The sequence below is a fragment of the candidate division KSB1 bacterium genome (assembly GCA_034506255.1).
Taxonomy (GTDB): domain Bacteria; phylum Zhuqueibacterota; class Zhuqueibacteria; order Zhuqueibacterales; family Zhuqueibacteraceae; genus Coneutiohabitans; species Coneutiohabitans thermophilus.
This window is the reverse complement of record JAPDPX010000003.1, coordinates 346,029-461,371: the sequence shown is the minus strand read 5'-3', so window position 1 is coordinate 461,371 and position 115,343 is coordinate 346,029. Positions and strand designations below refer to the sequence as shown.

95 protein-coding genes (2 of these 95 cut by a window edge) are annotated in these 115,343 nt (G+C 60.5%); 26 read left to right on the top strand and 69 right to left on the bottom strand.

Features of this window, described 5'->3' with window-relative positions:
* Positions 1–550 carry the 3' end of a protein kinase gene (locus ONB52_08035; protein ID MDZ7416099.1) on the top strand. Its footprint begins 2,093 nt before the window's first position, so only the last 550 of its 2,643 coding nucleotides appear in the window; the start codon falls outside the window, past its left edge; it ends in the stop codon at positions 548–550.
* 33 nt (positions 551–583) lie between these two features.
* On the opposite strand, the gene ONB52_08030 is transcribed toward ONB52_08035, so the two are convergent.
* The 6 genes from ONB52_08030 to modA all read right to left on the bottom strand — a co-directional run bounded on the left by ONB52_08030 (position 584) and on the right by modA (position 6,487).
* Positions 584–955, bottom strand: a complete 372-nt coding sequence (locus ONB52_08030; GenBank protein ID MDZ7416098.1) for a hypothetical protein — start codon at positions 953–955, stop codon at positions 584–586.
* A 77-nt stretch (positions 956–1,032) separates the two neighbouring features.
* The gene (locus ONB52_08025; GenBank protein MDZ7416097.1) at positions 1,033–2,517 is read right to left on the bottom strand and encodes a sigma-54 dependent transcriptional regulator; all 1,485 of its coding nucleotides are present in this window, start codon (positions 2,515–2,517) and stop codon (positions 1,033–1,035) included.
* 306 nt (positions 2,518–2,823) lie between these two features.
* The gene (locus ONB52_08020) at positions 2,824–4,335 is read right to left on the bottom strand and encodes a hypothetical protein (GenBank protein ID MDZ7416096.1); all 1,512 of its coding nucleotides are present in this window, start codon (positions 4,333–4,335) and stop codon (positions 2,824–2,826) included.
* A gap of 87 nt (positions 4,336–4,422) precedes the next feature.
* Complete coding sequence (locus ONB52_08015; GenBank protein ID MDZ7416095.1) at positions 4,423–4,920, bottom strand: SRPBCC domain-containing protein; 498 nt, start codon at positions 4,918–4,920, stop codon at positions 4,423–4,425.
* 82 nt (positions 4,921–5,002) lie between these two features.
* Positions 5,003–5,695, bottom strand: coding sequence for a molybdate ABC transporter permease subunit (gene modB, locus ONB52_08010; GenBank protein MDZ7416094.1), 693 nt, complete (start codon positions 5,693–5,695; stop codon positions 5,003–5,005).
* Positions 5,696–5,707: 12 nt separating this feature from the next.
* Positions 5,708–6,487 carry a molybdate ABC transporter substrate-binding protein gene (gene modA, locus ONB52_08005; GenBank protein MDZ7416093.1) on the bottom strand — a complete coding sequence of 260 codons (780 nt, stop codon included), beginning with the start codon at positions 6,485–6,487 and terminating at the stop codon, positions 5,708–5,710.
* A 1,662-nt stretch (positions 6,488–8,149) separates the two neighbouring features.
* On the opposite strand from modA, the gene ONB52_08000 reads away from it, so the two are divergent.
* Together ONB52_08000 and ONB52_07995 are read left to right on the top strand one after the other, a co-directional pair.
* Complete coding sequence (locus ONB52_08000) at positions 8,150–9,397, top strand: adenylate/guanylate cyclase domain-containing protein (GenBank protein ID MDZ7416092.1); 1,248 nt, start codon at positions 8,150–8,152, stop codon at positions 9,395–9,397.
* Between the two features lie 326 nt (positions 9,398–9,723).
* A complete protein-coding gene (locus tag ONB52_07995; GenBank protein MDZ7416091.1) occupies positions 9,724–11,274 on the top strand; it encodes a YiiX/YebB-like N1pC/P60 family cysteine hydrolase in 1,551 nt (516 codons plus the stop codon).
* A 26-nt stretch (positions 11,275–11,300) separates the two neighbouring features.
* On the opposite strand, the gene ONB52_07990 is transcribed toward ONB52_07995, so the two are convergent.
* The 29 genes from ONB52_07990 to ONB52_07850 form a co-directional block, all read right to left on the bottom strand.
* Positions 11,301–13,616 (bottom strand): M28 family metallopeptidase, encoded by a 2,316-nt coding sequence (locus tag ONB52_07990; GenBank protein ID MDZ7416090.1) that lies wholly within the window; start codon positions 13,614–13,616, stop codon positions 11,301–11,303.
* Between the two features lie 150 nt (positions 13,617–13,766).
* Positions 13,767–14,321, bottom strand: coding sequence for an HAD-IIIA family hydrolase (locus ONB52_07985; protein ID MDZ7416089.1), 555 nt, complete (start codon positions 14,319–14,321; stop codon positions 13,767–13,769).
* Positions 14,314–14,904, bottom strand: a complete 591-nt coding sequence (locus ONB52_07980) for an SIS domain-containing protein (protein MDZ7416088.1) — start codon at positions 14,902–14,904, stop codon at positions 14,314–14,316. Before ONB52_07980 ends, ONB52_07985 begins: the two co-directional genes overlap by 8 nt.
* A gap of 560 nt (positions 14,905–15,464) precedes the next feature.
* Positions 15,465–17,060, bottom strand: coding sequence for a capsule assembly Wzi family protein (locus ONB52_07975; GenBank protein MDZ7416087.1), 1,596 nt, complete (start codon positions 17,058–17,060; stop codon positions 15,465–15,467).
* Positions 17,057–18,430 carry a glycosyltransferase family 4 protein gene (locus ONB52_07970; protein MDZ7416086.1) on the bottom strand — a complete coding sequence of 458 codons (1,374 nt, stop codon included), beginning with the start codon at positions 18,428–18,430 and terminating at the stop codon, positions 17,057–17,059. The genes ONB52_07975 and ONB52_07970 overlap by 4 nt, the downstream gene beginning before the upstream one ends.
* Positions 18,431–18,494: 64 nt before the next feature.
* Positions 18,495–19,907: an undecaprenyl-phosphate glucose phosphotransferase gene (locus ONB52_07965; GenBank protein ID MDZ7416085.1), complete on the bottom strand. Its 1,413-nt coding sequence runs from the start codon at positions 19,905–19,907 to the stop codon at positions 18,495–18,497.
* 738 nt (positions 19,908–20,645) lie between these two features.
* Entirely contained in the window at positions 20,646–22,805 is a 2,160-nt protein-coding gene (locus ONB52_07960) for a hypothetical protein (GenBank protein MDZ7416084.1), read from the bottom strand.
* Positions 22,806–22,824: 19 nt separating this feature from the next.
* The gene (locus ONB52_07955) at positions 22,825–23,553 is read right to left on the bottom strand and encodes an FkbM family methyltransferase (GenBank protein MDZ7416083.1); all 729 of its coding nucleotides are present in this window, start codon (positions 23,551–23,553) and stop codon (positions 22,825–22,827) included.
* A 225-nt stretch (positions 23,554–23,778) separates the two neighbouring features.
* Entirely contained in the window at positions 23,779–26,118 is a 2,340-nt protein-coding gene (locus tag ONB52_07950) for a DUF3604 domain-containing protein (GenBank protein ID MDZ7416082.1), read from the bottom strand.
* 99 nt (positions 26,119–26,217) lie between these two features.
* Positions 26,218–27,744, bottom strand: a complete 1,527-nt coding sequence (locus ONB52_07945) for an alkaline phosphatase family protein (GenBank protein ID MDZ7416081.1) — start codon at positions 27,742–27,744, stop codon at positions 26,218–26,220.
* 135 nt (positions 27,745–27,879) lie between these two features.
* Positions 27,880–29,562 (bottom strand): alkaline phosphatase family protein, encoded by a 1,683-nt coding sequence (locus ONB52_07940; GenBank protein MDZ7416080.1) that lies wholly within the window; start codon positions 29,560–29,562, stop codon positions 27,880–27,882.
* Positions 29,563–29,686: 124 nt separating this feature from the next.
* Positions 29,687–30,946: a glycosyltransferase family 4 protein gene (locus ONB52_07935; GenBank protein MDZ7416079.1), complete on the bottom strand. Its 1,260-nt coding sequence runs from the start codon at positions 30,944–30,946 to the stop codon at positions 29,687–29,689.
* The gene (locus ONB52_07930) at positions 30,943–32,307 is read right to left on the bottom strand and encodes an O-antigen ligase family protein (protein ID MDZ7416078.1); all 1,365 of its coding nucleotides are present in this window, start codon (positions 32,305–32,307) and stop codon (positions 30,943–30,945) included. Before ONB52_07930 ends, ONB52_07935 begins: the two co-directional genes overlap by 4 nt.
* Before the next feature lie 91 nt (positions 32,308–32,398).
* Positions 32,399–33,394, bottom strand: coding sequence for a glycosyltransferase family 2 protein (locus ONB52_07925; GenBank protein MDZ7416077.1), 996 nt, complete (start codon positions 33,392–33,394; stop codon positions 32,399–32,401).
* A gap of 1 nt (position 33,395) precedes the next feature.
* Positions 33,396–35,414, bottom strand: a complete 2,019-nt coding sequence (locus tag ONB52_07920; GenBank protein ID MDZ7416076.1) for a metallophosphoesterase — start codon at positions 35,412–35,414, stop codon at positions 33,396–33,398.
* Between the two features lie 4 nt (positions 35,415–35,418).
* Entirely contained in the window at positions 35,419–37,038 is a 1,620-nt protein-coding gene (locus ONB52_07915) for an alkaline phosphatase family protein (protein ID MDZ7416075.1), read from the bottom strand.
* Positions 37,039–37,621: 583 nt separating this feature from the next.
* Positions 37,622–39,172: a flippase gene (locus tag ONB52_07910; protein ID MDZ7416074.1), complete on the bottom strand. Its 1,551-nt coding sequence runs from the start codon at positions 39,170–39,172 to the stop codon at positions 37,622–37,624.
* Complete coding sequence (locus ONB52_07905; GenBank protein MDZ7416073.1) at positions 39,169–40,134, bottom strand: NAD-dependent epimerase/dehydratase family protein; 966 nt, start codon at positions 40,132–40,134, stop codon at positions 39,169–39,171. Before ONB52_07905 ends, ONB52_07910 begins: the two co-directional genes overlap by 4 nt.
* A gap of 117 nt (positions 40,135–40,251) precedes the next feature.
* Positions 40,252–41,163, bottom strand: coding sequence for a sulfotransferase (locus ONB52_07900; GenBank protein ID MDZ7416072.1), 912 nt, complete (start codon positions 41,161–41,163; stop codon positions 40,252–40,254).
* Between the two features lie 11 nt (positions 41,164–41,174).
* Positions 41,175–42,104 carry an NAD(P)-dependent oxidoreductase gene (locus ONB52_07895; GenBank protein MDZ7416071.1) on the bottom strand — a complete coding sequence of 310 codons (930 nt, stop codon included), beginning with the start codon at positions 42,102–42,104 and terminating at the stop codon, positions 41,175–41,177.
* A gap of 83 nt (positions 42,105–42,187) precedes the next feature.
* The gene (locus tag ONB52_07890) at positions 42,188–43,534 is read right to left on the bottom strand and encodes an alkaline phosphatase family protein (protein ID MDZ7416070.1); all 1,347 of its coding nucleotides are present in this window, start codon (positions 43,532–43,534) and stop codon (positions 42,188–42,190) included.
* A gap of 103 nt (positions 43,535–43,637) precedes the next feature.
* Positions 43,638–44,345, bottom strand: coding sequence for a sulfotransferase domain-containing protein (locus ONB52_07885; protein ID MDZ7416069.1), 708 nt, complete (start codon positions 44,343–44,345; stop codon positions 43,638–43,640).
* 386 nt (positions 44,346–44,731) lie between these two features.
* Positions 44,732–45,391, bottom strand: a complete 660-nt coding sequence (cysC, locus tag ONB52_07880; protein ID MDZ7416068.1) for an adenylyl-sulfate kinase — start codon at positions 45,389–45,391, stop codon at positions 44,732–44,734.
* A 53-nt stretch (positions 45,392–45,444) separates the two neighbouring features.
* Entirely contained in the window at positions 45,445–46,839 is a 1,395-nt protein-coding gene (locus ONB52_07875) for an alkaline phosphatase family protein (GenBank protein MDZ7416067.1), read from the bottom strand.
* 109 nt (positions 46,840–46,948) lie between these two features.
* Positions 46,949–48,115: a sulfate adenylyltransferase gene (sat, locus tag ONB52_07870; protein ID MDZ7416066.1), complete on the bottom strand. Its 1,167-nt coding sequence runs from the start codon at positions 48,113–48,115 to the stop codon at positions 46,949–46,951.
* A gap of 153 nt (positions 48,116–48,268) precedes the next feature.
* Positions 48,269–50,647, bottom strand: a complete 2,379-nt coding sequence (locus tag ONB52_07865; protein ID MDZ7416065.1) for a polysaccharide biosynthesis tyrosine autokinase — start codon at positions 50,645–50,647, stop codon at positions 48,269–48,271.
* Between the two features lie 75 nt (positions 50,648–50,722).
* The gene (locus tag ONB52_07860; protein MDZ7416064.1) at positions 50,723–51,316 is read right to left on the bottom strand and encodes a hypothetical protein; all 594 of its coding nucleotides are present in this window, start codon (positions 51,314–51,316) and stop codon (positions 50,723–50,725) included.
* 419 nt (positions 51,317–51,735) lie between these two features.
* The gene (csrA, locus tag ONB52_07855) at positions 51,736–52,020 is read right to left on the bottom strand and encodes a carbon storage regulator CsrA (protein MDZ7416063.1); all 285 of its coding nucleotides are present in this window, start codon (positions 52,018–52,020) and stop codon (positions 51,736–51,738) included.
* A 27-nt stretch (positions 52,021–52,047) separates the two neighbouring features.
* Entirely contained in the window at positions 52,048–52,473 is a 426-nt protein-coding gene (locus ONB52_07850; protein ID MDZ7416062.1) for a flagellar assembly protein FliW, read from the bottom strand.
* A gap of 230 nt (positions 52,474–52,703) precedes the next feature.
* Here ONB52_07850 and ONB52_07845 point away from each other — a divergent pair, with 230 nt between their 5' ends.
* Together ONB52_07845 and ONB52_07840 are read left to right on the top strand one after the other, a co-directional pair.
* A complete protein-coding gene (locus ONB52_07845; GenBank protein MDZ7416061.1) occupies positions 52,704–53,360 on the top strand; it encodes an HAD-IA family hydrolase in 657 nt (218 codons plus the stop codon).
* Between the two features lie 187 nt (positions 53,361–53,547).
* The gene (locus ONB52_07840) at positions 53,548–54,873 is read left to right on the top strand and encodes an APC family permease (protein ID MDZ7416060.1); all 1,326 of its coding nucleotides are present in this window, start codon (positions 53,548–53,550) and stop codon (positions 54,871–54,873) included.
* On the opposite strand, the gene ONB52_07835 is transcribed toward ONB52_07840, so the two are convergent.
* From ONB52_07835 to ONB52_07800, 8 genes are all read right to left on the bottom strand, one after another.
* Positions 54,854–55,597 (bottom strand): cyclase family protein, encoded by a 744-nt coding sequence (locus tag ONB52_07835; protein ID MDZ7416059.1) that lies wholly within the window; start codon positions 55,595–55,597, stop codon positions 54,854–54,856. The genes ONB52_07840 and ONB52_07835 overlap by 20 nt on opposite strands.
* A gap of 859 nt (positions 55,598–56,456) precedes the next feature.
* Positions 56,457–57,311 (bottom strand): HAD family hydrolase, encoded by an 855-nt coding sequence (locus ONB52_07830; GenBank protein MDZ7416058.1) that lies wholly within the window; start codon positions 57,309–57,311, stop codon positions 56,457–56,459.
* A gap of 119 nt (positions 57,312–57,430) precedes the next feature.
* Complete coding sequence (pruA, locus tag ONB52_07825; GenBank protein MDZ7416057.1) at positions 57,431–58,978, bottom strand: L-glutamate gamma-semialdehyde dehydrogenase; 1,548 nt, start codon at positions 58,976–58,978, stop codon at positions 57,431–57,433.
* 175 nt (positions 58,979–59,153) lie between these two features.
* A complete protein-coding gene (thrB, locus tag ONB52_07820) occupies positions 59,154–60,068 on the bottom strand; it encodes a homoserine kinase (GenBank protein ID MDZ7416056.1) in 915 nt (304 codons plus the stop codon).
* 678 nt (positions 60,069–60,746) lie between these two features.
* On the bottom strand, positions 60,747–61,523 hold the full coding sequence (locus tag ONB52_07815) for an SDR family oxidoreductase (GenBank protein ID MDZ7416055.1): 777 nt from the start codon (positions 61,521–61,523) through the stop codon (positions 60,747–60,749).
* Positions 61,524–61,641: 118 nt separating this feature from the next.
* Complete coding sequence (locus ONB52_07810) at positions 61,642–62,358, bottom strand: hypothetical protein (protein ID MDZ7416054.1); 717 nt, start codon at positions 62,356–62,358, stop codon at positions 61,642–61,644.
* An 84-nt stretch (positions 62,359–62,442) separates the two neighbouring features.
* Entirely contained in the window at positions 62,443–63,531 is a 1,089-nt protein-coding gene (locus tag ONB52_07805; GenBank protein MDZ7416053.1) for a hypothetical protein, read from the bottom strand.
* Positions 63,532–64,063: 532 nt separating this feature from the next.
* Positions 64,064–64,309, bottom strand: coding sequence for a hypothetical protein (locus ONB52_07800; GenBank protein MDZ7416052.1), 246 nt, complete (start codon positions 64,307–64,309; stop codon positions 64,064–64,066).
* 116 nt (positions 64,310–64,425) lie between these two features.
* On the opposite strand from ONB52_07800, the gene ONB52_07795 reads away from it, so the two are divergent.
* A complete protein-coding gene (locus ONB52_07795; protein MDZ7416051.1) occupies positions 64,426–64,617 on the top strand; it encodes a hypothetical protein in 192 nt (63 codons plus the stop codon).
* A gap of 657 nt (positions 64,618–65,274) precedes the next feature.
* Here the strand turns inward: ONB52_07795 and ONB52_07790 are convergent.
* Positions 65,275–66,060: a hypothetical protein gene (locus ONB52_07790; protein MDZ7416050.1), complete on the bottom strand. Its 786-nt coding sequence runs from the start codon at positions 66,058–66,060 to the stop codon at positions 65,275–65,277.
* Positions 66,061–66,453: 393 nt separating this feature from the next.
* Between ONB52_07790 and ONB52_07785 the strand changes: the two genes are divergently transcribed.
* The 5 genes from ONB52_07785 (at position 66,454) to ONB52_07765 (ending at position 71,029) form a co-directional block, all read left to right on the top strand.
* Entirely contained in the window at positions 66,454–66,981 is a 528-nt protein-coding gene (locus ONB52_07785; protein MDZ7416049.1) for a MarR family transcriptional regulator, read from the top strand.
* Positions 66,974–68,332 (top strand): arsenite methyltransferase, encoded by a 1,359-nt coding sequence (arsM, locus tag ONB52_07780; protein ID MDZ7416048.1) that lies wholly within the window; start codon positions 66,974–66,976, stop codon positions 68,330–68,332. Before ONB52_07785 ends, arsM begins: the two co-directional genes overlap by 8 nt.
* Positions 68,333–69,062: 730 nt before the next feature.
* Positions 69,063–69,329, top strand: coding sequence for a hypothetical protein (locus tag ONB52_07775; protein ID MDZ7416047.1), 267 nt, complete (start codon positions 69,063–69,065; stop codon positions 69,327–69,329).
* Positions 69,330–69,550: 221 nt separating this feature from the next.
* Complete coding sequence (locus ONB52_07770; GenBank protein MDZ7416046.1) at positions 69,551–70,063, top strand: zinc ribbon domain-containing protein; 513 nt, start codon at positions 69,551–69,553, stop codon at positions 70,061–70,063.
* Between the two features lie 3 nt (positions 70,064–70,066).
* Positions 70,067–71,029 (top strand): prolipoprotein diacylglyceryl transferase, encoded by a 963-nt coding sequence (locus ONB52_07765; protein ID MDZ7416045.1) that lies wholly within the window; start codon positions 70,067–70,069, stop codon positions 71,027–71,029.
* A gap of 45 nt (positions 71,030–71,074) precedes the next feature.
* On the opposite strand, the gene ONB52_07760 is transcribed toward ONB52_07765, so the two are convergent.
* The 7 genes from ONB52_07760 to ONB52_07730 form a co-directional block, all read right to left on the bottom strand.
* Complete coding sequence (locus ONB52_07760) at positions 71,075–71,875, bottom strand: alpha/beta fold hydrolase (GenBank protein ID MDZ7416044.1); 801 nt, start codon at positions 71,873–71,875, stop codon at positions 71,075–71,077.
* 81 nt (positions 71,876–71,956) lie between these two features.
* Complete coding sequence (locus tag ONB52_07755) at positions 71,957–72,409, bottom strand: hypothetical protein (GenBank protein MDZ7416043.1); 453 nt, start codon at positions 72,407–72,409, stop codon at positions 71,957–71,959.
* A gap of 20 nt (positions 72,410–72,429) precedes the next feature.
* Positions 72,430–73,092: a phosphoribosylanthranilate isomerase gene (locus ONB52_07750; GenBank protein ID MDZ7416042.1), complete on the bottom strand. Its 663-nt coding sequence runs from the start codon at positions 73,090–73,092 to the stop codon at positions 72,430–72,432.
* Between the two features lie 935 nt (positions 73,093–74,027).
* Positions 74,028–75,263, bottom strand: coding sequence for a hypothetical protein (locus ONB52_07745; protein ID MDZ7416041.1), 1,236 nt, complete (start codon positions 75,261–75,263; stop codon positions 74,028–74,030).
* Positions 75,264–75,320: 57 nt separating this feature from the next.
* A complete protein-coding gene (locus ONB52_07740; protein ID MDZ7416040.1) occupies positions 75,321–76,457 on the bottom strand; it encodes a hypothetical protein in 1,137 nt (378 codons plus the stop codon).
* A 208-nt stretch (positions 76,458–76,665) separates the two neighbouring features.
* Positions 76,666–77,427 (bottom strand): hypothetical protein, encoded by a 762-nt coding sequence (locus tag ONB52_07735; protein MDZ7416039.1) that lies wholly within the window; start codon positions 77,425–77,427, stop codon positions 76,666–76,668.
* A gap of 12 nt (positions 77,428–77,439) precedes the next feature.
* The gene (locus tag ONB52_07730; GenBank protein ID MDZ7416038.1) at positions 77,440–78,453 is read right to left on the bottom strand and encodes a c-type cytochrome; all 1,014 of its coding nucleotides are present in this window, start codon (positions 78,451–78,453) and stop codon (positions 77,440–77,442) included.
* 388 nt (positions 78,454–78,841) lie between these two features.
* Here ONB52_07730 and ONB52_07725 point away from each other — a divergent pair, with 388 nt between their 5' ends.
* Positions 78,842–79,159 (top strand): hypothetical protein, encoded by a 318-nt coding sequence (locus tag ONB52_07725; GenBank protein ID MDZ7416037.1) that lies wholly within the window; start codon positions 78,842–78,844, stop codon positions 79,157–79,159.
* 194 nt (positions 79,160–79,353) lie between these two features.
* Here ONB52_07725 and ONB52_07720 read toward each other — a convergent pair whose 3' ends face one another.
* The 4 genes from ONB52_07720 to ONB52_07705 form a co-directional block, all read right to left on the bottom strand.
* On the bottom strand, positions 79,354–80,232 hold the full coding sequence (locus ONB52_07720; protein ID MDZ7416036.1) for a hypothetical protein: 879 nt from the start codon (positions 80,230–80,232) through the stop codon (positions 79,354–79,356).
* 8 nt (positions 80,233–80,240) lie between these two features.
* Positions 80,241–81,752, bottom strand: a complete 1,512-nt coding sequence (locus ONB52_07715) for an MFS transporter (protein MDZ7416035.1) — start codon at positions 81,750–81,752, stop codon at positions 80,241–80,243.
* Position 81,753: 1 nt separating this feature from the next.
* Positions 81,754–82,836: a flippase-like domain-containing protein gene (locus ONB52_07710; protein ID MDZ7416034.1), complete on the bottom strand. Its 1,083-nt coding sequence runs from the start codon at positions 82,834–82,836 to the stop codon at positions 81,754–81,756.
* A 120-nt stretch (positions 82,837–82,956) separates the two neighbouring features.
* Positions 82,957–83,340 carry a heavy-metal-associated domain-containing protein gene (locus ONB52_07705; GenBank protein MDZ7416033.1) on the bottom strand — a complete coding sequence of 128 codons (384 nt, stop codon included), beginning with the start codon at positions 83,338–83,340 and terminating at the stop codon, positions 82,957–82,959.
* 233 nt (positions 83,341–83,573) lie between these two features.
* On the opposite strand from ONB52_07705, the gene ONB52_07700 reads away from it, so the two are divergent.
* The gene (locus tag ONB52_07700; GenBank protein ID MDZ7416032.1) at positions 83,574–83,996 is read left to right on the top strand and encodes a hypothetical protein; all 423 of its coding nucleotides are present in this window, start codon (positions 83,574–83,576) and stop codon (positions 83,994–83,996) included.
* Positions 83,997–84,593: 597 nt separating this feature from the next.
* Here ONB52_07700 and lipA read toward each other — a convergent pair.
* The 3 genes from lipA to ONB52_07685 form a co-directional block, all read right to left on the bottom strand.
* Positions 84,594–85,499, bottom strand: coding sequence for a lipoyl synthase (lipA, locus tag ONB52_07695; GenBank protein ID MDZ7416031.1), 906 nt, complete (start codon positions 85,497–85,499; stop codon positions 84,594–84,596).
* Complete coding sequence (locus ONB52_07690) at positions 85,496–86,842, bottom strand: 2-oxo acid dehydrogenase subunit E2 (protein MDZ7416030.1); 1,347 nt, start codon at positions 86,840–86,842, stop codon at positions 85,496–85,498. The genes lipA and ONB52_07690 overlap by 4 nt, the downstream gene beginning before the upstream one ends.
* Positions 86,843–87,624: 782 nt before the next feature.
* Complete coding sequence (locus tag ONB52_07685) at positions 87,625–88,764, bottom strand: 4Fe-4S binding protein (GenBank protein MDZ7416029.1); 1,140 nt, start codon at positions 88,762–88,764, stop codon at positions 87,625–87,627.
* 382 nt (positions 88,765–89,146) lie between these two features.
* Here ONB52_07685 and ONB52_07680 point away from each other — a divergent pair, with 382 nt between their 5' ends.
* The 7 genes from ONB52_07680 to ONB52_07650 all read left to right on the top strand — a co-directional run bounded on the left by ONB52_07680 (position 89,147) and on the right by ONB52_07650 (position 99,919).
* Positions 89,147–92,059 (top strand): insulinase family protein, encoded by a 2,913-nt coding sequence (locus ONB52_07680; protein ID MDZ7416028.1) that lies wholly within the window; start codon positions 89,147–89,149, stop codon positions 92,057–92,059.
* A gap of 446 nt (positions 92,060–92,505) precedes the next feature.
* Entirely contained in the window at positions 92,506–94,845 is a 2,340-nt protein-coding gene (locus ONB52_07675) for a RecQ family ATP-dependent DNA helicase (GenBank protein ID MDZ7416027.1), read from the top strand.
* Between the two features lie 55 nt (positions 94,846–94,900).
* Positions 94,901–95,806: a DNA-protecting protein DprA gene (locus ONB52_07670; GenBank protein MDZ7416026.1), complete on the top strand. Its 906-nt coding sequence runs from the start codon at positions 94,901–94,903 to the stop codon at positions 95,804–95,806.
* A gap of 22 nt (positions 95,807–95,828) precedes the next feature.
* The gene (locus tag ONB52_07665; GenBank protein ID MDZ7416025.1) at positions 95,829–96,620 is read left to right on the top strand and encodes a TatD family hydrolase; all 792 of its coding nucleotides are present in this window, start codon (positions 95,829–95,831) and stop codon (positions 96,618–96,620) included.
* A 72-nt stretch (positions 96,621–96,692) separates the two neighbouring features.
* A complete protein-coding gene (gene rsmA / locus ONB52_07660) occupies positions 96,693–97,499 on the top strand; it encodes a 16S rRNA (adenine(1518)-N(6)/adenine(1519)-N(6))-dimethyltransferase RsmA (protein MDZ7416024.1) in 807 nt (268 codons plus the stop codon).
* 326 nt (positions 97,500–97,825) lie between these two features.
* Complete coding sequence (recO, locus tag ONB52_07655) at positions 97,826–98,614, top strand: DNA repair protein RecO (GenBank protein ID MDZ7416023.1); 789 nt, start codon at positions 97,826–97,828, stop codon at positions 98,612–98,614.
* A gap of 1,149 nt (positions 98,615–99,763) precedes the next feature.
* On the top strand, positions 99,764–99,919 hold the full coding sequence (locus ONB52_07650; protein MDZ7416022.1) for a hypothetical protein: 156 nt from the start codon (positions 99,764–99,766) through the stop codon (positions 99,917–99,919).
* A gap of 357 nt (positions 99,920–100,276) precedes the next feature.
* Here ONB52_07650 and ONB52_07645 read toward each other — a convergent pair whose 3' ends face one another.
* Genes ONB52_07645 through ONB52_07630 form a run of 4 tightly spaced genes read right to left on the bottom strand, consistent with a single transcriptional unit; the run spans position 100,277 to position 101,838 of the window.
* Positions 100,277–100,726, bottom strand: a complete 450-nt coding sequence (locus ONB52_07645) for a PIN domain-containing protein (protein ID MDZ7416021.1) — start codon at positions 100,724–100,726, stop codon at positions 100,277–100,279.
* A complete protein-coding gene (locus ONB52_07640) occupies positions 100,723–100,959 on the bottom strand; it encodes a hypothetical protein (GenBank protein MDZ7416020.1) in 237 nt (78 codons plus the stop codon). Before ONB52_07640 ends, ONB52_07645 begins: the two co-directional genes overlap by 4 nt.
* Before the next feature lie 19 nt (positions 100,960–100,978).
* Positions 100,979–101,443, bottom strand: a complete 465-nt coding sequence (locus ONB52_07635; protein ID MDZ7416019.1) for a hypothetical protein — start codon at positions 101,441–101,443, stop codon at positions 100,979–100,981.
* A 26-nt stretch (positions 101,444–101,469) separates the two neighbouring features.
* Complete coding sequence (locus ONB52_07630) at positions 101,470–101,838, bottom strand: hypothetical protein (protein MDZ7416018.1); 369 nt, start codon at positions 101,836–101,838, stop codon at positions 101,470–101,472.
* 254 nt (positions 101,839–102,092) lie between these two features.
* On the opposite strand from ONB52_07630, the gene ONB52_07625 reads away from it, so the two are divergent.
* The 6 genes from ONB52_07625 to ONB52_07600 all read left to right on the top strand — a co-directional run bounded on the left by ONB52_07625 (position 102,093) and on the right by ONB52_07600 (position 109,838).
* Positions 102,093–103,451 carry a glycine--tRNA ligase gene (locus ONB52_07625; GenBank protein ID MDZ7416017.1) on the top strand — a complete coding sequence of 453 codons (1,359 nt, stop codon included), beginning with the start codon at positions 102,093–102,095 and terminating at the stop codon, positions 103,449–103,451.
* A 119-nt stretch (positions 103,452–103,570) separates the two neighbouring features.
* Positions 103,571–104,062, top strand: coding sequence for a hypothetical protein (locus ONB52_07620; protein ID MDZ7416016.1), 492 nt, complete (start codon positions 103,571–103,573; stop codon positions 104,060–104,062).
* Positions 104,063–104,219: 157 nt separating this feature from the next.
* Positions 104,220–105,017 carry a M48 family metalloprotease gene (locus ONB52_07615; protein ID MDZ7416015.1) on the top strand — a complete coding sequence of 266 codons (798 nt, stop codon included), beginning with the start codon at positions 104,220–104,222 and terminating at the stop codon, positions 105,015–105,017.
* Positions 105,018–105,186: 169 nt separating this feature from the next.
* On the top strand, positions 105,187–106,896 hold the full coding sequence (locus tag ONB52_07610; protein ID MDZ7416014.1) for an AAA family ATPase: 1,710 nt from the start codon (positions 105,187–105,189) through the stop codon (positions 106,894–106,896).
* A gap of 129 nt (positions 106,897–107,025) precedes the next feature.
* Positions 107,026–107,427: a cupin domain-containing protein gene (locus tag ONB52_07605; GenBank protein ID MDZ7416013.1), complete on the top strand. Its 402-nt coding sequence runs from the start codon at positions 107,026–107,028 to the stop codon at positions 107,425–107,427.
* Between the two features lie 20 nt (positions 107,428–107,447).
* A complete protein-coding gene (locus ONB52_07600) occupies positions 107,448–109,838 on the top strand; it encodes a M1 family aminopeptidase (protein MDZ7416012.1) in 2,391 nt (796 codons plus the stop codon).
* A gap of 403 nt (positions 109,839–110,241) precedes the next feature.
* Here ONB52_07600 and ONB52_07595 read toward each other — a convergent pair whose 3' ends face one another.
* The 7 genes from ONB52_07595 to ONB52_07565 form a co-directional block, all read right to left on the bottom strand.
* On the bottom strand, positions 110,242–110,409 hold the full coding sequence (locus ONB52_07595; protein ID MDZ7416011.1) for a hypothetical protein: 168 nt from the start codon (positions 110,407–110,409) through the stop codon (positions 110,242–110,244).
* 200 nt (positions 110,410–110,609) lie between these two features.
* Entirely contained in the window at positions 110,610–111,770 is a 1,161-nt protein-coding gene (gene larC / locus ONB52_07590) for a nickel pincer cofactor biosynthesis protein LarC (protein ID MDZ7416010.1), read from the bottom strand.
* A gap of 6 nt (positions 111,771–111,776) precedes the next feature.
* Positions 111,777–112,349 (bottom strand): hypothetical protein, encoded by a 573-nt coding sequence (locus ONB52_07585; GenBank protein MDZ7416009.1) that lies wholly within the window; start codon positions 112,347–112,349, stop codon positions 111,777–111,779.
* Between the two features lie 70 nt (positions 112,350–112,419).
* The gene (locus ONB52_07580) at positions 112,420–113,412 is read right to left on the bottom strand and encodes a ketoacyl-ACP synthase III (protein MDZ7416008.1); all 993 of its coding nucleotides are present in this window, start codon (positions 113,410–113,412) and stop codon (positions 112,420–112,422) included.
* Positions 113,413–113,427: 15 nt separating this feature from the next.
* Positions 113,428–114,510: a phosphatase PAP2 family protein gene (locus ONB52_07575; protein MDZ7416007.1), complete on the bottom strand. Its 1,083-nt coding sequence runs from the start codon at positions 114,508–114,510 to the stop codon at positions 113,428–113,430.
* Between the two features lie 12 nt (positions 114,511–114,522).
* A complete protein-coding gene (locus ONB52_07570) occupies positions 114,523–115,038 on the bottom strand; it encodes a MogA/MoaB family molybdenum cofactor biosynthesis protein (GenBank protein MDZ7416006.1) in 516 nt (171 codons plus the stop codon).
* A gap of 78 nt (positions 115,039–115,116) precedes the next feature.
* Positions 115,117–115,343, bottom strand: the 3' portion of a protein-coding gene (locus ONB52_07565; protein ID MDZ7416005.1) for a PTS sugar transporter subunit IIA. Its footprint extends 238 nt past the window's final position; 227 of the gene's 465 nt are visible here — the last part of the coding sequence; its start codon lies beyond the right edge, outside the window — the gene reads right to left on this strand; the stop codon is at positions 115,117–115,119.

The window sequence follows — 115,343 nt, the reverse complement described above, 5'->3', positions numbered from 1 at the left end:
CCGCGATCTCGGCCAAATTTTGCAGAACGGCCAGCCTCTGCCCTGCAGCCGCGCGCTGGACATCGTCCTGCAAGTTTGCAGCGCCCTGGAATATGCCCATCAGGCGGGGGTGTTTCACCGTGACATCAAACCCTCCAACATCATGCTGCTCGCCAATGAGGAGATCAAGGTGATGGATTTCGGCATTGCCAAGATCAACGACTATCTCACGCTCACGCAAACCGGCCGCGTGCTGGGCACGCCCAGTTACATGGCGCCCGAACAAATCGAGGGGCACGACACCGATGGCCGCGCCGATCTGTTTTCCCTGGGAGTGGTGTTGTATGAATTGCTGGCCGGCAAGCGCCCCTTCCTGGCGGACACGCTGGCGTCGCTGGCCTACAAAATCGTGCACACGCCGCATCCGCCGTTGTGCCGGGAGAACAGCGCATTGCCGCCGGAACTGGAGGAGGTGCTCGATCGCGCACTGGCCAAAAAACCGGCGGCGCGCTTTCAAAGCGCCGCGGCGTTTCGCGAAGCGCTGCTGCGGGTGCGCCGCACACTGGCATGAGCAGCGCAGGGTGGGAACTGGGCGGGCGTCGGTTTAGAGGATGTACTGCCGGATGTCGAAATTGGGATCGGCTGCCATCAATTTGCGGAGGGCTTCGGCCGGGCGGTCGAGCACGCGAAAACCATTGAGTTCGCAGCCGGCGGCCATCAACTCACTGCGGATGTGGAGAAAAGCTTCGTACCACGCCACCAGTGCACGCGTGGAGAGTTGTTGCAGCTCGGCGGCGATTTCCCGTGTGTCCAGATCGACGACACCGCGGTTGAGCGCGGCTTGATAATCGACCTGGTTCAAAATATCCTGAATGACGTTTTTCTTGAGGGCCTGATCTTCGCCCGCCACCGCCCGGCCGGCGCGGCGGTGGTCGTCACGGCCCGGACGGTCGGCGGCGGGGGACGGGGGATACATGAGGCCCTCCCGGGGTGTTTGGTGCATTCTCTGCTTTGGCATGAGGCGTTGCAAATCCCGCTGGTTTTGCCGCGATGCTATTGTGCGCGGCGCGGCGAAAGTGTGATATCGTAGTGCTTGAGCATGCGATAAATCGTCATGCGGTGCACGCCGGCCTTGCGGGCGACGCGGCTGATGTTGCCGTTGCAGCGGTTCATCAGCTCGATGAGATACTCCCGTTCGAATTTTTCCACCCATTGCTGGCGCGCTTCGCGCAGGGGCAGGTCGATGGCGTGTTTCACCGGCGCTTTGTCGTCAACACGGCTGTGCATCTGCACGGTCTCGCGCAGATAGCCGGGCAAATCCGCGGCTTCGACGCGCGGTCCGCTGGCCAGCGAGGCCACTCTCTCCATGACGTTTTGCAATTCCCGCACATTACCCGGCCAGGAATAACCCACCAGGCAGGCCAGCGCTTCTGGTGCAATCTCCAGCACGCGCGTGCCGTTGGCGCTGGCAAACTTTTCAAGAAAACTCTGACACAACAGCGGGATGTCGTCCTTGCGCTCGCGCAACGGCGGCAGCGTGATCGGAATGACGTTGAGACGATAGTACAAATCGTGCCGCAGGGCGCGGTCTTTCACCGCGGCAAAGGGCTCGCGATTGGTCGCGGAGATGACGCGCATGTCGACTTCAATCAAGTCCTTGCCGCCCAACCGGCGAAATTGGCGCTCTTGCAGCACGCGCAACAACTTGGCCTGCAAATCGAGATTGAGTTCGGTGATCTCATCCAAAAAGAACGTGCCGGTGTGTGCCAGCTCCAGCAGACCGCGTTTCGCCGTCACCGCGCCGGTGAACGCGCCCTTTTCATAGCCGAACAATTCGCTTTCCAGCAGATTGCCGGGCAGGGCCACGCAATCCACCGCGATGAACGGGCCGCGGGCACGCTGGCTGTGCGCATGAATGCTGCGCGCAATCAACTCCTTGCCGGTGCCGCTTTCCCCGTAGATCAAAATATTCGCGTCGGTTTTGGCCACTTTGCGAATGCGTTCGAAAATTTCCCGCATGCGTTGATTGCGGCCAATGATGTTCTCGAAGCCAAAGTTGGTGCCGGCCGGCGCGGGCGGGCGTTCGCGGTGATTGTGCGCAGCCAGCGCCTGATCGATCGCGCGCAGCAATTCTGCCCCGGCAAACGGCTTTTGCAGTTGCTGCAGTCGTGTGCCCGCCTCCCCGGCTTGATGCGCGCGGCCGGCCGCACCGCCGGGGGCGGCCAGCATGATCACCGGCACCTGGCGCAGGTGGGCATATTCGGCGCTGCCGGTCAGTTCGCGGTAGACAGCGTAGCCGTCACGATCCGGCAGCATCGCATCCAACAGCACCACATCGGCCCGGCCGCGGCGCAGCAGTTCCAGACCCTGACTGCCGTCGCGGGCCGAGAGGAAATCATAACCGGCTTTTGTCACCAACATGCGACACAAATCATGCAAAGCGGGATCGTTGTCAATCAGAAGAACGGTGCGTCGGGTGCCGTTGTTTTTCTCCGCGGGAATCACAGGCTCCGGTGAGGTCTGGCTGGGTTGCATCATACACTCGCCTGATGAATGAAATGAAGTGGTTCGCGTCGCGCCGGATGTTGCATGGTTGCTGAGGTTGTGTCTCTTGCGTGTTGCAATGAAACCGTGTCCGGGAACAGCCGCAATTTGCAATAAATTTGACAAATTTGATGCCATCACACGGGCGCTGGCGGAGAGGCACAGCCGCAGCGAATAATTGCAGGTTAATTCTTCAAATAAAACGCAGGTGGGGGCAGGCGGGAAAAATTCGAAATTGCTTCAGCATGAAACACTTGTCCGCGCCTAAACAGAAACACTGCTGCCGGCGCGTTGCACAGGTCAAACGGGCGGGACCATGCCGCGCGCAGTTGTGCGCGCCGGCAGACAACGCGCCAGACCAAAGGCCAGCAGCGCGGCCAGCAAACCCCAGAGAATGTAACCCAGTTCGGTGTGCGCCAGCCAGGCCGGTTCCCAACGCCGCAGCGGGCCGTGCGCTTCGAGAAAATAAAAGAGCAGCGTTCCCACAAACCCGGCTGCGATGGCGGCATGCACCTGGCGTGGTTGGATGTTGGACAGAAACAGGGCGGCCATCGGTGGAAAGATGGTGGTGGTCAGCACACCCGAAGAGAGATAAAAAATATCCCACAAGGATTCGATGAACAACGCATAGACAAACGCCGCGGCAATCGCGAACACGGAAATGAAACGCGGCAGTTTGTGCCAGCGCGCCGGCGGCCAGCGCGACTGCAGTGCCGGCTCGAATATGTCATATGAAAGTGACAGGGCCATGACGTTGCCGGTGGTGTCGATGGTGGACATGGCCGCCGCCGCCAACCCCACCACCAATACCACGCTCAGCACCGGCGGCGCGAAATCCTGCATCATCACCGCGAAGATGGCGGCGCCCCCGGCCAGCCGCGCCGGAATGGTGTCGCCTTGCGGCGGGTACAAATACAAGGCGCTCAACCCGATGAGCAACGGCCCCAGCGTCACGAAGACAAACGAGTTGAGCGCGGCAAGTGCGACCCCGCGGCGCGCCTCGGCGACCGAGTGCGCCGCCTGCAGGCGGATCCACACATCCGTGGTGACCAGCCAGCCAGGCAGATAGGCGATGAAGGTCATGATGATCAGCGCCGGCCCGGCCGACCACAATGACACCGCTGGTGCGCCGGTTTTCGGCGGGGTGGCCAGACGGGCGAAAAAATCCGGGAGTGTGCTCTGCTGCAAAACGGCGTGCCCTCCCAGCGCCGCAATCATGGCGATGAAGAAGGCCACCAGCGCGAACTGAATCTGGTCGGTGATGACATCCGCCTCGAAACCGCCGAGCGCCGAGTAGGTGGCGACCACCAGCGCGATCAGCAACATCATCAACTGCGGCGAGGCCTGCAGCAGCGGCGCCGTGATATGGGCGGCGGCATGAATTTCTGCGCCGCACCAGATGAGATAAACGAAGGCAAGCGGCACGGCCAGCAACTGCCGGCTGCGCGTGCCGAAACGCCGGCCCACCATCTCCGGTTGTGAAAAGGCCTGCAGCCGGCGCAGGCGCGGCGCGAGCAAAAAAAATCCCAGCATTGCCAGCAGCCACGGAATCGCCAGCAGCCAGAGCGCGCCCAGGCCATACCAGTAGAAGAGCTGCACACCGTAGACGCAGGACCAACTGATCGACATCATGCTCGCTGAAATCGACAAGCCGGAGGCCCAGCCACTCAGGCGCTGCCCGGCCGTCCAAAATTCCTGCGGGCTGTCGCTTTTGCCAGTGGCCGCTGCGCGCCGGAAACTGCGGATGCCGACGACCACCACGACGAGGGCGTAGAGCAAAAAACCGATCCAGTTCAACACATGCACAGGCATGGCAGGCGGCTCGCAGGAGATCAGTTGGTCTTTTTGGTTTTGGAAAATGGCGAATGCGCGGGCATGTGGTCGCACCCGCCGCCAGGCCTACTTGCCTTCACACCGGGCTTTCAGGCGCGCCAACGCTTCGTTATAGGCCTTCACTTGGGTGGCGATATCGGCCTCCGATTGCGGGCCGGATTCGGTGTAGCGTTCTTCGATGCTGACTTTGGTGGCGCGGCCCGACGGCGCCAGCCGCCAGCGTTGCTGGCAAATGTAGGTGGCATTGTCCGGCTCCCACACGAAACGCAGCTCACTGGCGGGTTTTGCGTAGATCAGGATGAACGTGCCGGTATCGCCCCAGACTTTCATGGCGACGCCGTCACCGGGCCTGGCCAGCGTCTTGGCCGGGCCGGTGTAGCCGAAGTTCATCACGCTGCTGAGCTTCTGCAGGTCGGTCAACACCGTCCACACCGTCTGCGGCGTGGCATTGACGGTAATTTCACCCACAAAACTCTGGCCGGTGAGTTTCTTGTTGGTGGTTTGTGCGAAGCCGGCGGTGCCCAACATGAGCAACGCGCACAGCAGAGAAAGGACCCGATGCATACGGACCTCCGTGAGGGGTTGATGATGAGGGGCGCAGACAGAGCCGGCCGGTCGACAACCTGATGGGCGGCGAACAACCTGTCTATCCATCTTCATCCATTTTGCGTTGCATTACCGTCATCGTCAACAACATCACAAATGAGGTCACCAACAGAATCAGGGCATATTGATGAGCGGTATCGTAGTTGAGTTTCTGGACTTCATCATACAGCGCAATCGAAGCCACCTTGGTTTTGCCGGGAATGCTGCCGCCCAGCATGACCACCACGCCGAATTCTCCCAGCGTATGCGCAAAGCCGAGAACCGCGGCGACACCCAGGCCGCGTCGGGAGAGTGGCAGCGTGACATGGCGGAAGGCCTGCCAGCCGCTGGCGCCCAGCGTGCGCGCGGCATCCAGCAATTCCGGTGGCACGGACTTGAACGCGTTCAAGATCGGTTGCACCGCATAGGGCAGGCTGTAAATGATCGAGCCAATCACCAAACCTTCGAAAGTGAAAGTGAGCGTCCGGCCGGTCAATTGCAACCAGAATTTTCCCAGGGGCTGCTGCGGCGAGAACAGTATCAGCAAATAGAAACCGATCACCGTTGGCGGCAGCACGATGGGAAGGCTGACCATGGTTTCCAACACGATCATGCCGCGCCACCGCCTGCGGCTCAACCCCCAGGCCAGCGGCACGCTCACCAGCAACAACAGCAGTGTCACCACCGAAGCCAGGCGCACACTGAGCCACAGGACTTCCCACAGCTCGGGCGGCAATCCGCTCAACAATCGCAAGCGGCCTCCCGATCAGTTGGGCAGGCGAAAACCATAGCGATCAAAGATGGTGCGCGCAGCCGCGGAACGCAAAAACGCGAGATATTTTTGTGCGGCCGGGTTGCCCGCACCGCGCCGGGTCAGCACGGCACCCTGCTCCAGGCGGGGATGGCTGGTTTCAGGAATTTCCCAGTAGGTTCCGAGCTTGTGCAAACGGGGTGAAAGCACCAGGGAGAGGGCCACAATGCCGGCCTCCACGTTGCCACTTTGCACGAATTGCGCAGCCTGCGCGATGTTTTCACCGATCACCAGCTTGGATTGCAATGCCTGCCAGAGCTGTGCCTGCTCCAACGCGGCTTTCGCGGCGCGGCCATAGGGTGCGTGCTCGGGATTGGCTAGGGCCAGCTTGCGGATCCGCGCCTCGCGCAACACCGCCAGCCCGCGCCGCACTTCGATCTCCGAATGCATCGTCCACAAAACCAGCCGGCCAATGGCATAAATTGTCAGGCTGCTGGAATCTGCCAGGCCGGCGCGCACCAACGCCTTGGGGTAATCCAAATTCGCAGACAAGAAGACATCGAAGGGCGCGCCGTGTTTGATCTGCGCGAAAAAATTGCCGGACGAGCCGGTGGCCACTTGCAGCGAGACGCCGGGATTTTCTTTCATAAACACCGCGTTCAAATCTTCCAGGCAGTAGACCAAATCCGAAGCCGCGGCGAGGAAAACGGTTTGCCTGGTTTGTGCCGGCGTGGAAATAAACAGGGCAAAAACTGTCAGAGCAGCGGCGCCACAGCCGGGCTTCAGCAGTGACATCTTTGTCATGCTCCTGCAGATCATCCCAACCCGGATCAAGCCAACTCGTACCAAGCTTGCAGCTCCCGAGAAAATCCAGAGTCTCCTCGCGAAAAATGCGGGCTGATTTGTGTCTAAGCAATGTGCCATGCACAACGACAAAAGTCAAATCAAAACTGGTCAGCAGCGCAATCCCCGGCAAGATGTGAAGCCGTGCGGGTTTCCCTGCCTGCAGACAAGAGGGCCAAAGCCACCACCTGAATTTTGCATGCTGGTTTGCTGTGGCCCGGAAGAAACGGCGTGTTCACAAAGCGCCGACAGGGATGCCGTTCGAGATCGAGCAAGATGTTTTTCGAATGTGAAGCGGCGCCGACTTCGAAATTCGACCGTTTGCCGAAGGCGTTACAGCACCCTGTAAAAACTATGATGACCGCGAAGATTTTTTAGATCATCCGACTCAAGCGTACATGGCCACGTGACGGTTCTTTGCATCTGATGAACTCTGATAGGCGTGAGATGTTTATCGCGAAGTGCCGTTCGCCCAAATGAAACCCCGGCAGGGTGACATGTGTATCGTGCCTCCTCATTGATCTCATCTTGAATTGAATGCAAACGCCGTTACATGTCACTCCTAAAGGAGTTTGAAGTTGGAAGTGTTGACAATTACTATAAACATTTCACCCCTGGCGGGGTTGGGCCGTTCGCTATCGCGTCAGGGCAAGGGGCTCTCAGCAGAGAAGGCACGGAACTGATTTTGCGATTCTTTTTCATCTTGTTGTCGCAAAATTCGGATGATCCAAATTCAGGCACTGACTTTTCAAACAAAGCAAGAAACGCTCACGCAAAGAGTTTTTCCGAAGCGATTGCCATACAACAAGCCTCAGCATCACGAAAATCTCACAGCCCACAAGGTTTTCCCTCATGCTCTTGGCGGGTTGTGTGCTTCGAAAATCTTCGCGATGACCGTTCAGCCCCTTTTTTGAACTGCCACGGCCAGGCCGTGGCATTCTGGCGGAGAGCATCCACGGGACCGCAAGATAAAGTCACGGTCAAACCTGGCGGAGCGGCTATTCTTTGCGAAGCCCCTGCGGCTTCGCGTCCTTGTGTGTTTTGACTTTTATCGCTTCGAAAAAGTCGGCAGCTTTGGGCATCTTGACTGTCTGCAGGCGTTTTTGCAGCAGTAATTGCCATGCCGCGCGCGGCGGCGGCCCTTATGATGAAAATGAACTTTCGTAGTCCTGCCTTCCGGCACCGACACCGAAGGGTCTACTACAAAAGTATTTTCGTAATATTCTGCCGAGACCAAGGCTCAACCCGGGTGGAACACCCTTCAACCAGGGGCCGGTACCCAACCGCAATTGTCTCAGCCAGTTTAGCCGTCTCAAACCCAAACAAAAAATTTGGTCAACTCAACAGCACAAGTCTTTGGATTTATTGATGCGGAGCCTTGGCACAGGCCTTGCAGAAAACGGGGGCAATTCGTGAGCAGGGATTGCGCGACCGCGCCGGGAAGAAGAAAGCCGGAATCCCGCCACTTTTCGCAAGCGCTGTGAGCCAATCCGTCATATCCGCGTTCACCGAGAAATCATAGCAGAGAGAGCATTCATGGACTCGAATCACAACTCTCAGCCCGCACAGCCAATGTCCGCGTTCAAGAACAACTCTTGCAAGCTTTCGGCGATCATGTTTACCGACATCAAGGGTTTCAGCCGGCGCATGGGAGAAAACGAACGCTTCACGCTCAAGCTGCTGCGCGACCACAATCGCATCATGCGCTTTCTCGTGCGCAAGCATCGCGGCCGGATCGTGAAAAGCACGGGCGACGGCTATCTGATGGATTTTGACAGCGCGGTGGAGGCGGTGCAGTGCGCCATCGAAGCCCAGGAGCGCTTCACGCGCTACAATTTCGACAAGCCCGAGTCCGATCAGATTCACGTGCGCATCGGCATCAGCCTGGGCGAGGTCCGCATCGTCGATGGCGATCTGTTCGGTGACGAGGTCAACATCGCGGCCCGGCTGCAAACGCTGGCGGAGCCCAGTGGCATCTGCCTCACGCGCGAAGTCTACGAGATGGTCAAGACCAAGCTCACCTTCGTGGCCATCAACTTCGGGCCGCAGGAACTGAAAAACATCTGCCAAAAAGTCGAAGTCTTCAAAATTCCGGTGAAACCGCTGGGCCAGGCCGCCATCGAAATCGCCTCCAACCGGCAGGAGACCCTGCAGGTGAGCGAGACGCAAACTTTCGAGCCTTATCTGCTGCCGTCCGGCAACGCGGCACAACGGCGGGTGACCAACAAAGGCAAACTCTGGCAGCCGCGGCAATTGTTCAAACCGCTGGTGTCGCGGCACAGCCTGCGCCGCGCGCTGCCGCTGGTGGCGCTCAGTATGCTGGTGCCGGCGCTGTTTTTACAGCCGGGCCACTCGCCGCGCGGTTTGTCCTCGGCAACGCTTGCCTCGGTGCAGCCTGGCGCCGCCGACACCCTGACCCAACCAGCCGCCGCCAGCAAAACGCTGCTGGTGTCATATTTCGAGAACCGCACCGGCGATGACCGCGACGCCTGGCTGGTCACCGGCCTGACGGACATGCTCGTCACCGATTTGCAGGGCACCCCCGGCGTGCAGATGCTGGGCCGCACCATTCTGGAAGAAGCAGCGCAAGCCAACGGCGTGAAAAAGGCAACCGGGTTCACTCTCTCTCACGCGCGGGCTTGTGCGCGGCAGACGGCAGCGGATCTCCTGCTGTTCGGCGGTTTTGTGCGCGAGGGCAGCCGTCTGCGCGTCGACATCCAAATCTTCGATTCACGCTCCGGCGCACTGCTGCTGGCAGAAAAGGCCGGCGGAGAAAGCGTGCTGGCGCTGATGACCGAGCTGACCACCAATCTCAAAAACAAACTGGTGCACCTGCCCGCTGTGCCGCGCCCCGCGAATTGACCGCACTGCCCTGGCCTCGACTTTCCCTGCTTCTCCCATATGGCAGTGCCCCGCGGGCTTGTTCTGATCAACCTGCCCGGCGGGGGAAAAGAAAGAAGCGGCCCGCAAAAAAACATCGGGCCGCTTTTCTCTTTTTGACCTGCGCGATTTTGTGATTTTCGCAACACCGATCCCCAGATGTCGCCCTGCTTTCACCGCTCCAACTCCCCGTGCCGGCGCACTCGAGACATGCCGCAGCCCGGCTTGTTTTTTTGCACTGCAATTTGCACCTTGCCCCGACAACTCCCCACGCACGGCTTGATTGCACTCAAACTGATGAGCCGATCATGACCTCGACCATCCCCTCCGGCCGTCGCAAACGCCGGTTCGTGGCATACCCCGCCCTGGCCCTGGGCGCACTTTATCTGATCCTGTTGCTTCCTGCGGCCGAAGCGCCGCCGCCGGTCAGAAGTGACAAAACACCTTTTGTGTGGAACAGGGATGCCTATTGGCAGGCGCTGGAGGAGCGCTTCAACAAGGCGCGCACGGCCGGTGGTGCCATGCTCGAAGCAAGGCTCACCCGCGAGCTGGCGCGCACGCAGCAGCGTCTCGACTCCCTCACCGCCCGTTCCTTCGCTCCGGAGCACCCGCTCCTCACCAGACTCGAACGGGACATTTTCGAACTGGCGCCGCAGGTGGCAGCCTGTCCGGAGAAACTCGCGGCTTATGAACGCCTGCACTGCCGCGTGCGTGCGCTGGTGAAGAGGCAATCGCAACAGTGGGACATCCAGTCGCCGGCGACTCGTGACCGGCTCTATCGCCTGCTCTATGGCAGCCGCGCGGCGCTGGAAGAAGTGATGCTGCAGGCGCCGCCGCAAGCAGTGCCGGCGCTGACGCGCGGCGAAGAGGAACCTTCTCAAACGCCTTCCACCAAGATTCTCGGGGTCACCATTCACAGCGGCGACATTCTGGTCTCGCGCGGGGGCGCGCCCACCTCAGCGCTGATCGCGCGCGGCAACGATTATCCCGGAAACTTTTCCCACATTGCCCTGGTGCACGTCGATGAAAAAACCAGCCTGGCCTCGATCATCGAGGCGCACATCGAGCGGGGCGTGGCAGTGGCAACGCTGGAGGAATATCTGCGCGACAAGAAGCTCCGGGTAATGGTTTTGCGGCTGCGCGCCGATCTGCCGGCGCTGCTCACCAACCCCGGGCTGCCGCATGAGGCCGCGGGCACCGCGCTGGCGCGGGCAAAGACGCAGCACATTCCCTATGATTTTGAAATGGATTATGAGGATCCCGGCAAACTCTTCTGCTCGGAAGTAGCCTCCCGGGCGTATCGCCAATGCGGCATCCAGTTGTGGATGGGTATTTCCCACATCTCCTCACCGGGCGTGGGTGTGTGGCTGGCGGCTTTTGGGGTGCGGCATTTTCAAACCCAGGAGCCCGCGGATCTCGAATATGATCCGCAACTGCGCGTGGTGGCGGAATGGCGTGATCCGGAAACGTTGTATCATGATCACATTGACAACGCCGTGACCGACGCCATGCTGGAAAAAGCGGAGGCGGGCGACCGTCTCAATTATGCGTGGTACCTGCTGCCGCTGGCGCGTATCCTGAAAGGATACAGCCTGCTTTGCAATGCCCTGGGTCAAATCGGGCCGGTGCCCGAGGGTATGAGTGCCGCGGCCGCGCTGCGGCACCGGCAATTCAACCAGCGGCATCTGGCCCTCAAGGCCAGGGTGCTGCAGCAGGCGGAGCAGTTTGTGCAGCAGCACGGCTATCGCCCGCCGTACTGGGAACTGGTGGCAATGGCGCGGGCAGCGGCTGTACAAACCGCCATGTCTCCCGCGCAGCCCTTTCATGCGAACTCGGGCGGCATGCCTCGCGGGGGATGAAAACGCAGCCCCGGGGCGCGCGGCACTCACCCTCCGGCATCAGCCGGCGGCACGGCCGTCAGCGTGTCCCGGCGGATGACTTCGGTGCGATAGATCACGTCGGCATGTTTTGCCGTAACCGTGAGCGGCAACGGCGGTTCGACATAGAGTGCCGTCACCTGCCGAATCAGCCGGCTGCCCGGTGCAAGCTGGAAACTCGCCTGCACGCGCAGGGTATCGTCCGGGTCGGCATACCAGCGAAAGAGAAAAGATTCAGCACCATCACGGCGGCTTTTGCTGTATTTCAGCGGGGTGTCCCTCACGGAGAGCATCAGCGTGTCGCTCTGCACCTGCATCCGGACTTCGTTCCAGGGCCGGGCGCTGGTGAGCTGCCAGTCAACCCGCACCAGGGTCGAATCGCGAGCATCCCTGGTTTGACTGCCCGCGGCCGACAGCCAATCGGCGCGAAACGGCACCGCCAGGTCGGCGTGATGAATCGCCTCATCATAGTTGAGCGACAGCTCACCCGCCTTCACTGTCACCCCGCGAAAATACTCATCGCCCAGCAGTCGCAGGCGGCTGTCCTGAGTGTTTTGATCATACCGCGCCGTCACCCGCAGCAATGCGCGCCAGCGCTCGTTGTAGGCGGGGAAGGCATACAGATATCCGCCATAGGCAAAGACCGCGAGCAAAAGCAACAGCCCAACCAGCGGCCGCCGCAAAAGGCGCAGCCAGGACAAGTGCCGGTAACCGTGTGCGAAGGTGTAGGCGAACAGACAGCAGGAGGGCAGGTACCAAATGACGAGCAACAGGGTGAGCACGGTGCTGTAGATCAGTGACGGCGTGAAACCGTGAGCCTGCGCCAGCAGGCGTGGCATGGCACGCGCACCGAAGGCGAACAATTCGAAAAACATCAACGCGAACATGGGAAGCGGCGCGGCGAGGGCACACAGGAGTTTCAACAACGTCCCCGGCAGCAAAACCGCCAAACTGAAACACAGCAGCGTGAGTGCCGGATAAAGGGCCAGACGCGGGCTGACCAGCCAGGCCAGGATCACCAGCAGCCAGAGTGGCAGCAGACCCCGTTTGAGATAAAAATAAGGATCGGGGCTGAAGCGCCAGTTGCGACTGAGCCACAGCGCCAGCCAAAAACCGGCGAGGGCAAACAGCGCCGCGAAGGTGAGATACTCATCAATGTGCACGAACCAGGGATAGCGCAAACCCTTGAGCAACTGCATCGCCGCTTCCCCGAGCTGGGTAAAAATCGCAATGACGAACAGCAGCAGAAACACCTTGGCGCCGGAGAAATACCCGCGCGGCACCGTGTCGCTTTGCAACCGCCGGGCGCGACCGTGTGTGAAGGCCGCCACACCGAGCAGAAGCGCCAGCACGTCCACGGCCGCAATGGCCCAGGTCGGCACGAACAACACCCCGCCGGACAGTTGCCAGAGCATGTAGTTGCCGGTGCGGCTGCCGGGAATGCCCTGCGTCTGATACTTGTGCAGCAGGCCATCGACCAGACGCGCACTGCGTTCCAATGCCGCCCGGCTGATGAATTCAATGCGATCGTTGGGAGTGTGAATGGGTGAGGTGCCGACGCCGGCGGTAAAGTCAATCGCGGGAATGCCACGGCGGAGAAAAGGCTCGTGATCCGAGCTGGCGCCACCGAGCACCTGATTGAGGGTGAAAAACTGCGTGGGGTATTTCAGGCTGTTGTAGCCCAGGCTGCGATCGATCGCGAAGGCATCCTTGACCAGCCAGGCCGGTGTCTGATGGTCGCGCGTGTCGATGAAGGGGAGGAGCGGGCCGTCGCTGCCTGCCATGTCGATCTGCAGCATGAGCGCCACGCGGTGGATTTCAGGGAAATGATCGACAAACCAGCGCGAGCCGGCCAGGTTGCCCTCTTCGCCGCCGAACGCGGCGAACAGCAGGGTGTAGCGCCGCCCGGCATGGCGCCATACACGCGCCAGCTCCAGCATCACTGCCGTGCCGGAGGCATTGTCATTGGCGCCCGGATTTTCCCGCGTGTCGGAATCGATGTGGCTGCCGACGACGATCAGACTGTCACTGCGGCCGCGAAACACGCCCACCGCCACGCCCGAGCTGGTGTTGACGCGTTCGCTGAACGGCACCGGCATAACATAAGCCGTGTCGGCGCCCCAGGCGGCAAACCGCTGCACCACCCACAGCAGCGCGCTGCGTTCATTGGCCGAACCCATGGGCCGCGGGCCGATGGTCACGGCAAGATGATGCAGGTGGGCATGGAGGCTGTCGGCCATGAGCGCGGCCGGCTGTGCGCCCGTGCGCCCGGCGCTGCACAGGCCGAGCAAAAGCAGGGGGAAAACGGCGGTGAGCTTGCGCATTCTTCCTCCGTGGTTTTGTTGCGGCTGGCGCAAGCATAGCAAAAAAGTGGCGGAGAAGCAACTCCGGCAGCCAAAGAAAAAGCCCTCGCCGAATCATTCGTTGAGGGCTTCTTCTATGGGTGGAAGCGGAGAGGTGATCTCCGTTTTTTTCTATGCGACTTGCGGCAAAATCCAATCGACGGCGGCGGCGAGATCGTCCGCGATGAAATCGGGCTGGCATTCGCCGCGGCGGGCGGTCTCTTCACCATAGCCGGTACGCACCAGCACGGTGCGCAAACCGGCGTTGCGGCCGGTTTCAATGTCACTGGCGCGGTCGCCCACCATGAAGCCGGTGAGCTCACAGGCAAAATCGCGGCTGGCCTGTTCCAGCATGCCAGGGCGCGGCTTGCGGCAATGACAGTTCGCCTCCGGCGCATGCGGGCAAAAGTAGAAACCGTCGATCCACGCGCCGTGGCGCGCGAGATGCTGTTGCAGCGCGCGATGGGTCTCCTGCACGAACGCCGCACTGAAGTAGCCGCGCGCCACGCCGGATTGATTGCTGATCACGACGACGCGCAGGCCGGCACGCTGCAGGCGCGCCACCGCGGCCTCGCTGCCCGGCAGGAAGGCGATGTCCTCCAGCCGGCGAAGATAGTTTTTTTCCTCGATCAGCGTGCCATCGCGATCGAGAAAAACGAACGCGGCCTGTCGGGTCGGCTCACCCAAAGAGTTCGTGCTCCACCATTTCCATCCAGATGTGGCCCACCAAAATGTGACACTCCTGGATGCGCTGGGTGTCGTTGTCCGGCACGATCACGACATGGTCCACCGCACTGGCGATGGCGCCGCCGTCCTGGCCGAGCAGGCCGATGGTGAGCACATTCTTCTGGCGCGCCGCCTCCACCGCCGCCAGCACATTGGCGGAGTTGCCCGAGGTGCTGATGCCGATCAGGGCATCGCCACTGGCGCCCAGCGCAATGACCTGCCGGGCATAGACATCGCGGAACGAAAAATCGTTGCTGGTGGCGGTGAGCGTCGAGGTGTCGGTGGTGAGCGCCAGCCCGGCCAGCGGCGGCCGGTCGTTGCGCAGCTTGCACACCAACTCCGCCGCGAGATGCTGGGCATCCGCGGCACTGCCGCCATTGCCGCAAAAGAGGATCTTGCCGCCGCCACGTAAAATGTTGACCAATTTGTGCCCGACCGACAGGATCTCCGCCGCCTGCTGTTCCATCAATTTGGTCTTGACCGCAATGCTGTTTTGAATGCGTTCCTGCACGAAGGTCTTGTCGCTTCTCATCCGTGAAGCCATGGCCATAATTGTCTCCCGTAATAAAAAAGTGTCATCGCGCGGGTGCGCGCTGCCGGCAAGGGCCGGCCGGAAGATACGTGGACTCACCCTCGCAATCTTCTCCGGCTGCCTGCAGATTTTTTGGGATCATCCGAATTTTGCGTACATTTTGCGACAACAAAATGAAAAGAATCGCAAAATCAGTTCCGTGCCTTCTCTGCTGAGAGCCACTTGCCCTGACGTGATAGCGAACGGCCCAACCCCGTCAGGGGTGAAATGTCTATAGTAATTGTCAACACCGCCAACTTCCAACTCCTTTGGGAATGACATGTAACGGCGTTTGCCTTCAATGCAAGATGAGATCAATGATGAAGCACGATACACATGTCACCCCGAGGGGGGTTCATTTGGGCGAACGGCACCTGGCGATAAACCTCTCACTCCTATCGGAGTTCATCAGATGCAAAGAACAGTCATGTGGCCATGTACGCTTGAGTCGGATGATCTATTTATTATTGCAGATGATTCCGTTCCGCCCCCGCTGGTTTATCGCTGTCACCCCGCCAGCCCGGCCCCGCGCCTCATTCCAAACCCAGCCACCAGAATTGCTCGAGCCCAAGCTGCAGCCGCACGCTGGTTTCCTGCTGCTGCCGGCCCGCCTGATTGGCAAAATTGCGGTAGCGCGCGTGCCCGGCGGCCAGCGCGAGATGGAAACCCGCGGTGGCATGCCAGCGCGCTTCGAGATGGACATGCGTGCTGCGCTCCACCACGCCACTGGGGAATTTCTCACGATACCCCTGCTGCAGATCCGCGTTCACCCACGGCATGTCGAACGGCCGCTCCAGGCGGCCCTCGCCGTGGCGGCGGGCTTCGTAAGAGTAGAAGAGCTGCACATTGCCGCCGGCATAGGCGCGGCCGTGCACCAGCCAGCGGTCGAAATCATTGCCGAGAAAGTGCGCCAGCGGCCGGTTGCGGTGCAGAAACTTTTCCCACACGGTGATGGCATTGTAGGTGCGATTGGCAACGCGGGTGTATTCCAGCCCCAGGGTGACCCCGCGCCAGCCGAAGGGCTCCGCCAGCTCGCCGCCGAGCAGAAAGGCAATTTCATTCGGCTCCAGATCGCCGCGGCGCGTCTTCTCGACTTGCACGTCATCGATGAGCAATTGCGCATAGCATTCCAGCCCGTCGCGCGGCCGCAGCACGGCGTCGAGCGCGCCCGCGGTGTTGCTCTTCAGCGATTCGTTGAGCTGCTCGCCGTGAAACGCCAGGAGCGGATTGAGATAGTACAACTCGAAGCCGCGGCCCGGGCCGCCGTACAGCACCAGTTGCGTAACCGCGAGCGTGAGCAGGTTCGTTTTGAACCGGACTTCCGCGCGTGCGGCAGCGAGATAGCGTTCACTCACCTCGGTGGCGTAGCGCGTGCGCAGGGAATCCGGCAGATACTCCGAATTCAGTTTGGCCGCGAGATAATCGAAGCGAAAGGGCGCGAGCGTGAGACGGCCGAAAAAATGATCCAGCGGCCGGGAGTAATCCGAGAGCAGCAAAGTCGCATCCGTGCCGCGTCCCCAGCGCACAAAATCACGGCCCAATTTAGCGACATACCTGCCGAAATGCAAGGCCACGTAGGCCTGCTCGGTGTAGCCGGCAAAGCCGCGCCAGCGCTTGCCCAAATAATTCGGGTCTTCACGCAACTCTTCATCCAGGCGAATGGCATTCACCAGGGCCACGTGCCGGTCGGGGAACAACGCAAGCTGCGTGCGCAGGCCGGCGCGGCTGTGCCAGGCGGGTCCGAAATCACCGGCGCTTTCGCTCAGCCGGCCGCCCAACTGCAGCCACGCTTTCTGCGCGCGCGGCGTGCGCGCAAACTGCAGCAGCCGCATTTGCCAGAATCGCTCCGGCGCAGATGCCGTCGCCAGACCGGTGGTATCGGCCAGGCGCGCCATGTCACCCAGCGTCACCGGCCAGTTCGCCGGGGAAAAATCCAACTGCCGGTGACGCAAACTCAGCTCACGCGCATAAATGTAGGACCAGTGATAGGTCGGCACGGTCATGATTTCCTGCGCCGCGCCTGTGATGCAACAAAACAGCAGCATGCCGGCACAGGCACGCAGCATCACGGCAAAAGGGAAGCGGCAACTCCTCAAGGTTATGGCATCGTTGCGAACGTTCCTGTTCATAGTTCGACTTTCTCCAGTCGCTGACCGGATTGGCGCGGCGGCGGTGCCGGGGACTTACCCGCTTGGCGGAGCGACGGGTGCTGCGGCGAACGATTGAACAACCTGGAGAAAAGTCCCGGTGCCGGCCCGGTTTCGCACAGGCGCTGGATCACCTCCTGGTATTGACGCGCCACGCGCTGCAGGGTGAAATGGCGTTCGAAATACTCACGCGCACGCTGGCCGGCATGGTGGCTGAGCTGTGGTGCCTGCAACAAGTTTCTGAGCAAGTCCGCAATGGCGTCGCGATCCTGATCTTCATCGAACACCCAGCCACACTGGCATTCCCGCACCATGTCGATCAACTCACAGGGCTTGCTCGCCAGCCCCAGAATGGCGCGGCCGGCGGCCATGTAGGTGTAAATCTTGCTCGGCACGCCGAAGCCGATGGCCTCGCGCTCATGCGAGACCACGGTCAGATCCGCGGCGGCGAGTGAGTGCTCCATCAAATGCCGCGGCTGATAGGGAAAGAACAAGACGTTGTGCAGGCCGCGCGCCCGTGCCATTTCCTGCAGCTTGGCTTTCTTCACACCATCGCCGATGAACACAAAGCGGATCGGCAGATCGGTCAGCAACGCCGCTACTTCAATGAGAATCTCCAGCCGCTGGCGCCAGCCCATGTTGCCGGAGAACAGCACCACGAACTTGTCGAGCAGGCCGTGCTCGCGGGCAAACAGGCTCGCCTGCTTGGGCAGACAGCGCACCACGCGCGGATCACACCAGTTGTGAATGATGGTGGTGGCCACCGCCGGATAACGGCCTTTGATCACCCGCTCCATGTACGCCCCGATCGCCACGGCCACATCGGTGTGGCGCAGGGCCCACCGATTGATCCCGCGCCACAACCGGTCGATCAGGCTGCCCTCCCGCAGCAGGCCCACTGCGCAGGATAATTCCGGATGCAGGTCATAAAACAGGGCAATGAAACGCTGGCCGCGCAGCAGCTTCAGGACCGCGCCCACGACATGCGCCATTGGCGGATTGGTGCTGATCAGCAGCGGTGCTTCGCGCGGTGTGCGCCAGGCGAGCAGGGCCAGCGCAACCGTGCCCCACAGCCAGTTGAGCGCCTCGCCCACGCGGTTGCTGCGGCGGAACGGCAGCCGGGGCAGGCGGCGCACCGGCACGCCGTGGCGTACTTCGCGCCACGGGACTTTGCCCTGTCTCACATAGCCGTGATAGCCGGGGGTGAGCGTGCAAACGCGCACCGCCACGCCCTGCTGCTGCAATTCCACCATCAGCTCCTCGAACAACTGCGCGGTGGAGGACAAATCCGGCGCATACTGTTCGCTGACCAGTGTCACGCTCAGGGGGTGTGTTTTGCAATTCCTGTTCATCTCTCTCGCATGAATGAAACTGCCGTTTGTGAAGCAGTGGTTTGCTGCCGGCGGCCCGCAGACCTCACAGCCCGCGGGCTTTTTTGCTGATCACACCCCCGAACAGGGTCAGCAGGATGATCTTGAGATCGAAGGCGAACGACCAGTTCTCGATGTAATACAGATCATGTTCGATGCGCCGGTCGATCGAGGTGTCGCCGCGCCAGCCGTTGACCTGTGCCCAACCGGTCATGCCGGTCCGGACCTGGTGACGAATCATGTAGTTGGGCACCCGGGTTTTCAACTGGCGCACGTGATAGGTGCGCTCCGGCCGCGGCCCGACCAGGCTCATGTCACCCATGAGCACGTTCCACAACTGGGGCAGTTCGTCCAGGCTCCATTCGCGCAGGAACTTCCCCAAGCGGGTGACACGCGGGTCATGGCACAGGCCCAAACCGACTTCATGATCGACCTTTTCCGCGCCCACTTTCATCGAGCGGAATTTGAGCATGTGGAAGGGGCGGCGGTTGATGCCGATGCGCTCCTGTTTGAACAACACCGGGCCGGGCGAGGTGAGCTTGATGGCAATCGCGATCACCAGCATCAGGGGCGCGAAAACGATCAGCGCCAGTGCGGCAAACACAGCATCGAACAGGCGCTTGCCGACACGATATTTCCAGGAGTCCACCGGCGTGAAGCGCACACTCACCAGCGGCAGGCCGGCGAAATCATGCACCCTGGTGCGCGGCTGGATGAATTTGAAAAAGTCGGGCACGATGTCGGTTTCCACGCCTTCCTGCTCGCAGGCTTCGACAATGCGCGAAATTTTGCGAAGGGCGCGTCCCGGCAGCGCCACGATCACCTTGTCGATGCGGTATTTTTCGATGATCTCGTCGAGATCGGTGGTGCGGCCCAGTACTTCCAGCCCGTATTCCTTTTTGTAAATTCCGTTGGTCTCATAGTCATCACAAAATCCCACGACACGGTATCCCAGCTCAGGGTGGCGTTTTGCCTGCGCGGCCACCCGCAGGCCCAGCTCACCGGCGCCGACAATGAGCACCTGGCGCAAATGATAACCGTGGCGGTGGGCCTGCCGCAGACCCAGCCGCAGCAGCAGGCGGCCGCCCAGCGTCAGCAGGAAATTCAGCACGCCGAACAGCACGAAGGTCAGACGCGAGTAGGAAATCTCCCGATAAAAAAAGGTGAACGCCGAGAGACACACCACGCCGGTGGCAATGCTGTACAGCAGCGGCCGGAGATCGGCATGCAAATGCGTCGGCCGCCGAAAGTCATACAGGCCGAAGAATGAGAACAATCCCAGCCAGAGTGGCAGGATGCCGCCGAGCATGATGAAATAGTCACCGGGATCGGGATTGGCATGCGGCAGAAAGCCGGCTTGAAAGCGCAGCCAGAAGGCGGCGTAAAAGGCCAGTGCGGTGGTGGCCCCATCCATCACGGCCGCCGCGATTTCCCAGGAGCGATTGTGTTTTTGGGACATGGCAAAACAATGGTGTTGCGCAAAGATGAATTTTGCCGGGTCGCCTGTGGTCAGCCTGCAGGAAATCTCGTTAAAACTCGGGCAAGATGCCGGCTAAGTGACAAGGCTCGTCCGAACAAGCATCTGTTCGAATGTTCCAACCACGGCGGCGCCGAAATTTCTCACCGCCGAAAGTTGTGACCTTTCCAAAAATTTTGCGGCAACGGCAGGACCGTTGCACCAACACGAACAACAATGCGTCAACGTGTGACTGCCCATGAACCCCGCCCGTCGGCTTGACATCCCTCTTTGGATATGGGCAGGGTGACTCCGGGTGTCATTCTCTGGAATGACTTTTTGGTGGCCTCTTCAAGAGCCAGACGTTCACTCCCCCGCGATCTCCAGGGGCATTCCTGCGAAACCTTCTGATTCCAACCCTCATGAGTGCCACCCCGGCCTGGGCAACCACCACAAAAATACTTTTGTAGCAGACCCGTCTGGGTCAGTGCCAAAAGGCACTGACTACAAAAGGCTACGGCCAAGCCGCAGCAGATCAAATTAGTGGACTGAACCGCTACGGTTTCTTCGAAACGCAAAGGCGCGGAGCCACCAAGCCGCAAAGGACAACCTTGCGGCTTCGCCTCCCGGCGGCTTTGCTTTTGTTTGCCACAAAAATACTTGTGCCGTGGCCCCTTCAGGTTCCCGGCCTCAGGGCACTTCTGCGAAACAACCGGTGATGCTGATTCCGACAATGCCGCCCTAGTGCAGAAAATAAACCGGCCGTGTATCAAGCTGCAGTTTGCCGGAGGCCGGTGTCAGGCGATTGCCGAAGAAATCCCACGCCTCGGCACCTTGCAGAGCGGCGGGCAGGGTCACCACAGCGGTTCCTTCGCTTTGCCACAGCGCGGCGAAGCGCCGGCCATCGGCGCGGCGATAATGCATGAGATATTGCCCGGGATTGTCCAATTCCTGGCGGCGCTCGAACACCGCATCGCCGCACAGTTGCGCCAGGGTGAGATAGGCGAGCAACGCCGGTTTCACGCTGGCGTCGGGGTCATAATCGAGCAGGCCGTGCACGTCCGGGCCGCTGCGGCTGCGTTCGCTGTCCATCGAATAGCAAAAATAGTACTTCACCCCCGCGGCCTTGGCGAGCAGGGCATGGCGCACAAGATATGCCGCCTGCGTCATTTCATTCACCGTGGTCGGCCGCGGCGGCGAATAGTAAGGTATCGCGGCGTTGATGGAATCGCGGCCGCGATAGCCGGTTTCCGTGGCCCACAATTCCGGCACATAGCCGCATAATTCCCGCACCTGCAGCCGCAGTTGTTCGATCTTCTCCATCAGCGCCTGCTCCGGCGCAATCTTCTCATACGGGTGAAAGGAGATGGCTTGCGGCCGCGCCTGGGTAGGCGTCAACGCTTGCTGCACGAACCCCGCGAGATTGTCGTCCGACCAGGCCAGGCTCAAGCCGGCGAGTCGCGCCTGCGGCTGCAATTGCGCGAAGGCACTCACTGCCGCCGCCAGCACGGCGCCATAGTCGCCGGGCGTGCCGTCGAAATAGCGCGGCAGGTTGGGCTCATTCCAAATTTCCCAGCGCGTGATTTGGCTGCCGTAGCGCGCCGTCACTTCCCGCAGGTAGTTGCGAAACTCGTCCAGCGAGCGCGGCATCATGTTCAGCAGGTCCGAACCGCCGGGCCTTGCCGGCACACTCGCCCAGCGCGGCGGGAATCCCAGAATCGGCAGGAATTCGAAACCCTGCTCCTGCAAATAGGCGAGCAACTCATCGGGCCATTGCCATTTGCCAGGCTTGGGCTCGACCTGGCTCCAATAAAGCTGCAGCACGTTGCGCAGATAGGTCACGTGCGCCTGGCGCAACAGCGGCAGCGTGATCTCCAGATTCATGGCGTTGAGATGCATGCCCCACACCGCCTCGCCGCGCGTGGCCGCCGGCAATTGTGCGTTTTGTGCGGCCAGGCGCAGCACGCCCTGCGCGACCAGCGGCCCGGCAGCCTCACGCAGCGTCCACGCCAGGCGATAGTCATCGGCGTGCGCCAGCGGAACGGTGAAGACGTGGCGCCGCGACGTTTGCCCTGCCAGCGTCAACGCTTGCGCCGGCAAATCCTGCCCGGCGTGCAATCGGCCGGCGAGATGAAGCTGCAGTTTGAGAGCGCGCGGCCGGTCCGTGCGGTTGGCAAGCCAGAGTTGCAGCGGAACCTGTGCCGGCGCAGCAGAGAGTTTGGTTTTGCGATCGACGGGCTGCAATCCGGCAGTCAGTTCGGCCTCGGCGCAGATGCTTTGGCCGCGGTGGCGGAATTCGATTTGATCGATCCAATAAACCCCGGGCGCTTCGAACTCCAACGCCAGCCGGTACGCGTCTTTTTCCGCCACCGGCAGGGTGCCGCTGAGCACCACGGGCGTCCAGGCCGCGCTGATGACTTCATGATCGGCGGCACCGCCGCGGCGCTGCTTGCCGCGGCGCAGCGCCTGCTTGGCAACGCCGTTGATCACACGCAAGGCCACTTTGCCACCGGCACCACCGGCTTTCACCTGCGCGGAGAATTCAAACTCGCCGCCCCCCGGCAGCGTGAGCCAGGGGCTGACGAGGCGAAAGCTGCCTCCATCGAACACCCGGCTGCGGCTCAAATCGATTTTTAAAGAGCGCCATCCCGCGGTGAATTCGATCGAGTCGGAAGTGATCGTGAAGCCGACAAGGTTTTCCGCCAGGGGCTTCCATCCCACCGACCCCAGCTCGAAACCGGCATTGTCGAGCGTGTATTGCGGCCGGTGGTAACGCACGACGTCGTCGCTGTCGGCAGGTGCTCTGACACAGGAAAACAGCACCGCACAGTACACGACGGTGCGCACACCCAGTCTGCGCGAAACGGGGTGAATTCGCATGTTCAGAAAAGTTTTTGGCATCCAAGCCATCTGCCTTCAGTCATAATTCTGAAGCCCTGACAAACAGCGCATCCATCTGCAACACTTCGCCGGTTTTGGGCGCGGCCAGCCAGCCCACCGGCCGGCTGAAACGCATGCCCTGGTTTTCCATCAAGCGAACCAGATCCATGAACAGCAGCTCGCCGTTGTACAGCGGTTTGAAGGAGGTTTCCAGCACGGCATAGTCGACCTGCGGCAGGGTTCGGGTCGCACCGCGCAGCGTTTGCGCCTCATAGCCCTGTACATCGATTTTGAGCAACACCGGCGGCGGCAGCGTCGTGCCAGCCAGCATCTCATCCAGGGTGGCGACGCGCACGGTGATCTGACATTCTTCCTGCGCGGCCGGGAACGCCTCGCGATGCGCCGGTGCCAGCGGCAAGAGCGAGCTGGCCCGGCTTTGCGCATTCACCCGCATCGCCATCTCGCCGGCGCGCTCGCCGAGCGCCACCGGGTGAACGGAGATATTTCCCAGGCGTGCCGCGTGCCTGCGCAGGCGCGTCACACATTCCGGCAGCGGCTCGAAGGAATGCACATGCACCCCGGGGAAGAGTCTGGCCGCCGCCACCGCAAACTGACCGACGTTGGCGCCGACATCCAACACCGTGGCCGGCCGCAGCCCCTGCTTCACCAGCGCCGAAACCATGCGATAGGAGGTGATGGAAAACTGCGGCCACGTCAACAGAGCCTTGAGCGCGGCCGGGCTTTCCAAAAGGGAAAGAAGTTGTTGCATGTTGTGCAGCAGTCCCATTGCGAGCGAATTAGTGTCCGTCTGAAATCGCGAATTTCTCTCAGAGTATGTTCCTGCAACGGCTTGGCCGTGACATCACAATCCTCGGAATTTTCACGACCCCAGCGTTTTAGAAACCTCGGCGCCGGCGAGATTGGAACGTTTTCACAGCGGCCCGAATTACCCGCTTATCGATCGCAGAGGATTTCGCACCGGCCCCTTGTCCCTTCACTTCATCACCAGCAGCCGCTGCACCAGCACGCGGCCGGCGGCCTGCAGGCGCAGAAAGTAAAGCCCGTTGGCAAGCGCCTGTGTATCCAGGCGGGTGGCATACCAACCTTCTGATTCAACACCATCGAACATCACGGCGACTTCCCGGCCGAGCGTGTCAAACAGACGCAGGGTCGCGCGGCCGGCGACCGGCAGATAAAAATTGATCTGCGTCTGGCCGCGATTGGGATTGGGATAACTCGCGCTGAGCCGCAATTCCCGCGGGGGCACCTGCTGGTGCGTGGTGTCGAGCGGATTGGGCGCCATCACCCAAATCGGGCTGGACCATGCCCACACCTGGCGATTCAACTGCCGGCTCATATCATACACCTCGTTGTGCTGCTTGACGCGCAGATAGTAGACTGTGTCACCGGCATAACTCGAATCCACGACGGTGCGTTTCATCTGCAGTCCCTCGCCGGGCCAGTGCCGAATCACCTCGAAAACCGGATGCCCGTTGTGCCAGCGGCCCCGCGTCATGTTCCATTTGAGGACTTCCATGAAAGCGATGCTGTCTGTGCCGATGACCTCGGCGGTTATAAGCGGAAACGTTCCCGGCGGCATTTCCAGCCGTGATCCCATCATGCGGTCGGCGATGGTGAAATCCAGCAACAGGCGCTGGCCGGTGGTGGCGTAGACCCGGCGCTGGCGCAACGCCTGAAAAATCGCGTCGCGTGTCAATTCCGGCGCCAGCACAGCCGTCAAGCCGCGAAACGGCAAGCCCGGCCGGGCGCTGTGATCATCACTGGAGGCGATGCTGCCGAGCACTTCGCCGGCCGCCCAGGCATCCTGCGCGTAGTGCGGGCCGGGCATGCTGGCGCGGCCCTCCTTCTGGAGCTTTTCGTAAGCCAGGGGATGATCGGGTGCGTACAGCTCACTCTGGCCGTGTGACGAATAGATCTCGATGAGCGGTCGATAGTAACGATGGCCGAACCCGGGGCCGAAACTGACGGCTGAATTCGAAGCCGGCGACCACATGATGCCGGTGTGATGCGGCACGGTCAGGAATTCCACCCCCGGCGGCAGCACTCTTTCGAGGCGGCGCCACAGCTCCTGCACCTCGCCAAGCAACTGCTCTTGATAGAGCGGGAGCTGCGCCAGCGCAGCATCCGTGCCGTTGAAATAGACATTGTGATGCCCGGAGGGCGCCAGCCGGCTGTACTCGTAGCCGAGAAGAGTCACAAAACTTCCCGGCTGGTTGTACTTGACCACCTGCGCCTTGATCTCCTGCCATTCCGCCGGTGTGATGCCGATCAAGTCGGCATAATCAGTGCTGGTGTGTTCAGTGGGCGCATAAAAATCCAGGCCGGCAACGTCACGCGCCTTGGCGAACGAGCCGGTGCCGTGGCCGTCGTGACTGATGCGCGAATGGCTGTGCAGATCGCCCCAAAAAATGCGGTAGGGCGGCGCGGTCGCGGTCACGCGCACCGGATTGCTCTCTGTCACCAGTTGTGTGTCACTGTTCAGCAGTTGCGCCTGCACGTTGACACGATGCGTGCCGGTGCTCATGAACGTCACGGGAATGTCCAGGCGGCCGCTGTCCGTGAGCGTGAGACTGGTGCTGCTGAGCAGATGGGCTTGCGCATCGCCGGTGGACAGGAACAGCCTGGCCGTCGCCTCGGGCACAAGATTGAATTCTTCATCCAAAATCACCACCCGCAGGCGGATCGCTTCCCCAACGACGGCCTGCGACGGCAGATAGGCCGCGAGCTGGTGCGGCATGCCCGGTTTGACGTGCAGCACGGGTGGCGACAGGATTTCTTGAAAGACACCGCTGCCGTTCAAATCATAGGCAATGTTCATCGTGTCCACAAACGCCGAGGGCGGCGCGCTCATCCTGCCATGCGGGCGATTGGCGCCGTAGATCAACTCGATCATATCGCCGCGCCGCAAACTGCCTGCGGTGACTTTCACCGTGACGATCCAGGCGTTGCGGTCCCAATCCCAAACGAGGGCGGCATCGCTGCGCTCCAGGCTGGTGATGGCGACCCGGGCGCCGGGATTGGTGGTGCGCACGGCCACGTAATTCCGCCGCAGCGAATCGCTGTTTTGCGGCTCGCCAAAGCCCTTGATGAAGCGGCATTTGATCGTGGCGCCCGTGCGTACACTGTCGGTTTCGACCCGCAAGCGCACGGTCCACGTGTCGCGACTTTTTGCGATGGCGGTTGTCGGTTCCACCGTGGCGGTGAAATCAGGTCCGCCACTGCGACCCGTGGTCGAGAGGCCGATCCACACTGCCAGCAGCAGCAAGGCGGCACAAAACCGCATACCCCAGAGGTATGCCCGTTGACGAGTCATGGCGTTCTCCCCATGGATTCCATTCCGCGTGAAAAAACAAACAGGCTCCGGCACCCAAGCCGGCCCGCCCCACCCATAGCGATTGACTTGCATTCGTCTTCACAGATAACCCAGACTGCGCAGATGCTCCTTCAAGGTTTCATCGGCGGCGGCAGTGTCTTCCTCGTAGCTCCAATCCGGCTCTTCCCAGGTTCCCCGATAGCGCACGGGCGAGGCCGCGAGAAAATCGGGCGTCAACATCTCGGTCAACACGCGGCCGTCCATGTCGCGGCCGACCGGCAATCCCAGCAGGGCGAGCAGCGTGGGCGTGATATCCAGCACACTGGCCTGCGACAGAGTGGCACCGCGGCGGATCGCCGGGCCGGCAGCGATGAGAATGCCCTCGCGGTGATGATCGCCGGAAATCGTGCCCAAGTCACCGGCCACGATGCGCTCCACGGGAATCACGCGGCCATTCGGCAATTTCACTTGCAGGCCGTGCAAATCGCCGATGGCCGGACTGAGCGACAGTTCGAGATTGCCGTAGGGATCGGGCTTGACCGCGAACAGCGGCGTCTCTGCCGGCGTGAGATGAATCGCGGTCAGATCGGCGTGCATCTTCGCAACTTGCGCGGGCTGCTCCTGACGGTGGCGGAAAAAGGTCGCGCCGCGAATGTTGAAGGAACGCACCTGGGCTGCCGGCCAGCCGAGCAACTCGATCAATGCCTCCGGCAGGATGCGCACTGTGCGGTCGGGCGTGCGGCCCTGCGCTTCCGGCACGGATTGAAAGCCGTGATCCGACACCACCAGCACATTGGTTTCGCCGCGGTCGAGTGCCGCCAGCGTGCGGCCGATCATGCGATCCACCGTGATATAGGCCTGCTGAATTTTGCCGCCATGCCGTCGAATCTCCGGCGCCGGTACGTCCTGGAAGCGCTCCGGCTCCATGAACTTCCAGTAATTGTGCGAGGTGCTGTCGACCAGTGTGAAAACATACATGGCCAGTTCGGCCTGATAGTGCTGCACCTGCTTGCGAAAGACGTCGGAGTAGACGGCGAAACCGAGGCGGCGCATTTGGTAAAATTTTTCGAGATCGTCGCGCTGCAGCCGCGTGCGTGCCAGCGTCCAGGCGGCGTCGAGAAAGGTGAGCGGCCGCACGCCCAGGCGGTAGCTTTGCCAGGCCCGGCGCAGGTGATCGGCGAGCGAGCGTTTGCCGTCGGAGCGCTGCGTCATATCCAGCTCGCGAATGACCTGCAGTGCCGCGGGATGGGTTTCCGGGCCGCGCGAGAAGGAGCCGGGGATCACGAATCCCGGCAGCGTGGGCGGCGGCCAGGTGACCATGTAGCCGCACAAGCCGATGCGCAGGCCGGATTCCGCGGCCATGTCCCAAATGCGTTTGCAGCGCACGCTTTTGGAGGAGACCACGAAATCCCACACGCCGTGCTTGTCCGGCGTTTTGCCCGAGGCAATGCTGGTCCAGATCGCCGGCGAGACCATGGGCTCGAGCGAATGCAGCACGCCGGCGGAACCGGCGTCGCACAGGCGCTGCAAATTGGGCAGCCGGCCCTGCGCCAGCAGCGGTCGCAAAATGCGCCACGTCGCGCCGTCCATGCCAAACACCAAAATTCGGGGTGCAGTAGCGGTCACGCTAGCTCCTACTCCTGACTCTTACTCCTGCTCCTGCCCTTACTCTTACTCCCTCCCCCACTACACGCAAATGTCGGCACGACACGCGCCGGGGGGTTGTGTGAGCCTGCAGGCTCGCGCCATTTTCTGCCGGCATTACAAATATCCCAGACTGCGCAGGCGTGCTTCGACTTCGGCGCGATCGGCCTCACTGTACACCATCTGTTCGCCGCTGCGGGTGAACTCGAATTCCATGCGGTCAATCGGCCGGCTGCGCAGCATCTGCTCCTGAAAACCGGCGGTGAGCACCTCGCCATCCATGTCGTTGGGAACGGGATAGCCCATCAAATAGAGCGCCGTCGGTGCCACGTCGATGATGCGCGCGTGTTCCAGCCGCTGGCCCGGTTTGACCCCCGGACCGTGCATCAGGAAAATGCCCTCCATGCGATGCTGGCCGGTGATGTAGGGCCCGGGGTCACGAATCACGCGGTGTGAAGAGAAAGAGAAGCTGCTGAAAACGATGTAGCGCGGATCCTTGGGGAAATACACCAGATCGGGTGCGCGCTCGAAAAACGGCCCGTCGAAGAGCTCTTCGCGTTTGTAGATTTCACCGATGAGCAATTCGCCGGTGAGGGGATCGCGGAACGCGCGCAGACGGGCGATGATTTCCGCGCGCGTGGCCTCATACTCCGCGCCCGGCTGCACCACGCCCTCCGGTTCACGGCCGGCCAGATTGATGAAGATCAAACCGGCAATGCCGCCGCCAATGGAATAGGCGCGCGACCGGCGCCAGTCGATATCGGGAAAGGAAAAGAACAGCTTCTCCGCCAGACGATAACCCTGCGCGGTGCCCTTGACTTTGCGCTTGACCCGGCTCAGGCCGAGACGGTTGATCAACGCAAAGACATTGCTCGGACTCAAGCCGGCTTGAAAGGCGCGGTATTTGAGCTGCGCCGCCGGCGTGCGTTTGGGCACGAGAAAACCTTCGTGCAGCAGCCAGGTGTTGCTGTAGAGGTAATATTCCAGCGGGCCAAAGCCGTGGTCGGAAAGCAACAGCAGCGGCACCCCGGGAAAGCGCCGCCGCACCTCGCCAATGAAATCATCGATCAGGCGGTAAACTTGCAGAATGGCGTCGCCATGACGCCGGTGGTCCTGCTCGTTGAATTTCGAATGCGTGCGGTCGTAATACCGCCAGAAAGAGTGCATCGCAAAATCGGTCTCGCTGAACACCTGCACGAAGAGCTGCCACGGCTTGTTCTCCAGGCAATGGCGTGCCACGATGATCTTGTTGCGCAGGGTCGCGAGCAAATCATCGAGATATTCCTGCTCGTTCTTGCCGGAAAAACTCACCGCGGGCAGCGGCTGATAGCCGGGCGCCAGTTTGCAAAACTCGTCGATGAGATTTTCGGGATGGCAGCGCTGCGGGCCGGCGGCCGGCACCGGCAGGCCGGCCACCATCAGGCCATTGAGCGGCCGCACCGGATAGGTGATCGGCACATTGAGCACGATCGCAGGCTGGCCGTGAAACCCCAGGAGGTCCCACAAACGGGCGCTCGCGACCTCGTCGGAGTTGACCGGCTCCAGGCGGTAGGAATTCGGCCGGCGCCGCATGAACTCGAACAAACCGTGCCGGCCCGGTCCCTTGCCCGAGGCAAACGAGTTCCACGCCACCGCGGTGCTCGGCGGGATCACGGTGCGCAGCGGCCCCCAGGTGCCCTCCTGCATCAAAGCAGCGAGATTGGGCAAATGGCCCTGGCCGGCCCACGGCAAAATCACATCGAAAGTCGCGCCATCCAGACCCAGAATGATCAAGCGGGAATGTTGCACGGATGCATTCACGAGTCGATTGTCCTCATTTAAAATTCGCCCACCCGTTCCACGGGGAAAAGAGGGCTGTGCCCGGTCGCCCTGCGACACAAGTCCGGCAATACTCTGTGCCGCCCGGGCAGGGAGCACGCCCGATTTACAGCTTGTCTGATTGCGACAGTGGCAGTTGCGCACCGCCCGTGGTTACGGCTGCCCGGGGCTGCCGGGAGCCGCCGGCCGCGAGCGTTTCATACAAACTTCTGAACTCATGCACGAATTTCGCAAAATTGAACCGGCTGCCGAGATTTGTCACCGCCGCCTGTTCCAGTTTCCGTTTCAACACCGGATCGGCCAGGACCTGGTTCACGCGCCGCGCCAGCTCCTCGGCATCCCCCCTGCGAAACAACAAACCATCCTCGCCGTGACGGATTTGCTCCGGCATGCCGCCGGCATCGGCCGCCACGACCACTTTGCCGATCGCCATCGCCTCCAACACCACGCCGGGGAACGGATCGTCATAGATCGAACATTGCACGATCACGTCACTCGCCGCCATGAGTTGTGGAATGTCGCTGCGCTCGCCGGTGAAGATCAGCACGCCCTGTTGCACCAGGGGTTCCGCCTGATGGCGCAACTCCCGGGCATAGCGTTCATGGCCGGGCAATTCGCCCCCGACGATGAGAAAACGCGCCCGGGCAAATTGCGTCCGGATGAGAGGAATCGCCTGCAGCAACACCCGGTGGCCCTTGCGGCGTGAGAGCTTGGCAATCAGGGTGATGACCGGCGCGTCCGCCGGCAGGCCAAATTCCTGCCGCACCGCGGCGCCGCTCACGCCGGGATGAAAGCGTTCGCGATATGGCCCGGGGTTGTAAATCACCGTCACCTTGTTTTGCGCGAAGCTGCGCCGCAGCGCCATTTGCCGCGCGGTGCAGTGCGAAACCGCCACGATGCGGGTGGCGAGCAGGTGCATCATCGTCGCCACCGGGTAGCGGGTCAGCGGGTTCGGCCGGCTGGCGCGCAGATGCCAGACCACGGGAATGCCGCAGCTCCACGCCGCCAGCGGCGCGTGGAAATCACGCAAATCGTTGGCGTGCACCAGGTCGATTTGCTGCTGCCGCAGCAGCCGCCGCAGCAACAGCACGCTGGTCATCGTCCGGCCGAGAAAGCGCAGCAAATAAAACGGATTGAGCAGCCGGCGGCAGATGCGATCGAGCGTGAGATAGGTGATACGCTGTGTCAGTTCCGGCGCGAGCGGCAAACGCGCCACCTGCGGCCGGGCCTCCCGCGGCAAAACCGCGGCAGCCGCAAAGCGGTGATCGTTGAAAATTTCAATGAGCTTCAGCAGGCTGAGGGAGGCGCCGCCCTGGGCAACAAAGAATGAACTGAAGTAGAGAAGGCGTATGCGTTGCTCTCTCATAATGACACCGTCGATGCGAGACGCCACCGTCCCTCCGGCTGCGGCATGAGCGCAGCATCCGGCGCGACCGCCTTCTGCTCCGCCCGCAGGCCCAGGGCGAGATGGAAAAACGTCAAAATCAGCGGCAACTCCGCCTGCTCAATCATGCCGGTGTACCACAACATTGCGAAAAGAATCGCACTGTAGCCGCCGACCATGCCGGCCGCCACCACGCCCACCGCCTCCGACGAGGCTTCCCGTTTGACCCTGGCCAGACGGTAAATGTGCTGCAACGGCTGCCAGATGGCGAGCAGAAAAAGCAGGCAAGCCGGCACCCCGCCTTCCGTGGCGATGATCATGAAAATGTTGTGCACCGTGGCACTGAAACGGTCACGGATTTCATATTCAGTGTAATGCAACAACTCGTTCGAGCGCCCCAACCCCACACCCAGCACGGGATTCTCCGCAATCAACTCGGAGGAAGCGAGCAGCAGAGTGTAGCGTATGGTTTCACTGCGGCTCCCGGGCAGCATCTCGATGCGCTGCGACAGGGCTTCGGAAAAGAGTGCAATCTCCGCGGCATAAGTAAAAATCAGGGTCACCAGAAAAATGCCGGCGAGCAGAGCGCTGAACAGCAGGCGCGCCCAATTCACCCGTTTGAAGGTGAGCACACCGGTGGCGTTGAACATCACCAGCATGCCGAACACAGCCGCGCCCCAGTTGCCGCGCGACAGGGTGAGCACCAAAGCGATGCCGGTGGTGACCGCGCAAATCCAGTAAAACAGCCGTGCGCGGCTGGTGCTCATCAGCGCCTTGGCGACGACCAGCGGCAGGAGCATGACGATCCAATTCCCCAGAATATTGGAATGTTTGAACGTGCCCTGCACGCGCACCAGATTCATCATGCCGGCTTTGTAGATGGAGATGTGCTCCATCTCCTGGCCGAAATACTGCTGCACGGCACCGATGCTGGACTGGGTGATGCTCTGCAGCAGACCCAACGCCGATTCCAGCGCGATCGTCACCACCAGGAACGTCACAATGGCCGACAAGGGATACAGGCGGTTCAGGTTGTGGCGGAGATAAAACCCGACCAAAAAGGCTTTGATCCAGAACCACCAGTTGTTGGCGCCGGTATCCCAGGCATTGTTGTAGGCGATGGACACCAGCAGCCACACCAGGAACAGCAGGAAAAAAAAGTCGAACTTGGTGAAGTGCAGCCGCTGATCGCGCAGTCCCAGGCGAAAAGCCCAGAAGAAGTAAACTGCCCAGAGCGGCACTTCGAAGAGATAGATGCGATAGCCGCTCTCCAGGCGCATGGCCAGTGGCAGAGGGAAAGTGATCAGCGTGATCCAGAACGCCAGTTTTTCCAGTTTGAGCATAGATCGTGTTTGCGAGTCATGTGCGCGCGGTCATCCCCGTGACGCGCTTCGCCTGCACTGGCCGGCCTCGACACGGCAACCGGCGGCGGCATCACCGTGCGGTCACAAACAGCCGGCGTCGCCGCGGGGTTTCGTGAAAGAGTGCCTGCCAGGCCGCCGGCAGCAGGGCAGTCAACCACGCCACGCCGGCTTTCAAGCCGGGCCGTGTGCGCAGGCTGGCGAGAAAATGCCGCCGTGCGCTGCGCCGGTCGCCCTGTTTTTGAAAGCGCCGCCCCACTTGAAAATGCATCTTCGCGGTGAGCGCCGGCAGATGTTCCCGCAGGTAGGGGAAGTGCTGCACCGCCACCTCCATGAATTGCTGGAAGGCGGCCTGCAACGCCGCCGGCGCGCCGGACTTGGAGGAGCTTGCCGGCACCACCCAGCGATCGACCAGCAGCTCCGGCAGATACACCACCTCGTGAACCGCCGCAATCTTCATGAAGAGCAGGTGGTCCTCGCCCATGCGCAAGCGTTCATCGAAACCGCCAGCCCGTTCGAAGATTCGGCGCGGCAGCAACAGCGTCGGCGTCAGCATGTTCAAGCGAAACAGGAACGAGGCAATCACGCGGCGCCGGCGCTCGTGCGGCACACGGTGCCACACTTCGCGCAGCTTGCGGCCATGAACATCACGCTCCTGCAGCGCGGTAAAAACCAGAGCGGTTTCCGGCCGGGCCTGCACAATGGCCATTTGCTTTTCGAGTTTGTCGGGCGCCCAGGTGTCATCGGCATCGAGAAACGCGAGAAATTCGCCACGGCTTTCGGCCACGCCGCGGTTGCGCGCCGCCGCCGGGCCTTGATTGTGCGGCTGCTGCAAGACACGCAGGTTGTGGTGCTGCGCCGCCAGCTTTTCGGCCACCGCCAGTGTATCATCCCGCGAGCCGTCATCGACGATGATGATCTCCGTCGCGGGCAGGGTTTGTGCCTGGCAGCTCGCCACGGCGCGGCCTAGCCAGCGGCCGGCCTTGTAAGCCGGGATGATGACACTGATGGTCGGTGCCCTGCCTGATTGCGCCGTTGGTGCATGCTGTTTTTCCCGCGCCGCCATCATCCTACCTCAGCAGAATCATCTTCCTGGTCTGCACCATTGCATTGACGTTGCACCGCAAGAGATACACCCCGGAGGGCGTTTGCGCGACCGGCCGCCAGGCAAAGGTGTGAAAGCCGGCGGGCAGGCGACCCTGCTGCAAAACGGCCACGACGCGGCCGTTGAGATCGCACACCTCCAGCCTGACCGTGGCGGGCTGCGCCAAATCAAAGCTGATCCTGGTTTCCGGATTGAAGGGATTGGGATAATTCTGGTACAACCGGAACCCCGTTGCATGCGTGCGCAGATTCCCCATGATCCCGGTCGTGGGCGGTGTCGGTGAGCTTGTTGTCGTCCAGCTCACCTTATCGAAGCCGGCGCCGGCTTCGGCATTTTCCGCGGTGGGTGAGTAATTCGCGTTGTGTACCCCCAGCGTCACCACCACCCGGTCGATCGCGAGATTTTCCCAACTCTTCTCCGGAAAATACCGCGCAAAATCGGAGCGCGGATAAAGCGTCAGCTCCCGCCATTCATCGAAAACCGGCGCCAGCTTCAGACAGACATACGGCCCGCGCACGCCAAAGAAGCTGAACGGTTCGCCCAGGCTGTACGCCAGCGCAAAGCGATGGACGCGTTCACCGGCTTTGAAGCCCGCCACCATGATGAAGGGCTGGCAGACCTCGGGGAAGCGGTATTCCGCTGCCGCGATCTTGTAGTGCAACTTCAACACCGGCCACTGGCCAGCCGCGGGAGCGCTCACCGCCTGCCGCACCTCCACAGTAAGATAACTTTGCGTGTCATAGACGGAGGCGCGGGCTTTGGTGTAAAGCTGGAGAAAGCGGCTGCCTTCGAATGCGCCGCCGGTCACCACCAAACGCTTCTGCACCGGCGGATTCTCATAAGGCAGCAGATGATTCACGAACCAGCCGGCCGGCCCATCCTCTTCGAAGCTGCCGTTGCGAATCGATTCCGCCGCCGGCAGCGCCCACTCGGGCTGCAGATAGCCGTAACGGCGGTCGTCGTATTCCTCGAAGGTGGCGGGGTCGAGGGCAATGCTTTCGCCGGCGAGTGTGTGAAAGGTAATGCTTTCGCATTGCGCACCATTGAGCCGCACCAGGCCCAGCCCCCAGGAGGATTGCGCGGTTTCCAGGTAATCCGCCTGGCGTGCAAAATTGGCGGCGTTGGGCATGACGATGAAGGCCGTGCCGCGGTAGCGCCAGGAAATGAGCGGAATCGCGGCGACGGTATTATGCACGTGGCCAAAAAAAGCGTACTGGACATTGCCGTGGCGCGTGAGCAGTTCGACCAATCTGGCACGGTGCGCGGCGCCCGGGCCGTAATGGTCGAATTGCACGCGACCCACGGGCAGCAGCGGATGATGGGTGAAAAACATCGTCGGCCGGTCGCGGTTGGCGGCCAGATCCGCCTCCAGCCAGGCGAGATATTCGGGATGGCGCTCGAGATAGGCATCGACGCCATAGCCATGCCCGCCGGGTTGCGAGAAAAGAATGAAATGCCAGTCCCCGGCATCGAAGGAATAATTCACCTTGTCCAGGCCGTTGATCTGCTGCTGTGCCCAGCGGAAGTTGGCAAACTCGCGGCGGCCGAGCGGATTGCCGGCGAGTGTGTCCGCGGCTGGGACATGATCATGATTGCCCATCAGCAAATAGAGCGGCATTTGCAGCGGCTGGACGGCCTGCACAAAGACGTTGAAGTTTTCCCATTCGCCGGTGTTGTGAATGTTGTCTCCCAGCGTGATGACGAATGCCGGCGCCAGCCGGTTGGTGAGCGCCACCGTCTGCTGCAGCCGCGGCACCACGGTTTTGGCATTGGCCTTGTTTTCTTCGCTGCCCAAACGGGTGCCGGGGGCGTAATGGGCGACTTGCGGATCGCCCCAAATGCCGAAAGTGAAAGCCTTTTCGCGTGTGCCAATCGCGGGCACATAGCCGCACAGCGAGTCTTGCGCCTGCCCCGGCGCCTGCCAGCCGAGCACCAGCAGCAGCCACAGGCAGCGCCGCTGATTTTTTTTGATGAGGCCTGACATCGTGTTACATGTACCCCAGAGTTTGCAGCCGCCGCTGCAGCTCACGCTCTTCCTCATCACTGAATGCGACTTCTTCCTGCACCGTTGCCGCGGGCTGGTGATACGCGATCGCGGCTGCTGGCCGGTCGAACCACTCCGACCGCACGCGGCCGTCGCAATGCGCCGGCACCGGCAGACCCAGCCAGTGCAGCAAAGTCGGCATCACATCTTGCAGTGCGGCTTCGTGCGACAGCCCCGGCGCGCCCTGCATCACACCCGCACCATTGAGAATAAAAATGCCCCGGCTTTCATGCGTGCCGGCGTGAAAATCCCCCGGCGCCACCGGTACCAGCAGCGTGCCCTCTCGAAAAAAGGTTTTGGAGGAAAAAGTGTAGCCTGCGGCCGGTGCGACGATGAGATCCGGCAACCGCTCGCACGCCGGCCCGCTGAAGATTTCCTCGCGGCGAAAGACCCTGTGCACCACCGGCTGCTGCGTGGCGGGATCGCGCCAGGCGTACAGCTTCGCGATCAAGTCCGCAACCTGCGGCGCGCCAGCCCCGGGGCCGAGATAGAGGCATCCCCAAAACGAACTGACCGCATAGGCGAGCGAGCGGCGGGGATCGATGCTGTGCAGCCGCAGTCTGGTGCCCAGCGCCTGCCGCCGCGCTTTGGGCAGCAGCCGCTTGCGCAGTTGCAGCACGTCCAGACGGCGCAGCAAGCCGGCATGGCGCATCCAGCGCGCCGGGGTTGTGGTCTGCGGCACGAGAAAGCCGTTGGCATGCAGCCAGTGATTCAGCTCGGCACGCATGCGATGGCCCTGGAAGCCGTGATCGGAAAGCACCAGCACCAGGGTTTGTTCGCCCATGCTGGCGCGCGCGGCAGCCACCAGTTCGCCCACGGCGTGATCCAGCGGTATGAAAAACTCCCGAATGATGCGTTGCCGGCGCTCGGGCTGAAAATCCGGATGCGCGGGATCGAGATGCGGCCAGAGCGCATGCTGCAGAAAATCCACGCATTGCAGTTGCAGCAGGGCAACATCCCAGGTCTCGCGCCGCAGGAGATGGAGCATGGCCTGCACCCGGCTGTCGAGAAACAGCCGCATCTTTTTGAGGAAAGCACCGAAGTCCGCGTGCAGACGTCCGCCCTCGTCTTCTTCTTTCAACAGCGGCCATTCATAACCCAACTGCGCCTCCAGCTCGGAGCGCAAAGCCGCGGGATGCGTGAAGGTCGAATCCCGGCCGGGCGTCATCAAGCCGCTGACGATCACGCCGTTGACCGCCGGCGGCGGATAGGTGACCGGCAAGTCCACCACCGCCACGCGTTTGCCGTGCTGGCTGAGAAGCTGCCAGAGCGTGGGCACGCGCAGCGAAGTCGCATTGACGAGATAAGCCTGATTGCTGCGGCGGTCATAGCCTTGAAAATCGAAAATGCCGTGCTTGCCGGGATTGCAGCCGGTCATAAACGTGCTCCATGCCGCCGGGGTGATCGGCGGAATGGTGGAATGCAACACGCCGCTCAGGCCGTCGTTCGCCAGTGCCACGAGGTTCGGCAGATGCCCGGCTTGCATGAGTGGTTGCAGCACCGTCCAGGTGCCGCCGTCGAGGCCAAGACAAAAGGCGCGTGGTGGAAGTTGCGGGTTCTTCATGAGCGTCAAATTCAGGCTTGCACTTCGGGGTCAGCCAGACAACTTCTCCCGTACAGTCGAAGACTTCCAGTCTGCCGGCAGGGGCAAACGTTTCCAGGGTGTTGCCCCCGCTTCCGCATTTCGCCTTTGGAGGGAACCTCTCAGTAACGTGTGAACTCGCGCGCTGTAAACGTGAATTCTCTAGTCCCCGCCCCTCGTGGGCGGCTGTTCAAAAATAAATTTTTGCTACTTCAGCAGCGACCCGCAAGGGGTCGTGGCTACAAAAATTAACGTAACAGTGCACTAGCGCAGGCATTTCCGCCTGCAGACATGAGGTCTGCGCTGCCTCCACCCACGTGACTGAGGCATTACCTCCGGAGGCTGTTTTTCCCTTGCAACAGAGTTCGACTTGACGTGGCAGTATCAATGTCGGTCCGAAGAAATTGCAACCCCGGTTGAGCCGGGAGCTCAAAACGCGGACGGCCGGGAAAACTTCGGGAACTCTCATGCCCCGGCCAAGCCGCTTCGGCAACGCAGCTCTCATGGGAGAGAGGTGCGTGCTTTCGAACGGACACTGATTCTGCTTTCCGACCCCCTCCCCGCTTCAGCCCCGGCTTTTCATCCGCTGGCGCAAGCGCTGCAGCATCACCCGGTCATCCGGATGCAGGCAGAAAAGCCAGCTTCCAGCAGCCATAATGGCGGCCAGGACCAGGCCTTGCACCCAGATGCCTGCTGCGCTCACCAGCCAAACTGTCAACAGCGCCAGCATACCCACCGCGAGCAGGCGCACGGTCAGCACGGTGTAGGGATAAACGCCGAGCAGCTTGCGCAGGGCGAGCAACCGGCTGACATTCAAGATCACGATCGCCACGCCGCTGCCGAGCGCAGCACCGAGTGCGCCATGACTGGGAATCAAGACGGCATTCAAGGCCACGGCCATGATCGCTGCGCCAAACAGGAAGCGCATTTCCCATTTCTCGCGACCCATCATCTGCAGAAACTGACCGGCAGGGCCGACACCCGCATCCACCAGTGCCGCCAGCGCAATCAGGCGCAACACCGGCACGCCCGCGACGAACTCCCCGCCAAACAACTGCAAAATCGGAGCGGCAAAAACCCAGCATGCCAGGCAAATCGGCAGAGTGACGAACAACGACCAGCGCACCACCATGCGGTAGTAATTGATGATGGCGGGCCGGTCGCCGCGGCCGTGCGCTTCGGCGATCACCGTGCTGAACATCGGCACGAAGGAGCCCATCGCCAGCGTTTGAAAATCCGCGATGCGAAACGCGGCGTGATAGATGCCGACCTGTGACAGGCTCGACAGCGAACCGATCATCAGCCGGTCCGCCTGATTCAACACCAATCCCGAAAAGCGCGAGAACCACACCCGCCGCGCAAAGTGCAGCATTGCGCCGGTGGCGACCGTGGCCGGTGCCGCCGTGGCCGGTGGCAGGTGCGGCCGCAATTTGAGCAGGCCGAACAGCGCCGCCAGCACGGTGCTCGCCAGCACGGCGGCCATGGCCCAGTGCACGTTCATGGGTGCCACCAGCGACACCCCGGCGGCGAACAGCAGCAACGCAACGGGCTGCACATTGCGCCGGATCAATGCCTCCATCCCCACTTCCCGAAATGCGCGCAATGCAAAGCCCAGCCAGGAGAGCAGCGCCAGCACCGGCAGGATCACCGCCAGCCACGGCAGCACCGCCGCCATTTCCGGCTGGCCGATCCAGTCCCTGGCGATCGGCCCGCGCCAGGCAAACAGCGCGGCGCTGATGAGCAGCGAGAGCGTCGTGATGACCAGCACTGCCACGCGCATCACCCGGCGAATGTCCGCGGGCCGGGCCTGCGCGCGCGCCATGGCGATGTAGCGCACGGTGGTCTGCGAAAAACCGCCCAGGCAAATGCCGTCGAGAAAACTTAACAGCGCATTGCTGTAGGTGAACAGACCGAAGGCCTGCAAACCGAGCAGCTTTGACAGCACGACTTGCGCGATGAAATTGAGGCCGCGCCCGGTGAGCGTGCCGAGCAAAACGATGCCGCTGGAGCGCGCCATGGCCTCTGGCCGCGGCTGTTTCACCCGGCCATTGCCGGCGGCGGCCGGCGCGGCCGCCGCCGTGACGGCCGCCTGGATGTCTTTGTCCGGGGCACTCACAGGCGTTGATCCGCCTCGGCTTTGTTGGCCACGTACCAGGCCACGGTTTTCGCCAGCCCCTCGCGCAGCGGTGTCGCCGGCTGCCAGCCGAGCACGGCTTTCATGCGCGTCACATCGAGAATTTTTTTCGCCTGGCCGTCGGGCTTGGCGGTGTTCCAGCGAATGGTGCCGGTAAAGCCGGAAACTTCCTGCAGCGTTTCCGCCAACTCGCGGATCGAAGTGCCCACGCCGGTGCCGAGGTTCAGCGGTTCAGTGTCATCGTAGAGTTCGGTGGCGCGCAGGATGCCTTCGGCGCAATCCTCGACGTAGAGGAACTCGCGGATCGGCCGGCCCGTGCCCCACACCTCCACCTCGGCGGCTGCGGCCTGCTGCGCTTCGACGAACTTGCGGATCAGCGCCGCCACCACGTGGGAGCGGTCGGGATGAAACGTGTCGCGCGGACCGTAGAGATTCGTGAGAATCAGATGAATGCTGTGGAAACCATATTGCTTTTTGTAGGCCAGGCCCTGAATCGCGAGAATCTTCTTGGTCATGCCGTAGTTCACCACGGTTTCATGCGGCAGGCCCTGCCACAAATCTTTCTCCGCCAGCTCGTTTTCGAGATAACCGGGATAGGAGCAGGCCGTGCCGATTTGCACATATTTTTCCACGCCCGCCTGGCGCGCCGCCTCCATCAGGTTCGCGCCCATCACCAGGTTCTCGTAGAAGATCCGACCGGGATACAACTGGTTGATCCAGATGCCGCCGTAGTAGGCGGCGCAGTGAATCACCAGATGCGGCTGATGCCGGCGGAAACATGCCTGTGCCGCTTCGAGCCGGGTAAAATCATAGTCACGTTTGCGCGGGACGATCACTTCGCAGCCCAGGGGCCGCAGGCGGTCAACAATGTGACTGCCGAGAAAGCCGGCACCGCCGGTGACGAGCACGCGCTTGTTTTGCCAGAAGGAATTGCTTGCGCTCATGGTTCATTGCAAGTGGCTGTCTGCTGCAACAATCCTGCGAATCGCGACCGCGCCGGTGCGGCCGCTGCGCGGATATTCTCTCCTTGTGCCCGCGCCCTCCCGTTTCCCATGTCACGTTCAGGTTTCATACCCCAGCGCGCGCAGCACGTCACCGGCTTCCGCCCGCATGCGCGCCACGGTGGTTTCCGGGAGCTTGTGGTAATTGCCCACGCTCGGCGTGAAGCCGCGGCTGGTGGCGGCAATGGGGTCTTCCAGACCCGGCGCGGAGGTGTGTTGCTGCTTGTAAAACTGCAGCACCTGCTCCTCCCACGGCTCGCCGAGAAAGGCGAACAGGGCGCGGCACTGCTTTTCCGGCTCGGCCACCAGCGCTTCATAGCGCAGCGGGAAAACCCGGGCCGCATGTTTCGCCTGGAAGGCGAGCATCTTGCGGCATTGCTCCGCCCAGTAGCGTGCACCACCGGCGTAGGGATCGCCGCAGGCCTGCTTCAGCGCCTCGGCCGGACGAATCACCTTTTCGCCCACCGAACAGGCGACATCCAGACCGTGGCGATAGATGAAAACATACTGGCAGTGCGGGCCATACAGCCGCTCGATAAAATCGAGGCAATCGATGTAATGCGGGCTTTTATCAGCCCAGCGCGGTTTGCCGCACGCGCCGGCATACGCGGAAAAAAAGTAGTTGCTGAACTCGCGCAGCCTGGCCAGCACGTGCTCTTCCGCGAAGCCCATGGCGCGCAAACCCGCCATGGCCTTGTCATCCCGCCACAGCGTGCTCAACGGCAGCAAAAAGATCGACTCGGTCGGACAGGCCAGACGCGAGTGGCTGTCGAGGATCAGGCGCAGCAGCGTGGTGCCCGAGCGATGCACGCCGATCACGAAAATCGGCGGTGCGGCGAGCGGGGTCACGGCGGCCGGCGCCAGCAGCACCGGCGGGCGGGCCCGGCGCAGTCTGCGGCGCAAACGTGCCACCAGGCTCAGTTGCCGGCTGGCGCGCGGCACGGCACCGTTGCCGGCGGCGGTCGGTTTCACGGGGTCGGGCCTCACACGTTGCTGAGCGGGTTGCGGAGGTCTATGGTTTCGTAGGCGCGGATGAGCTCGTCCACGCCTTCTTCGACGGAGATGGTGGTGTAAAAGCCCAGCGCGTTGATTTTGGCATAGGAGACTTCATAGTTGCGCTGGTCCTCGTCCTTGCCGACATCGGCGTAGTGCAGATAGAAATCGACCTTGCGGCGCACCAGCTCGGCAATTTGCTCCTTGCTGTAGTTCATCTGCTCGGAGCCGACGTTGTAGACCTGGCCGATCATGCGGTCGGCGTTTTCCAGCGCAAACATGAAGCTGCGCGCCATGTCGATGACGTGGATGAAGGTGCGCTTGAAGGTCCGTTCATAGACGATCAGGTTGCGCACTTTCACCGCCTGATAAACGAAGTCATTGATCAGCAAATCCAGGCGCATGCGCGGCGACACGCCGAAAGCGGTGGCGTAGCGGAAGCAAATGGTGTTGGGTGAAGCCAGCAGGTGGCGCTCCGCCTGGGTCTTGGTGGTGCCGTAGATGGTGAGCGGATTGAGCGGTGTTTCCTCGGTGCAAATTTGACCAACGACCGCGCCGTAGTTGGAGCCGGTGGAAGCGTAAATCAGCAACTGGTTGCGGTCGCGGTTCTTCTCGACGATTTTGGTGCCGATGTAATTGACATCGTGCGCAAGCTGCTCGTTTTTCTTGCAGGCGGGATAACCAACGATGGCGGCCAGATGGATGATGGCGTCGACGCCGCGGGTGGCCTCCCGCACGCGCGCTTCATCGAGGATGTTGCCCTTGAGAAACTCGAATTTGGGATCGCTGAAAAACGGCAGCAGGCTGGCCCCGCCGTACATCAAGTTGTCCAGCACACGCACGCGATGCCCGGCAGTGAGCAGGCGCGGAATCAGAACGGAGCCGACATAGCCGGCACCGCCGGTGACGAGTAGTTTCATCCTGAACTCTCCTTGAGCTTGTCAAAACGGTGGTGGTTTACGACAGGCCGGGGGCACTGCCTGCGGCAGAACCGCCGGCCGGGCTAAAGCAGCGCGACACCATCCATGTCCGGCGGGATCGGCAGCTTCATCAACTTCAGGATGGTGGGCGCCAGGTCGCCGATCCACAGCTCATTGTGCCCGCGCACAATCTCACGATCGCGGATAAAGAGCAGGGAATCCTCGAAGGTGTGCATGCCCACCAGTGCAGTTTTTTCGCCGGGGATGGTCTTGCGCAGATCGCCCTTGAGATCATAGCCGTCATACGGCACCGCGATCAAATCCGCGGCCTGCTTGCAATTTTGGCCGTTATAGATTTCCTCGCGCTTGATCACCCGGCGGATGATGGGCGCCTGGTTGTCGGGGTCAACGAAGCCGAGCAGGGCCTCGCTCAATTTCTCGCGTGCGGCTTCGTACTGCGCCGGCGGCACCGTGCCCTGCGGCTCGCGCCCCTGCAGATTCACGAACACGCGGCCGGGAATCAGACTGTAGCCCAGCGACTCCGGATGCATGTCCGCCAGGGAACTGGGCGGCGTCTTCTTGAATTTCAACAGGCCGGCCTCGGCCAGATACCAGTTGAGATAAATCTCCTTCTTAATGGTGCAAAAGCCGTGATCCGAGAGAATGATCAACTCGGCCTCCCCGCCGATTTTGCGGTCGACCTCGCCCAGCACTTCATCGACGCGCTTGTAGAAGTCGAAAAAGGCTTTGGCATACACCGGATCATCCTTCTCCATGTGCTCCCAGAAGAAGTGATTCATCCGGTCGGTTTCCATGATGTGGCACTGAAAGAAATCCCACGGTTCCTGCGCCAGGTAATGAAACATGGCCTGCACGCGCTTGTGCAACGCTTCGTTGCACTCCGCGAGAAAGCGATCGCGATTCTCGCGCGCGAGGGCGGCATCGGCATCGATCTTGTAGCCCATCGCCTTCAGTTCCCTGCCGACGTGGGCGGGATAGGCGATCTTTTCGATTTGCGTGCAGAGAAAACATCCCACCAAAATGCCGTTGACCGGGCGCGGGGGATAAGTCACCGGCACATTCATGACAAACACGCGCTTGCCGGCGCGGCTCATGATCTCCCAAATGGTTTCGCTGGTCATGTGTGCCGAAGTCGGCACGAAGAGATCATAGGTGCCGGGTTTGCGGTCAACGAAACCGAAGATGTTGTGCTTGGCCGGGTTCTTGCCGGTCATGTAGCTCGACCAGGCAATCGAGGAAATGCAGGGCTGCACCGAGTTCATGCGGCGGAACGAGCCCTTTTCCGCCAGTTTTTTGAAGTGGGGAAAATCGCCGGCGGCAATGTGCTTCTGCATGAAGTCATAGGGCACCCCGTCGATTGAAATGACGACCACGCGGCGGGCACGATCTTTTTTGAGAAATGCAAACATGATCAATCCATGAGATCTTCCGCATCCTTGTCATGGGCCTGGCCGTGAGATTGCGCTGACGGGCAAAGCAGGCAGGCGTGTGACCGGGGGACGATGGCGGGGCTCATGCCATGCGTGCCCCGGCAAGCAGCTCGGCAAACAGCCGGTTTTCATCTTCACTCAAATGATTCCGCCAGTCGCCGACGCCACCGCGCCGGAAAAAGCTTTTCTCGTTGATTGTGGTGCCGATCTCACGGCCGCTCATTTTCTCGAAACGAAAGCATTCCAGTGCCTGTGCGGCGCGTTCGAGCGGCACTTCAAAACCAGCCGTGGCCAGGGCGTCGGCCAGGTGACGGGCACCGTCCTGCAGCAGCGCTTCATAGTGAATCGTCGCCTGCGCGTGATCACGCCAGGCGGTCACATGCCGGCGCCAGTCGGCGATGAACCAGCGCAACTGCGCGCGGCGGCCGCGCAGCCCCAGCAACTTGTAATGAAATTTCTTCATCGCGCTGTTGACCCGGTGCTGCATGTAGTAGGAATGGCTGACAAAGACATCGCGCGGATCACGCTGCACGTAAATGGCACAACCGGACCGCAGCGGCAATTCCGCCGGCAGCTTGTGCGTTTTCTGCACACCGGCGAAACCGGCCGGCGCAGGCCAGGGATGGCGGCCCGCAACCGCCTGCCGCACCCACTCCTGCCGGGGTTGCTTGCGGCCATCATCGAAATCACGGAACGGCAGATTCAAACAGTAGGCGCAGAGATAGTTGACCCAGGTGTTGCCGCTGCGGGGATAGCCGGCGACCCACACCTGGCGTGATTCATCTTTCATGGCTGTCCTCGCGCCGGCGGCGCGGTCTGCTCGAAAGGTTCGGTTGAGATAAACGTAATCGCCCGGCAGCGTGTGGACTAGTGCACTGTAAACGTAAATTCTGTAGTCCCCGCCCCTGGTGGGCGGCTGTTCAAAGATGAATTTTTGCTGCTTCTGCAGCGCCCCACAAGGAGTCGGGGGCTACAAAAAGTAACGCAACAGTGCACCAGTGCGGGAATCCCTGCCTGCAGACAAGAGGTCTGCGCCACGTCCCCACACGCAACTGAGGCATTACCGAAAAACTCTGTTTCGCGCCCGCACACGATCACGCGAAACAGAGTTTGAAATGGGATTGCCAACGCCGGCACGGGCGCCGGTGGCAAAGCCGCTGCCCGTGCCCGCAACGATTACAAATAACCCAGCTCCGTCAGCCGTTGCTTCACGACTTCTTCTTCCTGGCTGCTGTAGCCGTCGCCGTTGTTGCCGGCCGGCACAAGATAGCCGAGCTCCTCCAGCCGGCGCACGATCTTGCGCGCGGATTCCTGCGGGGTTTCCTTCTCGGTCTCGCAAATCACCTCCGGGTTGTCCGGCGGCTCATAGGGGTCGCTGATGCCGGTGAATTCCTTGATCTCGCCGGCGAGTGCCTTCTTGTAGAGACCCTTGACATCGCGCTTGATGCAGGTTTCCAGGGAGGCCTTGACATAGACTTCGACAAAATCCTTGATCAAGGCGCGGTTTTCATCGCGGACGGCCTTGTAGGGCGAAATGGCTGCGGAAATCGCAAACACACCGTTGCGGGTGAGCAGATTGCAGACAAACCCGATACGGCGGATGTTGGTGTCGCGATCCTCCTTGGAGAAGCCCAGCCCCTTGCTGAGGTTGGTGCGCACCACGTCACCATCCAGCACTTCAACCTTGCAGCCGCGCTGCTTGAGCAGGGGGACAAGTTGTTCGGTGATCGTGGATTTGCCTGCGCCGGACAATCCCGTAAACCAAATGGTGCAGCCTCGTTCGTGTGTCATGCTGTGGTTTCCTCGTTGGTCATCAACTGCAAATCGATCATTAATTCTTTTGGCCTGCCGGTCGTTTCTCTCCTGCTGCGACCGGATCGGCAAGGTGTTCACACAATGCTTTTGCCAATCATGTGCGGCGGCGGCGTCTGGCCGAGCAGATGAAGAATCGTGGGCGCGACATCGTACAGGCTCATGCCCTTGATCTCGCGGCCGCCGCCGGGTTGGGCCGGATCATGCAAAATCAGGATGCCCTGCTGGGCATGATTGGCATCATCCGGTCCGGTGTCGTTGTCGAAGGTGTGAATCGCGCCGGTGCCCAGCGTGCCGACACTCCGCCAGGACAAATCGCCGAAATAGATCAACAAGTCCGGCGCAATGTTGTTGGTGGCGCGATAGAGCGCCTGCGGCGTGTACACCTGGGTGCCAAGCGGCCGGCCCTGATGGTCTGGAATGGCCGCGATTTTAGCGGCGAGCTCGTCGCGCACCCGCTCATAGTCGCGCGGCTCGATCACGCCCTGCGGTTCACGGCCTTTGACATTGAGGAAAAGGCGGGCGTAATAACCGCCTTCCGACCAGGCCCGTGTCCGTGACCAGTCCACGGCACATTTGTCCATGGCCGTGGGTCTGGCTGGCGGCGTGTGCAGAGTGAGATAGCCGTTTTGCCACAGCCACTCGTTGATGCAAATGCCGCCGTCCATTTTCTTCGCGCCGTGGTCCGACACCACCAGCACCACCGTGTCCTGGTCGATCATCGCCAGCAATTCACCCAGCTCGCGGTCGAGGTAGCGATAGTAATCGCGTATCGCCTGCTCATGGCGGTTGCCGGGTTCATAGCCGCGATGGCCGGGGTCGCTGAACTTCCAGAAACCGTGGTGAATGCGGTCGGTGCCCATCTCCACAAACATGAAGAAGTCCCACGGTTTGGTGCGCAGGAAATGCCGCACCACACGCAGACGCTTCTCGGTCATTTCGTAGATCTGGCGCAGCAGCCAGTCCTTGTCTTCGGTGCGGAAGCCCTTGACGTCCACCATGTACTCGCCCACCACCCCGGCGATTTCCTCGCGCAGGCCGGCGGGATGGGTGTACTGGCTTTCGATGCCAGGCGTCAGGAAACAAGAGACCAGCACGCCATTCACCGGCCGCGGGGGATACGTGCCGGGCACCCCCACCACCACGACTTTTTTGTCCGCGCGTGACAACAGGTCCCACACCCGCTCCACTTTCACCGCGTTGCCGGTGGCGATGCTGAGCTTGTCGTAACTGTAATCTGCGCGGTTGCGAAAGCCGTAGATGCCGAGCTGGCCGGGATCCTGGCTCGCCATCATACACGACCAGGCCGGCACGGTGATGGGCGGATGACAGCTTTCCAATTCACCCCACAGGCCGCGCGCCATCAAGTCGCGGACATGCGGCAGCTCGTCGCGATATTGCCGAAACAAAAGTTCCGGCGGAACGCAATCGAGCCCCACGACCAGTACTTTGCGGCGATGGTTGCCAATCATAAAGCAAGCTTTCCTTTCTGATGCGGCCTGCTCCCGAACACCCTTCGCGGGCATTCGCGCTGATACTGCCGTTCGCAGGCCGGGCCGGCGCGCCTGTGCCGGCGAACACTCAAGCGGCCGCCCGCTGGCGCAGGCCTTCGATCAACACTTTCACAACCTCCGTGCGACTGAATTCCGGCGGCGGCAGCTCGCCCTTGGCCAGCATGTTGCGCACTTGCGTTCCGGAGAGCGTGACATGATGTGCCGGCGGGTGCGGGCAGGTCTTGCTCGTTACCACCGCCTGGCAGGTACGGCAGAAGAATGAATGCTCGAACTTCAGGGGTGTAATACCCAGTTCTTCGGGCCGGAACTGTTCGAAAATGAGCTGGGCATCGTAGGTGCCGTAGTAGTTGCCGACGCCGGCATGATCACGGCCGATGATCATGTGAGTGCAGCCAAAATTCTTGCGGCACAGGGCGTGAAAGATGGCCTCGCGCGGCCCGGCATAGCGCATCGCCGCGGGAAACACGCTGAGCACGACGCGGTTCTGTGGGTAGTATTCGCGAATCAGCACTTCATAGCTGCGCATGCGAATGTCGGCGGGGATGTCATCCTGTTTGGTGGCGCCCACCAGGGGATGCAACAGCAGGCCATCGACGATTTCGAGCGCACACTTCTGAATGTATTCATGTGCCCGGTGCACGGGATTGCGGGTTTGAAAACCGACCACGGTTTTCCAGCCGCGCTGCTCGAATTGCTGGCGCAGTTGCGCCGGCGTGAAGTGGTAGCCGGCAAAGGGCAGCTCGGCGGGATTGTCCACCTGCCAAATCTCGCCGGCCAGACAGGTGTTGCCCTGCGCCAGCAGGCGCGCCACCCCGGGATGGGCGGGATCCGTGGTGCGATAGACTTCGCGGGCCTCCACCATCTTGTCGGGCGTGAACTTGTCCGTGATCTTGAGCGTGCCCAGGATTCTGCCACTCATTTCGATCAAGGCGACTTCCTCGCCGAGGCGCACCTCCGCGGCGAGCTCCTCCGGCACCGGCAGCGTGACCGGGATCGACCAGATGAAGCCGTTTTTCAAGCGCATGGTGTGCACCACGCTCTCGTAGTCTTCCCGGTTCATGAAGCCGGTGAGCGGGCTCATTGCGCCCATCGCAATCATTTGCAGATCGGAGATCGCCACTTCACCCAGTGGGATCTTCTTCATCTTTTGTGCGCGCGCGAGCGCTTCCTCCTTCGCAGAGCCACGCAGCACTCGATCAACGAGAGTGCCGCCGTGGGGGATGCTGGTTGGCATGCTGGGTTGACTCCTCTTCAGATTGCATGGTAATGGATCGGGCTGTAGTCAGCCCGCCGGAGCGGGCTCCTCCTGCCTGAGGTGCAGACGCCGTTGAGCGTTGCTACGTCCGTTGAATTGACGATGATTGGCTGCCGCCGGCCGGAGGCCGTTTCAGGCGCGACTGTGGCTGCTGCGCCGGGTTTTGCGTTTTTTCTCGCCGTCCCTGCCATAGTAGTAGTAATGATAGTAATAGTAGTAGCTGCCGTACATGCTCTCGATATGCACGCCATTGAGCAGCGCGCCCAGCAGGCGGGCATTGACATTCTTGAGCAGGGTGTAGGCACGGAACGCGGCTTCCCGGTCGGTTTGGCCGGATTTCAACACCAGGATCACGCCGTCCAGCCGCGGTCCCAGCACCGCGGCATCGGTGACCGCGATGATGGGCGGGCTGTCGAACAGCACGATGTCATACATCTGCTTCATCTCTTCCAGCGTGCGTGTCATGGCGTTCGACGCGAGCAACTCGGAGGGGTTGGGCGGCAGTGTGCCACAGGGCAACACATAAAGATTGTCGATCTCCGTGGGTTGCACCGCCTCCGCGATCGTGGCCTTGCCCACCAGAATATTCGACAGGCCGATGCGGCGGTCGACCTTGAAGATGGTGTGCAGTACCGGGCGGCGCAAATCCGAGTCGATCAGCAGCACGCGGCTGCCCATTTGCGCCATGGTGATGGCGAGATTGGAAACCGAGGTCGATTTGCCCTCGCCCGGTCCGGGACTGGTCACCAGCAGTGCCTTCAGGTCGCGGTCCAGCCGGGTGTACTGCAGGTTGGTGCGAAAAGTGCGGTAGGCCTCCGAGATCGGCGACTTGGGCGCGAAATGGGTGATCAGGCGGGCGGCGATCTTGCGCACCTCCTCGCTGTCCTGCGAGCCGTTCATGTTCGGCATGACTTTCAACCGCTTCACCGCCTCCTCCTGTTTGATCATCGGGATCGAGCCCAGCACGGTGATCCCCAGGCGCTCGACATCCTCGATCGAGCGCACCGAGTTGTCGATGTATTCGAACATGAACGTGAGCGCCAGGCCCAGCCCCAGGCCGATCAACGCCCCCACCACGAGATAAAGCTTCTTGCGCGGCTTAATCGGCTCCTTGGGCGCGCGCGCGGTGTCGATGATGCGCACCTGGCCGAGCTGGCCAACTTCGGTAATGCGGGATTCCTCGTATTTCTCCTGCATCATCAGGTAGATCTTCTCGTCTACCGTAGCGGCGCGCTCCAGCCGCGCCAGTTGCAGACTCTTTTCCGGCAGCGATTCCAGCTCGCGGCTGTATTGCCGGATGATGCCCTGCAGGGCCTCGAGCTTGGGCTGCAGCGCCTGCAGATTCGCCTCGATTTCCACCTTGCGCGCGATCAGGTTCGAACCGAAGGAAACCGGATCGAGCACGTCGAGCTTGGTGAACTTCAGGATCTCCTCGCGCAATTGTCGGTTGAGTAGCTCGATTTGATCATCGAACTTGCGAAGTTGCGGGTCATCCTCACGATAGACGCCCTGGTTGATGAGATTCGCCAGGTAGAGTGCGCGTTTGCCCTGCAGCTCGCCGATCTGTCTTTTCAAACCCTCGAAATAGGGTGTCACCGAGACGTTGTCCAGGTCGAAATTCTGCTTGTTGGCCTCGAGTTGCCGGTCGACATACTGCAGCCGCTGCTGATTGGCGTTGTATTCGGTGAGCGCTTCGTTGTAGAGGCCTTCGAATTCGGCAAGTTTGCGGATGAGTTCCTGGGTTTCGTTGGGCAGCGCCACGACCTTCTGCGTCTCCTTGAAGGTTTTGAGCTCCTCCTCGGAGCGCGCCAGTTGCCGCTCGATGTTCTGCAGTTGCTCTTCCAGGAAGTTCTTCACCTGCCGCACTTCCTCCTGGCTGCTGAGACGGTTGCGCTCACTGTAGGATTGCACCAGCGTGTTGGTGATAAAGGCGGCTTCCTCCGGTGAGGCGGCAGCAACCTTGATTTCGATCATGTCCGTGTCGCGGATGGGGATGATGGTGATGCGATTGCGCAACTCTTCCACAATGTCATCCAGCGCCACTTCCCCGGCAGAATCCGCCGGCGTACCGAACAAGCCGGCAAACCAGCGGCCGATGTCGGCGAGAAAATGGCTGTCCAACTCGGCTTCCGGGTTGAGCAATTCGAGCTGATCGGCAAATTGCGATTTTTGCAGCCGGTTGATCGTGGTCTCGGCGAGGCTGCGGCTCTTCAGGATCTCGACCTGGTTGTTGATCATCGTCTCCTTCTTGATGAAGCCGCCGATGTCGAAAATCTCGTCCTCCACGCCGCCCTTCTCTTCGATCATCAGCTTGGCGGAGGCCTCATACACCGGTTTGGTGGTGAAGGTGATATAGCCGGTGATCAGCATCACCACACTGAAGGCGGTGAGAATGATCCAGCGCCCGCGATAGAGAATCCGCACGTAGTCATTGAACGAGATTTGTCGCTCCCGCAGTTCTTCCATGGTAAAATATTCCTGAATGAGTGCGATGGTGAGGAACCGGAACACCGGTTCGCATGCCGGACTGGCTGCCGGCGGCGGCCCACCACGGGGGAGGTGGAACCGCGCCGGCCGCCCGACCGCTCAGCGATTCAGCCAAAAATAAAGCTGGCCGAGAATCGCGACGCGCGTGACCAAATCCAAAATTTTGCGGATGCTGGTGTAGGAGTTGCCGGACACGACGATGGTATCGCCGGGCTGCAGCGCTGGGATCAAGCCGGTGTCACCGGTCTCGAGAAACTTCTTGACATCGACGGTGAGCACCTTCACCCGGGGGGCGCTGTCCTCCGCGTCGGGCGCGGCCGGTTTCGCCTGATTGACTGGCCCGTTTGTTGCCGGCGCCAGACTGGTGGTGCGCGCCGCCGCCGGGTTGAGCGCACGCACGATGCGAATCGCTTTGATCCTGGCTTCTTCGATCGGCCCGCCGGCGAAGGACATCAGCGCAATCAGATCCGTGTCGGTCGGCACCATATATTGCCCGGGTTTGCGCACGAATCCCCAAATATTGACTTTCATCAGCAATTCGTCGCCGTCACCCAGGTAATATTGTGTACCGCGATAAGGCGTGGGGCTGGTGGGCTTCGTTTCCTCCTCTTCCTGTGCGAAACCCGGGGTTGACAGAAAGGACCACATGGCAGGAAAGAGCAGACACACTGCTCTCATCACAAAACGTCGCATTGCTTCACCCATAGAATTTGGTTCGTGGCGCCCGTCCCATCCCGGGGAAAGGCCAGTCAACGGCCGGTTAGCTTCCCTGCAACAGGCCGTATGACTCCGGCGGCCACGCGCCAGCCGTTCGTTCATCCGGCACGAACGCGAGGCGGGCAGCAGCCGAAATCCACTTCGGAAAATTGACGAGCTTACAATATCGACCAAGGCCGCGAATCAGCGAAAAAAGTTACGCAGATTTCACAACCCGGGCTGGCGGGCAAAACCGGCGGGCGGGGCGCAACGGAATGACAGCGCGGCGGAACAGGACAACGCGGGCACAGTCCGCTCCAGACACAAAAAAGGCCGGGAGCAAGCGCAAGGCGATTCTGTTCCCGGCCGATGAGTACGTGCCTGTTGTGAAAAAGAGCGGCGGCTGAGGCCTCGTCTCAGGTGATGGATGACTTGGCATCATCGGAGTGACCAACGATGGGCTTGCTGGACATCAACTCTTTCAGACCATCGGTCATGGTCTTGACATCCCCCAGGGCGGCTTCGACGGCAGCCTTGTTCTCCAACATAATCCGTTCGTAAATCTCCCCCCGATAGACGCTGATCTCGGCGGGCGCTTCGATACCCACCCGGATTTGTTTCCCATGAATGTCCACGATCTTGATTACGATATCATCACCGATGACGATTGTCTCACCCAACCTCCTTGTCAAGACCAGCATGTCATCTCCTTCATCATGTCTGCGCGTCTACGATTGAATAATGCGGTGCTTGGTCGAGTAGCGATCGTCAAGGAGCACCAATTGTTTGCCGATCTTCATCGCCTTGTTGACGAGAATCGGGCCACTCAGGTTGACAGTGGCCAAGCGGGGATCAAGATTCATCGTTACAATAGAGTACATCTCGAGGCTTTGCGGATTCTCGGCGGACAATTCGTTGAGATCGCGGCGGGTAATGTTGGGGCTGTAATCGGTGCAGCAGGTGAGCGGATTCATCAGCATGAAACTCACTTCCGGATTCTCAATGCTGATCATCCATCGAAACGGCAGGTACTCCGGCGGTTCCAGAAAGATGTACTTCTTGAACCGTAGAAAGCCAAGCAATCCTTGGGGAAAGGTGACGACCTCGTTCTCCGAAAAGGTCACCTCACCCAGGTGACGATGCTGGATTTCCATAGCGTTTTTCCTCCTCCGTCCGTATGAATTGCCTGACAGTCCGGTGCAGACCGGCGCAGGCAACAGGGCAAAAGTTCGGCAACTTTTGGTGCACACATTATAGAATTTCTGCACCAAACCGCAAGCACAAAATTAGCCGGCGCCCGTCCAGCCCGCCGCTTTCCGCCAGCGCGCGCTTGCATCCCACTTGCCGCCTGCGTACTTTCCCCCATTCCATTGCGGAGGAAAAATTGCCGGCCCCTTCCTTTCAACCCACTCTGCTCGTTTTCGATCTCGACGGCACGCTGGTCGATACCCGCCAGGATTTGGCCAACGCTGTAAATCATGCCTTGCACTCCCTCGGGCGCCCGCCTCTGCCGCTCGCACACCTGACCGCCTGCTTGGGCGACGGCGCACGCATGCTGCTAACGCGCGCTCTCCCCGGCGGCAGCGCCGCGGAAATTGAAGCCGGCCTGCGCCGTTTCCGCGAATTCTATGCCGAACATCTCCTCGATCATTCGCGCCTGTATCCCGGCGTGCGGGAAACCCTGCGTCATTTTGCCGGCAAAAAGAAAGCCCTGCTTTCCAACAAACCGCAGGAGTTCGTGACCGCCATGCTGCAGCGCTTGCAGCTTGCCGGTCATTTCGACATGATCGTGGGCGGCCACCCGGCGCGCAAACTCAAACCCGATCCCCAGTCCCTGCTTGACATCCTGGCAAACCTCGGGGTGGCCCCCGTCAGCGCGCTCATCATCGGTGACGGCGAAAATGATCTGATCGCCGGCCGCGCCGCCGGCATCGCCACCTGCGCCGTGCTCTACGGCTACCGACCGGCCGAAACCCTGCTGGCTCTGCAACCGGATTATACCGTGCAAGCTCTGCCCGAACTGATCTCTCTGATCACCTGAAGCAGGCACAACCCTGCCGCCCCGGAGAAGCCTTAAACTTGCGCCTGGGTCGTGATCGTGCTGAATTCCCGCGGCCCACCAGCTTGCACAAACTTCCGAGAGATTTGGGATGTCCACTGCCCCAACCTGCCCTGCCACAACAAGCATAAACACCCCCAGCCCGCCGCCGGCACATGCAGGCCTACGCGTGCAGCCGCTGCGGCACTTCAGTCTGCTTTGTCTGGTTTATGTCACTGTCTGCGCTGGCCCCTTCGGCCTCGAAGAGTTTGTCCGCAGTGTCGGTCCCGAGCTGGCGTTCGCCTTGTTGTTGCTCACTCCGATTTTTTGGGGATTGCCGCTGCTGTTCATGTCCGCCGAACTGGCGGGCGCGCTGCCGCTGGAGGGTGGCCTTTATCGCTGGGTCAAAACCGCCTTCGGTGATTTTTGGGGATTTCAGGCGGGCTGGTGGTGGTGGCTCAGTTCATTTCTGGATTGCGCCATCTATGCCGTGCTGGTGGCGGATTATGTCTCCTTCTTCCATCCCGGCATGAGCGCACTGGCGCGTTGGGGTCTCGCGCTGGCCGTGATTTGGGTCTTCACGCTGCTGAATGTGCGCGGTGTCGCTGTGATGGGCATGAGCGCGACGTTCCTCACCGTCGTGCTGCTCGCACCCTTTGCGATCATGCTCATACTCGGCGTACCGCAGATGGCACAGTGTCCCCTCACCCTGCTGATGCCCGCCACGCGGGAGACGGCCGCAACGCTGGGCGCGGGTTTGCTGATGAGTATTTGGTTCCTCAGCGGCTTCGAGGCGCTCGCCACAGCCTCCGGCGAAATCCAGGATGCGGCACGTCTCCTGCCCCGCGCGCTGCGTTGGGTTTTTCCGCTGATCCTCCTGAGCTACGGCCTGCCGCTTTGGGTGAGTTTGGGGGTCGATGGGGACTGGCAAAATTGGCGCGCCGGCCACTTTGCTGACATTGCCGCGAAGCTGGGCGGGCCGTGGTTGGGCGGATGGGTGTCGCTGGCGGGGGTAACCGCGAATCTGGCATTGTTTGGCGCGTGGTTGCTCTCCTATGCCCGCATTCCCTTCGCGATGGCGGCAGACGGCCATTTGCCCGCAACGTTGTGCCGCCTCTCACCGCGCTACGGCACTCCGGTGACGGCACTGGTGGTGAGCGCAATGCTCTACAGCGTGATGGCGTGGTTCGATTTCCGCAGCCTGGTGGAGATGACCATCTGGCTGATTCTGCCGGCCATGTTCCTGGAGTTTCTCGCGCTGGCCAAATTGCGCCACAGTCATCCCGATTTGCCACGACGCTTTCGTGTGCCCGGCGGCCGCCTTGGGTTGGTTTTCACCGTCATCTCGCCGATTGGAATTGGTCTGTTCGCCATGTTTGGCAGCGGCACGGATTATGTCCTGCCGGGCGTCATGGCGCTGGCCAGTGGTCCGGTGGCCTTTTGGCTGGGCCGGCGCTTTTCCCGACACGCGCCGGCTGCCGGGCACTCTCCCCAGTTCACGGCACGATCGCAATGATGCGCAGCGGTCCACCGCTGCCACCCTTGATTTTCATCGGCAGCGCAATCACGGTGGCGCCGACTGCCGGAAGTTGCTCGAGCTGCGCGACATTCTCGAAGGCCGGAATGTTTTCACGAAACAATGTCTGATGGCTCTCGAACAGCGTCGATTGGCCGTAATCGATGCTCGGCGTATCGATGCCCACGGCTTTGACACCACGCTGCACCAGCCAGGCTGCGGCCTGGGGATGCAAGCCGGGGAAATGCAACCCGGCAACTGCCTGCGGTCCCGTCTCGGCGGTACCGAGATATTTTTCGCGATCCGGCCAATATTTACCATAGCCGGTGCGCAGCAGCACGATAGCTTGCGCCGGCAGGCGGCCATGCTGCTTTTCCCACGCTTCGAAATCGGCAATTTGAATTTGATAATCACGATCGGCTGCCGCCGCAGTGGACACATCCACCACCACCGCCGGCCCCACCAGTCGCTCCAGCGGGATTTCGTCGGTGGTATGCTTGCCCTCGGCAAAATGGATGGGCGAATCGAGATGGGTGCCGCCATGCTCGGCGGCGGAGAAATTATTGGCGGCGTAGTAATAACCCGCCGCGGTCATGCCCTCCGCGACTTTCTCGAGCGTGAACGATTTTGCCGTCGGCCAGTAAATCGTCTCCGCCGAGAATGGATGGGTCAAATCGATCAAGTGGCCGGCGGGCAAGCCCGGCGGTGCGGGCGTGCAATGCATGAGGCCGCCGGCGAGCAGCGAAGCGGCTGCAAACAAACCCATGACCGTGCGCATGATTTCCTCCATGAATTGGTGCCACGCTTTGATTGCCCGAAGCCCTGCTGTGTCCCGGAGGGCGCGACCCGCTGCAAGATGCGCTGGTGAGCAGTGCCCGCTGCAGTGGTCAAGCCATTGTCGCGCAGACCACAGAGTTTCCGCGCAACCCGCAGCTTTGACAGCTTCAAGCAACCGCGGGTGCTGCCCACTGTTCGCTTTCATCATCTGCGAAGGCCGCCACCCCGGCAAGACACGCAAAGCATTGGGCTACCCGTTCAGAGTTATTTTTTGAGCTGGAGTGCGAAGCCGAAGCTTTTGGTGACAAAGACGCTATGCCCACCGGCAAACTGTGCCATGAGGCATCCGATGAAAACAAAGAGCAACTCCGCGGAAAAACTTCCCCGCGAAAACACCCCTCCACGAAATGTTTTTTTCGCGGAATTTCCGTTTTCGTGGGAGGATTATTGGGGTTTGATTCCAACACCCAGACTCGCAGCACTATTGTGCTGTAAACAGAGCATGCCGCACGACTGATGGATGTTTACCCTCTCATCTTGAAGCGACGACAAAAACAGCTCCAGCGGAGTGGGCTGTTTACAGCTTCGTCCAACCCGCAAAATGCAGGCGCCGGAGGAGCGGCCATGACAGGCATTTGTTTCCAAAACACTGCCCGCTGCTCCTTCGCTGTCCACGGCTGGCGCTGCTGACGCAAATGGAAGTCATACCTGGTCAGGGCTTTTTGAAGCGGAGTGCAATGCTTGAGCATTGCCCCAAGCTGCAGCTTTGCACTCTGCAACTCAAGTTCCAACCCTGAGCAGGTATGTCAGCCGCCGGTCTGCTGCTCCCAGGGCTGATCCAACAACAAATTCGCAAGCTGCGCCACACTGGAAATCGTCAAATCGGGGGCCTGATCGTCCTGCTCTTTCCCGGCATAAGTGGGGCGATGAATCCAGGCAGTGTGCATGCCCAATGCCCTGGCACCAGCGATGTCGGTGCGCTGCAAATCACCAACGTGAAGGCAGTGCTGTGGCGCCAGTCCCAGCCCGGCCAGAGCGCGCTGGAACATCTCGGGATGCGGCTTGGTGTGGCCGACTTCCCCGGAAAAGATCAGCACCTTGAAGCAGCGCAGCAAATCATACTCCGCCAGAATGCGGCGTAACACCCGGCCGGGTGTCCACGCGGTGTCAGAGATCAATGCCAGCGGATACTTTTGCGCCAGCCGCGTCACGCCTTCCCGCACGCCCGGCAGCAGCGGTGGCTGGGTGGTGAAATTTTCGAAGAATTCCACGGTGCGCGCCCGGCTGTCAGGCGGCAGCTCCGCTTCGAGATAACGCAACATGGCCGTCAGACCGTCGCGGGCATCGAAAGCGATCTGCCGGTACCACAGGCTGTCGAAATACTCCCAGGCATGCTGATAAGCGGCGCGCACCTGCTCCGCAGTTCTCGCAATGCCATGGCGCTGCAATTCCTGCAGAAGGAACTGCTGGCGCTGCTCGCTGAACACGACGGTGTCAGTCGGCGCCGGATGATCGTCGAGAATGGTGCCCCAGAGATCGAGTGTGATGCCACGGAGTTCACGACCAAGCCGGCGCAAACCCTCCTGCGCCGCACCGGGAAGCTGCCGCCAGAGCGCAGCGGCGGTGGTGGTGTGATTGAAATTGTGCAATTCAATTGTCATGGGATGATCAATCGCGGTCCCGTGCTGCCGGTGACGGAAAACCATCACACCGCCGGGGCCATCATGCCGGTCTCGGCTTCAAACCCGTGCGCCACATGACAGCCGGACACACGCCGCGCTCACAATTTTTCCGAGATCGACTTGGCCTGCAGAAAGAGCAGCAGATAGTCGCGGCCGCCGGCTTTGGAATTGGTGCCGCTCATGTTGAAACCACCGAAGGGATGGCCGCCCACCAGCGCACCGGTGCACTTGCGGTTGAGGTAAAGGTTGCCGCAGTGGAAATCGCGCTTGGCGCGGGCAATCTTGTCGCGGTTGCGGGTGAACACCGCACCGGTCAGGCCATACTCACTGGCGTTCGCAACGGCAATCGCCTGGTCGAAATCCCGCACTTTGATGAGCGCCAGCACCGGCGCAAAGATTTCCTCGCAGGCGAGGCGCGCGTTGGGTGCCACTTCGCCAAAGATGGTCGGCTGCACAAAATAGCCGCCCGCCGGGCCTTTCTCGCCGCCACACAACAATTTGCCTTCCTGCCTGCCGATCGCGATGTACTGCAGCGTTTTCTCCTGCGCGGCGGCGTTGATGACCGCGCCCATCCAGTTGCGCGGGTCCTGCACCGGACCGATCGTGATCTGGCGGGTGCGTGCCACCAGCCGCTCGCTGAATTCGTCATACACCCTGCCGGAGATGATCGCCCGCGAACAGGCGCTGCACTTTTGTCCTTGAAAACCGAAGGCGCTCACGGTCACCGCCTCCACGGCCGCCGCCAAATCGGCCTCATCGTCCACGATGATGGCGTCCTTGCCGCCCATTTCCGCCACCACACGCTTGATCCAGATCTGCCCCTTCTGCGGTTTGGCCGCCAGCTCGTTGATGTGCAAACCCACTTCTTTCGAGCCGGTGAAGGCAATGAAGCGGGTTTGCGGATGCGCCACGAGATAATCGCCGATCTCTCCGCCGCTGCCCGGAAGGTAGTTCAACACACCGGGTGGCAGACCGGCGTCGCGAAAAATTTCAACCAGACGATAGCCGATGGCGGGCGTGTCACTGGCGGGCTTCAGCAAAACCGTGTTGCCGGTGACAATCGCCGCGCTGGTCATGCCGGTGAGAATGGCGAGCGGAAAATTCCACGGCGGTATCACCACGCCCACCCCGAGTGGCAGGTAAACCAGTTCGTTGTATTCCCCCGCCACTGCGGTCACCGGCTGGCGTTCGGAATAGCGCAGCATCTCGCGGCCGTAGAATTCCAGAAAATCGATCGCCTCCGCCGTGTCGGCATCGGCTTCGTTCCAATTTTTGCCGGCTTCCAGGACCATCACGGCGGACAACTCGTGCCGTCGCCGGCGCATGATTTCCGCGGCCTTGAACAGCACGATGGCGCGTTCTTTGGGATCAACATGCTGCCAGGATTCGAACGCGCGCAGCGCCGCGGCCATCGCCAGGTCCACCTCCTTGACGCCCGCCTGATGAAACAGGCCGATCACCTTCGTCTTCTCGCAGGGGTTGTGCGAGGGCTTGAGTTTGCCGGTTTTCACCTGCTCGCCGTCAATGAACAGGGCGTACTCGCGCGCGCTTTGCGCCTCCACTTCGCGCAGCGCCTGCAGCATGGCCTGATGGTTGGCGGCATCAGAATAATCCAGCAGGGCGGTATTCTTGAATGCAGTGATCATGGCAGTTCCTCATCGGTTAATGACTCGGGCGCAGCTTTCATTCCACCGGAATTTTACACGATGCGCTTCATTCATCAAAGTTCAACAGCCGGACGCAGACAACGCCGCAAGGAGTGCAAGGTTTGGGAAAACGCTGCGCACCTTCGCAGGCGCGATTTGCGTTCTGCAAGCCACGTTACGAAATCTCCACCACCGCACCATCTGCCGCGAGCTGCAACAACAACGGCCGGCCCGCCACCTCCAGAGCCTGTGCCGCGGCTGCCATGGCCGTGACCACCCGCTCCGCGGCTCCGTCTTCGCAGAGTGCCAGAATCGTGGAGCCCGAGCCGCTGAGAAAACTGCAGAACGCACCGGCTTGTTGCGCCGCCGTGGTGATTTCATCAAAGGCGGGAATGAGCGGCTTGCGATAGGGCTGGTGCAGGGTGTCACGCGCCGCCAGGCGGAGCAGATCCGGCCGGTGCTGCGCAAAGGCGGCGACCATCAGAGCGGCACTCTGCAGGTTGGCAACGGCCTCCTGCCGCCGCACGGCCGTGGGCAGGACACGCCGCGCAGCCTCGGTGGCAACCTCGCGCACAGGCACAAAACAGGCGGCAACCCATCCCGGTGGGGGTGCGAAACGCGCACACCTCACCCCGCCCTGGTCGACGCCGGTCACCGTCATCCCACCGAGCAGCGAAGCCGCCGCATTCTCGGGATGGCCCTCCAGCTCACAGGCCAGATTCAAAATGCCGGAGGATCCGAACGGATTGCCGAAATACGCCTCCGCCGCCAGCAAACCTGCGATGATCGCCGCACCGCTGCTGCCCAGCCCGCGACGCAACGGAATGTGGTTGTCGATTTCGAGCGCCAGCGGCGGTGCCGGCTGCTGCAGCTTGCGGCAGGCAAAGGCAAAGGCACGCACAATCAGATTGTCCGGCGCCGCGGCGATTTCTGCCGCGCCCTCGCCACGCGCCGAAAGTACTCCGCTGTGGTCGCCCGCGACATGACAAATCACGTGCAAAGGCAACACCACCGCGAGTCCGAGCGTGTCAAAGCCCGCGCCCAGGTTGGAAGTCGAGCCCTTGACGTGCACATGAATTGTTTTTGTCATGGCAGGCGCAGGATTCAATCACATTGCAAATGGAAACAGGCTGGCGGGAGAACATGGTCTGCAATTGCCCTGGCGATCCCTTGCCTTGAAATCTACAGCCACCACGCATGTCATCCTGGAAGGGGCCTGTGAGGATTTGAGCACGGTGCCGTGTGCCTCACAAGATGAGCCCGAAAATGCCATAACACAAGCCTCCACCTTGCCGACAGACAACATGTCCAATGTCACTAATTTTTCAAACAAAGCAAACTACCCTCCCGCCAGGAGTCTTTCTGCAGCAATGGCCAAACAACGAGCCTGAGCAGCACAAAAATCACAGCGGCCACCAGGTTTCCCCTCGTGCTCTTGGTGGGTTGCGTGGTTCAAAAATCTTCGCGACGACCGTTCCATCCCCTTTTTGATCTGCCACGGCTTGGCCGTGACATTCCTGCAGAAAGCCTCCGCAGGATCGCAAGCTGAAGCCACGATCAAACCGTGGCGGAGTGGTTATTCTTTGCGAAAACCCAGCGGCCTCTCGTCCTTGCGTGTTTTGGCTTTTGAATTTTATCACTTCGAAAAAGTTGGCAGCATCGGACAAGACGTCTGCGCCACATTTTCACGCTTGGGGGTGCCGGCTTGTGTGACAATTCCGTCTGAAGACCGGCCGGAGTGATTTGTACGAATCAAAGCAGCGAAACACTAGATCAGTGAGCGGGATTGGCAGCCATCAACATTCAGGCAGGCGCCGGTGATCAGGCTGGCGCGCTCGGAGGCGAGAAACGCCACGACATTGGCGACTTCCTCCACCGTGCCAAATCGGCCCAGGGGCAATTCCCGTTTGACAAATTCCGCCATGCCCTGCGGGTCCTGCTGACAGCGCTTGTCCCAACTGCCACCGGGAAAGCGAATCGAGCCGGGTGCCACGCTGTTGACGCGAATCTTGTGGGGCGCCAACTCCACCGCCATGATCTTGGCCAGACTGATCACGGCGGACTTGGTGGTGTTGTAGATCGACAGGCCCCGGCCGCCGGATTCGCGGCCGAAAATCGAGGCAATAAAAATGATGACGCCACCGCCCTGCCGGCGCATGTGCGGCACCACCGCCCGACTGAGACGCACCTGGGCCATGAGATTCAATTCGATGATGTCCTGCCAATCCTGCTCGGTGGTGGATTCGAATTCGCCGCGGCGGTTGCCGCCAACGTTGTTGATCAGAATGTCCAGGCGGCCGAACTGTTCGAGGGTTTGCTCAACCAGTGGGGTGATCTGATCGGCGCGCGACAAGTCCAGGGCGAGGGGCAAAACCCTGACCTGGTGGGCGCGCATTTCCGCCGCCGCTTGCTCCAAAGCCGCGGCCTGGCGGGCGCAAATGCTGAGGTGGCATCCCTCGCGGGCGAGCGCCAGCGCAATGCCCCGGCCGAGGCCGCGGCTGGCGCCGGTGACAATTGCCACTTTGTGCTGCAAGCCCAGATCCATGGTCATCTTTTCCTGAAATGCGACAGCCGATTGTGCTGTCGCGCAATCGGCTGTCACGAGGATCGTGTCGACGGATTCGAAATCATGACGGACGAGGTTGACGGTCTAGCCGCTTATCTTAGAAAACCAAACCTGCCGTCACGCCGACAAAAGACGTGCTTTCATCCTTGGTGAACAGGATGTTGAACAGACCCTGCACGACGAGGTTGAACGAGGATCCTGCGGGCATCTCAAAACCGGCCCCGACACCCACACCGAACACCTGCTCGTCATTGTCTTCCTGAGCCAGCTCTTCAAATTGCTTGTCGTCGAAGGAGAACACCGTCAATTGGCCGGTTAAATCATCATAGGAGACCGGCAGATTGGTGGCCTTGTAGTCATTGTTGATGACATTGAAGCTGCCCTGCCCCAGCAAAAAGAATTGGGTGGCGGCTTCCGGCGCCGTCAAATAGGGCCGCACACCGGCGCCAAGACGCAACAGCGTTGACCTGATTTCGGCGCTCGGCCGCGGGCTGATATTGAAGCCGGCATCAAGCCATTCTTGTGGAGTCAAACCGGTCAGCTCCTTGCTCAGCGCATCGGTGAACTTGGCATTGTCCGTGGAGAAGAATTCATAACCGGCATTGAAGGTGACACCCAAACGCGGGGAGGGAAAAATCACATATTGGGCATTGCCGCTCAACCCGACCTTGGCGTAGTCTTTGAAGTCGTCGGGGCTCATGGGAAACGCAGCGCCGCCGTAAAATTCAATCTGGCTGCGGCGATTTTGTGCCCCAACCATGCTTACGGCTCCTGCCGCCAGCAGCACGAACAGAATCAGCTTCAAAATTTTCATGGATGTGAGTCTCCTCTTGTGTAATACCTTGTGCACAACCAGTTCAGCCGGCAACAGTCCGGACTGACACGCCGGGTTGCTGTTTTATTTGGTCACAACCCGATCACTGATTTTCACGCTCCCGGCCTTCGGTTTGGTGATGATCGCGACGGAATATGCTTCAAAAACATCGGTGAGCTGCGCTTCACAGAGTTCGTCGATGGTTTTGCCGATGACCTCGTTGGTCACGGGATGGACGATGGGTGCACCTTCGCGATAGATGTGGCATTTCATGCCTTTGCGCACGCCCTGATTGCGGCCGAGGTCGAGCGTCAGCCGTTCCGGTTCGACTTTGATGACATAGCCGGTCACCAGCGGCAGATCCTGCCTCATCTTCTGGGCGGCTTCCTGAATCATCTGGGTGAGGGCCTGCAGGTTAAGGGTGTTGGCGAAGGCGTCCTGCGCGGTGATGATGGCTGCGGTTTCGGTGTCAATCAGGCGGGCATCAATGCTGGCGGCATTGCCGGTGCGCGCGATGCTGCCGCACACCACGGCATCGACGCCGATGCCCTTGCCGATTTGTGCCGCAGTGGAAACATCGATCACGCCGGTCATCCCAAGCTGCTGCTCCGCCAGGATTTTCTCCAGTTGCGCGCGTTCGATGACTTTGAAACGGTGCAAATTGAAAAAGACGGTGGTGATTTTGTCGAGCAGATCGATCTCGCCCAGCTCGCTGCCGATGCCCTTGGTTTCAAACGGGAGGATGGCAATGCTCAAGCGATCCCCCACGATGGCAGCGGCCGGTTCGGCGGGCGGCACGCTCCTGGCCGTGGGTTTGGTGGGGGCGGGTGGTGCCGGGGTTGATACCGTCGTCTGTGGAGCTGGACCCTGCCTGATTTTGTCGAGGTATTCCTGCGCACGCGCCGAGGGCGACTGGCTGAGAGAGAGCTCCAGATATTGGCGTGCCCGCTGGAGGTCGCCGAGGTGATAGTAACAGATCCCCAATTCCCGATTGGGGTAATACTGAATGAATACCGTGCCGTAGGCGCGAATCTTGTTGGTGTCCCTGCTTTTTTGTGCCAGCGCGGCCGCGAAGTGGGAAGCAGCGCTGCTCCAATCCCCCCGCTCAACTGCCTGCCTGCCATTTTCATAGGACTTGTACCAGGCTTCATCGGCCGCTGCCAGGGATGCCATGCTCAGACAGAGGAGAAGGGAGATAGGAAGCTTGAGGATCCTACCGGGGTGACGGAGCAGCATGGGTGAGATCAGACCTCCTGCAGTGAAGCACAACACGGGCCTGCTGTCGCAAATCGTTGCCACCGCCTTCGCGGGCGACACCGCAGCAATACAACGCGCTCAGCCATTGGCGCTACATGTTTGGTGTGGACAAGCGAGAGACGCGACCAACAGCGATGCTGATCCTGCAGCAGCGCACGTACCGCCATAGGTGGCCGTGAAATGCATTGCGTGAAAGGCATCAATGGTGATTGCCAGGACAAGTATGGAGATGAGAGCCGGTGCGCCGCCCAGCCAAACAGGCACCGGTTGACATGACAATTCGTTTGGCCGGCGAAAACACAGCCACTACAGCGGCCGCAACCTAAAGAACTTTGGCTAAAAAGTCAAGCTGTTGTTCGACGGGCTCTGGAATTTTACTGGTGTTGCAAGCGGGAAAGGCTCGAAACACCGGTAGTCGCATGCAGTTCCCGGCGGCAGACGACCGGCTTCAACTGGGCTCTTTTACAGCCAGACTGCTTTCATTGGCGGGGTGTGATTCAAGCGAATTGGGGGAAGCCACAAAAGGCTCGGGCGTGTAATTGGGTCTGAGATGCAGGACGACGATGAGCGAGGCAGCGAGAAGTGCAATGGTGAGATAACCGATGACTTCCATGACGTTGGGATCCCCGGCAAAAGAGCGGATGAGGCTGGCGACGCAGAGGATTGCCAATACAATGTCCACGGGCCGCTTCATAGGGTGTTCCTCCAGCAGAGTGTGTGGGCCACCATCATGGCCGACCCTTTCTCACGGTGGGAATTGGGAGTGATGCGAGACAGCGGTGCAGTGCATTGGCTTTGCCGGCGTCGATAATGCAAATTAACCGCCAGAAAGTCAAGCAAAAATTCCCGCGCTACGAATTCGAGCTTGACAATCTGCACCGCCCGCGCTACATTTCGTCGTCTTTCCATCGCGCGACATCCATTGCCCATTACTATATTTTATACGCTGCGCCCCGCGCCACACTGCGCTTCAGCGGCCGCCTGCCCATGCACGGCACCTGAAGCGCCTGGCGTCGCTGGCAATCTGTTGTGAAAGAGATTGTCTCTGAGGGTGACTTTCATGGATGAAGAATAGGATGCTTCCCGGCCACGGGCACTCCTGTGCACCACCGCTGTGAAGCCCGCCCCTCCCGCAGAAACCGTGTTTGCGACCAACAAACCTCACACCAAAAAACACCCTGCCTGGCTGTTAAAATTCGGCAACAAAAAGGCGATCCTCCCGCGACAGGCGCAGACCGGATCGCCGATGGCAAGTGGGGCAAGGATGCCGGGGAAGCTCCGCCTCCCAAACGATCAACAGTTCTATGATAGATCTGCCCACGAAAATAATCTATCATCATTCCGTGGGATTTCACTTTCAGGGGACAAAACCCAAGATCTCTGGCGTTCATCCGAAATCGGGAACAAGTGTGAAAACGTTCCGGCAGCAACCTGCTTGGTAACTTGATTATCCCGGCTTTGCCCCCCGGCGCAACGACCACTGGAAATTTCCCGGACAAACACCACTCAGGCGGCAGCGGCCTTTATTCCTCAAACATATTCTCGACCTTGTTTTGATCCGAAATTCCTGCTTCGCTCTTACTTTCGTCTTACTTGTATCGCAATGCCGGGGCATCTGCGGAAGCGTGTGCACTATTTTATCCGCGCCGGCGCTCCTGTTCAGCGTTCCTGCCACTCTAGGGAATAGCGCATACCCGGCTCCGGCTTGATTTCCACCCGGTATTCATTGTCGTCGGGATCGATGCCGATGGGCAGCCCCTTTTGCACCACCCAGTCGGCATCGTAGTGGATGAGATAAACATCGCGCGAAGCCTGGTTGTCGGGAAACCGCAGGCGAAAGAGCAAAGAGCTGCAGCCGGCCACGTGGCCATAAGAAACACAATGATACGGTTCGGATTCACCACTGCGATCGGGCAGCTCGTAACTGAGCTGTACGGTCTTTTTTTCGCCGGCCTTGAGTGTTTCTTTGAAGCGGACTTCGTAGCGGTGCCAGCTTTTCTGCACTTTGGGGCCGGTGATCTTGATCAGGGCATCATCCGTCGCCTCCAGCGTCACCTTCACGTTTTCCGATCCCGACCAGCGGAATTTGAAGCGATAACGTTCGGTGCGTTTGAGCGCCTTGAATTCGTAACGCCGTTTCACCAGGCGACGGTCCGGGTAAACCGCCACGCTGACTTCATCGCGGTCGATCCACAACGTGGGATTGACGAACGTTTGCATGCGGTCCTGCAGGCGGGTGCGCATGAGAAACGCCACACCAAAAGCCAGGATCGCCACGCCCAGCGCAATGATTGCCCATTGGTTGACGCCGCTGACATACGCCACCAAAATGGCGATCACCGCGCTGATGAAGGGCAGCAACTGGATGATCCCCAAAATCAACTGCAGTGTCTTCTGGCCGACCTCGATCCATCCAAACCATTTGTTCTCGCGCGGGTCGTTCATCTTCGCTTTCTCCCTGGTTGCAGTAAGACGTGCGCTTGCTCGTGCCGAAAAGCGAGCTTGACAACGCCGGCTTTTTTGCGGGCCGCCGCGCAGATGACTGCTCCTGCAGGCGGACAATTTTCTGATACTGACCTCCCGGCAGAGAGATGCTCATCGCCCGGTAAACGCGCTAACAGGCCATTTATTCCATTTTCGTGTGAACAAAAGTGTTCCAAGTAAAACAAAAAAATAACAACTGTATAGGTCGCCAAAAACTTTATGGCAAATATAAAGAAACTTAAAAAAACACTCTAAACAATTTTCCCCTGAAAAAAAGCCTTGCCCGTGAAGCAGCGATTTTTATATTTGTTGTAAATTACAACTATTGTAAATGACAATTTTGATCAGCGTATTATGAACCCTGATGCCGTCATCACTCAACAAGTCGAGCGCCTGCAACGACTGACCAAAGAGTTGCTGCGCAAGTATCAAATGCGTGACCGCAACGAAATCGCCTGCTGTGGCGTGACTGTGTCCCAGTGCTACGCCGTGGATGCTCTCGGCGAAAACGGTGAAATGACCATGGTGCAACTCGCGAAATATCTTTTCCTCGACAAAAGCACCTGCACGCGCGTGATCGATCCGTTGGTGCAGCGCGGGCTGGTCGAGCGACAGAGCAGCAGGCGTGACCGCCGCGAGATCATCGTCCGTTTGACCGCTGCCGGCTCCGGGCTCCAGCGTCGCATTCGTGCAGAATTGCACAACAGCCAGCGCCAGATTCTGGCGCGCCTGCCCGTGGATAAACGCGAACAAGTCCTGGAAAGTTTGGAACTCCTCTCTCTCGCCGTGCACGACTGGCTGGCCACCTGTTGCTGCCCGGAGAAGGTCACAAAACCACAAAACCTGAAACGACTCAACCTGGAAGGAAGAACCCATGCCTGAAACAACGACCACCCGCAAGCTGACGCTGGCGCCGACAGGCGGCGGATGCTGCGGCAGCGCGCCGGCCCAGCGCGAGCCGGCAGAAACCGACGTCAAAGCACTGGTGAAGGATTACTATGCCAGGGCCGTCAGTGGCCGGCACAGCGGCTGCTGCAGCAACAGTGCCGCAGGCGCTCTCACGATTCCCCGTCTGGCCGGTTACCGCCAAGACGTGTTCGCCACCGTGCCGGCCGATGCCGCTGAAAAGAGTTTCGGTTGTGGCGATCCACTCGCCTTTGCTAAAGTGCAGTCCGGCGAAATCGTGCTCGACATCGGCTCGGGCGCCGGCATTGATTGCTTCATTGCCGCGCAAAAAGTGGGGCCCGCCGGCAAAGTCATCGGTCTCGACATGACGCCAGCCATGCTGGAGGCTGCGCGCCGCAACGCCGCACAGGGCGGGTACACCAACGTGGAATTTCGCCGGGGGGAAGCCGAGAACATGCCAGTGGCTGACAACAGCGTCGACTGGGTCATCTCCAATTGCGTCATCAATCTCTCCCCGGACAAGCCCAGAGTCTTCTCCGAAATTCAACGGGTGCTCAAACCCGGCGGCCGCATCGCCATCAGCGATATCGTGGCGGAAGCCCTGCCCGACTTCATCAGAAACGACAAGGAATCCTATTGCGGCTGCGTGGGCGGGGCTGTTCCCACGGCGGATTATCTGCGCTTGCTCACCCAGGCGGGGTTGACGGAGGTGCGTGTCGACACACGCCTGGACTATGATGAAGCCATGATTCGCGGCCTGGTGCTCGGCGATGATCAGCTCAACGCACGATATGGCGCGCTCATCGCCGCCCGGCCCGAACTGTTGCAGCAGGTCAAAATTGCCAGCGTGAAAGTCGTTGGTCGCAAGCCACTGCCGCATGAGCAGCCGGCAGTCGATTTGCGGACTGCCACGACCGCAGATTATGACGCGATTGCCGGGCTGCTGGCAGTGACCGGCTTGCCGGACGGCGGCTTGCGGGAAGCACTGACGCATGCCATCGTGGCCGAGCATTATGGTCATCTCATCGGCGTGTTTGCGCTGGAGCGTTACGGCAGCGACGGTTTGTTGCGCTCTTTTGCCGTGGCACCGGCCTGGCGCGGCAAAGGGATCGGGAAAATGCTCTGGCAGAAGCTGCTCACCCAGGCGCAAGAGGCGGGCGTCAGGGATTTCTATCTGCTGACCACAACCATTGCCGGCCTGGCTGCGCGTGCGGGTTTCGAGGTCATCCCACGAGATGATGTGCCGGCGGCGGTGCGCCGCTCTTCCGAATTCGGACTGAACCAATGTGCCACCGCCACCTGCATGCGCCTGCGCACCGCGGCCTGACTGGATTGTCCATGCGAACAAGCCGTCTGCGGTCAGAAAATTTCATGACTGTTTGGCCGCTTGCAGAAATCCACCGCCCGGGTGCCTTTGATTCGAATCAACTTTGCTTGTTGGGTTCCTTCTTCGCTCAGCTTTCAAAAGGCTCCCGGCACCCGGGAGGTTTTCGAGTGATCAAATTTCTGCGAAACTGCCATGCCGTCGATTTTTCCCGGATCGTATCCAGATTGATCCCTCCGCGAGAAGCGCCCATTTGACCGCCACGCCCAACCACCCGATGGGTGGTGCATGAAAAATTTTGCAGGCAAACGCGCTGTTACAGCCAGTGGGGCTGCACTTCACACAAGCCATTTCTTCCGGACAACAGCAAAACGGCATACAACATTCAGCCAGCACAAGAGTGATGCAGCCATGCGTATCAGGATCAAACACAAACAACCCGCCCACGAAAGCAGAAATCCCACGGAAAAAGCCATTTCGTGAGAGGCCATTTTCATCGGAGAGAAGCCGTGCTGCCTTCGGCAAACGGGCGAATTTCCAAATCAGGGCCGCTCGACATTCGAAAAAAGTCTTGCCTGACTTCGAATGGAATAACTGTCGGCGCTTTGTGAATACGCCATTTCTTCCGAGCAACGGCAAGCCGGCATGCAAAATTCAGGTCATAACAAGACAGAGATTCAATTCTCGATGTCGAGATCAACCCCCAAAAGCCTCCCGCGAAAGCACAACTCCCATGGAAAATGCCACGAAAGCAGAACTCCCACGAAAAAAGCCGTTTTCGTGGGAATCCATTATCGTGGGGGGTGAATGTGACACCTTCGGCGAACAGGCGAATTTCGCAGTCATCGTTGCGGCATTTTCGCGCCCATCATTTTTTCGGATCAGACAAGCCATTTGCGGCATCGTCTGGCGCCGGGCATTCACCAAGCCCTCGGGGGCATGCCGGCCGCCGGAGCGTGGCTTGCATTTGTTCTCTGAATTTGCTATGCTGAGCGGGTAATTTGTACAGCAGCACCCCGAAAAATGACCACGACCGCGAAAATCTTTGAAACTAAAGACGCGAGGGCAACGGGCCATGAGAGGAAGAGAAAGAAGGAACCTTTTTGGCTTTCTGATGACTTGGCACCCTAGCGACTGCGCGTGGTATCAATTGCTTGCTGCCAAAGGCTGCATTGGGAGTGCCATACTGCAACGATAAATGCCAGAGGTCTGAAGCCTGCCATGAAATGCTCGTCTTGCGGCCATCGTGTGATCCGGCGTGCCAGGTATTGCGATGCCTGTGGCGCCCCTCTCTTCCCCCGCTCAAAATCTGCCGCGGTCGCGCCGGCCAATTCACGCTCCCGGTTTTTCGGCGCGGTTTTGTTGTCCGCGGGCATCGCCGTCGGCGCGCTGTTGATGTACTTTGCCACCCGGCCGACATCATCGAAGCAGGTGCACGGGAATTTTGATCCCAGTCTGCGCGGCGAGGTACTGGCCGCGCAATATCCGCTGGTCTACGAAGTCGCCTCTCAATTTCTCTGCCCCTGCGGGTCCTGCAACGACGGGCTGGAAGTCTGCGATTGTGACATGAAAAATGGCGCGTTTCAGGTGCGCCGGGAAATCCATCAACTCCTGCAGGTGCATGAAGTGCCGCATGTGATCGAGTTGCTTGCCACGCGCTACGGCCATCGCAAAACCGGCGCGTCTTCACCCGCCTCCCTGTGGCAAAAGCCCGGCGCTTCCCTCCTCCACTAGCCTATGTATCCGGATCTCTTCAGCCTCGGCCCGGTTGCCATTCACAGCTTCGGCGTGATGGCGATGCTCGGCTTTCTCACGGGCACGCTGCTCATGCGCAGCGAATTCCGCCGTCTCGGTCTTGATCCCGACCTCGCTGTCACGATTTCCACCGTGGCGCTGATCGGTGGCTTTGTGGGCGCGCGCCTCTACTACATGATCGAGCACTGGCATGAATTCGCCACTCCCCTTGGCGATGTCTTTTGGCGCGGTGGCTTGAACTGGCATGGTGGCCTGCTCGGCGTGACGCTGCCGTGGCTCTGGCGGCTGGCGGCAAGCAAGACAAAAAAAAGCACGGCGCCGTTGTGCAACAGACAAACAGCGATCTTCTCGCTGCTTCTGGCCTATCTCGGCGCACGACTGCCGGTCGTGGTTCACTATTGGCGCAATGTGGCTGAGTCCTTTGCGACCGTTTTCAACGGCGCGGGGCTGGTGTGGTATGGCGGTTTGTTCGGCGGTGCCGCCGCAGTGATGTGGACCATCCGCCATTACAACATGCCGTTTTGGACAACGGTGGATGTGGTGGCCGTGCAACTGCTCGTCGGCCAGAGCTTCGGTCGCATGGGGTGCTTTCTGTCCGGCGACGGCGATTACGGCCCGCCTGCGGACGTGCCCTGGGCCATGGCATTTCCGCAGGGCGTGGTGCCCACCACTGAACGCGTGCATCCCACGCCGCTTTATGACATTGTCCTGCTGTTGACGGCCTTCGCCATCATCTGGAAAGTCCGGCGCAAGGGCTTCATGCCGGGCACCTTGTCGGGTCTCTACCTGATTGCCGCGGGCGGCGAACGTTTCCTCACGGAATTTTGGCGGCGCACCCCCAAAATCGCCTTCGGCTGGATGACGCTCGCACAAATAATCAGTCTGGCGATGATCCTCGCCGGTGTGGTTTTGATTTGTCTCAGGCGCGAACCGCGGAAAGTCTGACCGGCGGAAGCGCTTGCCCCTGTTCACGCCGCGCAACATTCGCCCTCATGGCGCAACACGACGAAAAGCCGCCAGACCGTGATCCAGGAAGCGCGCAACTGCGCTGACGAATGCCGGCCGGGCATCGAAATGAATCCAATGGCCGGCACCGGGAATCATGAGCAAGTGACTGTTGGGGAAATGGGAGAGCAGGAGGGATTCATCGTGATCGAGATGATACTGGGAGTCGCCACCGCCCAGAAAAAGGGTTTCGCCGGTGAAGCGCGCAGTGGGGGCAGCAGTATAGGAAGCCATTTCCCGCTGAAAGGCGCGCAGTGTCGCAAGATTGACCCGCCACACGAACGTGTTGTCCGCGCTGCGCACGAGATTGGTCAACACGAATTGGCGGATGACCGGATTGGGGAGGTGTGGCGTCAGCAGGGCATCGACTTGCTGGCGCGCAGTCAGGCCTTCCAGCTTTATGCTTGACAATGCCTCCAAAATGGCGGCCGCCTGGCTGTGATAGGGCCGCGGCGCAATATCTTCAACAATCAATCCCTGCAGGCGCCCGGGGTGGTGAAAAGCAAATTCCATCGCTGCCACCCCGCCCATCGAATGCCCCAAAAGATAAGCCTGCTGCAATCCCTGCTGATCAAAAAACTCCCCGAGGTCATCCCGCAGTGCGGCAAAGCTGTGATCGGGGTGATGCGGCGACTCACCGTGATTGCGCTGATCAACCACCAGGATCCGGTGCTTTTCACCGAGCTCTTTGGCCACGCGCTGCCAATTCTGCGCGGAACCGAGCAGGCCGTGAAGAATGACCAGCGTCTTTTCGCCACGGCCATACTCACGAAAGGCAAGTTTCATCGCTGACTTTCCCGGTGTGGAACTGGACGCCCCCCATAATCGTGGCGGCAAGAAAACCGGCTCACTGGGGTGACAGGGCGCTCAAAAAGTGACGCCCCCGCCGATCACCAACTCGCTTTCGGCAAACAGCAACAGTTTGACGAACGCGAACGGCAATGTTTTGCCGCGGCCAAACTCGGCTCCGAAGATGCCGTTCAGGCCGATGTCGGTGTCATTGAAATCGCGATAGGAACGGTGGCTGATGCCCAGACCGCCGCCGGCATGCCAATACGGGCTCCGGCGCGTGCGAAAGCGATGATGGAAATCACCATTGATCGTGAACAACGAGCCGCGTTCCACCAGAACCAGTTCAAGATTGGGCACGGCGTGCCAGCGCGGCGCCACCGGGTGGGTGAGCTGCGCACCCACGAACAACGCGTCATGATCGAGATAAAATCCTCCGCGCAAACCAAAACGAGTCTGAGCTTGTGGGGCGCTGGCTGGAAAAACCATGGCGATCAGGAGCAGCAAACCGCAGGCAGAGGGGAACTTCATGGTTGCATCACAAAATGGCATCAGATGAGTGAAAGAAATCCCCTGGGCAAACGACTGTCACTGTAGTCGAGCTTGCGGACCGCGGTGAAGAACTGCCGCAGCTTGGCCGGATCTTTCACGCCCGCACGGCTTTCCACCGCGCTGGAAAGATCGATGGCATCGGGCTGGGCCACACGAACCGCTGCCGCGACGTTGTCTGCCGAAAGACCACCCGCCAGCACGGTGAATTTGCTTTCCCGCAGTTTGGCGCAAAACTCCCAATCGCTGCGGCCACTCACCCCACCCAGCTCGCCGGGCTTGCTGCCATCCACCAGAAAAGCCGCGGCGGGAAAGTTGCGCAATTCACCGGCGGACACAACCGCGGCCGCGCGCATGTTCTTGATCACCGGCAGCGGCGAGTGCCGGCAGAGATACGGGCTTTCGTCACCGTGCAGTTGGATGTGGGTCAGCCCGGCAACTTCCGCGGTGAAGTGCAGCGTCTCCGGATCCGGATTGACGAACACCCCCACCCGCGCGACACTGCTGGGCAATTGCCGGCCGATATGATGCGCCGTTTCCGCATCCGTGCAGCGCGAGCTTTTGGGATAGAAGACGAACCCGATGGCGGCGGCTCCCAGCTCGACCGCGAGCAGGGCATCTTCCATCCGGGTGATCCCACAGATTTTTACGGGAAGCATGGTCATGATACTCCTCATCATGGTTGCACAACCAACCAGCACAGCGTCTTCTATACCGGCAATCGCGGCCGTCTGCGAGAAAGCATTTTCATCTGTGCCGGAAAAACACCACCGTGCCATGGAAGTGTGCTTTTGATTCCCCTGCGAGGACGCTCCGCCTGGCCTCCCCTGTTCCCAACAAAACCGCACAACTTTCTGCGGCAGTCATCGTGAGCCCGGCTTGAAGGTGGCTGTTTGCTCCTGGGGCAACCCAATCCCCGCCCGCCACTGCCGGTCATCACCCGGTTAAACAATGTTACTACCCAAAGAATATATTGTCAACCACCTCCCTCGCGTTTTTAAAGTTGCGGCAGCCGAGTGACATGCCCCGCTGCTGCCACACCAGCGGCACGACGCTTCTTGATGAGTGTCCGGCCCAAATCACCGACTTTGCAACGCCTGCCCGCACAACAGCTCGGCCGTTGTCACAAAATCCCCGGAATCCCCCAATTGGTACCAGAATTTTGCACCCAGATTGGCCTGCTTCGCGAGAAACGCCGCTTGGATCGCGACGGCCAACCACCCAAGAGGTGGTGCATAAAAAATTTTGCGGGCCAACGTGCTGTCAACTCCGGCAGGAGTGAACTGTTTTGAGTGAAGCGGCGTATCGCATTTCCCAAAACTCAGTCAGGAGTAACCTGCTTGGCCCGGCTCAAAAAACCGGGTTAGAACATGAGAAATTCTAGACGCCACTCCTGACGGAGTTCTGTGAACACACCATTTCTTCCGGGCAACAGCAAGCCAACATGCAAAATTCAGGTGATACTACCCGGAATTTTACAGCCGCTGTTTTTTTGAGCCGGAGTGCAAAGCTTCCGCTTTGCACTCCGAAACTCAAATTCCAAACTTGACGAGTATGGAAACCCCTGCGCGATTGGGGTTGAAAAGATATTGGGGCAGCACTAATTGTTCTTGGCACCGGCATGGACCCATTCGCCGATCAAATCGACAGCGCGAACAGGAAGCCCGGTGACGGGATGAGTGATCAGAGGTCCGTCGCGATTGGATTCATCGAGCAGGAAAGGCCATGCGGGGGGTGGCATGCGGTTGTCTCGGAGACGATGGCGCAATTCGCTCTTGTTCCAATTGAAGTCGCCTGCAAACGGCGCGCTCTCGCCCAGGATGGATTCGCCCGGGGGCTCGCCAATAGGATCAGCGCCTTTACGAATACCCTGGTAGGTGGTCAGGTCCATCTCATGCGCCGAATGCACGGAGTTGGCAAAGTGACACCCGCCGCAGGCTTGTGCTCCCGGGAACCAGATGTCGTGCTGGGTGAAAAGCGGGAGCACGTCGGTTTCAAAGTCCAGCGTATTGACCCCGAAATAAGTGAATGTTGCGGTGTCGGGCGCGCCAGCGTTCACCCACGCTGCGATCAGGCTCAAAGCGTTCGGAACGTTGTCTTCGTTGTCCCAACTGGTGTAGCGATGAGGTTTGATCACCCGGGCATGACCGTTGACAAATTCCAGATCGGGGCCGTTGCGATTGGCTTCGTCCCGCTGAAAATTCCAACCGGGCATCTGGGGCATGCGGTTGTCGCGCAGGCGTGCCCGCAGCTTGCTTTTTTCCCAGTTGAAATCCCCGGCACCGGGTCTGCTTTCACCCAACAGGGACTCGCCCGGCGGATCCCCCGCGGAATCCGCGCCTTTCATGAGCCCCTCCCAGCTATTCAAATCCATCTGATGCGCGGATTCATCATTGATGGCAAAATGACACGAGGTGCAGGCTTCCGAGCCGGGATACCAGGCATTGGGCGACGTGAAGAGCGGCAGAATATGCTGGCTGAAGCTGATTTCCGTGGCCAGCGCCCTGGTCACCGTGACGCTGGCAAAGGCGGAAGCCTTGCTCTTGTCTCCCTTGACTGTGATAAAGGCCAATCCCTCGCTGACGCCGGTCACCTGGCCATTGTTCACCGCGGCAACGTTTTCGTCGGTGGTGGCCCAGGTGTAGGTTTCCTGGCGGTCCGAGGTCGTTGCTTTCAGTGCCACCGTATCCCCCACTTTGACTTTGAGCGTTGCGGGCTCGAGCGTAATGAAAGGCGCGCTCGTGCCCTCCGGGCCTTGTGGCCCCTCGGGTCCCTCACAAGCCAGCCAGAAAACCAGCACGGTGATCGCGCCACATAACCAGACTGCTTTTTTCATAACCGCATTCCTCCGTAATTGGGTCAGCCAAACTGCCGTGCAGTACGCCGCGGGCGTTTAGAAAAAGGCGTGAATTTCCAGAATCAACTGATCTTCCCGCTCGCGCGGCTTCTGCGGCACGCTCTCCGCGAAGCGGTAGAGTCCGCGAAACTGGAGAAACTGGGTGAGAAACGCTTCCAGGCCGACGGTGAGGCGGTTGCGCTCGTCCTCCTTCAGTTTTCTGCGGGGATCATAAAAGTCATAGGCGGTTTTGAGATTGATTCCCTGTGTCAGCAGGAAATCCAATTCCGCAAAGGCGGCGAGTTGATCGCCGAATTTCTCACGGTTCTTCTCCTGACCTTTGACCCGCTCTTCAATGATGTCCGCCTCGCCCAGCAGGGTAAAGCGGCCGACATTGAGTCCGGCGAAACCACCGTAGGTATAAGTGAGCGTCTGCGCCACGCGATTCCTCGAAAACGAGCCGCCGACGCGCAGGTGCCGCAACACCACCGAACCCACGGCGGAGAACTGTTTATCCAAATTGACCTCCGCACCACCCTGGGTGCCGTTGCTGCCGGCGACACTCAGGGAGAAGGGGCCGGGCTCGAAGCCAATCTCCGCACCCAAATCCTGATTGTCATAGTTGAAGCCGGTTTTCTGCCGGATGAAAGAATCATCATCCAACAGACGCAAGCCGTAGGGCAACAACAAGCGCCCGGCTTTCAGGTAGGCGTTCAACGGTAGATTTTTGACCAGGACGAACGATTCCCGGTTGCTGGCACTGCCGGGCGTGATCGTTTCGTCCAGGTAAATACTCAACAAATCCTTGATGACCTCCATTTGCAGATAGAGATTGCCTTCGGTGATGTCCAGGGAATTGTCGCGCTGGTAAGACCGCCGCGGCCGGTCGACGCCGAAGGTGGTCTGGTTGACCACGCGCAGATTCATCCCGAAGGAAATCTGATCATTGACGTGGCCGTTGAAAAAGGATTTTTGCGACTGGGTTCGAACTTGCTTCCAGGGCAAAAAAGTCTGGGTGTAGATCACCCCAAACTCCGTGCGCTTGCCACCGCCGCTCATATTGACATGGCATTGGCTGCACTTGAAGCCCGTGCGCACCGCCAGATAGGGCTCGGCGAACGCGGTTGTGCATGCCCAAAGCCAGGTCAGGAGCATGAGGGGGATACCGGCAGGCGAGAGAGTTTTTTTTTGCATTTTGCTGCTCCCGATTGAACCATCTGCTTTGCACGAGTCCAGCCAACCCCCGGTCATGGTGCCGGCACTTTGCTTGAAGCACCTGACGCGGCGGTCAACCCGCATTATGAACACGGCGTTGCGGGGTTCACCGAACTCGCACCCAACGCCTTCCTCATAGTTGAGGGGCTGCCGTTGCCTCGATCCTCCCTGCACTTCCTCGCCCCTTTCATTCCTTTAGTGCCCCGCCCGCAATCCACCGCCGAATGACCCGAATCTGTTCACGCGGCAGGGGCGGCCGGTCCAAAGGCATGCGCTTGTCCGCGATGTCCGGGCCCCCCTCGAGCTTTCTCACGAGGTAGCTGTTGTCCGGGTCGAACGGTTTCACGCGCAAATACTCGGGTTTCTCGACGCTCGGCACATTCACCAGGCTTTTATAGGCATCGTCTGCTTCCAATTTCAACCCTTTCGGGGCTTTCGCGCCGGAATGACATTCCACACAGATGGGGCTGAAGACGAAGCGCTGGATGTTTGCCAGCGTCGGCTCGAAAGGCAAAACTTCCTCTGTGATATTCAGGGTGATCGCAAGATTGAAAACCGGGGTTTCCTCGTCATTGCTGGAAACCCTGATGCCTCCGAAAAAGGTGCCGGCATTCAGACTGGTTTGACCGATGGCTACCGGCAACAACACCGAATCCCCGGCGGCCAGTTTGATCGCAGCGGCCAGCGGCTCGACGCGTATCCACGCCGCTTCTGCTTCGATCTGCGTAATGGTCAAGTCAAAACCGCCGACATTTTTGATGGTCAGCTCAAGGTTGGCGACTTTGCCCTTGTCCACGGAGATGTTGATGGGGCTGGGACTGATCAGTATTTTGGGAGGGCCGAGCGGATTGCCAAAACGATCCAAGGTGCTGCCATCCCCGGCGCACGAGACCATCGCAACCGCAATGGCACAAGCGAGGGCGACAGCGGGAAAATTCAGCAGTTTCATGGTGCACCCACCTCAGCGAGTTTGGTCCGTGTTTTCCAGGAAGAGGGTGTGAAAAAGGCCCTTCTTGCGCGAGAGCGACTTGACGAAATGTACCAACGCCCAACGCCGCTTGTTCGCCAGCGCCTCGCGATCCGCTTCCGACATCGCTTCCAGCTCCGTGGCGCTCGGCAGTGTTTTCATGTAACCGGCCAGCTCGTTGATTTCTTCCTGAGAATAGTATTTCTGATAGCGGGAGAAATCATCCACACCCTCTCTGGGATAAAGGAAGTCATCGTGATAGGAGGGCATCGGGGTGCCGTTCAACCCCGTGTTGAACGTTTTGTAGACATCGGCGTTTTCGCTGCCGGCCTTGTAGCTGCCAATGGTAAAATCGAACGGCTTGATGCGATGGCCCCAATCATCCTTGAGGGTTGACGCCGAGGGTCCATCGCCACGCCCCTTCTGCCCATGGCAAGCCCAGCACTCCATGATCTTGAAGATTTGCCTGCCTTCAAATATGCTCTCTTGCGTGGCCTGGGGTTCGGCGGGTATGGTGAGGGGCTCACCCGCTCCCCATTTTTCAAATTTGTCGGAAAAGGTTTTGAGGTAGGCAATGACATCCCAACGTTCCCGCTCGGTCAGCAGGCCTCTCCACGCGGGCATGGCAGTGCGGGGAATTCCCGCGGAGATGGATTTGAAGAGATCGTCATCAGTGGGCAGATTACCTGTCGGGGTGGAGCGGAACTTGAACGAACCCCGGGTAAAATCCCGGGGACGGGGATCCAAGGCTCTCGCAGCCGGCCCATTGCCATCCCCATTCGCGCCGTGACACGCCTCACAGGCACGCCGGTAGACGGCCTCCCCTCGCGCCACTGCCGCAGCCGCTTCCGCCAGCTTTCTGGCCTCCGTCTTTATATCCCGCTCTTCGCCATCTTCACCGGCAGCCATCCCTCCGTCATTCGGTGGCGGATCGGAATTGGTGGCTGGCTGTGCGAACAGCAATTGGGCACAAAACAAGCCCCACATCCACAACAGCCGGTATCGCATAAATGTTTCCTCCTCTTTGATATATAAATTAAAAATTACTCGCCGGGACTGTCGAATGGTCTGTTCCCTTGAAAAGCAAATCCCTGCGATGGCATCCTTGCAGAATGACATGCCGGGACAGGGCTGGTACAATCAAAGCAACAGTGCACTCGCTCAGAATGAATCAGAATCAGAAAAAAACAAAGACAAAGACAGAGGAAATTTACGGGGTACCTGTGCAGAGCTAAAAAAGCCACCTCACTGCCTCTCAAGGGGACGTGTCACATCGAAGAGCGCTTCGATTCAACAAGAGACAGCGGAACGGCAGTGTTTTCGGACAGATAATTTACTGGAAATTGGTTGAACAAATCCGGCAATTTTTATTGCGTTGATGGTGATTGCATGAGGTATGAACCTGCCGCAAACCGTTTTGAGAGCCGATCGTGCCCATTACCGGGGTTCCATGCGGCCGCGTGACCCTTTGAAGCACGGGTCGTTGACCCGTGAGCTGCGGGCAAAATTCATCAGGCTGATTGAGCGATCGTGCCAACGGCCACATATTGGAGTCGCGCAATATTTTTGCCATTGCAGCGAACAAGGCATTTATGGCAACTTGTGTGATCCTTTTGCGGCAACAGCCGGGCTTGATCAGCGGCTTGGTTCCTGGAATGTCAAGGCCGGCAATTCGATCCTGGATTATTGCAGAGTGTTCAAAGTTGAAAGTTGAAAATCGCAAGAACGATTCCCGACCCGTCTTGCCGGGACCAACGACAACGGCGGGGGGTGCCGTTTTTTGTCAAAGCAATACTTGAAAAGGGATGTAGAATATAAAAATGACATACAATAAGTCAAGCCCTGATTTACAGAGATCATATTTTTTTGCATGCTGGATCATCAAGGCAATGAGCCGCACGGCCGCCATCACAGGGCGAGCAACTCGCACAACAGCGGGGCGATGGCCTCGATACGCAGCGTGGCGGGCAGGGGAAACGCGGGGGGGACGTGCCAAAAGATGGTGGGCACGAGATTCAGGGTGTGTGTTTTCACGGAGAGATCTTCGAAGTTGCCATGATCGCTGGTGAGCGCGACAATCGTTTCGGCGGGATCGATGGTGGCGAGCACCGTCTCCAGCAGCACGTCCAGATGTTCGACCACCCGCCGGGCCTCTTCGAAGTCGCGGCTGTGGCCCACCACATCGGTCAGGAAGAATTCAAACAGGGTGAAATCATTTTGCTGGGCGAGAGTGGCGAGAATGCGCGCGCTTTCGGCGGGCGTGCGCAGCGGCACGTGAGCACCCAGCTCGCGCAGGAATTGGTTGGTGAGATCGTGCGACACAGCGCGGCCGGCGCACAGGTCCTCCTGGCTCAGCCAGGGAAAACCACCGGCGAGCAATGCCCGCGTGCTGGCGGAGATATGCTCGCCCCGGCGCTCGAAGTATTCGTGTGAAAGGGCATTGGCAAACACGCCGCGCCTGCCCTGCGCGGCCACCGTTTTGAAGAGACTCGCTTCGTCCAGCAGGCGGCGCAGGGTTGGTGTGGGCAGCCCGGAAACGTGGTGGCCCACTGCGGCGGCGGCATTGCGGCCGGTAAACAGTGCGGTCTGCCCGGTGGCGCTTTGCGGCAGGCCGGCTATGCCCATATCGACATGCGTGGGCACGACGATGCCACCGCCGGGCAGCCGCGTTGCGGGCTCATCGGTAAAGATTTGCAGCCAGCGCGAGGCATAGCGCGCCAGTGGATTTTTTTGCGGGTCGCGCTCGCCGAGGCCGAGGCCATCGATGAAAAGGAGCAGAACTCGCATGATGCCGATCAGCGAACAGTTGCCGGGAGGGTCTTGCTGTCTGTGTACGGCCGTTGCGTCGAAACGCGCAAGCTCACGAAGAAGGCCGCCAGCGTCAGCACCGCACAAGCAGCGAACACAGCGTGCAGGCCCGCCGCCAGGCCGAGCTGCAAATGTGCATATGCTTGCGGCGGAAGCTGGGCGCGCGTTTCCGGCAACAACAGGGTGCGAATCTCCGCCAGCCCGTCATTGACGCCACCGGCCGTCGTGTCACCAAGCAACGCCGCCACGCGGCCGGCCAGAATCGCGCCCAGAATGCTGACCCCGAGCGCGCCGCCGAGCGCACGCGCGAAAATCGTTGACGAGGTGGCGGCGCCGAGATGTTCCGATGGCGCACTGTTCTGCACCGCCACGGTGACGACATTGGTGGCCAACCCCATGCCGATCCCGATCAAACAACCGACCGCAGCGATCCCGGCCAACGCGGGCATGTGGGTGGTGAAGTTCAGGTAGCCGAAGCCGATGAGCATGAGCACCGCACCCAGCACGGCCACCGGCCGGTAACCCAGCCGGTTCAAAAAGTGCGCGGAGAGGAAACTCCCGCCGCCCCAGCCAATGCTGAGCGGAATCAGCACCAATCCCGCCTGCGTGGCAGTGCCCGACAACACGCCCTGCACAAACAGCGGAGCAAAGACTATGAAGCCGAAAGTACAGACACTGGTGAGGAACGTGGTGAGATTGGCGGCCGCTATCTCGCGCTGGCGCAACAAGGCGAGTGGCAGGATGGGTGCGGCTGCACGCCGTTCTATGTGCAGAAGCACGAGCAGCAGCAACACCAGCAGCGCGCCAACCAACAGCAACGCCAGGCGGGAGAAAACCTGCAGGTTGTTCGACACCACCATCACGCCTGCCACCACGGTGGTGAGCAGGGCGGCGCCGGCATAATCGATGGTAGTCTGCTTGCCTGCGAGGGCGGGTTCGCGCAAAAAACGATGGACGAAGACCATCGCCAGGATGCCAACCGGCAGATTGAGATAAAAAGCCCAGCGCCAGGAAAGATGCTGCACCACGTAGCCGCCGAGTGGCGGGCCGATCATGCTGGCGATCGCCCACAATGAACTGATGATGCCCTGAATCCGGCCGCGTTCATGTGGGGCATAGAGCACGGCGACCAGGCTCAGGGAAATGGCGAACATGGTGCCGCCGGCCAGACCCTGCAGGGCGCGGCCGACAATGAGCCAAATCATGCCGGGCGCCGCGCCGCACAGCATCGAAGTCACCAAAAAAGCGAAGAGGCTCGCGAGATACATCCGCTTGCGGTTGAATTGATCGGAGAGCTTGCCGGCGATGGGGGTGGCGATGGTGCTGGCAATCATGTAGACCGAAAACACGCTGCTATACAAGTGCAACCCGCCAAGTGCGGCGACCACGGTGGGCATGGCCGTACTGACGATGGTGGTGTCCAGCGCCGCCAGCAGCACCTGCAAAAAGATGGCAAGTGTGACCAGCACAACAGGGCGGGATTGATCGGCAAAAAACATGTCACGTTCGGGTTACATTCTCTTCGAACTGCGGCTGGCGATCCGCATTGTGGGTTGCCGGCTGGCAGGGCGGCATGGCGTTGTCGGGAGCGACGGGATCGAGTGGGGTCCGGGCAACCGCTTCGTGCAGATGCAAATGCTGGCGATAGTAGTAGTAAAAGCCCAGCAGCGTAATCGGAATGAAATTCACCACGTGGGAGACCACGGCGAACCCGAGCGACTCACTGGCGGAGACCCCAAAGAGCACCAGCGCCTGCTGGCAGACCCAGTGAAACGAACCGACGTAGCCGGGGGCGGCCGGTACCATGATCGCAATACTGGTCATCACCAAAATCACCAGACTGGCACCGGGCGGCATTTGATATTGGCGGTTAAGATCGAAAGCCTCGAGCGTCACGAACACGATCGCGGCATAACACAGCCAAATGGCGAGCGACTGCCACACCACCGACCAATAATGCTCTGTTCGTTTGAACACGCCAAAACCCTCGAGAAACGAGGCGAGCAGCCCGCGCACGGCCGCCTGCACCTTCACTGGGAAAAAGCGCATGAGCCGGGTGACGAAAGCGAGCGTCTTTTCGGTGCGCTCCATCAGGAAAACAATGAACACGGTGCAAACCACCGTGACGGCGAGCAGCAGCGCGCCACCGCGTTCGATCCAGGCGGGATAATCGTGAAACAACAGCGAGACCCCCAGCAGCAGCAGCAGGGAAATGACATCCACGATGCGCTCGACAAAGATGGTTGCGAAGGAGGCCATGCGCGACACGCCCGCGGACTTGCCGATCGCGTAGGCCCGCAACACCTCCCCCAGGCGAAAAGGGAAGACATTGTTGCCATAGTAGCCGATCATCATCGCTGCGAACAACTGCCTGACCGCCACCGTCCTGATCGGCTTCATGAAATAGCCCCAGCGCACGGCGCGCAAACACAAACTGACATACATCAGCAGCACGGTCGGCGCCAACAGCCAATAGTTGGCCTGTCGCAGCGTGCGCCACATCACCGCAAAATCGATTCCACGAAAAGCGAGACAGGTGAAGAGCACGCTGATCAGCAGGCTGGCCACGAGTTTCAGTCGCATGGTCAAAAAGATAACCGCGGCATCCATTCAAAACGAAGCCCCGCCACTTCATCCCCGCTGCCAACAGCACAGCGTTCTTTCGAGGCGGGGCTCCAATTCATCAACAACTTGTGTCACGCATCAGGTACTGGAGGGCCTGGCTTTGGCGGTGCAGCATCCGCCACTGGCCTCCTTGCCCTCGCTTTCACAGCCGGCCGGCGGCGTCCCGGCACCGGCAGTCCCGATCTGATAACCCAGCTTCGTAATCGCCGCCGCGATCGCGGCTTCCGAAATCACTGCCGCGTCGAATTGCACGCTGGCTTGCCGTTTGGCGAGGCTCACTGCCACCGCCTTGACACCGTTGAGTTTCTCGAGCGCCTGCGTGATCTTCGCGGCGCAACCCTCACACGTCATGCCCGACACCGGAATCACCGCGCTCTGCACCACGCCCTGTTGCGGCAGCAGCAGAAAACCCGCGAATATCATGGCAGGAATGGCCACACCGGCAAAGATGAATTTTTTCACATTGACCTCCATTGCGTTCTTGTGGGGCTCAAAAGGTCGGCCAATATAAGCCCTGTCTGCTGGAATGTCAAGCAGGTTTTCGCTTGACATTCCCGGCCTGCCGCCCTATTTTGGCCGGCGCAACGGCCAGTCACTGACAACGCCTGGAGCGTAATTGCCTGCGGCGGCCCGGGCTTGTGGCGGTCATGTAGTGGGCAAAATCAAAAAACGCTGGTCGCAACGCCGAGGGAAAAATGCGAAAAAAAATGTGGCCCGTCTGGGCCGGCCTCGCGATACTGCTGGCTGCCTGCGGGCCGGGCAATGATCCCCGCGAGATTGCCGAGGCTTTCTGCTATCGCTATCTCATCGAACTCAACCAAACCCACGCGCTGGAAATTGCCAGCGGTCTGGCGGCCGACAAGCTGCGCCGCGAGATCGAATCACTCAAGGGTGGCGCGCGGGTCTTCGAGGAGGGCGAACAAGAGTTTCACCGCTTGAAGCCGTTCCTGGACTATGAAATGATGGCGCGCACCGATGATGATGCCCGGCACGTCTCGTTCGTTTTTCAAATCACCATCGAGCCGCGCCAGGGGAGCGGCAAGATGCAGCGCGACATTCTCATCAACACCACCCTCGCCGACGGCCGCTGGACGGTGAGCAACTATACATTCGAATAGCGGCCGGCTGCGCTGAATGGCGCCAACTCACACGGTCATCATCCCGCCCGCCGCAGGCCTGCCCGGCGACAGCGTGCCACAGCCCAGTCCTTTGCCGTCACGAAACAGCCTGGCGAATGACTGTCGCAGCAGCCCCTTCAGGGTTGGTGCCTGAAGGCAACTGCGCACAGGGAATCCATCCATACAACGTTGCGTTCAAATCCACTCCACAACGCAAAACTGTCATTCCGCAAAAATCTTCCTCAGGACTGGGATTGAAACTTATTCTGACATTATCCCAAGCACTCAAAAATTCTTACAGAATGGCATTTGGAGGTGGAGGGGCCAACTTAACGTTGTAGTGAATGCCCGGCCGGGCATGGACAATGACACAGGAAAAGCCATCACCATCCGTGAAGATGATTTTGCAGTGCCGGCCGGCCTGACTTGTATCTGGACGGCAAGCTGGCACCGCGTCGGCTTCCCGCACACCACAACCCGCAGGCAAATCCACGCGACTTCTGCCCGCGCGCCCGCCGCCGCAAGCGTCACACGGCGGGAATCTCTCCCCTTTGTTCTGACATGGTCACCTCCCCTTTCGCCATCGCGAGAATCGGTTCAGCGAGCTCTCACCGGCTGCGCTTGTTCATCGGCATGATACGAGCTGCGCACCAGCGGCCCGGACTCCACATGGCGCAGGCCGAGCGCCAGGCCGTATTCCTTCAACTCCTGGAACTCTGCCGGCGGCACAAAACGCGCGACCGGCACATGAGCGGGGGTGGGCTGCAAATATTGGCCAATGGTCGCGATGTCCAGCCCGGTGGCGTGCAAATCCACCAGCAGGGCTTTGGCCTCCGCGAGGGTCTCGCCCAGGCCGAGCATGAAACCTGATTTGGTCACGGCGCCCGCTTTTTTTGCGCGCTGCAACAATTCCAGCGACTGGCGGTAATTCGCCTGCGGCCGCACGCGGCGATACAACCGCGCAATGGTTTCGACATTGTGATTGAGAATCTCGGGCCCGGCCTCCAGCACGGTGTGCAGCGCGGCCTGATTGCCCTTGAAATCGGGAATCAACACCTCGATGCTGCAGCCGGGCACGCGGGCGCGCACCGCGCGAATGGTGGCCGCGAACAGGGCGGCGCCGCCGTCGGGCAATTCGTCGCGATTGACCGAGGTGATGACGGCATGGCGCAGATTGAGGCATGCCACGGCTTCGGCGACCCGGCGCGGCTCATCCCAGTCCAGCCCGGCGGGCCGGCCGGTCTTCACCGCACAAAAACCGCAACTGCGCGTGCAGATGTCGCCGAGAATCATGAACGTCGCACTGCGCCGGCTCCAGCACTCCGCGATGTTCGGGCAGCGCGCCTCTTCACAGACCGTGTGCAGGCGGTGCCGGTCAACGAGCTGCTTGATCTCGTGATAGCCTTCGCCACCCGGGATTTTGACCTTCAGCCATGCCGGTCGCGGCGTCACCCGCAGCGGCGGGCGCATGCCGGAGTCGAGAAGGGGGAGAACGGTGCTCATTGCGGCAGCTCGAATGCTTCCAGATGTTCGACGATGCGCTGCAGGAATTGCCCGCCATAGGCGCCGTCGATCAGGCGGTGATCATAAGAGAGCGACAGGTAGACGATGTCGCGAATGGCGATGCCGTCACCGACCACCACCGGCGTTTTGCGAATCGCACCGATGCCGAGAATCGCGACCTGCGGCTGGTTGATCACCGGGATGCCGAACAGGTTGCCGAAGCTGCCCATGTTGGTGACGCTGAAGGTGCCGCCCTGCACTTCATCGGGTTTCAATTGTTTGTGGCGGGCGCGCTGCGCGAGGTCGTTGGTGGCGCGCGCCAGCCCCACCAGGTTGAGCGCATCGGCGTTCTTGATCACCGGCACGATCAGGCCGTTGTCCAGCGCCACCGCCACCCCGAGATTGATCGCCTTCTTGATGATGATGTTGGTACCCTCGATGCTGGCATTGATCAATGGAAATTCCCGGATGGCACGCACGCAGGCCGCCAGGAAGAAGGGTGTGTAGGTGAGCTTGGTGCCTTCGCGCTGCTCGAATTCGTTTTTGACGCGCTCGCGATACTTCACGATGCGGGTGAGATCGCACACCGAAACCGAATACACATGCGGCGAGGTTTGCTTGCTCATCACCATGTGCTCGGCGATGCGGCGGCGCATGTTGTCCATCGGCACGATCTCGACGCGCTCCTGATCCTGAGGCAGCGTGACCGGCGCGGGAGCCGCCACCGGCGCCGCCGGTTTCGCGGTCACCACGACAGGGGCGGGGGCCGGCGCTGCAGGTTTCGCGGGCGTGACCGCAGCAGGCGGTGCGGGTGCCGCAGGCCTGGCCTTGCGCTGTTCCAGATAAGCGAGTATGTCCCTCTTGGTGACGCGACCGCCCTCTCCGGAGCCGGGAATCGCCTCCAATTCCGCCATCGTGAGGTTTTCCTGTCTGGCGATCTCGCGCACCAGCGGCGAATAAAAGCGCCTGCCTTCACGCATCACTTCGCCGCCGGCTGCGGGCACGGAGACCGGCGCTTCTGCGGTCACTGCTGCCGCCGGCGTGGCCGGTGCCGCTGCCGCGGGTTGTGCCGCCCTGCCATTGCCCTCGGCGGCGGCAGTGACATCGGTCTCGATCACAGCGATGGGGGTGCCCACCGCCACGGTTTTGCCCTCTTCCACGAGAATTTTCGTGAGCACCCCCGCGGCGGGTGCGGGTATTTCCGAATCGACTTTGTCGGTGCTGATTTCAAGAATGGTTTCGTCGCGCTCGACTTTGTCGCCGACGTTCTTGAGCCACTTGAGGATCGTGCCTTCGGCGATGCTCTCGCCCATTTGCGGCATCACCATGTCTATCTTTGCCATGAGCAACCCTTTTTCTGTTGAATGAAAAGCAGTAAGGAAAACGGCGGTGCGGGCGCCAGAACGGCGGCAAAGATACGAAAACCGGCCTCGTTTGTCAAATTTCTTCTCGGGAAAAACTTGGTGTTGGGGAGGCATGTTGGCCGGCAGGCCCGGCGACCTTGCCGGAAACACCCTGTTGTTTCCTGAATTTTGCATGTTGGCTTGCTGTTGCCCGAAAGGGATGGCGTGCCCACAAAACTCCGTCAGGAGTGGCCTGTCAAATTTCCCATGATCTGGCGCGGTCTTTTCAAGGAGGGCCAGGCAGGTCACTCCTGACGGAGTTTTGGGAAATGCGAGATGCCGCTTCACTTAAAAAACAGTTCACTCCTACCGGAGTTAACAGCAACGTTGCCCGCAAAATTTTTTATATACCACCCCTTGGGTGGCTGGCTGTCGCGATCAAAGCAGCGTCCCTCGCGGAGGAGATCAATCTGGATGCAAATTTCAGGCACTGCAAAGTGACCTCCCACGCCTTGGCTTTTTTCGTGGGAGTTCGTTTTCGCGGGAGAATCGGACAGAGGACGGGAGGGCAAATCATGTTTCCACTGCACCGCAGGTGACCGCAAACTCCTCACCGGGCTGCAGCGCATGCCGCAGCGTGGTCTTGACCGGTTCAAATGGGAAAAGCTGATTGAAGGCGGGCGGGCAGAGGATTCGATGTCCGCGGGCGTGCGCACACCAACAGCGGCTTGTCGTCACGCACTTTTCCCGCCCGGGGAGTTGGGTCGGGGGAAGCGGGCCCACTACCTTCCCGGATGTCCGTAGGACTCGATGCGCGGCAGGTGCCGCAAATATTCTGTGTGACTGATCGAGTTTTGCCAGAGGCCGGCCAGCATGGCGGCGCCGGTGACGGCAACGAACAGGCCTGTGATCAGCGCGGCCAGCACCGGGGCCGGCACCCGCTGCCCGCGCACAATGGTGCACAAATCGAGCGTGTCTTTCACCGGGCACACGCGGGCGCAGGCCAGGCAGGCCATGCACTCGTCGGAATACACGCGCTTCACCTGATGGACTTTGATGTTCGCCGGGCAGGCTTTGGTGCACAGGCTGCAATCAATGCAGCGTTCCGGATTGCGGGTGATTTTGACCGGACTGAGCAGACTGCCGGCACCGAGCAGCGCGCCGTAGGGGCACAAATAGCGGCACCAAAAATTTTTGACGGGCAGTGACAGCAGCGCGATCACCCCGATGATCCGCAACGTCGTGCGGTCAATATGCTCGAAAAAATAGAGCATCTTGATATCCGCCACTTGATTGTAGGGGCTGTTGATGAAGGCGGTGAGCGCGGGCAAATCCATCTGCCAAAAAATGGCATAAAGAAAGAAACCGAGCAGCAGGTATTTGAGCGCGCGCAGCGGCCAGTCCAGCCACTTCGGCACGCGCAGATTGCCGCCGAACAGCCGGCGGCCCAGCTTCCAGTGCAGTTCGGAGAGCAGGCCAATCGGGCAGAGCCAGCCACAGAATGATTTCTGCAACAGCACGCCCAGCGTGAGAATGGCAAGCAGGATGAACAGCGCCGCCGGATGAATCAGATTGACGCTGCCGGTGAGCCACCAGTGTTTGAGCGAGATCAAACCGCTCAACGGCAGGAAGCCTTCCACTCCGGGTGGTCGTTCCGGCGCCGGCCCCACACCGCCGCTTTCCAGCCAGCGCACGAAGAGCACGAATTCCACGCCGATCCAAATGACCAGCGCGGCAAAGGCAATTTGCAAGTGCCGCCGCAGGAACTGGGAATCATACCGCAAGCGCCACCACCAGCGCGCCCGCAAGCCGAGTTGGGCGGGGGCGCGGAGCAGGCGTCGCGCTTCCGGGGGAATTTTTCGGCGTGGCACCTGCGGCCCTGAGGCAGTGTTCTCACGCACCGGCTGCACCGTCTTCAGCATTTTTCGCTCTCCGGATAAAACCGAGTCCGTCGCTGCCGGCGTGGGACAAACGTCATGCCGGAAAATCGCCGGGCGGATGAGGCCCGGCGCTGGCGGGGTGTCGTCGAATTAACAAAAGTTTGGTGGGAGGCATGCGCGGCCGCCGCATGGCGCCGCTTTCGCAAGGTCGCGAAAATTCGCCGCGCTTTTTCCGACAAATGTAAAACGGCTGCCGGGGCTACTTTCGGATATTTCCATCCTCTTCACCACGCTTGGAATTTGCCGGAAACTTGTTAGATTAACCGGCCGGTGGTGTGCCGCGCCGGCATCGCCTGCCCCGGCTGCGGCGGCCTCCGTTTTCGACCAGTCGAATATTCGCCGTCCCTTTTCACAAGAGGAAAGCATGACCACGATGCATGGCTTCGAGTTGCTGCGGGAACAGGAGATTCCCGAATTGAAATCACGCGCCCTGCTGTTCCGCCATGTCAAAACCGGCGCGCAATTGCTCGCGCTCGAAAATGACGATGAGAACAAAGTCTTCGGCATCACCTTTCGCACCCCGCCGCCGGATGCCACCGGCGTCGCCCACATCCTGGAGCATGCCGTGCTGTGCGGCTCGCGCAAATATCGCGTGAAAGAGCCGTTCGTCGAACTGGTAAAGGGCTCGCTCAATACCTTCCTCAATGCCTTCACCTATCCCGACAAAACCTGCTATCCGGTGGCGAGCCAGAATTTAAAGGACTTCTACAATCTCATCGAAGTTTATCTTGATGCGGTTTTTTATCCGCTCATTCCGCCACAGACGCTGCAGCAGGAGGGCTGGCACTATGAAGTGGAAAACGGCACGCTGCACTACAAGGGCGTGGTCTTCAATGAAATGAAGGGCAGCTATGCCTCGCCCGAGCGCCTGTTGGCAGAGTACACGCAGCAGTCGCTTTTTCCCGGCCATGTCTACGGCCTGGATTCCGGCGGCCATCCGCGCCACATTCCCGCGCTGACCTACGCGCAGTTCAAGGCCTTTCATGAAACCTACTATCATCCCTCCAACGCGCGCATTTTTTTCTATGGCGATGACCCCACGCCCGAGCGCCTGCGCCTGATAAATGAATATCTCAAGGACTTCGAGTACAAACCCGTCGCTTCGGAAATCCCGCCGCCGGCGCGCTGGCAGGCGCCGCGGCGCGCGGTGCATGTCTATGATGCCGGGCAGGAAACCGGCACCGGCCGCAAAGGCATGGTGACGGTGAACTGGCTGCTCACCGACAACAAAGATCCGGAAACCACGCTGGCGCTCAGCATTCTTGCCCATGCGCTGATCGGCACGCCCGCGGCACCGTTGTACAAGGCGCTGATCGATTCCGGCCTCGGTGAGGATATTGCCGGCGCCGGCCTGGAGGCCGAGCTGCGTGAGATGTACTTCTCCACCGGTTTGAAAGGCATCGCCCCCGCCGATGCCGACAAGGTGGAGGAACTGATCCTGGCCACGCTGCAACGCCTGGTGCGCGAGGGCTTCGATTCCGGCACCATCGCGGCCGCGCTCAACACCATCGAGTTCCATCTGCGCGAAAAAAACACCGGCTCCTATCCCCGCGGGCTGGTGGTGATGTTGAGCGCGCTGACCACCTGGCTTTATGACGGCGACCCGCTCGCGCCGCTCGGTTTCGAAGCCCCGCTGGCGGCGATCAAGGCCAAACTCGCCGCCCATCCGCGCTTCTTCGAGGAGCTGGTGCAACGCCATTTGCTCGACAATGCCCACCGCAGCACCGTGCTGCTGCAACCGCAAGCGGGGCTGGCAGAGCAGGAGGAAGCGGCGGAGCGGGAGCGTCTGGCGGCAATCCAGGCGCAACTGTCCGCGGCCGAGATGGAAGGCATCATCGCACAGGCCGCCGAACTCAAACGCCGCCAGGAAACCCCCGACCCGCCCGAAGAGCTGGCCAAACTGCCCGTCTTGCAGCGGGAGGACCTCGACCGCAAGATTCGCACGATTCCCCAGGTCACGCTCGCCTATCACGGCACCCCGGTGCTCTATCATGAGCTGTTCACCAACGGCATCATCTATTTCGATCTCGGCTTCAATCTCCACCTGCTGCCGCCGCACCTGCTGCCCTACGTCTCCCTGTTCAGCCGTGCCCTGCTGGAGATGGGCACCGAGCAGGCGGATTTCGTCAAACTGCTGCAGCGCATCGGCTGCAAAACCGGCGGCATACGCGCCACTTCCTTCATCTCAATGCGCCAGCATCAGTCCGGCAGCCTGTCCTGGCTGTTCCTGCGCGGCAAAGCCATGCGTGCGCAGTGGGATGATCTGCTCGCCATCCTGCGCGATGTGCTGCTCACCGTGCGCCTGGACAACCAGGAGCGCTTCCGGCAAATGGTGCTGGACGAAAAGGCCGGCCAGGAAGCCGGCCTGGTGCCCGCCGGGCACAGGGTGGTCGGCTCGCGTCTGCAGGCCTGTTTCAATGAAGCCGGCTGGGCCAACGAAGAGATGGACGGAGTGAACTACCTGTTCTTCCTGCGCCAGCTTGCGCAGGAGGTCGATGCCAACTGGCCGGCGGTGCTGGCCCGCCTGGAGGAAATACGGCGCCGGCTGGTGAATCGCAACGGCATGTTGTGCAACCTCACGCTCGAGGAAAAGGACTGGCGTGCGTGCGAGCCGGGATTGTATGCCTTTCTCGACAGCCTGCCGCAAGCGCAGGCAACACCGGTTGATTGGTCGCCCCGGCTCAACCATGGCTTCGAAGGCCTGACCATTCCCGCGCAGGTCAATTATGTCGGCAAGGCCGCGAATCTCTATCGTCTCGGCTATGCGTTTCACGGCTCGGTTCTGGTGATCACCAACTTCCTGCGCACCACCTGGCTGTGGGAGCGCGTGCGCATGCAGGGTGGCGCCTACGGCGGCTTCTGCAGCTTCGGGCGGCATTCCGGCGTGTTCAGTTTTCTCTCGTATCGCGACCCCAATCTGCTCGCGACGATCGAGAACTATGACCGGGCCGGCGAGTTTCTTGCGCAGGTTTCGCTGCCGCCGCAGGAATTGACCAAAAGCATCATCGGCACCATTGGCGATCTCGATGCCTACCAACTGCCGGATGCCAAGGGCTATACCGCCATGATCCGCCATTTGCTCGGCGATACCGACGAGTTGCGTCAGCGCATACGCGATCAGGTGCTCGACACCACCGCAAGGGACTTCCGCGCCTTCGCCGAGGTGCTGGCGGCCGTGAAAGACAACGGCCTGGTGGTGGTGATGGGCTCACCGGCGGCCATCAATGAAGTGAATGCCGCACGCAACAACTGGTTGCGGGTCACCAAAGTTCTCTGATCATGCCCGGGCGTCACGGGCGGGCAATTGCATTGGCACGCGCGCGTTCCGATGGGGACGAATGTGCAAACCAGGCACACCGCGCCGCGGCAGCGATTTTTGCTGCAGCCCGCAGGCTGGGAGGCAGTCCGCGGGAGCAGCGCCGGCCCGTAATGCTGCAGTTCCGTGCGGGGACGTGGCGCAGCGATGCCTGTGCTATTCCGCTTGTTGAAGGATTGCGCCAGCCGGCACCCAAAACAGGCGGCGGGATTTCGCATGGTTCCTGCCACCCAATTCGAGGGCACGCCCAGCGCGCGCACGCGCCACAAACGAAAGACAACATGCCAACGAAGAGCCTCAGCCTCCATGCGTTGGGCTTGTTGAACCATCAAATCCCTGCCATTTTGCAATGATTCAAATGAAAAATCAGGGGCATCCCGACCAACACAAGGGGCGGATAGAAACCGATGATCGAAAACTTGAAAAACCTGCTGGACGCGATCGATCAGCGCCTGCAACCACCGGCTCCCATGCCGGCGCAACAGACGGCATTGCGCCAGGCCTTGCAAGAGCATTTCGGCTACACCGATTTCAAGCCGCAGCAGGAGGCCATCATCAGCGCGCTGCTGGCGCGCCGCTCGCTGCTGGCAGTGCTGCCCACCGGCCACGGCAAGTCACTGTGCTACCAACTGCCGGCGCTCCTGCAGGAGGGGTTGACGGTGGTGGTCTCCCCGCTCATTTCCCTGATGAAGGATCAGGTCGATCAACTGCAGCGCCGCGGCTTCACCCAGGTGGCGTTCATCAACAGCTCGCTGTCGCTCGCCGGGCAGCGCTGTGAAATGGCACGCGTCACGGACGGCGGCGTCAAACTGCTCTATGTTGCGCCGGAGCGTTTTCGCAGCCGTGCCTTTACCGCCGAGCTGGCGCGCTGCCGGTTGAGTCTGTTCGTGATTGATGAAGCGCATTGCATTTCGCAGTGGGGCCATGATTTCCGGCCGTCGTATCTCGCGCTGCAGGAGACGCTGCGCCTGCTGCAACCGCCGGCGGTCGCGCTCTTCACCGCCACCGCCACCCCGGAGGTCGAAGCGGACATTTTGCAGCAACTCGGGCTGGCGCGCGTGGAAAAATTCACCGGCAGTGTGGCGCGTCCCAATTTGCATTTTTGCGTGCAGCGTGTCGATTCGGAAAGTGACAAATTTCGCGCGCTGGCGGCCTGGCTGGAGGGATTTGTCGGCAAGGGCATCATCTACGCGGCCAGAAAGCGCGAGGCCCGGGAGGTGGCCGTCTTTTTGCAAAATTTGGGCGTGGCCGCCGATTTCTATCATGCCGGCCGCAGCGATGCGGAGCGTCGACTCGTGCAGGAAAGATTTTTTGACGACAGCCCGGCAGGCCTGCGCGTGGTGGCAGCCACCAATGCTTTCGGTCTCGGCATCGACAAACGCGACATTCGCTTTGTCATCCACTTCAGCATCCCGGGCAGCCTCGAGGCATACTATCAGGAGGCGGGGCGCGCCGGCCGTGACGGCCTGCCGGCGCACTGCGTGCTGCTCTACTGGGAGGAGGATCGCGGCTTGCAGGAGTGGTTCATCAAGGAAAGCCTGCTCACGAAAACCGACTTGTCGAAACTCCTGTGTGCGTTGGAGGCCATGCCGGCAGTGGGGAAATTTCGCTGGCTCGCGCCGGCGGAGCTGGAATGGCAAACCGGCCTGGACAACACCAGGCTCGCGGTCGGCCTCAGTCATTTGCAGCGACTCGGCTTCATCCGGCAGCATCCCAACATTTGCCGGGAGATAAAAGTCACCGTACAGAAAGATTCGGCATTCACCAACACGCTCCGGAGAGCCGGCAGCGTGATCGACACCCGTGAGTTTTGCGGGGCGCAGCAGGTGTCACCGGTGGAGTGGATGACACAGCTTTACGACGCGCAGTGGCGCGGCGAGCTGCATTTTTTCGGCACGGAAGATTGCTGGCTGGTGGAATGTCTGCGGCCGGCAGCCGGGCTGGCCGCGCTCACCGAAACCCAGCTCGGCATGCATGATTGGGCAAGGCAAAAGCAGCGCCGCCTGGAACAGATGCTGCTGTATGCCCTGACACCGGATTGCCGCGGGATGGTGCTGCGCCGCTATTTTGGCGAGGCGGTGAGCGAGAAAGATCGTTGCGGAAGTTGCGATCACTGCAATCCGGCCTGCAGGACAAAACCTTCCTCCCCGGCGAAGCAAAAAACTGCCATCGAGGCATATTTACAGCGCCGGGAAACACCCGAACTCTCCGGCCCCGATCTCGATGGCGGGATGGCGCTGGCGTTTCACACCGTCATGCAAAACGGCGTGCATCTCCACACCGAAGTGGGCGCGCGCGTCTATGCGTTCAAGTATCAGGGCGAGCAGGCGCAGGTCGACTGGCTGCTGGAACGGGCGCTGCAAAAACTCACCGGGCAGCCGCAGCTCCGGGAGGTCGACGCGATTGTTTGCGTGCCGTCCTCCCGGGGTGAAAAATCGTATGCGCCGGTGATTCTTTTTGCGGAACGGCTGCGCCAGCGGCTCGGCCTGCGTGCAGGCTTTCAATTGCGCAAAACCCGCGCGACGCGCCCGCAAAAGGAAATGGTGACGCTGGCGCAAAAACGCCGCAACGTCGCCGGCGCCTTTGCCGTGCATGCATCCAGCGTGGCCGGCCAGCGCCTGCTGTTGATCGACGACATTTATGACTCCGGCGCGACCATCGACGAATGCGCGCGCGTCTTGAAAAAGGCCGGCGCCAGCAAAGTGTACGCCCTGACGCTGACCAAAACCAGCCATGTGGCGAAATGAGACATGCCGGCAGACAGGAAGTCCACGCCGGGTTTCATCAACAGAATGAGCTGCAATGAGACCGGATAACGATCTGTGCGACTGGCTGCTGCTGCAAAGCCTGGAGGGCCTCGGCGCACGCACCTACTTGAAACTCATCGAGCACTTCGGCTCGCCGCGGGCCGCCATGCAGGCCACGCCCGACCAATTACTCGCCCTCCCCAGATTTCCGCGCAAGCTGGCCGGGCAAATGCCGATGCTTGCCGGGCGGCGCGAGCAAGTCGAGCAACTGCTTTGCACCCTGCAGGATCAGGGCGTCCATTTCACCACCCTGTGGCACGAAGATTATCCTGACATGCTGCGCCAGCTTCCCGATCCGCCGCCGGTGATCTCGCTCTGCGGCAAATTTTCCGGGCAGGATGTCCGTGCCGTTGCCATCGTCGGCTCACGGGAGGCCTCGGCGCGCGGTCTCGAAATCGCGGCAGGCTTTGGCCGGCGCCTCGCCGCTGCCGGCGTGACGGTGGTGAGCGGCTATGCGAAAGGCATCGACACCGCCGGCCATCTCGGCGCCCTGCAGGGTGGCGGCCGCACGATCATGATCCTGAGTCACGGCATCAATCATTTTCGCCTGCGCGAAGCGGGCTTCGAATCGGTCGACTATTTGAAAAAGCACGGCGTGATTCTTTCGGAATATTTTCCGACCATGACTTGGACGGCCGGCGCGGCCATGGCGCGCAATCGCCTCATCGTCGGTCTGGCCCGGGCGGTGCTGGTGGTCGAATGCGGCGTGAAATCCGGCACCATGGACACGGCCGAACGGACGCGGAAAGCCGGCAAACCGCTCTTCGTGGTGGCATTCCAAAAACCGGACGAATACGCGGCCGGCAATGTGGCCCTGCTTGAACAGGGTGCGGTGCCGGTGCGAACTTTCACTGACATGCAAACGATCTTGCAGGTGTTGCCGCCCGCGGCAACATCGTGAGAAAAGGACTGCGATGCCTGGAGTGACCACAGATACGGCCCCGCCCAACCGGCTCATCGACACCCACGCCCATCTCCAGCTCGAACAATTCGATGCTGATCGCGAAGCGGTGATTGCGCGCGCGCAGCAGGCGGGGGTGGAGACAATCATCGTGGTGTCCACCGACCTGGCTTCCAGCCGGCAAAGTCTGGCACTCGCGGAAAAGCATGCCGGTCTCTTCGCCGCCGTCGGTTTTCATCCCAACGATTGCGGCGCGGCCGGCGATGACGATTTCGTCGAAATCGCGCGGCTGGCGCAGCATCCCAAAGTTGTGGCGATCGGCGAAATCGGCATGGACTTCCACTGGCAGCGCGTGCCGGCCGAAGTGCAGCAGCGCGCCTTCGTGCGGCAACTGCAGCTCGCACGGGAAACCGGCAAACCCGTGATCATTCACAACCGCATGGCCGGCGGCGCGATTCTCCACGCGCTCAGCCAAGCCGGCGTGCGCGAGCTGCGGGGTGTGTTTCATTGCTTCTCCGAAAACGAGGAGTACGCCCGCCAGGTGCTCGCCCTGGGCTGTCATGTCTCCTTCACCGGCAACCTCACCTATCGCAAATCCGCGCTGCCGGAGGTCGCCCGCGCCGTGCCGCTGACGCGCCTGCTGCTCGAAACCGACTGTCCCTTCCTGGCGCCGGTGCCGCAGCGCGGCCGGCGCAATGAACCGGCTTTCATGATTCACACTGCCGAAAAACTCGCGGAGCTTCACCATCTCTCCGTCGCCGAAATCTGCCGGCAAACCACGCGGAACGCTGCGCAGCTTTTCGGGCTGCCCTGAAACAAACCGTCCGGCCCGGCGCACGCCCGCCGGTCGTCACGCCGCCACCGCAAAAGAAAACCACCTGCCAGCATGATGAACCCGCCACCCGGCTTTCAACCGCGCCGCTCGCTCGGGCAGAATTTCCTGATTGACGACAACGTCGCCCGCAAGATCGTGCGCGCGCTCGCGCCGCAGCCCGCCGATGTCATCGTCGAAATCGGGCCCGGATTGGGCGCGCTGACCCGCCATCTCGTGCCGCTGGGTTGCCGCTGTTGCGCCATCGAAATCGATGAGCGGCTGCTGCCCGGCCTGCGCCAACAGTTTGCAGCATTCCCGAACTTCAGCCTGCTGCATGCGGATTTCCGCCAGGTCGATTTGCAGCAATTGTTTCCTGAAGGCGGCATTCGGCTGGTCGGCAACATTCCCTATCACATCACCAGCCATATTGTCTTCACCGCCTTTGCCCAGCGCCATTTGATCAGGGACGTGACGCTGACGCTGCAGCGGGAAGTGGCCGAGCGCCTCGTGGCGCAACCGGGCAGCAAAACCTATGGCATTCTTTCCGTGGTGTGCCAGACCTACGCCCGCGCCGCGTTGCTCTTCACGCTTTCCGGCCACGTCTTCCGGCCGAAACCGGAGGTCGAATCCGCGGTGGTGCAGTGGCGCATGCAACCGCCGCCCTTGCCGATTGCGGAGGAGGCCTTTTATCTGGAAGTGGTCAGGACGGTTTTCCACCAGCGGCGAAAAACCCTGCGCCGCAGCCTGAACAAATTCCTGCCCGCGCCTGTGCCTGCGGTGGTGGCCGGCATCGATCTGCAGCGCCGCCCCGAGACACTCTCGGTGCGCGAGATGATCGAACTGGCGAATCAGTTGCGGGTCATGAAGGCGCAGGAATGAGTCACGCTCTCCCGCCCGCGCAAATAAAGTCCCGTGAAAAAAATTTTTCTTTCGCGGGGTTTGCGTTTGCGTGGGAACGCGTCACGTTTTTCCGCCCACGAAAGCGAAGTCGCACGAAAAAATTTTCTTTCGCGGGATTTCCGCTTGCGTGGGAGCATGTCGTGTTGTTCCGACCACGAAAATGAAGTCCCACGAAAAAATTTCCTTTCGCGGGGTTTCCGGTTGCGCGGGAGGGCTGTCGCCGTTCTGGCACAAAGAAAAGTTTGCCTTGTGATTGAAGCCTCAGAATTTTATTCTGACGGTGAAAGATTGAGCACCCCGAAGCCATGGCCATCGTCAAAGCAGAAGGCATCGTCATTCACACCATGAAAGTGCGGGAGTCCAGCAAGCTGGTGACGCTCTTCACACGCGAGCACGGCTTGCTCAAGCTGGAGGCCCGCGCCGCCCGCACCAGCAAGAGCCGGTTGCGCGGCAGCCTCGAACTGTTCTCGGTGGTGCAAATCGTCTATTATGAAAAAGAGAATCGGTCGATCCAGTTTCTCAGCCATGCCGATCTGCTCGAAATCTTTCCCGAATTGCAGCACGATCTGGAGAGGCTCGGTTACGCCTCCGCCTGTTGTGAGTTGATCCGGCGCACCCAGGCCGGCGCCGAACCCGGGCCGCAACTCTACCCCCTGCTGTTGGAAACGCTGCGCGTCATGAACACCGCCCGCGAGCCGCGACTGCAATTTTGGGGATTCGAGATGAAACTGCTCGGCGCCCTCGGCCTGGCGCCGAATCTGAAAACCTGCCTGTTCTGCCGGGCCGCCGGGCCCGAGGCCGGCCGCCACGGCGAACAGGCGGTTTGGCAATTTCACGTGGCACGCGGCGGCTTTGCCTGTCCCGCCTGTGCCGGTCATGCCGGCGCTTTGCCGCTCAGCGGAGAGGCGCTGCGGCTGCTCGCCAGTTTTCAAGCACTGCCGGCGGCGCGACTGCAACAGCTTCGTGTTTCCCCGCCGGCGCTCACCGAGATCGCCGCCTTCTTTCGCGCTTATTTGGCTCACCATCTCGAAGAAGCCGCATCCCTCACCTCGCTGCAATTTCTCCGGCAGGTGACGCAGAAGTTGCAGCCGTAATCAGGCGGCAGGTGCCGGACACCGAAACATCCCGGGAATTTTACACCCGCCGCGACTGCAGCTCCGCAGCCTGAATCCCCGCCCGATGACGCCCCGCCCGGCCGCAAGCGCATTGCCCGAACGCTGATCAGCACTGATTCTCGCCGCTTTTCATCAGCGATCAGCGATGCCATACGACACAGCCTTCCCCTGCAAGGCTACCAGCCTCCTTAAAGATGAAAACCACGAACTGCCGGCGCAGCGAGACTTTTTCTGCAGCGATTGCTCAAAATCGGTTTAACCGCCCCAAGATCACAGTGCGGCGCCCGCCGCGCAACAAAAATTTTTGGACAGGGACCTGAATTTTGCATGCTGGTTTGCTGTTCCCTGGAATAAACGGCGTGTTCATCAAGCTCCGCCGGTTATTCCGTTCGAAGTCAAACAAGACTTTTTTCGAATGTGGAGAGGCCCTGATTGCGAAATTCGCCCGGCTGCCGAAGGCGTCACGGCTTCTCTCCCACGAAATGGCTTTTTCCGTGGGATTTCTGCTTTCGTGGGCGGAGGGTTTGTGTTTGATCCTGACCCAGGGTTGAATCGCGGTTGTGCTGCCGGAATTTTGCATGCTGGCTTGTTGTTGCGCGCAAGAAATGGCGTGTTTACAAAACTCCGCCAGAAGTGACCTGCTTGGTCCTCCTCAAAAAAACCGCGGCAGATCATGAGAAATGCTACAGGGCACTCCTGACGGAGTTCAAAGACACGCCGATGCCCCTGTCTACAAACAGGACACTCCTGACGGAGTTATGTGAACACGCCCTTTCTTCCGGGCAACAGCAAGCCCGCATGCCAGATTCAGGTAGCACAGAGATCTTGTCTGCCTGCAGGCTGGCAGCCTGCCCGCAGAAAAGATCTCTGCGCGACATTCTCACGAAAATGCCGTAGCGCAAGCTTCCAGCCTGCCCGCAGACAAGATCTCTGCGCTACGTTTTCAGCGCGCCGGCCCTGACCGCAACCGCCCGCGCCCTCGTCGACACCGCCAGGTGGTGGCCGTAAAGAGAAACAGGAAAAGGAGCCAACCAACTCCGCAGGAGTGAACTGTTTATAGACCGGAAGATTCCTCGAAAACCGAAACCCCGGCGGGGTGACCTGTCTGCTTGCGGCGGCCATTGGCGATTGCCAGTTTCATTGCGCGCCTTTGCCCGCACCGAGCGGCCGCAACTTCTCCGCGCCCTCGCGGCCCTGCTGCCGGTCATTGCAGAGCTGGGCGGCGCGCCGGCCCTGGCCGCAACCGCCCGCGCCCTCGTCGACACCGCCAGGTGGTGGCCGTAAAGAGAAACAGGAAAAGGAGCCAACCAACTCCGCAGGAGTGAACTGTTTATAGACCGGGAGATTACCACGAAAATGCCGCAGCGCAGGCTTCCAGCCTGCCTTGCAGACAAGATCTCTGTGCTACGTTTTCAGCGCGCTGACTGTCCAGACGGAAACGCTCACGACCGCAAAATTTCCTGAACCGCAAAGGCACAAAGCAAAACCTTGTCGGCTTCCAGTGAAATTGCCCGCGCCATTCTGGGTGCTGGCCTGTGGCAGCCGTGAAACAACAAGACAAGGAAGAAGGGAGAAAACCGAAAAGACGGGCGAGGAAGGATTTACGCAGAAAAATCCACCACTTTTTGGCAAGCTGGCATTTTACAATTCAAGTTCATCCAGCACCAGCACCTGCAGCTCAGTTACGCGTTTCAATTGCTTATCGTTTGTCAAAAATGCCTGACAATTGAATTCCAATGCGGTGGCAATTTGCAAAGCGTCGGGGGTGCGCAGGTTGTAAGCGGCGCGCAAAATAGCCGCACGCTGCGAAATGCCGGCATCAATCGGTATCGTATCGAAATGGGCACTGTTGAGCAAGAGCTCGGAATACTCCTGCTGGAGCCTGGTGTCACCTTTTTTAACCGGTTGTAGCAATACTTCGGTAAACGTGACGACTGAAGTAATGCCCACCAGCGCGCCCCTGTCGATGCGTTGAAAGATTTCTGTGACCAGCGCATCATATTTGCGGTGTTTTTCGATAAAATAAATGACCGGGGCCGTGTCCAACCCCAAATTTTTTACACCGACCAAAGCAGCATCGAGCTTTATCATGGCCGATGATCCCATTCTTCGCGCAGTTTGGTGACATATTCCTGCGCGTCGATTCCTTCCCAAATCTCGGCGCCAAGGCCGTGTAGTTCCATGATGCTGCGTTTAGGATGCCTGACAGCATCCCGGTCTTGCGCCATTTTTCGCGCAATCAGCTCGACTAGCTTGAGCTGCTCATGAGACGGCAACGGCTTGATGTGCCGCTCGTAAAGTTGTTCGATGCGCACAGTTTGCATGAAACATCACCTTCAGGGTTCAATTGTTCGTGTCTTTGTATTCATAGGCACTCTTTTTCAATTGGCCATTTTGTAAAATAGTATCTGTCTGAAAAAGTTCCCAACTGCGCTGAGCCGGGCATCCCAAACAGCCAGCCTCTGCAAAAATCCGGGGTATTTGAAGCAACGACCAAGCCGGTGCAGGAACAGTCATTGCAAAGTCAGCAAGTTCGACCGGACACAAAATAGCATTCCTTCGCAACATCGCAACATAAATTTGGCGCGCCTTTGCCCGCACCGAGCGGCCGCAACTTCTCCGCGCCCTCGCGGCCCTGCTGCCGGTCATTGCAGAGCTGGGCGGCGCACCGGCCCTGACCGCAACCGCCCGCGCCCTCGTTGACACCGCCAGGTGGTGGCCGTGGGGCAAAAGAAAAAATTTTTTCGATTGCATTTTCGTGGGAGAAAAACTTGCTGCTGCACGGCAGTCCGTAGCACGGGTTTGCAAGCTGCCTTGCAGACAAGATGTCTGCGCTACGTTTTCAGCGCGCCGGCCCTGGCCGCAACCGCCCGCGCCCTCGTCGACACCGCCAGGTGGTGGCCGTAAAGAGAAACAGGAAAAGGAGCCAACCAACTCCGCAGGAGTGAACTGTTTATAGACCGGGAGATTACCACGAAAATGCCGTAGCGCAGGCTTCCAGCCTGCCCGCAGACAAGATCTCTGCGCGACATGTTCATCGTGATGGGATGCGCAAGCACACAAGACGAGTATTGCCCGAAAACGATCCCGACCGCGGATTTTTTTGAACCGCCAAACCGCCAAGTACGCAACGCAATACCAGCCTGGCGCTCTTCGCGGCTTCGCGGTTCAAATTTGGTTATCACAAAGCGGAACTCGAGCATCGCCCGGCACCGGCGCTGGCGAAGGCGCAGGCATACCCGGAGGTGAAAGATCCGGCGTTTGCTTCGATCCACTCGGAATACTTCGCCGCCGGGGTACGGGGCAGCACCTGCGGGAAGGCCCGGCGGTCGCCCGCCGCAAAAGTGTTGATTGGTTTTCTGTGGGAAACTAGGTATATTGCGTGCACATTTCCCGCCGGGCGCAAGGCCGGCGGTGCAGATCAACCGCTTCTGACAAGGATGAGACAGGAACAATCATGGTGGACAGCAAAAAGCTGATGGACAAACTCGTGGGGCTGTGCAAACGGCGCGGCTTCATTTTTCCCTCCAGTGAAATCTACGGCGGCCTGAACAGTTGCTATGACTATGGCCCGCTGGGCGTCGAACTTAAGCGCAACGTCAAGGATTTCTGGTGGCGGGCGATGGTGCAGATGCGCGACGACATCGAAGGGCTCGATGCCTCCATTCTCATGCACCCGCGCGTGTGGGAAGCAAGCGGTCACGTCGCCAATTTCACCGATCCGATGGTGGATTGCAAGGAGTGCAAGGCGCGTTTTCGCGCCGATCAAATCGAAGGTGCCCTGTGCGGCTCGCCGGCCTACAAGGGCCGCAAGGCAAGCAAGTGCGCGGAAGAAGGCAAGTTCACCGAGGCCCGCCAGTTCAACCTGATGTTCAAGACCTTCATGGGGCCGGTGGAGGAGGCGGCTAACGTCGTCTACCTGCGTCCCGAAACCGCGCAGGGCATTTACGTCAACGTCTACAACGTCATGCAGGCCGCACGCCAGAAGATTCCCTTCGGCATCGCCCAAATCGGCAAGGCCTTCCGCAACGAGATCACGCCCGGCAACTTCACCTTTCGCACGCGCGAGTTCGAGCAGATGGAAATGCAGTTCTTCGTGAAGCCGGGCACCGACATGGAATGGTTCGAGTATTGGAAGGCGCAGCGCATCGCCTGGTATGATGAACTCGGCATCCGCAAAAGCAAGCTGCAATTTCACCAGCACACGCCCGCCGAGCTGGCGCACTATGCCGCCGCCGCCTTCGACATCGAATACGAATTTCCCTTCGGCTGGAAGGAGCTGGAGGGCATCCACAACCGCACCGACTTCGATCTCAAACGCCATGCCGAATACAGCGGCCGCGATTTGAGCTACTTCGACGATGCCACGCGCGAGCGCTTCATACCCTACATCATCGAAACTTCGGCGGGCTGCGACCGCACCGTGCTCACCGCCCTGATCGATGCCTATGATGAGGACGTGATCGAGGGCGAGGCCCGCACCGTGCTGCGCCTGGCGCCGGTGCTCGCGCCGATCAAGGCCGGTGTCTTTCCGCTGGTCCGCAAGGACGGCATGCCGGAAGTGGCGGAAAAAATCCATCGCGAGCTCAAAAAACATTTCAAAGTTTTCTATGACGACGCCGGCGCAATCGGGCGGCGCTACCGCCGCATGGATGAAGCCGGCACGCCCTTCGGCATCACGGTGGACGGTCAGACCCTGCAGGATCAAACCGTGACCGTGCGCGAGCGCGACACGCTGGTGCAGAGGCGCGTTGCCATCGACCGGCTGCTGGCGTTCCTGCAGGAGATGATGGCGAATTACAAGCGCCCTGTCTGAGGGCAGACGGCGCCGGGACACACAATGGCGAGGATCGGCCGTCAGGGCCGGGCGCAACGCCGCGCCTGCCGGCAGGCGGCGCGCTTTGTTCCGCTTCTCATGATTCGAGGGAGGAAGCAGTGAGTGCAACCAAAACCAAAATGCGGCAACTGGTTGACTGGCGTGCGGCATGGCGCGCCGGGTTGTTGAGCGGTCTGCTGTGCCTGGCGGTCAACATGCTGCTCACCAGTGTCTATGTCGGCAGCCCCTGGGTGGTGATCCGGCTGGTGGCATCGCTGGTGCTGGGCGAGCGGGTGCTGCCGCCGCCGGCGACCTTCGACGCGACGGTCTTCGTTGTGGCGCTGGTGGTGCATCTTGGGCTTTCCCTCGGCTATGCGTGTTTGATTGCGTACGTGCTGCATCGCTGGGGCTTGCTCGTTGGCATTGCGGGCGGTGCAGTGCTCGGGCTGGCGCTGTATGCCATCAATTTTTACACCGTCAGCTTTTTCTTTCCCTGGTTCTTTCCGATGCGAAGCTGGATCATGGCCCTGAGTCACGCTCTCTTCGGCGCCTGTGCCGGCGGCTTGTACGAAGCCATGGAGGTCGAGAGGTTCGTGCCGGCGGAATCATGAAAATGCCGGCTGCAGGGCGGTATGAATTGTGAGAAACGATCACTGTGAGGGCAAAGTCATGTTGGAGAGCGAGCCGTTGCGCATGCAGTTTCCACAGAGTGGCTGGGGCCGGCGCGCCTATCCGGCCGTCGGCCGTACCGCCGGTGGTTCCGGCAGGATGCGTTTGTTGATCGGCCTGGTGATGGCGGCGTTCGCGTTGTTTTCCTATTTTCGCTCGAGCGTCTACAATCCGGTGACTGGCGAGCAGCAGCACATCAACATCACCGCCGAGCAGGAGATCGCGCTCGGCCTGCAGTCGGCACCGCAAATGGCGGCGCAGTTCGGCGGGCTGCATCCGGATCAGCGGGCGCAGGCGCTGGTCGATGCGGTCGGGCAGCGGCTGGTGCAGAGCAGCGCAGCCGCGCAAACGCCCTACCCATTCGAGTTCAGCCTGCTGGCCGACGAGCAGACGGTCAACGCCTTTGCGCTGCCCGGCGGCCCGATTTTCATCACGGCGGCGTTGTTCGAGCGTTTGCAGACCGAGGGGCAACTGGCGGGGGTGCTGGGGCATGAGATCGGACACGTGGTGGCGCGCCACAGCGCCGAGCATATTGCCAAGCAGCAACTCACCCAGGGACTGACCGGCGCGCTGGTGTTGTCGACCTATGATCCCGACAATCCCGGCAGCCGGCAAACCGCACAAATCGCGAGGGTGGTCGGCCAGTTGCTCAACATGAAGTACGGTCGGGAGGATGAGCTGGAATCCGACCGGCTGGGCGTGCGCTTTCTGGCGGATGCCGGTTATGATCCACGGGCACTGATCGGGGTGATGCAGATTCTGGCGGAGGCCGGCGCCGGGGCGCGCCAGCCGGAGTTTTTCAGCACGCATCCCAATCCGGAAAATCGCATCGCACAAATCGAGGCCGCCATTCAGGAGCGCTTTCCGCAGGGCGTGCCTGAAGGGTTGCGGCCGTGACATCAGGCCGCGCCGCCTCCGGAAACGGAAGAACGTGCGGCGCGAGGGTTGCCATCACGCCGGCAACGCTGGCGGGCAGGTGGTGATGAGGTTTCCCCAAAACGGTTGAACAGGTGATGCCGGCGGCGCAAAGGGCAACCCGGTATCACAGGTTTGACGCCGGCAGGCCATGCTGACCAAACTGACCATCAAAAACTTCAAACTCTTCACCGCGGTCGAAATCGAGCTGGGCCAACGTGTCGTCTTCATCGGCCCCAACAATTCGGGCAAGACTTCGGCGCTGCAGGCCCTCGCCTTGTGGGAAGCGGGTGTCAAACGCTGGCTGGAGAAGCGCGGAAATGCAAAGATTCCGGCCCAGCGCGCCGGGGTCACCCTCAACCGGCAGGATTTGATTGCGATTCCCCTGCCTTCGGCAAAATTGCTCTGGCGCGATCTGCATGTGCGCACCGGCGAACGCCAGGAAGGCAAAGCATCGACACGCAACGTTCTCATCGAAATCGGCGTCGAGGGCGTCAAGGAGAGGGCCTGGCAATGCTGTTTGGAATTCGATTACGCCAATGAAGAGTCTTTCTACTGCCGGCCACCGCTCGTCTCTGACAACCAGCGCATGGAGGTTCCCGGCGAGCTCAGGGAGCTGCAAGTCGCCTACCTGCCGCCGATGTCGGGTTTGGCCGCCCGGGAAGACCGCCTGGAGATGGGCTCCATACGGGTGCGTTTGGGAGAGGGACGTACTGCCGAAGTCTTGCGGAACCTGTGCTGGCAGGTTCTGCAGGGCAGGAATGGTGAGGAGAAATGGCAGGAGATTGCGGATCTGATCGGGGGATTGTTCGGCTCCCGATTGAGCCGCCCGCAATACGTCGCCGAGCGGGGTGAAATTACGATGGAGTACCGCACGCGCGACGGCACCGTGCTCGACATTTCCGCCAGCGGTCGCGGTGAGCAGCAAACGCTGTTGCTGCTGGCTCACATGGCCGCCAATCCCGGGGCCGTGCTGCTGCTCGATGAGCCGGATGCCCATCTTGAAATATTGCGGCAGCGCCAAATTTATGAGATACTCTCCCGGCAGGCGGAGAAGACGAACAGCCAGATCATTGCGGCCAGCCATTCGGAAGTTCTGCTCAATGAAGCGGCGGGGCGCGATGTCGTCATCGCCTTCGTCGGGCCACCCCACCGTCTGGACACGCGCGGCAGCCAGGTGCTCAAGGCCCTGCGCGAGATCCGCTTTGAGGATTATTACCTGGCGGAGGAAACCGGGTGGGTTCTTTATCTCGAGGGCGCGACAGATCTGGCCATGCTGCGTGCATTTGCCGACCGGCTGCAGCACGAGGCCCGGGTCTGGCTCGAAAGACCCTTTGTGCATTATGTCGGGAATCAGCCGCGCAAAGCGCAAGAGCATTTCTACGCCCTGCGGGAGGCCAAGGGCGATCTGATCGGCATCGCGATTTACGACCGCCTCGACTCCCCGCTGCCCGATGATCCGAAACTCGTCCAGCGAATATGGCAACGGCGCGAGCTGGAAAATTATTTGTGCCAGCGCGAAACCCTGCTGGCCTACGCGGAAAATGCGGGCCGCATGCAGTTTGGAGAGTTGTTTCGACCAAGCTGGCGCGACGCCATGGCGCAGGCAATTGCGGAAGTCGAAAAGGCACTGCTGACTTTGGGCAAGGATCCCTGGAGCGCGGACCTCAAGGCGAGTGAGGAATTCCTCGATCCCGTTTTCAAAAGATTCCACGAGAAGTTGGCTTTACCCAATCTCATGAGCAAGACGAACTATCACGTCCTGGTGAAGTTTGTGCCCGGCGAGGCGATTGCGGCTGAAATCCGCGAAATGCTCGATGCCATTGTTGCGGTGGCCGGCAGGGCCAGGCCGCGGGAATAGGCACGGCGTTTTCAACGGCTGTGCACGGCCTCCCGGGCCTGCGCCGGCACCGGGCGGAACACGGGCGGGGGCGGGAAATTTTCACTGATGGTGTTTTGAGATTTGCCACAAATAAGGAGCAGGACACCCATGTTGATCAAACACCAAAAGGATTGTGAGGAAATCATCGCCAACGATGGCTGCCGCCTGCGCGAGCTGTTGCATCCCGCGCGCGATCGCGGCGCCGATCTCTCCTATTCCCTGGCGATCGCTTATGTGGAGCCGGGCAAGGCGACCTATCGCCACTCGCTGCGGCAGTCGGAAGTTTACTACATCCTCGAAGGCCTGGGCAACATGCACATCGGCGGCGAGAGCCAGGAGGTGCAGCCGGGCGACGCCATCTACATTCCACCAGGTCAGGAGCAATGGATCGAAAACCTCGGCCAAAACGTGCTGGTGTTCGCGGCCATCGTCAGCCCGCCGTGGCGCGCGGAAGATGATATTCGGCATGACCTGCCCGCCGGAAGCGCCGGCGGAACCCGGCGAGGATGACCATGCCACTCTGAAAGCAGATGAAAGCGCCCGTCATCACATGCCTGCTTGCCGCCCTTGCCCTCGGCGTCCGCGTGCCGCCCGCCGGCGCAGCGGGGAAGAACGGCTTGCGCGATCCGGCACTGCAACGCCTCTACCGCAGTCTGCGCAGCCCGGCCATCGCGCAAACCGGCTGGTACACCGACACCCTGCGGCTGCATCTGCCGGACTTCCGCGTGACCTTGATCGCCGGCCGGCTGGCGCCGCTGCAAGACTCCATCGCCGGTTGCACCGGTCTGCTGTTCGAAGGCCAGGCGCACGTGGAATTCCACCCGCGTGACGACGCCGAACAATTTCAACTGGTCCGCTTCACCAAAGACTCCGTCATTACCGGCACCACCAACCACCTGCTGTTGCGCTTTCCGCATGCCGGCATGCTGCAAACCCTGCTGCCGGACACTGCCATCTTCGCCCGTCTGCCGCACGCCCCGGCGATTTTTTCGCGCCCGGCGCGGGAACTGGCGGATAATCTGCAGGCGCTTCTGCTCGAGCGCCGCGGCTACAATCTCGCCGCGCACCTGTTGCGCAGCCGGTTGCAGCCCGTCATTACCACCCAGGTGGTCTGCGCCTTTTCTCCCGAGCGCGACCTGAATCCCTTTCCGCCGTTGTACATTTATATCTATGACGCGGCTGCGGTCGAGCAGGTGGCATTCCTGCAGTATTTTCACAAGCGCGTTGGCCGGCCGCTGTTCACCGTTTGCAGCTACGCGGTCTCCGCGGATTCCACCGCCCCCCGGCCCGCCCTGCTGCGCTACAACGGCTGGATTCAACTCAGCCAAAACGGCATGCTGGAAGCCGACATGGGAGTGAACCTGCTGCTGCCCCAACAAAAACCGCCGGCCTTCCATTTCGCGCTGGCTGCCGATCTGGAGATCGCCTGGATTCTCTCGGAGGACGGCGACACGCTCAGTTTCGTGCGCGAGAAGAAGGAGGGCGAAGTCACGGTCTTTGTTGAACAAGCGCGTGCGCGCGGGGACACCCTGCGGCTGCTGTTCCACTACAAGGGCGAGTTGCTGCGCCGCCACGACAACGGCATGTATGCCCTGAAGGATGCGGTTTTTTGGGTGCCGCGGCTGGGTTACCTGCAGCGGGCGCATTACAACATCGTCTACAAATGCCCGCCGCGTTTGCGGGTGCTGACCCTGGGCCACCTGGTGCGCGATTGGGAGGAAGCGGGCTTTCACCTGAGCTATTATCGCACGCACGCACCGGCCAAAGCCTCGACCTTCTGCCTGGGCAGCTTCAACGCGGACACCGTGTTCATACCGGGTTTGGGGTTGCCGCCCATCGAAATCTACAGCAGTGCACGCCACACCCCCGGCACGCGCAAACGGGTGGCCGCCGATGTGGCCAACAGCCTCTACTTCTTCGCCAGCCGGCTGGGAGAATACCGCCTGCCGGTGCTGCGCGTCGTGGAGGTGCCCACCTTTCACAGCCAGGGCTTTCCCGGTTTCGTCACCCTGTCCTGGCTGGGATTTTCCGGCCATGCCCAGGGCCCGCGCGAAGCGCTGCGCAGCCACGAAATCGCACATCAATGGTTTGGCAACACGCTGGGCTGGGCCACCTATCACGATCAGTGGCTGAGCGAAGCCTTTGCCGAATACCTCGGCGCGCTATATGTGGAATGGGTGTTGCGCGACAAAAATCACTTCACCGAGATTTTGCAGGCCTGGAGCAATGATTTGCTGGAGCAGGGCAACGTCGGCGTGAGCATCGGCATGCAGCGCTTCGGATTCAGCAAGGAGGCTTTGCGCAAGAGTGAGGGCCTGCGCGCCGGTCCCATTGCCATGGGCGTTCGCCTCGGCCAGCGCGAGGCGCTGGACTATTACATGCAAACCTACGAAAAGGGCGCCTACGTTCTGCACATGTTGCGCTGGCTGCTGCGCGATCTTGACACCGGCGACGATTCCCGCTTCTGGAATTTGCTCGCGGACTTTCTTCGCGTGCATCGCGACGGCGAGCCCGCCACCCGCGACTTTCAGCGGCTGGCCGAGCAGCATTATGGCGCGCCGCTCACCGATTTCTTCCGGCAATGGATTCATCACAACCACGTGCCGAGGTATCACTGGCGCCACGAGATCATCACCGTGCCCGCCACCCTGCCGGCCGGACTGCCGGTGGCGCGCCCCGCCCCCTCCTCGGGCAAACCGGAATATATCGTGCGCGTGCACGTACGCCAGCAGGACGTCCCGCCGGATTTCAACATGCCGGTTCCCGTTACGGTGGAATATGCCGACGGCTTCACGCTGACCCGGCGCGTGCAAGTCTCACATGAAGGCGGATTGCTGGAATTTCCCGCCTATCCGGCCAGAGTGAGCCGCGTTGTTTTCAACACCGGCAACGCGGTGCTGTGCCGCATCTCGCCCAATTGACCGCCACCCGCAAGCCCTGCGAACTCTCCCACGGCCCGCCCGGCCGTGCGCCTTTCGTTTTCCAAAGCCACCTTACAAAATGCGCGCATTATGACTGCCAGGCAAACCCCGGAAACGCTGAACTGCCGGGGCACAAAAAATTTTGCATGCTTTCCCTCGGCGTCATCGCAATGACTTTGCGCCCCGGCATGCACTTTTGTTTTTATGCGGCTGGCCCGGGCCGGCGTTGGACAGAGCCCGGCCGTTCCTCCGGAGCTTGCATTTTGTCACTGACCCGAAGCCATCAGCCCGGTCCGCTCGAGCTGTTTTCGCTGCTGCCCTGCAGATGAGAGGTGCAGCTCCTCAGTCCCGTCGGGGACGCCCTGCTTGTCGTGCAGCAGGTATTCAACCCTCGGTATCAAGATCAAACAAAAAATCCGCCCACCAAAGCAGAATTCCCACGGAAAAGGCCATTTGTGCAGGAGGTTTCCAGGGCGTTGCCTTCTGCCATCCCATCATGCCCGGCGGCGCGGGCGGAGAGCCCGGTGTCGGGAGCAAAAACAAAAAATCCTCCCACGAAAAAACATTTCATGAGAGTGCATTTTCGCGGGAGGAAAAACATGCCGCCTTTGGCAAACAGGCGAATTTTATACGGAGGATTGAAATTGGAACTGCGGAGCGCGAAGCTTCAGCCGGGCATGCCGGTTCAAAAAACAGCTCCCAACAGGTATGAAAGCGCACAAGATGGGAAGGAATGCGATTTCCCGCAGAGCAGATGGCAGGCGGCGCCCCTCATGAGGCCTTGCTTTCGGCCGCCACGATTTCATAAACCCGGCGCAGCGGCAGGCCCTGCTGCAGTGCCAGCCGCCGGCATTCCTCATACTCCGGGGTGATGTGTTTGCGGCCCTGCCATTCCGCAACTTTGATCTTCACCGGACCCAGCGAGGTCATTTTCTCCTCCTGCCAGCGCCGCAGCTTGCGGCGGGAGACTGGCATCAGCCGCACGCCCAGGGTGGTGGTTTCGCCATAAATGATGCCGAGCAGCTCCTCGACCTTTTCCTGCGCGGCGAGCACGGCGAGCAGAATGCCCGGCCGGCCTTTTTTCATTTGAATCGGCGTGAGGAAGGCATCCAGGGCACCGGCCTCGAGCAGGCGATCGATGACGAACGGATAGAGTTCCGGGTTCATGTCATCGATGTTGGTCTCCAGCAACATCACCGTGTCGCTTTGGTGCGCGCTGACCGCGTCGCCGAGGATCAGGCGCAAAACGTTCGGCAGTTCCTGAAAATCGCCGCTGCCCGCGCCGTAGCCGACTCGCGCAATTGTGAAGGGGGAGCGATCGCAGGGTTTGCCCAGCGTGGTGAGAATGGCGGCGCCGGTGGGCGTGACCAGCTCGAAATCGATGGGCCCGGGTTGCGCCGGGAAACCGCGCAGCAGCTCGACGGTGGCGGGCGCCGGCACCGGCATGATGCCGTGTTCACAGTGCACCGTGCCGCCGCCCAGCGGGAGTTTCGAAACCAAAATCGCGTCCAGGTGAAGGGAGTGCAGCCCGGCAACCGCACACACGACATCAGCGATGGCATCCACCGCACCGACTTCGTGGAAATGAATCTTCTCCGGCGTGGTGTTGTGCACCCGCGCTTCGGCCACCGCCAGGCGTTGAAATACCTGCAACGCCTGTTGCTTGACCTCTGCGGCCAGCCCCGCCGCATTGATGATCGCCGCGATATGATGCAGGTGGCGGTGCCTGTGTTCCGGCGGGAAATCCACCTTCACACGGGTGGCGGAGATGTCATGGCGCTTGACTTTCGTTGCGGTCAGTTGCAGACCGGGCAATTGCAGCGCCGCGGCAGTGCGCTGCAGGTACTCGAGCGGAACGCCGGCATCGACCAGTGCGCCCAAAATCATGTCGCCGCTGGCACCGGCAATGCAATCGAAGTAGGCAACAGGCATGAGGCATCAGATCCTGGAATGATGAGGTTCATCCCAAACCGTGCGCTGCGACTGCTGGCGGGGTGAGGCAAGAAGACCGGGTGTCACCGGCGAAATTCCATGGGGCTGGAGTGAAGCGATAAACAGCCCGTTGCGCTCGAACTGTCTTCGCTGCTGCCCTGCAGATGAGAGCTGCAGCCCCTCCGTCCCGTCGGGGACGCCCTGCTTGTAGCGCGGCAGGCATTCAACCCTCGGTATCAAGATCAAAAAATCAGCCCACGAGAGCAGAACTCCCACGCAAAAAGCCATTTTGTGGAGGAGGTTCTCCAGGGCGTTGTCTTCTGCCATCCCATCATGCCCGGCGGCGCGGGCGGAGAGCCCGGTGTCGGGAGCAAAAGACAAAAAATCCTCCCACGGAAAAACATTTCGTGAGAGTGCATTTTCGCAGGAGGAAAAACCTGCCGCCTTTGGCAAACAGGCAAATTTTATACTCGAGAGTTGAAATTGAAATTTTCGAGTGCGAGGCTTCAGCCGGGCACGCCAGTTCAAAAAATAACCCTGAACAGGTATAGCAGTCGAAAAAAACGGTTGCTCACCCACACGCTACTCCGCCGCCTTCGAGCGGTTCCAGCTTTCAGCCCGGGCATTGATCTTCAGCAAGCGCACCGGCTCACCACCGCACCGCGGCACTCGCCCAGGTGAAGCCGCTGCCAAAGGAGGCCAGAATCAAATAGTCCCCGGGCTTGATTTTGCCCTGTTCCAGGGCTTCATCGAGCGCAATCGGAATCGAAGCGGCGGTGGTGTTGCCATAGCGCTGAATATTGCTGAACACTTTTTCGGGTGGCAGGCCCAGGCGCTGGGTCACCGCTTCGGTGATGCGCAGATTGGCCTGATGCGGCACCACCAGCGCCACCTGGTCGAGCGTCAGGTTGTTCGCCTGCAGCGCTTCCATGATGACTTCCGGGAATTTGGTGACCGCATGCTTGAACACTTCGCGGCCGTTCATTTGCGGATAACAAGTGCCGTCGGTGAGAATGCCGTCGTACAGCCGCGGGATGCGCCGGCTGCCGGGATTCTCGGTCCACAATTCTCTGGCGTAGCGGCCGTCGGCATGCAGATGGGTTGACAGCACGCCATAGCCGTCGGTATTGGCCTCCAGAATCGCGGCGCCGGCACCGTCGCCAAACAGCACGGCGACGTGCCGGCCGCGTTCGTTGTATTCCAATCCGGTGGAGTGCACCTCTGCGCCCACCACCAGCACGCGGCGATATTGCCCGGTGCGGATGAAGGCATCCGCCACCGCCAGGCCGTAAATGAAACCGGTGCATTGCGTGCGCACATCCAGCGCGCCGATGCCGGGCACGCCGAGTTTTTGCTGCAGCAGGCAACCCGAGCCGGGAAACATGTAGTCCGGGCTGAGCGTGGCAAACACGATGAAATCGAGGTCTGCCGGTTCGAGCCGGGCGCGCTCGAGCGCAATCCTGGCGGCCTCATAGCCGAGATCGGAAACGCCGATTTCGCGGTCCACAAAATGCCGTTGTTGAATGCCGGTGCGCTCGCGAATCCACTCATCGCTGGTGGGTACGAGTTTGGTCATGTCTTCGTTGGTCACAATTTTTTCCGGCAGGTGGCGGCCGGTGCTGATAATGCGACTGCGGATCATACGCCTTTCTCCTCTTCAGCCAGAGCGTGTTAACCACTGTCGGGATGGTGGGGGCGTGATGGCACGGAAAGCCTGGGCTTGCGCCGCGACGAAACGCGCAAAGATTTTGGGATAAAGCAGGCGGGTCGCGATCGCGTAAGCGGCAAAAATGTAAAGACCGCCGATGAGCAAATCAACGATATAATGCTGATTCAAGTAAACCGCCGAAAACCACACGCCCAGGGGGTAAAGCAGCAGCCAGCCGAGATGGCGGTGAAACTTTTTGTAGGCGAACAACACGATCACGATGGGATACGCGCCGTGCAGCGAGGGAATGGCGGCAAAGTGATTCGCGTTGAACTTGCCCCACAACGTGGTGAAGAAATCGAAACCCATGAAACGGTCGATGTCGATCATGCGACCGGCGCTCGTGCCCCAAAAGCTCGAGTCGGGCTCCGGCGGGCTGAAACCGTGGCTGTAAACATACCACGGCGGCGCCGCCGGGTAAAGCATGAACGTCGTCAGCGCCAGCAGATTGAGGGTGGTCAGGGTGTAGACGAACTGGTAAAACATCGGGCGGTCGTTGCTGGTGTGCCAGAAAATCCAGCCCAGCACCAGTGGCAGGGCGAAGTGCAGGACATAGAGATTGCCGGCGAGCAAATCGATGGTGACGTTCAGCCAGTGCCAGTCCCGGTTGAAACGCAGGGCTTGCAGATCGAAAGGCGGTATGTCCACGCCCGGCAGCCATTGAAAAAACCAGCGCTCCAGACGGTAGGGCTCGACGATGTGAATCGTGCCGCGCACGGTATCGGCAATGCCCCGCATCATGTCATAGGCCACCCAGAATAAAATGAAGGGCAGCCAATCCAGCAGAAAGCGTTTGGCGCGCGCCCGGCCCAGCACGAAGGAGAAAATGAACAGCGCAAAGAAGTAGTGATCGGGACGACGGTTGGTGACCTGGTTGATGACAATGAGGTAGACGATCACACCCGCAAAAATGAACCACTTCCAGCGCTGATCGGGATGCTGCAAATGATCGCGCAGTTGCTGCCAGCGTGATCGCCACGTTGAGGAAGGGGTGGGGAAATGGCGGGGTGGCGGCGGCAAAATGGTCTCCATGTGAAGTGGCGTTCAGGGTTTGAAAAAATGCTGCTCATCCTGCACCTGCCCGTCGTGCAGCAGGGTGAGCGCGTGGGGCAAAACCGGCAGCACCACCGCCAGATTCTCGCGCACGGCGGCGGGACTGCCGGGCAGGTTGATGATCAGCGTCCGGCCGCGCACACCCGCAACCGCACGCGACAACATCGCAAACGGCGTCTGGCGCAGACCGGCCAGGCGCATCGCTTCCTCGATGCCCGGCACGCGCTGGTCGATCACCGCCAGCGTGGCATCCGGCGTCACGTCGCGGCGGCCCAAACCGGTGCCACCGGTGGTGAGAATCAGGTCGGCATGCTCCACGTCCGCCAGGCGAATCAAGCGGTCGACGAGCTGGCCGGCATCATCCGGCAAGACAAACTGCGCGAAAACCGGCAAACCGTGCTGCTCGAGCAACTCGCGCAGCACCCGCCCGCTTTCATCGGCGCGGCTGCCGGCGGCGGCGCGGTCACTCAGGGTAATGAGCGCAATGCGATAGGAAGTTTGCTGCATGTCGCGGTGACGGGAGCATGATAAAGGCCTGGTAATGCACGCTGCAAGTCCGGGTGAAGTGAGAAGGTGGAAAACGATTCAGTTGAGTGGGGTGTCGAATTCGTCGAAGAGCTTCAGGATTTCCTTGGGGGAGGTGGCGGTGAGGAGTTTGTCGCGAAACTCGCTGCGGCGGAGCAACCGGCATAGACGGGCGAGTATTTGCAGGTATTGGTTGGCTTCGTCCTTCGGGGTGCCCATCATGAAGATGAGTTGCACACCGTCGTTGCACGCCGCCGTAAAGGGGATGCTCCGGCTCGTGCGTGCGA

Bases quoted from the DNA above. Each gene is read 5' to 3' on its own strand.
- ONB52_08030 (MDZ7416098.1), bottom strand. From the start codon at position 955: ATGTATCCCCCGTCCCCCGCCGCCGACCGTCCGGGCCGTGACGACCAC.
- ONB52_08025 (MDZ7416097.1), bottom strand. From the start codon at position 2,517: ATGATGCAACCCAGCCAGACCTCACCGGAGCCTGTGATTCCCGCGGAG.
- ONB52_08020 (MDZ7416096.1), bottom strand. From the start codon at position 4,335: ATGCCTGTGCATGTGTTGAACTGGATCGGTTTTTTGCTCTACGCCCTC.
- ONB52_08015 (MDZ7416095.1), bottom strand. From the start codon at position 4,920: ATGCATCGGGTCCTTTCTCTGCTGTGCGCGTTGCTCATGTTGGGCACC.
- modA (MDZ7416093.1), bottom strand. From the start codon at position 6,487: ATGTCACTGCTGAAGCCCGGCTGTGGCGCCGCTGCTCTGACAGTTTTT.
- ONB52_08000 (MDZ7416092.1), top strand. From the start codon at position 8,150: ATGTTTACCGACATCAAGGGTTTCAGCCGGCGCATGGGAGAAAACGAA.
- ONB52_07995 (MDZ7416091.1), top strand. From the start codon at position 9,724: ATGACCTCGACCATCCCCTCCGGCCGTCGCAAACGCCGGTTCGTGGCA.
- ONB52_07990 (MDZ7416090.1), bottom strand. From the start codon at position 13,616: ATGCGCAAGCTCACCGCCGTTTTCCCCCTGCTTTTGCTCGGCCTGTGC.
- ONB52_07980 (MDZ7416088.1), bottom strand. From the start codon at position 14,904: ATGGCTTCACGGATGAGAAGCGACAAGACCTTCGTGCAGGAACGCATT.
- ONB52_07975 (MDZ7416087.1), bottom strand. From the start codon at position 17,060: ATGAACAGGAACGTTCGCAACGATGCCATAACCTTGAGGAGTTGCCGC.
- ONB52_07970 (MDZ7416086.1), bottom strand. From the start codon at position 18,430: ATGAACAGGAATTGCAAAACACACCCCCTGAGCGTGACACTGGTCAGC.
- ONB52_07965 (MDZ7416085.1), bottom strand. From the start codon at position 19,907: ATGTCCCAAAAACACAATCGCTCCTGGGAAATCGCGGCGGCCGTGATG.
- ONB52_07960 (MDZ7416084.1), bottom strand. From the start codon at position 22,805: ATGCCAAAAACTTTTCTGAACATGCGAATTCACCCCGTTTCGCGCAGA.
- ONB52_07955 (MDZ7416083.1), bottom strand. From the start codon at position 23,553: ATGCAACAACTTCTTTCCCTTTTGGAAAGCCCGGCCGCGCTCAAGGCT.
- ONB52_07950 (MDZ7416082.1), bottom strand. From the start codon at position 26,118: ATGACTCGTCAACGGGCATACCTCTGGGGTATGCGGTTTTGTGCCGCC.
- ONB52_07935 (MDZ7416079.1), bottom strand. From the start codon at position 30,946: ATGAGAGAGCAACGCATACGCCTTCTCTACTTCAGTTCATTCTTTGTT.
- ONB52_07930 (MDZ7416078.1), bottom strand. From the start codon at position 32,307: ATGCTCAAACTGGAAAAACTGGCGTTCTGGATCACGCTGATCACTTTC.
- ONB52_07925 (MDZ7416077.1), bottom strand. From the start codon at position 33,394: ATGATGGCGGCGCGGGAAAAACAGCATGCACCAACGGCGCAATCAGGC.
- ONB52_07920 (MDZ7416076.1), bottom strand. From the start codon at position 35,414: ATGTCAGGCCTCATCAAAAAAAATCAGCGGCGCTGCCTGTGGCTGCTG.
- ONB52_07915 (MDZ7416075.1), bottom strand. From the start codon at position 37,038: ATGAAGAACCCGCAACTTCCACCACGCGCCTTTTGTCTTGGCCTCGAC.
- ONB52_07905 (MDZ7416073.1), bottom strand. From the start codon at position 40,134: ATGAGCGCAAGCAATTCCTTCTGGCAAAACAAGCGCGTGCTCGTCACC.
- ONB52_07895 (MDZ7416071.1), bottom strand. From the start codon at position 42,104: ATGAAACTACTCGTCACCGGCGGTGCCGGCTATGTCGGCTCCGTTCTG.
- ONB52_07890 (MDZ7416070.1), bottom strand. From the start codon at position 43,534: ATGTTTGCATTTCTCAAAAAAGATCGTGCCCGCCGCGTGGTCGTCATT.
- ONB52_07885 (MDZ7416069.1), bottom strand. From the start codon at position 44,345: ATGAAAGATGAATCACGCCAGGTGTGGGTCGCCGGCTATCCCCGCAGC.
- ONB52_07875 (MDZ7416067.1), bottom strand. From the start codon at position 46,839: ATGATTGGCAACCATCGCCGCAAAGTACTGGTCGTGGGGCTCGATTGC.
- sat (MDZ7416066.1), bottom strand. From the start codon at position 48,115: ATGCCAACCAGCATCCCCCACGGCGGCACTCTCGTTGATCGAGTGCTG.
- ONB52_07860 (MDZ7416064.1), bottom strand. From the start codon at position 51,316: ATGCGACGTTTTGTGATGAGAGCAGTGTGTCTGCTCTTTCCTGCCATG.
- csrA (MDZ7416063.1), bottom strand. From the start codon at position 52,020: ATGCTGGTCTTGACAAGGAGGTTGGGTGAGACAATCGTCATCGGTGAT.
- ONB52_07850 (MDZ7416062.1), bottom strand. From the start codon at position 52,473: ATGGAAATCCAGCATCGTCACCTGGGTGAGGTGACCTTTTCGGAGAAC.
- ONB52_07835 (MDZ7416059.1), bottom strand. From the start codon at position 55,597: ATGCATTGCACGCCCGCACCGCCGGGCTTGCCCGCCGGCCACTTGATC.
- ONB52_07830 (MDZ7416058.1), bottom strand. From the start codon at position 57,311: ATGACAATTGAATTGCACAATTTCAATCACACCACCACCGCCGCTGCG.
- pruA (MDZ7416057.1), bottom strand. From the start codon at position 58,978: ATGATCACTGCATTCAAGAATACCGCCCTGCTGGATTATTCTGATGCC.
- thrB (MDZ7416056.1), bottom strand. From the start codon at position 60,068: ATGACAAAAACAATTCATGTGCACGTCAAGGGCTCGACTTCCAACCTG.
- ONB52_07815 (MDZ7416055.1), bottom strand. From the start codon at position 61,523: ATGGATCTGGGCTTGCAGCACAAAGTGGCAATTGTCACCGGCGCCAGC.
- ONB52_07810 (MDZ7416054.1), bottom strand. From the start codon at position 62,358: ATGAAAATTTTGAAGCTGATTCTGTTCGTGCTGCTGGCGGCAGGAGCC.
- ONB52_07805 (MDZ7416053.1), bottom strand. From the start codon at position 63,531: ATGGCATCCCTGGCAGCGGCCGATGAAGCCTGGTACAAGTCCTATGAA.
- ONB52_07800 (MDZ7416052.1), bottom strand. From the start codon at position 64,309: ATGAAGCGGCCCGTGGACATTGTATTGGCAATCCTCTGCGTCGCCAGC.
- ONB52_07795 (MDZ7416051.1), top strand. From the start codon at position 64,426: ATGCAAATTAACCGCCAGAAAGTCAAGCAAAAATTCCCGCGCTACGAA.
- ONB52_07790 (MDZ7416050.1), bottom strand. From the start codon at position 66,060: ATGAACGACCCGCGCGAGAACAAATGGTTTGGATGGATCGAGGTCGGC.
- ONB52_07785 (MDZ7416049.1), top strand. From the start codon at position 66,454: ATGAACCCTGATGCCGTCATCACTCAACAAGTCGAGCGCCTGCAACGA.
- arsM (MDZ7416048.1), top strand. From the start codon at position 66,974: ATGCCTGAAACAACGACCACCCGCAAGCTGACGCTGGCGCCGACAGGC.
- ONB52_07775 (MDZ7416047.1), top strand. From the start codon at position 69,063: ATGGAAAATGCCACGAAAGCAGAACTCCCACGAAAAAAGCCGTTTTCG.
- ONB52_07770 (MDZ7416046.1), top strand. From the start codon at position 69,551: ATGAAATGCTCGTCTTGCGGCCATCGTGTGATCCGGCGTGCCAGGTAT.
- ONB52_07765 (MDZ7416045.1), top strand. From the start codon at position 70,067: ATGTATCCGGATCTCTTCAGCCTCGGCCCGGTTGCCATTCACAGCTTC.
- ONB52_07760 (MDZ7416044.1), bottom strand. From the start codon at position 71,875: ATGAAACTTGCCTTTCGTGAGTATGGCCGTGGCGAAAAGACGCTGGTC.
- ONB52_07755 (MDZ7416043.1), bottom strand. From the start codon at position 72,409: ATGAAGTTCCCCTCTGCCTGCGGTTTGCTGCTCCTGATCGCCATGGTT.
- ONB52_07750 (MDZ7416042.1), bottom strand. From the start codon at position 73,092: ATGACCATGCTTCCCGTAAAAATCTGTGGGATCACCCGGATGGAAGAT.
- ONB52_07745 (MDZ7416041.1), bottom strand. From the start codon at position 75,263: ATGAAAAAAGCAGTCTGGTTATGTGGCGCGATCACCGTGCTGGTTTTC.
- ONB52_07740 (MDZ7416040.1), bottom strand. From the start codon at position 76,457: ATGCAAAAAAAAACTCTCTCGCCTGCCGGTATCCCCCTCATGCTCCTG.
- ONB52_07735 (MDZ7416039.1), bottom strand. From the start codon at position 77,427: ATGAAACTGCTGAATTTTCCCGCTGTCGCCCTCGCTTGTGCCATTGCG.
- ONB52_07730 (MDZ7416038.1), bottom strand. From the start codon at position 78,453: ATGCGATACCGGCTGTTGTGGATGTGGGGCTTGTTTTGTGCCCAATTG.
- ONB52_07725 (MDZ7416037.1), top strand. From the start codon at position 78,842: ATGAACCTGCCGCAAACCGTTTTGAGAGCCGATCGTGCCCATTACCGG.
- ONB52_07720 (MDZ7416036.1), bottom strand. From the start codon at position 80,232: ATGCGAGTTCTGCTCCTTTTCATCGATGGCCTCGGCCTCGGCGAGCGC.
- ONB52_07715 (MDZ7416035.1), bottom strand. From the start codon at position 81,752: ATGTTTTTTGCCGATCAATCCCGCCCTGTTGTGCTGGTCACACTTGCC.
- ONB52_07710 (MDZ7416034.1), bottom strand. From the start codon at position 82,836: ATGCGACTGAAACTCGTGGCCAGCCTGCTGATCAGCGTGCTCTTCACC.
- ONB52_07700 (MDZ7416032.1), top strand. From the start codon at position 83,574: ATGCGAAAAAAAATGTGGCCCGTCTGGGCCGGCCTCGCGATACTGCTG.
- lipA (MDZ7416031.1), bottom strand. From the start codon at position 85,499: ATGAGCACCGTTCTCCCCCTTCTCGACTCCGGCATGCGCCCGCCGCTG.
- ONB52_07690 (MDZ7416030.1), bottom strand. From the start codon at position 86,842: ATGGCAAAGATAGACATGGTGATGCCGCAAATGGGCGAGAGCATCGCC.
- ONB52_07685 (MDZ7416029.1), bottom strand. From the start codon at position 88,764: ATGCTGAAGACGGTGCAGCCGGTGCGTGAGAACACTGCCTCAGGGCCG.
- ONB52_07680 (MDZ7416028.1), top strand. From the start codon at position 89,147: ATGACCACGATGCATGGCTTCGAGTTGCTGCGGGAACAGGAGATTCCC.
- ONB52_07675 (MDZ7416027.1), top strand. From the start codon at position 92,506: ATGATCGAAAACTTGAAAAACCTGCTGGACGCGATCGATCAGCGCCTG.
- ONB52_07670 (MDZ7416026.1), top strand. From the start codon at position 94,901: ATGAGACCGGATAACGATCTGTGCGACTGGCTGCTGCTGCAAAGCCTG.
- rsmA (MDZ7416024.1), top strand. From the start codon at position 96,693: ATGATGAACCCGCCACCCGGCTTTCAACCGCGCCGCTCGCTCGGGCAG.
- recO (MDZ7416023.1), top strand. From the start codon at position 97,826: ATGGCCATCGTCAAAGCAGAAGGCATCGTCATTCACACCATGAAAGTG.
- ONB52_07645 (MDZ7416021.1), bottom strand. From the start codon at position 100,726: ATGATAAAGCTCGATGCTGCTTTGGTCGGTGTAAAAAATTTGGGGTTG.
- ONB52_07640 (MDZ7416020.1), bottom strand. From the start codon at position 100,959: ATGCAAACTGTGCGCATCGAACAACTTTACGAGCGGCACATCAAGCCG.
- ONB52_07630 (MDZ7416018.1), bottom strand. From the start codon at position 101,838: ATGCTCGAGTTCCGCTTTGTGATAACCAAATTTGAACCGCGAAGCCGC.
- ONB52_07625 (MDZ7416017.1), top strand. From the start codon at position 102,093: ATGGTGGACAGCAAAAAGCTGATGGACAAACTCGTGGGGCTGTGCAAA.
- ONB52_07615 (MDZ7416015.1), top strand. From the start codon at position 104,220: ATGCGTTTGTTGATCGGCCTGGTGATGGCGGCGTTCGCGTTGTTTTCC.
- ONB52_07610 (MDZ7416014.1), top strand. From the start codon at position 105,187: ATGCTGACCAAACTGACCATCAAAAACTTCAAACTCTTCACCGCGGTC.
- ONB52_07605 (MDZ7416013.1), top strand. From the start codon at position 107,026: ATGTTGATCAAACACCAAAAGGATTGTGAGGAAATCATCGCCAACGAT.
- ONB52_07600 (MDZ7416012.1), top strand. From the start codon at position 107,448: ATGAAAGCGCCCGTCATCACATGCCTGCTTGCCGCCCTTGCCCTCGGC.
- ONB52_07595 (MDZ7416011.1), bottom strand. From the start codon at position 110,409: ATGAAATGTTTTTTCGTGGGAGGATTTTTTGTTTTTGCTCCCGACACC.
- larC (MDZ7416010.1), bottom strand. From the start codon at position 111,770: ATGCCTGTTGCCTACTTCGATTGCATTGCCGGTGCCAGCGGCGACATG.
- ONB52_07580 (MDZ7416008.1), bottom strand. From the start codon at position 113,412: ATGATCCGCAGTCGCATTATCAGCACCGGCCGCCACCTGCCGGAAAAA.
- ONB52_07575 (MDZ7416007.1), bottom strand. From the start codon at position 114,510: ATGGAGACCATTTTGCCGCCGCCACCCCGCCATTTCCCCACCCCTTCC.
- ONB52_07570 (MDZ7416006.1), bottom strand. From the start codon at position 115,038: ATGCAGCAAACTTCCTATCGCATTGCGCTCATTACCCTGAGTGACCGC.